The sequence below is a fragment of the Streptomyces sp. NPDC005805 genome (genome assembly GCF_040630445.1).
Lineage (GTDB): Bacteria > Actinomycetota > Actinomycetes > Streptomycetales > Streptomycetaceae > Streptomyces.
In genome coordinates this window covers 111,756-226,385 of record NZ_JBEXXN010000001.1, presented here as the reverse complement: position 1 = coordinate 226,385, position 114,630 = coordinate 111,756, and the positions used below count along the sequence as shown (strand labels likewise).

Sequence of the window (114,630 nt, the reverse complement as noted above, 5' to 3'; positions counted from 1 at the left end):
CCCCCGAAATGGATACGGACGAGCTCTGGGCAGAACTCATCCGCTGCGCGTCCACGGCGATGACGCTCGGGGGCGTCACATGGTTCCCGGTGGTCTGCATGCCGCACAGACTACGCACGGTCAAAACCCGCCTAGGGCCGAAGTTCACCCCATTTCCGGCAACTCAGGGGCTGTGAATTGACGATGTGACGCCGTTCACGATGGCCCCTCTTGTCGCAACAGGCACGCGGCTCTATCGTGCTGATGTATCGAGTCGATACATCAGCACGACACATCGCGGCGAGACAACGGCACGGCACAGCGAAGGAGGCGGCAATGAGCAGGCGCTCGGGCATCCTCGAATTCGCCGTGCTCGGCCTGCTCCGCGAAGCACCGATGCACGGGTACGAGCTGCGCAAGCGGCTCAACACCTCGCTGGGGATCTTCCGGGCCTTCAGCTACGGCACCCTCTATCCCTGCCTCAAGACGCTGGTCGCCAACGGCTGGTTGATCGAGGAGCCGGGAAGCGCGCCCGAGGACGCCCTCGCCGCCTCCCTGGCGGGGCGCCGCGCGAAGATCGTCTACCGGTTGACGGCCGACGGTAAGGAGCACTTCGAGGAGCTGCTCTCCCACACCGGCCCCGACACCTGGGAGGACGAGCACTTCGCGGCCCGTTTCGCCTTCTTCGGCCAGACGGAGCGCGAGGTGCGGATGCGGGTCCTGGAAGGGCGCCGCAGCCGGCTGGAGGAGCGCCTGGAGAAGATGCGGGCCTCTCTCGCCCGCACCCGCGAGCGCCTCGACGACTACACGCTCGAACTTCAGCGCCACGGCATGGAGTCCGTGGAGCGCGAAGTGCGCTGGCTGAACGAGCTCATCGAGAGCGAGCGGGCGGGGCGGGATCAGCGACGACCCTCTTCCGAGAGCACCGCTCAGCACGACAACACATCTGGAGCGACGGACGGCCTGCCCCGGCACACGGAGCCCGGACCTCCCGGGGGGACCTCCCCCGGCGGCCCGACTCCGCCGGATCCGTCCGACGACACCGCCAAGTGAGGCCCTGCGCACCGCAGGGTTTCATCCGGAACACCGAGATCACACAGGGAGCAACCGGAATGGGTTCGGTTCGCGTAGCCATCGTCGGCGTGGGCAACTGCGCCGCCTCGCTGGTGCAGGGCGTCGAGTACTACAAGGACGCCGACCCGGCCGGCAAGGTGCCGGGTCTGATGCACGTCCAGTTCGGCGACTACCACGTCCGTGACGTCGAGTTCGTCGCCGCCTTCGACGTGGACGCCAAGAAGGTCGGCCTCGACCTGGCGGACGCCATCGGCGCCAGCGAGAACAACACCATCAAGATCTGCGACGTGCCGTCCACCGGCGTCACCGTGCAGCGCGGGCACACCCTGGACGGCCTGGGTAAGTACTACCGCCAGACCATCGAGGAGTCCGCCGAGGAGCCGGTCGACATCGTCCAGATCCTCAAGGACAAGCAGGTCGACGTCCTGGTCTGCTACCTCCCGGTCGGCTCCGAGGACGCTGCGAAGTTCTACGCGCAGTGCGCCATCGACGCCAAGGTCGGCTTCGTCAACGCCCTCCCGGTCTTCATCGCCGGCACCAAGGAGTGGGCGGACAAGTTCACCGAGGCCGGTGTCCCGATCGTCGGTGACGACATCAAGTCCCAGGTCGGCGCCACCATCACGCACCGCGTGATGGCCAAGCTGTTCGAGGACCGCGGTGTCATCCTGGACCGCACGATGCAGCTCAACGTCGGCGGCAACATGGACTTCAAGAACATGCTCGAGCGCGAGCGCCTGGAGTCCAAGAAGATCTCGAAGACGCAGGCCGTCACCTCGCAGATCCCCGACCGTGAGCTGGGCGAGAAGAACGTCCACATCGGCCCCTCGGACTACGTCGCCTGGCTCGACGACCGCAAGTGGGCGTATGTGCGCCTTGAGGGCCGCGCCTTCGGTGACGTCCCGCTGAACCTGGAGTACAAGCTCGAGGTGTGGGACTCCCCGAACTCGGCGGGTGTCATCATCGACGCCGTGCGCGCCGCGAAGATCGCCAAGGACCGCGGCATCGGCGGCCCGATCCTCTCGGCCTCCTCGTACTTCATGAAGTCCCCGCCGGTGCAGTACTTCGACGACGAGGCTCGTGAGAACGTCGAGAAGTTCATCAAGGGCGAGGTCGAGCGCTGATCGCTCCCCCTGCCATCGAGGAGGGTCCCCGGGTCGCTGCCCCGGGGACCCTCCTCGTATGTGACGCTAGCTCGCATGTCTGCCGTACGTGATCTGCGCGTACTCCTGCGCCTGAGCGGCTTCCGCCGCCTCCTGGCGGTGCGGCTGCTGTCGCAGTCGGCCGACGGCGTCTACCAGGTGGCCCTGGCGACCTACGTGGTGTTCTCCCCGGAACGGCAGACCTCGCCCGCGGCGATCGCGTCCGCCATGGCCGTCCTGCTGCTGCCCTACTCCCTCGTGGGCCCCTTCGCCGGCGTTCTGCTCGACCGCTGGCGCCGCCGGCAGGTGCTCTTCTACGGCAACGCGCTGCGCGCCGTCCTCGCCTGCGGGACGGCCCTGCTCGTTCTGGCGGCCGCCCCGGACTGGCTCTTCTACGCCTCCGCCCTCTCCGTCACCGCCGTCAACCGCTTCGTGCTGGCCGGGCTCTCCGCCGCCCTCCCCCGCGTGGTCGACGAGGAGCGCCTGGTGGTGGCGAACTCGCTCTCACCGACGGCGGGGACCCTCGCCGCCACAGCCGGCGGCGGCCTGGCCTTCCTCGTGCGGTTCGCCGTCTCGGACTCCGACGCCGTCGTGGTCCTGCTGGGCGCGGCCCTCTACCTCTGCGCTGCCGCCGCCTCCCTGCGCATGGGACGTGAGCTTCTGGGGCCCGACCCGGATCTGCTCCAGCCGCACCTGCTCAAGGCTCTCGCCTCCACCGCCCACGGTCTGCTGGACGGCCTGCGGCATCTGCGCCGACGGCGCGTCGCGGCGGACGCGCTGGCCGCGATGGCCCTGCTCCGCTTCTGCTACGGCGCGCTCACCGTGACGGTCCTGATGCTCTGCCGCTACGCCTGGTCCGACTCCGAGGCGGACGGGCTCGCGCTCCTCGGGCTGGCCGTGGGCATCTCGGGCGCGGGCTTCTTCGCCGCCGCGGTGATCTCCCCCTGGGCCATCGGGAGGCTCGGGCAGTACGGCTGGATGGCGGCGTGCTCGGGCGCGGCGGCCGTCCTGGTGCCGGCCCTCGGGCTGCCCTTCGCTCCCGCTCCGATGCTGGCCGCGGCCTTTGTGCTCGGTCTCGTCACCCAGGGCGCGAAGATCGCGACGGACACCGTGGTGCAGACCTCGGTGGACGACGCCTTCCGCGGCCGGGTCTTCTCCCTCTACGACATGCTCTTCAATGTGGCGTTCGTGGGAGCGGCCGGGGTGGCCGCACTGATGCTGCCGCCGGACGGCCGGTCCGCCGCCCTGATCGCCGCCGTGGCGGTCCTCTACGCGGCGGTGGCGACAGCTCTCCTGAGACGCCGCCCCGCTCCGGGGTGAGGCCAGAAACGCGAAGGGGCGGTGTTTCACGTGAAACACCGCCCCTTCGCTGACACCTGACTTCCGTACGGGGGGTGTGTTTCACGTGAAACACACCCCCCGTACGGTGCTCAGTCCTGCGTCGCCCACCACTCCTTGAGCGCCGCGACCGCCGCGTCGTACTCCATCGGGCCGTTCTCCAGCCGCAGGTCGAGGAGGAAGGCGTACGCCTTGCCGATGACCGGGCCGGGCCCGACTCCCAGCACCTCCTGGATCTGATTGCCGTCGAGGTCCGGCCGGATCGCGTCCAGCTCCTCCTGCTCCTGGAGCTGGGCGATGCGCTCCTCCAGGCCGTCGTAGGCCCGGGAGAGCGCCGCCGCCTTCTTCCTGTTCCGGGTCGTGCAGTCGGAGCGGGTGAGCTTGTGGAGCCGCGTCAGCAGCGGTCCCGCGTCCCGCACATACCGGCGCACCGCGGAGTCGGTCCACTCGCCGGTGCCGTAGCCGTGGAACCGCAGATGCAGCTCGACCAGCCGCGAGACGTCCTTGACCAGCTCGTTCGAGTACTTCAGCGCGACCATCCGCTTCTTGGTCATCTTCGCGCCGACGACCTCGTGGTGGTGGAAGGAGACCCGCCCGTCCTTCTCGAACCGCCGCGTCCGGGGCTTCCCGATGTCATGGAGCAGTGCGGCCAGGCGCAGCACCAGGTCGGGCCCGTCCTCCTCCAGGTCGATCGCCTGCTCCAACACGGTGAGTGAGTGCTCGTACACATCCTTGTGGCGGTGGTGCTCGTCGCTCTCCAGACGCAGCGCCGGCAACTCCGGGAGGACATGCGCGGCGAGGCCGGTCTCGACCAGCAGTGCCAGGCCCTTGCGGGGGTGCGCCGACAGCAGCAGCTTGTTCAGCTCGTCCCGCACCCGCTCGGCCGACACGATCTCGATGCGCTCGGCCATGGCGGTCATCGCGGCCACGACCTCGGGGGCCACCTCGAAGTCCAGCTGGGCGGCGAAACGGGCGGCGCGCAGCATCCGCAGCGGGTCGTCGGAGAACGAGTCCTCGGGGGTGCCGGGAGTGCGCAGGACCCGGGCGGCAAGGTCCTCCAGTCCCTTGTGGGGGTCGATGAACTCCTTCTCCGGAAGGGCCACGGCCATGGCGTTCACGGTGAAGTCACGGCGGACGAGGTCTTCCTCGATGGAGTGGCCGTAGGAGACCTCGGGCTTCCGCGAGGTCCTGTCGTACGCCTCCGAACGGTAGGTCGTGACCTCGATCTGGAAGCGCTGCGCCTGCTCCCCGGCACCGCCCTCCTTCTGCGCCCCGACCGTGCCGAAGGCGATACCGACGTCCCACACGGAGTCGGCCCAGGGGCGCATGATTTTGAGCACGTCCTCGGGCCGGGCGTCCGTGGTGAAGTCGAGATCGTTACCGAGCCGCCCGAGGAGCGCGTCGCGTACCGAGCCGCCGACGAGAGCGAGCCGGTGGCCGGCCTCCTCGAAACGGCGGGCCAGATCGTCGGCGACGGGAGAAACCCGCAGCAGTTCGCTCACCGCGCGGTGTTGCACCTGGCTCAGGGCAGTGGGGCTGTCTTCATTGGCGTTCGGCACAGCAGAAAAGGGTACGTGCCCGCGCCGCCCCGGGGCGCCTCGGTTTCCCGGGGGCCCCGTCCCGCTTCTCACGCGATCTTGTGGGTCCCTCCGCGGCACTTCGGCACAGCGGGTCTCGTTACCATGCGTGGACGCACGAACGAGAGACCCACAGAACGACCACCAGTAGGCACGACGACGAGGGACGGGCGAGCGCGTGGCCGAGGCGGCAGACTTCCAGGAGATGCACCTTTCTCCTGCACGCCGGTGGCTGCGACGCACAGCCTCCGTGATCGCCGGCGTACCACTCATGGCCGGACTGCTGTACGGACCGACCGCGACTCCCGCGGCGGCCGCGGAGGACGCCATAGGCACCCGGACCGTCGACGTGTCCCTGGACGCGATGACGCCCGCCGCTCCCGGCGAGAAGGACACCCTCACCGTGTCCGGCACCGTGATCAACCGCAGCAAGCGCACGATCACCGACGCCCATGTCGATCTCCGCGTCGGCCCGAAGCTGGCCGGCCGGACCGCCATCGACCAGGCGTCCGAGCGGACCGGATTCGACCCGGTGCTCGACGGACCGAAGATCGACGACACATTCGCGGTGGACATCCCGCGGCTGGCGTCGGGCATCAGCCACGACTTCACCGTCTCCGTCCCCCTCGACAAGCTCGACCTCGGCGAGGACGGCGGGGTCTACCCCCTGGGGGTCTCCCTCTCCGGCCGGACGCCGGACTTCGCCTACGACCAGGTCCTCGGCATCGAGCGGACCTTCCTTCCCTGGCAGCCGGAAGCCACCAAGAAGAAGACCCAGCTCACGTATCTCTGGCCGCTGATCTCGTCGACGCACCTCACCTCAGAGACCGGCTCCGACGAGCAGCAGACCCCGGTCTTCGAGGACGAGTCCCTGGTCAAGGAGCTGTCCCCGGGCGGGCGCCTGGAGCAGATGGTGACCCTCGGCAGCACACTGCCGGTGACCTGGGTCATCGACCCGGACCTGCTGGCCACCGTGGACGCCATGGCCGAGAAGTACGAGGTCAAGCAGGGCGACACCACCGTGCCCGGCACCAACCGGGACGTGGCCAAGCGCTGGCTGAGGTCGCTGGAGGCCGCCGTACAGGACGACAAGGTGGTCGCCCTGCCGTTCGCGGATCCCGACCTCGCCTCGCTCGCCCACCGCGGAAAGGCCGTCTCCGGCTCCCTCAGCCACCTCCAGCCGGCCACCGAAGTCGCCGCGACGACCGTGGAGACCATCCTCCATGTGAAGCCCTCGGTGGACTTCGCCTGGCCGGTCGACGGGGCGATCGACTCCTCGATCGTCGATGTCGCGACCTCCGCGGGCGCCCACAACGTCATCGCACGGAGCGACAGCCTCCGGGACAACCTGGACTACACCCCGACGGCCGCCAGGCCCGTCGGAGGCGGCACGACCGCGGTGGTGGCCGATTCCCGGCTCTCCCGGGCCTTCGAGGGCGATATGACGGGCGCCGGCGCCTCCACCCTGGCCGTGCAGAAGTTCCTCGCCCAGTCCCTCGCCGTGACACTGCAGGATCCGGAGAAGCAGCGGAGCATCGTGGTCGCCCCGCAGCGCGTTCCCACGGCGACCCAGGCGCAGTCGATGGCCCGTGCGCTCCAGGCGCTGGAGGCCAAGCGGTGGAGCCAGCCGCTCGACCTGCCGCGCGCGGCGGAGGCCAAGCCGGACGCCGACGCCAACACGGCGGTGCCCCGGGGATCCGCGTACCCGGCGAAACTACGGAAGCAGGAGCTGCCGGTCGAGGCGTTCGAGGACATCCGGGGCACCCAGCGGACCCTCGACATGTTCGAGGGGATCCTGACCCAGGCCGACCGGGTGAAGACGCCGTTCGGCCGGGCCGTCGACCGTGAGCTCTCCACGTCCTGGCGGGGCAACCCCGTGGGCGCGGCCCAGTACCGGCAGGGTGTGCGGACCTATCTGAAGGACCTCACGGAAGAGGTCCAGCTCATCCAGAAGTCGGATGTGACCCTGTCGGGCCGCAGCGCGATGATCCCGGTCACCGTGCAGAACCAGCTCGTCCAGGACGTCGACGACCTCGTGCTGCGGCTCCAGTCCCAGAGTCCGACCCGCCTCGGGCTGGACGGCCGGGCGGTCACCGAGCAGCCCGTCCGGGTCGGCGGCGGCCACAGCCAGACGGTGAAGTTCCCGGCCGCGGCCAAGGCGAACGGCCAGGTCCAGATGACCGCGCAGTTGTTCACCAAGGACGGCAAGCCCTACGGCGAGGCCATGACCTTCACGGTGAAGGTCTCGGAGATCACCCCCCAGGTGATGCTGGTCATCGCGGGCGGCGTGCTGCTTCTTGTCCTCGCGGGCATCAGGATGTACACCCAGCGCAAGCGCGCCGCCGTCGAAGCGGCGGCCGCCGAGGCGGACACCGAAACGGAGAAGGCGACCGGGGAGCCGGCGGCGGAACCGGCCGGCGCGGACGCCGAGCCCGGCGTCCCGGGCCCGGAACCCGAGCAGCCGAGTGACCCGCAGCCGGACACCCGACCCGAAAGCGGCGACCCGTCGGGCGCTGGTGAGAAAGTGGACCGTTGAGCGATGTCGTGGCCGGTCGGCCGGGGACGATGAGGTGGGGTAGTCATGAACGCGCCGTACGACGGTGACCGCGGCCAGGGCGCGGGCGGAGACTCCGCCGGACGCGACCCGGCGCCGCAGCACCCCGCCACGGACCCGTACGCGCAGGACCCCTATGTCCAGGACGCCTACACACCGGATCCGTTCCAGGCCCGGGACCTGTCGGCGCAGGACCCGGTGACCGAGGCGCTCTACGACCGCTCGGCGCACCCGCCACCGCCGCCGGGCACGTACCAGGACCCCCAGGCGCTCTACCAGCAGCCCGCGGCGCCCCCGTACGCCCCCGACCCCCGGGTCTGGGCCCAGACCCCGCCACCGGAGCCGGACGGCCCCTCCCGTCATCTCCCGTACGGGGACGACGCCCGGACGACCCAGTTCACCGGCGTGGACGACCTCGTCACCCGGGCCTCCGAGGACAAGCCGGAGCCGGACGCCTTCGCGCACCTCTTCCGCGACCAGCAGTCCTCCGGACAGCCCACGCCCGCCCCCGAGCCCGTGCCGGCCCCGGCGCCGCCGAAGAAGCCGGCCGGGCGCGCCTCCGGGCTGCTGAAGTCCAGCGCCGTGATGGCCGCCGGCACGCTCGTCTCACGCCTGACCGGATTCGTCCGGAGCCTGGTGATCACGGCGGCGCTCGGCGCCGCGCTCCTCGGCGACACCTTCACCATCGCCTACACCCTGCCGACGATGATCTACATCCTCACCGTCGGCGGCGGCCTCAACTCGGTCTTCGTCCCCCAGCTCGTCCGGGCGATGAAGGACGACGAGGACGGCGGCGAGGCCTTCGCCAACCGCCTGCTGACACTGGTGATGGTCGCGCTGGGCACCATCGTCCTGCTGGCCGTGTTCGCGGCGCCGCTCCTGATCCAGCTGATGTCGGACACCATCGCCGGCGATCCGGCGGCCAACAGCGTCGCGGTCACCTTCGCCCGCTACTGCCTGCCGACGATCTTCTTCATGGGCATCCATGTGGTGATGGGCCAGATCCTCAACGCCCGTGGCAAGTTCGGCGCGATGATGTGGACCCCGGTCCTGAACAACATCGTCATGATCACCACTTTCGGGCTCTTCATCTGGGTGTACGGCACCTCGGCCGAGTCCCAGATGGGCGTGCAGACGATCCCGGCGGACGGTGTCCGGCTGCTGGGCATCGGCACCCTGCTCGGCCTGGTGGTCCAGGCGCTGGCGATGATCCCGTACCTCCGCGAGACCGGCTTCCGCTTCCGTCCCCGCTTCGACTGGAAGGGCCACGGCCTCGGCAGGACGGTGAAGCTGGCGAAGTGGACGGTGCTCTTCGTCCTCGCCAACCAGGCCGGCGTCCTGGTGGTGACCCAGCTGGCCACCGCGGCCGGTGAGGCGTCCGGACGCCAGGGCGCGGGCTTCATCGCCTACACCAACGCCCAGCTCATCTGGGGCATGCCACAGGCCATCATCACGGTCTCCGTCATGGCCGCCCTGCTGCCCCGGCTCTCCCGTGCCGCGCACGACGGCGACCCGGGCGCCGTCCGGGACGACATCTCGCAGGGCCTGCGCAACTCCGCGGTGGCCATCGTGCCCGTCGCGTTCGCGTTCCTCGCCCTCGGTGTCCCGATGTCCATGCTGCTCTTCGCCTCCAGCGGTCAGGAGGCCGCGCAGGGCATGGGCTTCATCCTGATGGCCTTCGGCCTCGGCCTGATCCCCTACTCGGTGCAGTACGTCGTCCTCCGCGGTTTCTACGCCTACGAGGACACCAGGACGCCCTTCTACAACACCGTCATCGTGGCCGCGGTCAACGCGGCGGCCTCCGCCCTGTGTTACGCGCTGCTCCCGGCCCGCTGGGCGGTCGTGGGCATGGCCGCCTCCTACGGCCTCGCCTACGCGGTCGGTGTGGGCGTGGCCTGGCGGCGGCTCAGTAAGCGCCTCGGCGGGGACCTGGACGGCACCCATGTGCTGCGGACCTACGCACGGCTGTGCCTGGCCTCGGTGCCCGCCGCGGTCGCCGCCGGCGCGGTGGCCTTCGGTGTGGTGACGGCACTCGGGAGCGGTGCCGGAGGTTCGCTCGTCGCTCTCGTGGCCGGTGGAATCGTCCTCCTGGGCGTCTTCTTCGTGGCGGCCAGGAAGATGCGGATCGCGGAGCTCAACGCGCTGGTCGGCATGGTGCGCGGGCGTCTCGGACGGTAGGACGGAGCTCTCCGGGCACAACCATCGTCCGACGCCGTGTGTCGTGCATAGCGCCGGACTGTGGGCACAATTGGCTTGGCGTTCGACTATGGCGCAATGGATGGGGAGGCAGGAACGACGGTGGCGGAACGTAGCACGGCTGCCGTCGACGTGGCCGACAACGGCGGGGACGACCCGCTGACCGCGCGGAAGCGCAAGGCCACGACCGACGGGGCGGCTGAATCCCAGGAGTCTGCGGACAGGACCGCACCGGAAGGAGGCGACGAGGGCGGGGGAACGGCTTCCCCGGTCGCGGCGCCCGAACTGCACAGCGGGCACAAGCTCGCCAACCGCTACCGCCTCGAAGAGTGCGTCACCCGGCTGGACGGTTTCAGCAGTTGGCGCGCGGTCGACGAGAAGCTGCGCCGGGCCGTGGGGGTCCACCTCCTGCCCGCGGAGCACCCGCGGGCACGGTCCGTCCTCGCGGCCGCCCGCTCCTCCGCCCTGCTGGGCGACCCGCGCTTCGTCCAGGTCCTGGACGCGGTCGAGGAGAACGACCTCGTCTACGTCGTCCATGAGTGGCTCCCGGACGCGGTGGAGCTGACCGCCCTCCTCGCCGCCGGCCCGCTGGAGGCGCACGACGCCTACCAGCTCGTCGAGCAGGTGTCGTTGGCGATGACCGCGGCGCACCGCGAAGGTCTCTCCCATCTGCGCCTGACTCCCGGCGCGGTGCTGCGCACCTCCACCGGCCAGTACCGGATCCGCGGCCTCGCGGTGAACGCCGCCCTGCGCGGCATCACCGACGACCGCCCGCAGCGCACCGACACCGAAGCCATCGGCGCCCTCCTCTACGCGGCACTCACCCAGCGCTGGCCCTACGAGAACGACGCCTACGGCCTCACGGGCCTGCCCAAGGGGGTCGGCCTGGTCGCCCCCGACCAGGTGCGCGCGGGCGTCCACCGCGGGCTGTCCGAGCTCGCCATGCGCGCCCTCGTCAACGACGGTGCCACGGCCTCCCGTCAGGAGCCGCCGTGCACCACGCCCGACGAGCTGGCCAAGGCCGTGGCGGCGATGCCCCGCATCCGCCCGCCGGAGCCGGTCTTCGCCGCGCCTCCCGAGTACCAGCGGACGGGCTACCAGCCGGGTGCCTACGGCCGCCCGGGCACCACGGCGCCCAACGTGGCCCAGTCCGTCGCCACCCCGCCCCCGCCCCTCCAGAGCCGGACGGGGAAGGCACTGAAGTGGACCGTCTCCGCCCTGCTCATCGCGGCTCTGGGCCTGGGGAGCTGGCAGATCGCCGACAGGCTCATCGAACGGGGCGGGTCGGACCGCAACCCGCCGGCCTCGGAGACCACCAACGAGGAGGGGAACGAGAAGCCGAAGGCTCCGCAGTCCTTCGCGATCCAGGGCGCACAGGAGTACGCACCCGACGGCAAGCCGCAGAACACGGACGCGGTGGGCGCCACCCACGACGGCGACAACTCGACGTTCTGGCGCACCAAGAGCTTCCTGGACGGCCCGGAGTTCGCTCCCTCCATCAAGCAGGGTGTGGGCATCGTCTATGACCTCGGCACGGAGAAGCCGGTGTCCGGCGGCTCCATAGCGTTGCGTTTCGGGGGCAATCACACGAAGATCGGCCTCTACGCCGTGGACTCCCTGTCCCCCCCGGGTCCCGTCTCCTCGATGGAGCGGATCGCCACGGGGCAGACCAGTGACACGGCACTCACGCTGACCGCCGACAAGCCGGTGAACACCCGGTACGTGCTGCTCTGGATGACGGCGATGCCCTACTCGCCCCAGGATGGATTCAGCGATCCCGGGCACAAGCAGGGGATCGCGGACGTCTCCCTCACCGGCTGACGGCGTGACGAGGGGAGGGGCTCACCGTTGAACGACCCGACACTCGGCGACGCCGACGACCAGGATCTCCTGGCCCGCCATGTCGCCGGGGACCCCGACGCCTTCGGTGAACTCGTACGGCGCCACCGCGACCGGCTCTGGGCGGTGGCGCTGCGCACCCTGGGGGACAGGGAGGAGGCGGCGGACGCCGTCCAGGACGCGCTTGTCTCGGCCTTCCGCGCGGCCCACACCTTCCAGGGGCGGTCGGCGGTCACCACCTGGCTGCATCGCATCACGGTGAACGCCTGCCTGGACCGGGTCCGCAAGGCCGCATCCCGCAAGACCTCCCCGGTGGACGACCCGGAGCGCCTGGAAGAGCTGCTGGAACCGCAGGAGTCCGCGGAGGCACCGGCGGAGCGGCAGGACCTGCACCGGGAACTGCTGGCCGCGCTGGGCAGACTCCCCGGTGACCAGCGAGCCGCACTGGTCCTGGTGGACATGCAGGGGTATCCCGTGGCCGAGGCGGCCGAGATCCTCGGGGTGCCGACCGGGACCGTCAAGAGCCGGTGCGCGCGGGGGCGGGCCCGGCTTCTGCCGATGGTCAGCCATCTGCGCGGCTCCGGCGGGGATAACGCCGATCTCTCCGGGGGAGGGAACCGGACGGCAGGGACATCCGTCCCACCGGCATCGGGAGCGAATGAGCAGGGGCCGAACGGTCCGGCGGCAATGAAGGGTGGAGGTGGACGCGCGTGACTTCCTCGACCGATACGAATCGGCACCCCGATGTCTCCGAGATCTCCGATCTCACCGAAGGACTGCTCACTCCGTCCCAGTCCGCCGATCTGCGCCGGCACCTCGCCGAGTGCGAGCTCTGTGCGGATGTGCACACCTCTCTCGAAGAGATCAGAGGACTCCTCGGAACCCTGCCCGGCCCCAGTCGTATGCCCTCGGACATCGCGGGCCGTATCGACGCGGCCCTCGCGGCCGAAGCTCTGCTCGGCGCCACCGCTCCGGTGGACTCGGACGATGTTTCACGTGAAACACGGAGCGGTTCCACGGCCTCCGACAGCACCGGCGCGACTCCGGACCGGCCGGCGGGTCACCCCCGTGCCGCTTCCGGCCCGGGCCGGAGCAAGCCCCGGCGCCGGCGGCGCGCCGTCGTGCTGAGTGCCGTCCTCGGTGTCGCGGCCGTCGGTGTGAGCGTCCTCCTCACCCAGACGCTCTCCACCACCACGTCCGGCGAATCGGGCACGGCGAGCGACGCGGGCGCCGCCACGACCGCCGAGGACTTCGCCGGCGCACCGGTTCAGGAGCGAGTGGACTCGCTCCTGGCGGCCGGCGTCGAGACCGCGGAACCGCGCATCGAGAAGATGCCCTCCGCCGAGGCCGAGGGCGTCTCGCCCAGGAGCTCCCCCGGCGACACCCTCCCCGAGTGCGTACAGCGCGGCACCGGCCGCACGGACCAGCCGATCGCCTTCGAACGCGGCGACTACGCGGGAGAGGACGCCTATCTCGTCGTCCTCCCCGACCGCGGTGACGACACCCGGGTCACGGCCTATGTCGTGGACGCCGACTGCGTCGGCAGCTCGGACACCCCGACCGGTTCCCTCCTGCTGACCAGGACCTACCCTCGGCAGTGAGCCACCGCCTGTGCCGCTGCGGCGTCTCGGGAATGCCCGCCCCGTAGGATCCGTTGGGTGGGGTGAGAGCGATGAACCGCCCCGTAGGCAGTAGGCAGTCCCCAGAGACGAGGAACACATCCGTGAGCGACGTCCGTAACGTGATCATCATCGGCTCCGGGCCCGCGGGCTATACGGCCGCCCTCTACACCGCACGTGCTTCTCTCAAGCCGCTGGTGTTCGAAGGTGCCGTCACCGCCGGTGGCGCACTGATGAACACGACCGATGTGGAGAACTTCCCCGGTTTCCGCGACGGCATCATGGGCCCGGACCTGATGGACAACATGCGCGCCCAGGCCGAGCGCTTCGGTGCCGAGCTGGTCCCCGACGACGTCGTCGCGGTCGACCTCACGGGCGAGATCAAGACCGTCACGGACACCGCCGGCACGGTGCACCGCGCCAAGGCCGTCATCGTGACCACCGGCTCCCAGCACCGGAAGCTCGGACTGCCCAACGAGGACGTGCTCTCCGGCCGTGGCGTCTCCTGGTGCGCGACCTGTGACGGCTTCTTCTTCAAGGACCAGGACATCGCCGTGATCGGCGGCGGCGACACCGCGATGGAGGAGGCCACCTTCCTCTCGCGCTTCGCCAAGTCCGTGACCATCGTCCACCGCCGTGACACCCTGCGCGCCTCCAAGGCGATGCAGGAGCGGGCCTTCGCCGACCCCAAGATCTCCTTCGCCTGGGACAGCGAGGTCGCCGAGATCCACGGGGACCAGAAGCTCACCGGACTGACCCTGCGCAACACCAAGACCGGCGAGACCTCCCCGCTCGCCGTCACGGGCCTGTTCATCGCCGTGGGCCACGACCCGCGCACGGAGCTCTTCAAGGGCCAGCTCGACCTGGACGCCGAGGGCTACCTCAAGGTCGACGCGCCGTCGACGCGCACCAACCTCACGGGCGTCTTCGCCGCGGGCGATGTCGTCGACCACACCTACCGTCAGGCGATCACGGCCGCGGGCACCGGCTGCTCCGCCGCCCTGGACGCGGAGCGCTTCCTGGCCGCCCTCGCCGACAGCGAGAAGGCCCCCGAGCCGGAGAAGACGCCCGCCGTCTGACCCCCGTACCGCACTCCCACACCCCGCAGAGAAGTGAAGGAGGCCGCCGTGGCCGGCGCCCTGAAGAACGTTACCGACGACACCTTCGAAGAAGATGTCCTGAAGAGCGACAAGCCCGTGCTCGTGGACTTCTGGGCGGCCTGGTGCGGCCCGTGCCGTCAGATCGCGCCCTCGCTGGAGGCCATCGCCGCCGAGCACGGGGACAAGATCCAGGTCGTCAAGCTCAACATCGACGAGAACCCGGCCACTGCCGCCAAGTACGGCGTGATGTCCATTCCGACCCTCAACGTCTACCAGAACGGCGAGGTCGCCAAGACCATCGTCGGTGCCAAGCCGAAGGCCGCGATCGTCCGCGACCTGGAGAGCTTCATCAGCGAGTAGCCGACTGTTTCACATGAAACATCGCTGGGCCCGACACCCTCCGGGGTGTCGGGCCCAGCGGCGCTCCCGTCACAGGGGACGCAGCGCCGGCTCCTTCTGGACCGCTCCGAGCAAGCGGTCCAGCGCCATCTCCACGTCTTCCTTCCAGGAGAGCGTGGTCCGCAGCTCCAGCCGCAGACGCGGATGCACCGGATGGGGGCGCACCGTCTTGAAGCCCACTGCCAGCAGATGATCCGCCGGCAGCAGGCATCCGGGCTCCTTCCAGCGCGCATCACCGAACGCCTCGATCGCGCGGAATCCCCGACGGAGCAGATCCTTGGCCACGGTCTGCACGATCACCCTCCCCAGCCCCTGGCCCTGAGAGCCGGGCAGGACCCAGGCGGTCATCAGCTGAACGGCGTCGGGAGAGACCGGGCTCGTCGGAAAGGCCGTCGAACGGGGAACGTACGCGGGCGGCGCATAGAGAACGAAGCCGACCGGGGTGTCGTCGACATAGACGACGCGGCCGCAGGAGCCCCACTCGAGAAGAACCGCCGAGATCCATGCCTCCTTCTCGAGCTGGGGAGTTCCGGCCTTTACCGCGGCTTCCCCGCTGACCGGGTCGAGCTCCCAGAAGACACACGAACGACAGCGCGCGGGAAGGTCCGCGAGGTTGTCCAGTGTGAGTGGTACGAGCCGACGCCCCATGAAGGCTGTTCCTCACCTCTCTGATCTGCCGCACCGAGTGCTGCGGCCAGCACGTTCCTCTCCCGAAGCAGACTGCTGACGAATCCGCCCACTGTTCCCAGTCCCAGGCCCACTGTGACCAGTCGGCTGCGGCTCACGGCTCGCACGGCCCCCGCCCTCCTCTGAGGTGGCTCAAGGTGGATGCGCCCTACCAGAACGCATCGTATCCACCCAGGACCGGCGCGGGTACCGCGCAAACGGCAAAGGGGCGGGCCGTGTTCCGTAAAGGAACACGGCCCGCCCCTGTCTGCCGGAACGCCCAGGACGCCTTCTAGGAGGCGTCTTCCTCGGCCGGCTCCTCACCGGGGCCCGCGTCCAGAACGCGGCCCTCGCCGGGTGCCAGGGTTCCGAGAATGCGCTCCAGGTCCTCCATCGACGCGAACTCCACGACGATCTTCCCCTTCTTCTGACCGAGGTCGACCTTGACCCTGGTCTCGAAGCGGTCGGAGAGACGCGAGGCGAGGTCGCTGAGCGCGGGAGAGAGACGGGCGCCCGCACGCGGCCCCTTGGGCTTGGGCGAGCTCTTGGCGACGGAGGAGTTGAGGACGGAGACGATCTCCTCCACCGCACGCACCGAGAGCCCCTCGGCCACGATCCGGTGGGCCAGCCGGTCCTGCTCGTCCGAGTCGTCGACGGAGAGCAGAGCCCGGGCGTGACCGGCGGACAGCACACCCGCCGCCACCCGGCGCTGGACCGGAGGGGAGAGCTTCAGCAGGCGGAGGGTGTTGGACACCTGCGGACGCGAACGCCCGATGCGGTCCGCGAGCTGGTCATGAGTGCAGTTGAAGTCCTTGAGGAGCTGGTCGTAGGCGGCCGCCTCCTCCAGCGGGTTCAGCTGCGCCCGGTGCAGGTTCTCCAGGAGGGCGTCCAGGAGAAGCTTCTCGTCCTCGGTGTGCCGGACGATCGCCGGAATCCGTTCGAGGCCCGCCTCACGGCAGGCACGCCAGCGGCGCTCACCCATGATGAGCTCATAGCGGTCCGGCCCGAGCTGCCGGACCACCACGGGCTGGAGCAGTCCGACTTCCTTGATCGAGGTGATCAGCTCGGCGAGGGCGTCCTCGTCGAAGACCTCGCGAGGCTGCCGGGGATTCGGTGTGATGGCGTCGAGCGGCACCTCGGCGAAGTGCGCGCCCGCCGGCTCCGCCGCCCGGGAGTCGGGCTGCTGCTCCGCGACCGGGACGGTGCCCGCGTCAGGGGCCGGGGCCGCCGCGGGGAGAGTCGTCACCTTGGCCGCCGCAACCCCTCGGTCCGCGGTCAGCAGGGGAGACCCGGACGACGGAGCCGGGCTCGTGCTCGACAGGTTCGACGGGGAGACCTGCTTCTCCTGCGGAGCTGCGGGAATCAGTGCGCCGAGCCCGCGCCCGAGTCCTCTACGTCGCTCACTCACTGGATCCCCTCCGACATGTTCTGCTGCGCGTTCTGCACTGTGTGGGCATGCTGCGGGTCGTAGTGCAGACCGACGCCACGCAGTGCGATCTCCCTGGCCGCCTCAAGATACGACAGGGAACCACTGGAACCCGGATCGTAGGTGAGGACCGTCTGCCCATAGCTCGGGGCCTCCGAGATACGGACGGAGCGCGGGATACTCGTGCGCAGAACCTCTTCACCGAAGTGGCTTCGCACTTCCTCCGCCACCTGCGAGGCGAGCCGTGTCCGGCCGTCGTACATCGTGAGGAGGATCGTGGAGACATGGAGCGCGGGGTTGAGGTGCCCCCGCACCAGGTCGACGTTCCGCAGCAGCTGGCCCAGCCCTTCCAGAGCGTAGTACTCGCACTGGATGGGGATGAGGACCTCGGCACCGGCGACCAGGGCGTTCACGGTCAGCAGTCCGAGCGACGGCGGGCAGTCGATGAGGATGTAGTCCAGCGGCTGCTCGTACGCCTGGATGGCGCGCTGCAGCCTGCTCTCCCGCGCCACCAGCGACACCAGCTCGATCTCCGCACCGGCGAGATCGATGGTGGCGGGGGCGCAGAAGAGACCTTCGACGTCGGGAACGGGCTGGACCACTTCGGAGAGGGGCCGGCTGTCCACCAGGACGTCGTAGATGGAGGGGACTTCCGCGTGATGGTCGATCCCCAGTGCCGTGGAGGCGTTGCCCTGCGGGTCGAGGTCCACCACCAGCACGCGTGCGCCGTGCAGGGCGAGTGACGCCGCCAGGTTGACCGTCGTGGTGGTCTTCCCCACGCCGCCCTTCTGGTTGGCGACCACCATGACACGGGTCTGTTCGGGTCGGGGCAGCCCCTCTCCGGCACGCCCCAGCGCCGCCACGGCGAGCTGAGCAGCCCGACCAATGGGGGTGCCGTCCATCGGCGGCGGTGTTTCACGTGAAACATCCTCCGCCGTGAACTCGGTACGGGGACCGGGGACCGGATCGGTCATCGGTCCCGCAATGTTGGCGTCGGACCGCAAGGATTCACTCTCCTCGACATCAGGCTCGCAATGAACAGAGCCTGCCATGCTTTCGGGGTCGTGAACCAGCGAGCCCCGTGGTTCTGTGGAGGAATCCACCTCTGTGGACAACTCGGTAGCCCGCACGAGGGGCTTTCGCCCCCTGGTCGGGGCGGCCGCACGGCCACGGCTGATGATTCCCTGCAGCAGTGAGCGACGTTTCACGTGAAACACGATGCCCGGACAGGCGAAGTCACACGGGGACGACACTCCGAAATGCCCACACACAGCACATATGGTGCGGACTCTCGCAGTAGCTACCTACGCCGACGGGACCGACTGGTACGTGCCGCCTTGGCCCGCTTCGCCGCGAACCGCACCCCGCCTGGGCTCTCGCCCACCTCGACGCGCACCACCGTGGAGAGCGGATCCACGATCCCCTCTCCCACCTGGAGCACCGAGGTCTCCACGACACCCAGCTTCCCCAGAGCGGCCCGGGCGCCGTGCAGCTCCTCCTCGGCCGTGTCTCCCTTGAGAGCGAGCATCTCTCCGTAGGGCCGCAGCAGCGGGACACCCCACCCGGCGAGACGGTCCAGGGGCGCCACCGCGCGGGCCGTCACCACATGGACGGGCTGCACCTTGCCGAGCATCTCCTCCGCCCGGCCCCGGACCACGGTCACATGGTCCAGGCCCAGCAGCTCGACAACCTCCTGGAGGAAGTTCGTCCGGCGCAGCAGGGGCTCCAGCAGGGTGATCTTCAGGTCGCGGCGGGCCAGGGCGAGCGGAATACCGGGCAGCCCCGCCCCCGACCCGACATCGCAGACCGTCACCCCTTGCGGCACCACTTCGGAGAGCACGGCGCAGTTCAGGAGATGCCTCTCCCAGAGCCTCGGCACCTCACGGGGACCGATGAGGCCGCGCTTCACTCCCGCGTCCGCCAACAGCTCGGCGTACCTCACGGCCTCCGGGAAGAACTCACCGAAAACCGTCCGCGCCGCCTCGGGCGCCTGAGGAAGCTCCTCTGCTTCCGTCACGGGAAACCGTCCTTCCGTACCGCACTGCCCCAGCGGGCTGTGGTGGGCTGACATTCAGGCTGACAAAGATCGGCCCCGCCTGCGAACAGACGGGGCCGACAGAACAACGGGGGTCAGGCAGGGAGGACAACGACGAAGCGCTGGGGCTCCTCGCCCTCGGACTCGCTGCGCAGGCCCGCGGCGGCCACCGCGTCGTGCACGACCTTGCGTTCGAACGGGGTCATCGGGTCGAGCTTCACCGGCTCACCCGTGGACTTGACCTCGCCGGCCGCCTTGGCACCGATCTCGGCGAGCTCGGCACGCTTCTGCGCCCGGAAACCGGCGATGTCCAGCATCAGACGGCTGCGGTCCCCGGTCTCCCGGAGCACGGCCAGCCGCGTCAGCTCCTGCAGAGCCTCCAGGACCTCGCCGTCGCGCCCCACGAGCTTCTGCAGATCCCGGCTGCCGCTGTCGCTGATGATGGAGACAGCCGCACGGTCCGCCTCGACATCCATGTCGATGTCACCGTCGAGGTCGGCGATGTCCAGCAGACCCTCGAGGTAGTCGGCCGCGATCTCCCCTTCCTGCTCCAGGCGGGTCAGGGTGTCGCCACCCTCGGCGGCGGCGGAGATGGTGCCTTCCGTCACGGATGGACTCCTTCGTTACTTCTTCGAGGACGGGTGCTTGGGGCGCTGCTGGCCCTTGCGCTGCCCGGACTTGGGCTGGCGGGGGGCGCCGGCGGCCTTGCCACCGCCGGCGGACTTGGGCTTGGACCCCTCGGCGTCGCCCTTGTCGAGGGACGTCTTGGGGGCCGTGTCGCCGCCCTCGGAGCCCTTCGCGGCAGCGGACTGCCGCTGGGACTTGCTCTGGCGCTTGGGCTGCTGCCGGCGGTGCGCGGCGCCGCCTTCGGCCTCGGCGAGGGCGGTGTCGCTCTTGGCCACCGTGCCGTCGGCCTGGGCGGCGAGGCCGGCCTTGGCGAGACCGCTGATGAGGCGGCGCTCGTTCTCGTTCCGGTCGCTGGTGCTCTTGGCCGCGATCACCTGGAGGACGTTGCGGTGACGGCGGGAACGGACCTGGCCGTGCGAGGTGACGCTCTTCAGCATGCGCTGGAGGTAGGCGTCCTGGGCCTTGCTGCCCGGGGTGGGGTTCTGGTTGATCACGTACATCTGCTGGCCCATGGTCCACACGTTGGTGGTCAGCCAGTAGACGAGGACACCGACCGGGAAGTTGATGCCCATCACGGCGAAGATCACCGGGAAGATGTACATCAGCATCTTCTGCTGCTGCATGAACGGCGTCTTCACCGTGAGGTCGACGTTCTTCATCATCAGCTGGCGCTGGGTGAAGAACTGCGAGGCCGACATCAGGACGATCATCACCGCGGTGACGATGCGGACGTCCGTGAGGGAGGCGTTGAGGGCCTCGACCTTCTCCGGGGAGTCGGTGAACTTGGCGGCGATCGGGGCGCCGAAGATGTGCGCCTGCCGGGCGCTGTCCACGAGGCTCTGGTTCAGCACACCGATCTCGTCACCCGAGGCGATCTTGCTGAGCACGTGGTAGAGGGCGAAGAAGAACGGCGACTGCGCCAGGATGGGAAGGCACGAGGAGAGCGGGTTGGTCCCGGTCTCCTTGTACAGCTTCATCATCTCTTCGGACTGACGCTGCTTGTCGCTCTTGTAGCGCTCCTGGATGGCCTTCATCTTCGGCTGGAGCGCCTGCATGTTCCGGGTCGACTTGATCTGCTTCACGAAGAGCGGGATCAGGCAGATCCGGATGAGGATCACCAGCGACACGATGGACAGTCCCCAGGCCCAGCCCGTGTCCGGGCCGAACATCGCCCCGTAGAGCTTGTGGAACTGGACGATGATCCACGAGACAGGTGTGGTGATAAAACTGAAGAGACTGGCAATCGTGTCCACTAATCAGGCTCCTTGAGCATTGGGCGAGGTCTCTGCGGCCGGGCCCGGGGCCGTGGCCGCCGATCCCGGGGCAGGCACGTCAGTGGCGGAGTGCCCGCCCTTGTTGCCGCGCAAGGCGTCGCGCAGCATCTCGTGCCATCGAGGGCGTTTACGCGGAGGAACGTGATCCACACCGCCGGGCGACCACGGGTTGCACCGCAGGATCCGCCAGGCGGTCAGGGCCGTTCCCTTCACCGCACCGTGCCGGTCGATGGCCGTGAATCCGTAGTGGGAACACGATGGGTAGTACCGGCACACAGGCCCCAGCAGCGGGCTGATCGTCCACTGGTAGAGCTTGATCAGTGCCAGCAGCGGGTACTTCATCGCGCGCCCCCTCCCAGCAGCCGCTGGAGAGCGGCGTCCAGGTCTCGGGCCAGCTGTGCGTGGTCGGCGTCGCCCGCACCGGGCAGCGCCCGTACCACCACCAGGCTACCGGGGGGCAGCAGGGTGAGCCGATCCCGCATGAGATGGCGCAGTCTCCGCTTCACCTTGTTCCGGACGACGGCCCCACCGACGGCCTTGCTCACGACGAAACCCGCACACGTCGGGGAAGCGCTCTCCCCAGGCGCGTGCGGGTCCGTGGCACCGCTTCGAAGGTGGACGACGAGTAGCGGGCGTCCGGCCCGGCGTCCTCGGCGTACCGCAGTCGCGAAGTCCTCGCGCCGCCTCAGCCGATTCTCGGTAGGCAGCACGTCATGACCTGTTAAAAGCGATCAGGCGGACAGGTTCGCGCGACCCTTGCTGCGGCGGTTCGCCAGGATGGCGCGGCCGGCACGGGTACGCATGCGCAGGCGGAAACCGTGGGTCTTCGCACGACGACGGTTGTTCGGCTGGAAGGTGCGCTTGCTCACTCGGGGGCTCCAGAAATAATTCGTTGATGGCGGGACATCGCCTGGCTGTCACCGTGCGCCCACGAGTAGCTCGCGATTACGCCCGAGTGCACCGCTTCACAATCACAGACCGTGATCTTTGCCCATCGGAGGCAGGCGGCAGCAGCCATCGACAACTCGACCTGGTTACGGTACGCGCGGCTACGCCATCCGGTCAAACCACGTCGGGGTCGGGGTCCACTGTGCACAGGCTGTGGACAACAACTTGAACCGCACGGGTCGGCCTGACTACCGTGACTGAACTCGGATTCTTTTCCTGCCTGTCTTCCTATCCCGTCCCGAGAACCACACATTCGTGGGACCTGCGAGAGAGCGTGCTTTGTGGCTGACGTACCTGCCGATCTTGCCGCAGTGTGGCCACGGGTGCTGGATCACCTCCTCGACGAGGGCCAGCAGGGCGTCGAGCCCAAGGACAAGCAGTGGATCGAGCGGTGCCAGCCCCTGGCGCTGGTCGCGGACACGGCACTGCTCGCCGTCCCCAACGAGTGGGGCAAGCGAGTGCTGGAAGGCCGCCTCGCGCCGCTGATCAGCGAGACGCTCAGCCGTGAGTGCGGGCGCCCGATCCGGATCGCGATCACCGTGGACGACTCGGTGGGCGAGGCCCCGGCCCCCGGTCCCGTGCGCGGCCACCAGCAGCAGGCGCCGCGCTACCCGGCCGCCCCGCACGACGAGCCCCGCTCCGGCGACGGCTACGACGGGGGCCGGCAGAACGAGGCGTACGACGGCGGCCGCCCGGGCCCCGACGGCTACGACGGCGGGCGCACCGGCGGCGACGGCTACGACAACGGCTCCCGCCAGAACGACGGCTACGAGCCCCCGCGCCCGGGTGAGGGGTACGACGCCCCCCGCCAGACCGACCGGTACGACGACTACGGCCGCCGCCCGGAGGCCGACGACGGCCTGCCGAACGTCCGCCCCACCTACCCCGAGTACCAGCAGCGCCCCGAGCCGGGCGCCTGGCCCCGGACGCAGGAGGACCTCTCCTGGCAGCAGCCCCGCCTCGGCGGCTTCCAGGAGCGCGACCCCTATGCCTCGCCGCCCCAGAACCGCGCCCCGCACGACTACCGTCGGCCGCCGCAGCCCGAGCACCAGCAGTACGACCCGCGCGGCGGCGACCGGCGCGACCTCCCCGAGCCGGGGCCCGGACACCGCGGCGCCTCCCCGGGTGCGCCCGGTCCGCTCGGGGCGAAGCCCGCGCCGGCACCCGGCCCGGGTGAACCGCACGCCCGGCTGAACCCCAAGTACCTCTTCGACACCTTCGTCATCGGCGCGTCCAACCGGTTCGCGCACGCGGCGGCCGTCGCGGTCGCCGAGGCGCCGGCGAAGGCGTACAACCCCCTCTTCATCTACGGGGAGTCGGGGCTCGGCAAGACGCACCTGCTGCACGCGATCGGGCACTACGCGCGCAGCCTCTATCCGGGGACCCGGGTGCGGTACGTGAGCTCCGAGGAGTTCACCAACGAGTTCATCAACTCCATCCGCGACGGCAAGGGCGACACCTTCCGCAAGCGGTACCGCGACGTGGACATCCTGCTCGTCGACGACATCCAGTTCCTCGCGAGCAAGGAGTCGACGCAGGAGGAGTTCTTCCACACCTTCAACACCCTGCACAACGCCAACAAGCAGATCGTGCTCTCCTCGGACCGGCCGCCCAAGCAGCTGATGACCCTGGAGGACCGGCTGCGCAACCGCTTCGAGTGGGGCCTGACGACGGATGTCCAGCCGCCCGAGCTGGAGACCCGGATCGCGATCCTCCGCAAGAAGGCGGTGCAGGAGCAGCTCAACGCCCCACCGGAGGTACTGGAGTTCATCGCCTCCCGGATCTCGCGGAACATCAGGGAGCTGGAGGGCGCGCTGATCCGGGTGACGGCGTTCGCCTCCCTCAACCGCCAGCCCGTGGACCTCGGGCTGACCGAGATCGTCCTCAAGGACCTCATCCCCGGCGGCGAGGACGCGGCGCCCGAGATCACCGCGGGCGCGATCATGGCGGCCACGGCCGACTACTTCGGGCTCACGGTCGAGGACCTGTGCGGATCCTCGCGCAGCCGGGTGCTGGTGACGGCGCGCCAGATCGCGATGTACCTCTGCCGGGAGCTGACGGACCTGTCGCTGCCGAAGATCGGCGCGCAGTTCGGCGGCCGCGACCACACCACGGTGATGCACGCGGACCGGAAGATCCGGGCGCTGATGGCCGAGCGCCGGTCCATCTACAACCAGGTCACCGAGCTGACCAACCGCATCAAGAACGGCTGAGCGGCCCGCCGCAGACGGCACCGAGGGCGCCCCGGGACATCTGATGTCCCGGGGCGCCCTTCGCTGTGCGGGGGCGCGGAAGGCGCCGCCGGGCACAGCAGAAGCCTGCGTCGAGGGCCGCCGAATCCGCCGTGCGGCCGCTGGAGGCCGCCGTGCGACCGCCGTCGAGAGCGCCGTGAGCCGGCCCGGAAGCCCGTGAACGGCCCCGGCGGCCGGCCCCGCTGTGTTCGAATACCTGCCGGGCACGGCGGTTACCCACAGATCCGTGGACGATCTTCCGTCCACAGCCTGGGGACCGGGAAGTTGTCCCGATTCCGTCCACAGGGCGGTGACCCCGAGAGGCATCCCGGCTGGTCAGCCGCTTGTGGATTTGTGGCCGAACGATCTCCACAGCCTGTGGAGGGAGAACCCCGCCCGGAACCTTGATCGACGTTGTCCACCGGCGGCCCACAGGCGAGGGGCGATTGCCCACAGCTTTTCCCCACCCCTGTCCACTGTTCGGCAACGCAACACCGTCCCTCACCGGCGCGAGTGAAAGGCGTCACACCAACGAGGCCGATTGGCCTGTGGGGAACGTGGGTAAAGCTGGGGACAGCGCTGGGGAGAAGTCCCACCGAGCTGTGCATCGGGTGTGCAGAACTTTCGCGTGTCCACAGAGAAGCCCGGTTGTCCACGAGTGCGGCCCACAGGCCCCGTGGACAAAAAACCGCCTCTGACCTGCGCAGACGACGTTATCCACGGTTTCCACAGCCCCTACTACTACTCCCACTCAGAGTTACCGGGAAATTGGCTTGGAAGGGGGCCCTGTGCACAACTCGACGCCGGAGCCCACCCGCCCCTCGTCACGACTTGACCCCGACCCGCACCGAGTGTCGGTGCGGTACGTCAGACTGGTCTCCGGCATCAAGCCGACGACGAAGGCCAGCAGGGCGAGCCAGCAACAGCAGGAGGCGGTTCCGGTGAAGATCCGGGTGGAGCGCGATGTACTCGCGGAGGCGGTGGCCTGGGTGGCCCGGAGCCTTCCGGCCCGTCCGCCGGCGCCCGTTCTCGCGGGCCTTCTGCTGAAGGCGGAGGACGGCGCCCTCAGCTTCTCCAGCTTCGACTACGAGGTCTCGGCCCGCGCCTCGGTCGAGGCCGAGATCGAGGAGGACGGCACGGTCCTCGTCTCCGGCCGCCTGCTCGCCGACATCTGCCGCGCCCTGCCCAACCGCCCGGTGGAGATCTCCACAGACGGTGTACGGGCGACGGTGGTCTGCGGCTCCAGCCGCTTCACCCTCCACACCCTGCCCGTGGAGGAGTACCCGGCGCTGCCGCAGATGCCGACCGCGACCGGCACCGTGCCCGGCGAGGTCTTCGCCTCCGCCGCCGCCCAGGTGGCCATCGCCGCCGGCCGTGACGACACCCTCCCCGTCCTCACCGGTGTGCGCATCGAGATCGAGGGCGACACGGTCACCCTCGCCTCCACCGACCGCTACCGCTTCGCCGTGCGCGAGTTCCTGTGGAAGCCCGAGAGCCCCGACGCCTCCGCCGTCGCCCTGGTCCCCGCCAAGACGCTGCTGGACACGGCCAAGGCGCTGACCAGCGGTGACACGGTCACCCTGGCGCTCTCCGGCTCCGGCGCGGGCGAGGGCCTGATCGGCTTCGAGGGCGCGGGCCGCCGCACCACCACCCGGCTGCTCGAAGGCGACCTGCCGAAGTACCGCACCCTCTTCCCCACCGAGTTCAACTCGGTCGCGGTGATCGAGACCGCCCCGTTCGTCGAGGCCGTCAAGCGCGTCGCCCTGGTCGCCGAGCGGAACACCCCGGTGCGCCTCAGCTTCGAGCAGGGCGTGCTGATCCTGGAGGCCGGCTCCAGCGACGACGCACAGGCTGTGGAGCGCGTCGACGCCCAGCTCGACGGCGACGACATCTCGATCGCGTTCAACCCGACCTTCCTGCTCGACGGCCTGAGCGCGATCGACTCCCCGGTCGCCCAGCTCTCGTTCACCACGTCCACCAAGCCGGCCCTGCTCAGCGGCCGTCCCGCGATGGACGCCGAGGCGGACGAGGCGTACAAGTACCTGATCATGCCGGTGCGCCTCAGCGGCTGACGCGTGCCCGCCGTCGCGCCCGCCCCGTCGGCCGGGTGCGACGGCCGCGCCCGGCGCCGCGCCCACCGGTGCGGCCGAGCGGCTGATCAGGGGCTTATGAGCGCCTGACCCCACAGGTGTGCACCCGCCTCCCGGCGTAGGCTCGGAGGCGGGCAGGAACACGGCACACAACGATTGAGGAACATCAGATGGAGCTCGGTCTCGTCGGCCTCGGCAAGATGGGCGGCAACATGCGCGAGCGCATTCGCCGCGCAGGTCACACCGTCATCGGCTACGACCGCAACCCGGACCTCGCGGACGTCCACAGCCTGGAAGAGCTTGTGGGCAAGCTCAAGGGCCCGCGTGTCATCTGGGTCATGGTCCCGGCCGGCGCCGCGACCCAGTCCACGATCGACGAGCTCGCCGAGCTCCTCTCCCCCGGTGACGTGGTCGTCGACGGCGGCAACTCCCGCTGGACGGACGACGAGAAGCACGCCGTCGAACTGGGCATCAAGGGCATCGGCTTCGTCGACTGCGGTGTCTCCGGCGGCGTCTGGGGCCTGGAGAACGGCTACGCCCTGATGTACGGCGGCGACGAGGCCAACGTCGCGAAGGTCCAGCCGGTCTTCGACGCCCTCAAGCCCGAGGGCGAGTTCGGCTCGGTGCACGCCGGCAAGGTCGGCGCCGGCCACTTCGCCAAGATGGTCCACAACGGCATCGAGTACGCGATGATGCAGGCGTACGCCGAGGGCTGGGAGCTGCTGGAGAAGGTCGACTCCGTCACCGATGTGCGCGAGGTCTTCCGCTCCTGGCAGCAGGGCACGGTCATCCGCTCCTGGCTGCTGGACCTGGCCGTCAACGCCCTGGACGAGGACGAGCACCTCGACCAGCTGCGCGGCTACGCCCAGGACTCCGGCGAGGGCCGGTGGACGGTCGAGGCCGCCATCGACAACGCGGTCCCGCTGCCCGCGATCACCGCCTCGCTGTTCGCGCGGTTCGCGTCCCGCCAGGACGACTCCCCGCAGATGAAGATGATCGCCGCGCTGCGCAACCAGTTCGGCGGCCACGCGGTGGAGAGCAAGAAGTAGTCCACAGGCTGTGCACCCCGGTGCACAGCCCGCCGGGGGAAGGTCGGCGCCACACCATGCACGTCACGCACCTGTCGCTGGCCGACTTCCGCTCCTACGCCCGGGTCGAGGTCCCGCTCGACCCGGGCGTCACCGCTTTCGTGGGGGCGAACGGGCAGGGCAAGACCAACCTGGTCGAGGCCGTCGGCTATCTCGCGACCCTCGCCAGCCACCGGGTGTCCTCGGACGCGCCGCTGGTGCGCATGGGCGCGGACCGGGCCGTGATCCGGGCCGCCGTCACCCAGGGGGAGCGGTCCCAGCTGGTCGAGCTGGAGCTCAACCCGGGGCGGGCCAACCGCGCCCGGATCAACCGGTCCTCGCAGGTCAGGCCGCGTGATGTGCTGGGGATCGTGCGCACGGTGCTGTTCGCCCCGGAGGACCTGGCGCTGGTCAAGGGGGATCCCGGGGAGCGCCGCCGCTTCCTCGACGAGCTGGTCACCGCACGCTCCCCGCGGATGGCCGGGGTCCGCTCCGACTACGAGCGGGTGCTCAAGCAGCGCAACACCCTGCTCAAGTCCGCCGCCATGGCCCGCCGGCACGGCGGGCGCTCCATGGACATGTCCACACTCGACGTCTGGGACCAGCACCTGGCCCGGGCCGGCGCCGAGGTGCTCGCCCGCCGCACCGAACTGATCGCCGCGCTCCAGCCGCTCGCGGACAAGGCGTACGAGGCGCTGGCGCCGGGGGGCGGCCCGGTCGCGTTGGAGTACCGTTCCTCCGCCGGGGAGGCCGGGGAGACGGCCGAGCCCGGTCCGGCGCAGAGCAGGGACGAGTACTACGAGCAGATCGTCGGCGCGCTCGCCGCCGTCCGCAAGCAGGAGATCGAACGGGGCGTGACCCTGGTCGGCCCGCACCGCGACGACCTCCTGCTGAAGCTGGGCCGACTCCCCGCCAAGGGCTACGCGAGCCACGGTGAGTCCTGGTCCTACGCGCTGGCGCTCCGCCTCGCCTCGTACGACCTGCTGCGCTCCGAGGGGAACGAGCCGGTGCTCGTCCTGGACGACGTCTTCGCCGAGCTGGACGCGCGCCGCCGCGAGCGCCTCGCGGAGCTGGTCGCGCCGGGCGAGCAGGTGCTGGTGACGGCGGCGGTCGACGACGACGTCCCCGGCGTTCTCGCGGGCACCCGGTACACCGTGGCGGACGGGGAGGTGGCCCGCGCATGAACGACGCTCCCCCTGACCGCGGCCCCTTCGGCGGCGCCGCACCCCTGCCCGACGGCCCGCCGAACCGAGCCCCCCTCGGCGGCCCCCCGCTGCCCGGCGCCGCGCCCCTGTCCGGGGACGAGCGCCCGCAGGCCGGCACCGCCCCCGAGCCCTCCGGCGTGGACCTCGCCCGGGTCGCCCTGCGCGCCGCCAAGGAGCAGGCCAGGGCCCGCGGTGAGGCGGCCCGGCAGAAGAAGCAGGCTCGGCGCGGCGGCGGACTCCGCTCCGGGGCCCGGGCCGACGGGCGAGACCCGCTCCCGCTGGGCTCGGCGATCAACCGGCTGATCACCGAGCGCGGCTGGGAGACCCCGGCCGCGGTCGGCGGCGTCATGGGCCGCTGGCCGCAGATCGTCGGCGAGGACCTGGCCAAGCACTGCGTGCCCCTGCGCTACGACGAGTCACCCGAGGAGCGCCTGCTCACCGTGCAGTGCGACTCCACGGCCTGGGCGACCCAGCTCCGGCTGCTGGCGCCGCGGCTGGTCGCCCGCCTCAACGAGGACCTGGGGCACGGGACCGTCCGCGCGATCAAGGTCCTGGGCCCGGGCGGCCCGCAGCGCCGGTTCGGCCCGTTGCGGGCTCCGGGCAGCACCGGCCCCGGTGACACGTACGGGTGACGCCGGCCCGGCCCGCTCGCGCCCGGCGCGGACCGCCCGCCACCGGTGCCCCGGCGTATGCGGGCGCGCCCCGTCCACCCCGTGCGGGCCCGTCTCCCACCCAACCGCGTACCGCCGAGTAGCCCCCTGTGGATCCCTGCCGGGGTGCCCGGGAACGCCCGGTGCGCATGAGGCGTCCCTCTCGGTAGCGGGGGGTTGACAGCCCGAAGCGCTCAAAGCCCGTGTGAGCCTCTTGGGCCCCCTGCCCGGATATGGGGAGTCGGACGGAGGAGGTTCAGGGCGGCACATGCGGACTCAGCCACCGGCAAACCCCCATTCGTGTCAGCGGTACCGGTAGACTGAGAGCGAATCCCGCTCGCTCGCGGGATTCGTCGATTAGATGCCGAACGACGCAGCCGGTCCCGCTAGCCCGGAGAACGGCCTGTGCTGTGCCAGAAAGGGCGCTTCGTGGCCGATTCCGGCAACCCCAACGAGAACACCCCGTCCGCCGCCGCCGAGGGGATCGGCGAGGCACCCGCCTCGTACGACGCCAGCGCGATCACCGTCCTCGAGGGTCTGGACGCGGTCCGCAAGCGCCCCGGCATGTACATCGGCTCGACCGGTGAGCGCGGACTCCACCACCTGGTGCAAGAGGTCGTCGACAACTCCGTCGACGAGGCGCTCGCCGGCCATGCGGACACGATCGACGTCACGATCCTGGCCGACGGCGGCGTGCGCGTCGTCGACAACGGCCGCGGCATCCCGGTGGACATGCACCCCGTGGAGAAGAAGCCCGCGGTCGAGGTCGTGCTGACCGTGCTGCACGCGGGCGGCAAGTTCGGCGGCGGCGGCTACGCCGTCTCCGGCGGTCTGCACGGTGTGGGTGTGTCCGTCGTGAACGCCCTGTCGAGCAAGGTGTCGGTCGAGGTCAAGCGGGACGGCTACCGCTGGACCCAGGACTACAAGCTCGGTGTGCCGACCGCCCCGCTCGCCCAGCACGAGCGGGTCGAGGACTCCGGCACCACGGTCACGTTCTGGGCCGACCCGGACGTCTTCGAGACCACCGAGTACTCCTTCGAGACGCTCGCCCGCCGCTTCCAGGAGATGGCCTTCCTCAACAAGGGCCTCACCCTGACCCTCACCGACGAGCGCGAGTCGGCCAAGGCGACGATGAACGCCGACGACCCCGACGCCGCCGAGACGGCCGAGGAGCAGCCGGCGCGCACGGTCACGTACCACTACGAGGGCGGCATCGTCGACTTCGTGAAGTACCTCAACTCCCGCAAGGGAGAGCTGATCCACCCGACCGTGATCGACGTGGAGGCCGAGGACAAGGAGCGCATGATCTCGGTCGAGATCGCGATGCAGTGGAACTCGCAGTACAGCGAGGGCGTGTACTCCTTCGCCAACACGATCCACACGCACGAGGGCGGCACCCACGAGGAGGGCTTCCGCGCGGCGCTCACCGGCCTGGTCAACCGCTACGCCCGGGACAAGAAGCTGCTCCGCGAGAAGGACGACAACCTCACCGGTGAGGACATCCGCGAGGGTCTGACCGCGATCATCTCGGTCAAGCTGGGCGAGCCGCAGTTCGAGGGCCAGACCAAGACCAAGCTGGGCAACACCGAGGCGAAGACCTTCGTCCAGAAGGTCGTCCACGAGCACCTGACCGACTGGTTCGACCGGAACCCGAACGAGGCCGCGGACATCATCCGCAAGGGCATCCAGGCGGCCACCGCCCGGGTCGCCGCCCGCAAGGCCCGGGACCTGACCCGCCGCAAGGGGCTGCTGGAGTCGGCCTCCCTGCCGGGCAAGCTGAGCGACTGCCAGTCGAACGACCCCACCAAGTGCGAGATCTTCATCGTCGAGGGTGACTCCGCCGGCGGCTCCGCCAAGTCCGGCCGGAACCCGATGTACCAGGCCATCCTGCCCATCCGCGGCAAGATCCTGAACGTCGAGAAGGCCCGGATCGACAAGATCCTCCAGAACACCGAGGTCCAGGCGCTGATCTCCGCCTTCGGCACCGGTGTCCACGAGGACTTCGACATCGAGAAGCTGCGCTATCACAAGATCATCCTGATGGCGGACGCCGACGTCGACGGCCAGCACATCAACACCCTGCTGCTGACCTTCCTCTTCCGCTTCATGCGGCCGCTGGTCGAGGCCGGCCATGTCTTCCTGTCCCGCCCGCCGCTCTACAAGATCAAGTGGGGCCGCGACGACTTCGAGTACGCCTACTCGGACCGCGAGCGCGACGCCCTGGTCGAGCTGGGCAAGCAGGCCGGCAAGCGGATCAGGGAGGACTCGATCCAGCGCTTCAAGGGTCTCGGCGAGATGAACGCCGAGGAGCTGCGCGTCACCACCATGGACCAGGAGCACCGGGTGCTCGGCCAGGTCACCCTGGACGACGCCGCGCAGGCCGACGACCTGTTCTCCGTGCTGATGGGCGAGGACGTCGAGGCACGTCGCTCGTTCATCCAGCGGAACGCCAAGGACGTCCGCTTCCTCGACATCTGAGTCGGTCTCTGCTGACCGCGCGAAAGGACTGAAGACCAGCGATGGCCGACGACAACACCCCCGTGACCACCACCGAGGACGAGGGCCCGCAGCTGCGGATCGAACCGGTGGGTCTCGAGACCGAGATGCAGCGCTCCTACCTCGACTACGCGATGTCCGTCATCGTGTCGCGAGCGCTGCCGGACGTCCGGGACGGCCTCAAGCCCGTCCACCGCCGCGTGCTCTACGCGATGTACGACGGCGGGTACCGCCCCGAGAAGGGCTTCTACAAGTGCGCCCGCGTCGTCGGCGACGTCATGGGCACCTACCACCCGCACGGCGACTCCTCGATCTACGACGCCCTGGTGCGCCTCGCCCAGCCGTGGTCGATGCGGATGCCGCTGGTGGACTCCAACGGCAACTTCGGCTCCCCGGGCAACGACCCGGCCGCCGCCATGCGCTACACCGAGTGCAAGATGGCGCCGCTGTCCATGGAGATGCTCCGGGACATCGACGAGGAGACCGTCGACTTCCAGGACAACTACGACGGCCGGAACCAGGAGCCGACGGTCCTGCCGGCGCGCTTCCCGAACCTGCTGGTCAACGGCTCCGCCGGTATCGCCGTCGGTATGGCCACCAACATCCCGCCGCACAACCTCCGCGAGGTCGCGGCCGGCGCCCAGTGGGCGCTGGAGCACCCGGAGGCGACGCACGAGGAGCTGCTCGACGCCCTGATCGAGCGCATCAAGGGGCCGGACTTCCCGACCGGCGCGCTGGTCGTGGGCCGCAAGGGCATCGAGGAGGCGTACCGCACCGGCCGCGGCTCCATCACGATGCGCGCGGTCGTCGAGGTCGAGGAGATCCAGAACCGCCAGTGCCTGGTGGTCACCGAGCTGCCCTACCAGGTCAACCCGGACAACCTCGCGCAGAAGATCGCCGACCTGGTGAAGGACGGCAAGATCGGCGGCATCGCCGACGTCCGCGACGAGACCTCCTCCCGGACCGGCCAGCGCCTGGTGATCGTGCTCAAGCGCGACGCGGTCGCCAAGGTCGTGCTGAACAACCTCTACAAGCACACCGATCTGCAGACCAACTTCGGCGCCAATATGCTCGCCCTGGTCGACGGAGTGCCGCGCACCCTCTCGCTGGACGCGTTCATCCGGAACTGGGTCACCCACCAGGTCGAGGTCATCGTCCGCCGCACCCGCTTCCGGCTGCGCAAGGCCGAGGAGCGGGCGCACATCCTGCGCGGCCTGCTCAAGGCCCTGGACGCGATCGACGAGGTCATCGCCCTGATCCGGCGCAGCGACACGGTCGAGGTCGCCCGCGCGGGCCTGATGGACCTGCTGGAGATCGACGAGATCCAGGCCAACGCGATCCTGGAGATGCAGCTCCGCCGGCTCGCCGCCCTGGAGCGCCAGAAGATCATCCAGGAGCACGACGAACTCCAGGCGAAGATCAACGAGTACAACGCGATCCTCGCCTCCCCGGAGAAGCAGCGCGCCATCATCAGCGAGGAACTGACCGCGCTGGTCGAGAAGTTCGGCGACGACCGCCGCTCCAAGCTGGTGCCCTTCGACGGCGACATGTCCATCGAGGACCTGATCGCCGAGGAGGACATCGTCGTCACCATCACGCGTGGCGGCTATGTGAAGCGCACCAAGACGGACGACTACCGCTCCCAGAAGCGCGGCGGCAAGGGCGTGCGCGGCACGAAGCTGAAGGAAGACGACATCGTCGACCACTTCTTCGTCTCCACCACGCACCACTGGCTGCTGTTCTTCACCAACAAGGGCCGCGTCTACCGCGCCAAGGCGTACGAGCTCCCCGACGCCGGCCGGGACGCCCGCGGGCAGCACGTCGCCAACCTGCTGGCCTTCCAGCCGGACGAGCGGATCGCCCAGATCCTCGCGATCCGCGACTACGAGGCCGCGCCCTACCTGGTCCTCGCGACCAAGGGCGGCCTGGTGAAGAAGACCGCGCTGAAGGACTACGACTCCCCGCGCTCCGGCGGCGTCATCGCCATCAACCTCCGCGAGACGGAGTCCGGCGCGGACGACGAGCTGATCGGGGCCGAGCTGGTCTCCGCCGAGGACGACCTGCTGCTCATCAGCAGGAAGGCGCAGTCCATCCGGTTCACCGCGACCGACGACGCGCTGCGTCCGATGGGCCGCGCGACCTCGGGTGTGAAGGGCATGAGTTTCCGCGAGGGGGACGAACTGCTCTCGATGAATGTCGTCCGGCCCGGTACGTTCGTCTTCACCGCAACCGACGGCGGGTACGCGAAGCGGACCGCGGTCGACGAGTACCGCGTCCAGGGGCGTGGCGGCCTCGGTATCAAGGCTGCCAAGATCGTGGAGGACCGCGGCTCGCTCGTGGGCGCGCTGGTGGTCGAGGAGACCGACGAGATCCTCGCCATCACCCTGGGCGGCGGTGTGATTCGCACGCGAGTCAATGAAGTCAGGGAGACGGGCCGTGACACCATGGGCGTCCAACTGATCAATCTCGGCAAGCGGGACGCCGTCGTCGGCATCGCCCGCAACGCCGAGGCAGGTCGCGAGGCCGAAGAGGTCGACGGGACCGGAGCGGCCGACGGCGAGGCGGACGTATCGGCAGCCGAGGGCACCCCGTCCTCGGCAGGGGAGCACGAGGAGTAGAACGTGAGTGGAGCCACGGGCGCCGGAGCGGCCGCTTCCGGAGCGAACGGTGCCCGTGGCCCTGCCGCGGACTCCCAGGGGGCCACAACAGTGACGGACACCAGAGGGCAGCAGCAGCCCTCCTACGACGCGTACGGCGGCGGGCAGAACGCCCGCCAGCCGTACCACCCGCCCCAGGCGTACCCGTCCCCCGACGGGACGCAGGGCGGACAGCAGCAGCCCGGCCGTCCCGCCGGGCCCGGCGCCGCGACGCGCAAGCCGCGTACCGGGGCCCGCACCACGCCGCGCACCCGCAAGGCGCGGCTGCGGGTGGCCAAGGCCGACCCGTGGTCGGTGATGAAGGTCAGCTTCCTGCTCTCCATCGCCCTGGGCATCTGCACCGTGGTGGCGGCCGCGGTGCTGTGGATGGTCATGGACGCCATGGGCGTCTTCTCGACCGTCGGCGGCACGATCAGCGAGGCGACCGGCTCGACCGAGAGCAACGGCTTCGACCTCCAGTCCTTCCTGTCGCTGCCGCGGGTGCTCATCTTCACCTCGGTGATCGCGGTGATCGACGTGGTCCTGGCGACCGCGCTGGCCACCCTCGGCGCCTTCATCTACAACCTCTCCGCCGGCTTCGTGGGCGGTGTGGAGCTCACCCTCGCCGAGGACGAGTAGCGGCCGGGGCGGCGCCGGAAGCGGCTTCCACCGGGTCACCGGTAACCGATTTTGGCGCTGCACCCCGCGTGCGCTAATCTTCAGAGGTCAGCGCGCAGCGCGGCGGGGCTATAGCTCAGTTGGTTAGAGCGCATCCCTGATAAGGATGAGGCCACAGGTTCAAATCCTGTTAGCCCCACCAGTTCGAAGGCCCCCGACCGGATCCGGTCGGGGGCCTTCGGCGTACCCGGGATCGTGCGCCGGGCGGCCCGGGGGCGGGTGCCGGGCGGGGTCCGCGGGGGCCCACGCAGGTCACCGAACGGTATCGGCCGGTGTGTATAGTCGGGCGCCAGAAGTCCTCATACGTCAAGGAAAGACGAGGTCGCGCGGTGAAGAAGCTCCTCCTGGTCGCACTGGCCGCCATCGGCGGGCTCCTCGTGTACCGCCAGATCCAGGCGGATCGCGCCGAGCAGGATCTGTGGACGGAGGCGACCGACTCCGTGCCCGCAGGTTCGGGTGTGTGAGACCTAGATTCCGGAACCGGAGCCCCGGCCGCGTCAACGCGGCCGGGGCTCCGTGCCGTTCGGGCCCGGCCGGCGGCACGGCCGGGAAACGGGGCACAGCGGATGATTCACCCCCGCGCGCAGACAGCGCACCCGGCCACGGGGCAGGATGGTCCGGCGTCCGGGCCGTCCTCGCGCGGTCCGTGGGCGCCGCGACGGCGGACGCCGCCGCGGTCCGTGGGCGCCGCGACGGCGGACGCCGCGCGACCGCGCACGCGGCGACGGCGCATGACGGCTTGGACGGACACGAGGAGAAGCGCGTGAAGAGGCAGCGCGGCAGGGCGGGCCGGGCGGCGCTCGCCGGGATCGCGGCGGTGTGCGCGGTGGCGGCGCTGCCCGGAGCGGCCCGGGCGGCGGACGAGCCGGGCCCGTACACCTTCGACAGCGGGGCGAAGCCCGTCACGGGCACACCCGTGAACACCGACGGGCCCTCCCTCGCCGCCGGTTCGACGTACAAGGACGGCATCGAGCCGGGCGAGAAGCGCTACTACCGCGTCGACCTGGACGCCGAGACCAACGCGTACGTCTCCGCGGTGGCCGTCCCGAAGCCCGGCACCAAGGTCTCCTACGGCGACGAGCTGGAGGTGTCGATCGAGAACCGCTCGGGCTCCTCGTGCAGCGACGGGGAGGCCCGGTTCGGCTCCGCCGAGTACGCGCGCCCGATCGCGGACTACGCCTCCCGCCGCGTCGACCGGAGCGGCAGCAGCGGCTGCAAGGAGGCCGGCCCCTACTACGTGCTGCTGGAGCGCAGCAGCGAGAGCGACTCCTCACCCGACCCGTGGGACGTGGAGATCCGTTTCCTCACCGAGCCGAAGCTGACCACCAAGGGCCCCGCCGTGGCGCCCGAGGGCTGGCCGTCCGCCTCGCCCGCCGCCCCGGCGGGCGCCGCGGTCGAGCGGGCGGGCGGCAGCGGCTTCCACGACGCGACGGGGCTGACCCAGGGCGAGTGGAAGGACAAGATCCGCCCCGGCCGGACGCTCTTCTACCGGGTACCGGTCGACTGGGGGCAGCAGCTTTTCGTCAGCGCCGACCTCGGCAGCAGCACGGTCTCCGGCGACGGTCTCGGCAGCGTCGGCAACGCGCTGGCCGTCGCCCTGCACAACCCGGCCCGCGGGCTGGTGGACGAGAAGTCGAGCGTCTACTACGACGGCAAGCAGAAGGGCCTGGACCTCGATCCGCTGCCGCCGGTCGCCTACGAGAACCGCTACGCCTCCAGCAGCAAGGAGGCCGCGGTCCGGTTCGCCGGCTGGTACTACCTCTCGGTCACCCTCAGCCCGGAGATCGCCGACTCCTTCGGCGACGGCCCGCTGCCCCTCACCCTGCGCGTGAACGTGAAGGGCGAGGCGAAGGACGGGCCCCCGTACGCGGGGGACGCCGGCCCCTTCCAGGTCACCGGCGACGACCGGGAGGCCGCCGACACCGGCCGGACGGTGGCCGACGAGGAACGCGGGGACACCATGGCCCTGGTCGCCGCCGCGGGCCTGGGCACGGGCACGGTCCTCCTCCTCGGGCTGGGCACCTGGACCCTCCTCGCCCGCCGCCGGGCCGCCGGGCCCGCGGGTGCCGCACCCCTGCCCGCGCAGGCGGCGGGACCGGGGCAGGACGGGTACCCGGCGTACGGCGCGCCCGCGTCCGGCTACGGCTACCCGCCGCCGCAGGGCGGCGCGCCCCAGCCGGGCCAGGGGCCCGGCCCGGGCTACGGTCCGGGCCACGGTCAGGGGGCGTACGGGCCGCCGGGGTCCTAAGGTCTGTCTGACAAATCCCGTCTGGGCTCCGGGCGAACGACGCTATTTGTCAGACAGGCCTTAGGTCCTGTGGACAGGCCCTAGACCCGGGTCAGGGCCCAGACGCCCACCGCGAGGCAGAGCAGCGCCACGACCAGCACCGGGACCGCGACCTTCGGCGGCGGTCCCGGCCGCTTCGCGGCCCCGGCACCGGGCCCGGGCGCGACCGGCCGCGGGCCGCCGGCGGTGTACGGGCGGGTGGCGGAGGGGTCGTACCCCGGCGCCGCCGCCGGTGCGGGGAACGGCTGAGCCGGGCCGGGCGCATGCCCCACGGGCGGCGGCGAAGCGGACTCCGGCGCGGGCGCGACCGGACCGCTGGGGCCGGTGACGGTCGGCGGGCCGGCGTACGGCCGGTTCGCGGGCGACGGCGGCGGGGCCAGGTGGAAGCTGCCCGTCTCGGACGAGGACGGCACCGGGGCGGTGGCGGCGGTGGAGTCGGTGGCCGACGCCTTGGCCGGACCGGACGAGGCGTCACCCCGGGCGGCGCCCGGGACCGCCACCGGTCCGGACGGCCCGAACCCGGACGGCAGCGGGCCGAGTTGGTCGAAGATCTCCACCGGTTCCTCGTCCCGGCCCCCTTCGCCCAGCAGCTCCACGGCCGCGCCGAGCGCCTTGCGCGCCCCCGTCGCCGTACGGAACCGGGCGCCGGGATCGGGCTGGAGCAGCCCGGCGAGGACCTGCCACAGCGGCTCCGGCACACCCTGCGGGGCGCCGGGGGTGCCGTGCCGCGCGAAGTGCTCGATCAGCGCCTGGGAGTCCGGCTTCCTGCCCTCCAGCAGATAGAGCCCGACCAGCCCGACCGCGAACAGGTCCGCGGGGAAGTCCGGTTCGGCGCCCATCATCTGCTCGGGCGCGAAGTAGCCGGGGGTGCCGACGACGTAGTCCGTCTCCGTCAGCCGCGGCTCGCCCTTGCGCATCGAGATGCCGAAGTCCGAGACCCGCAGATGCGGCCGGCCCGTGCCGGTGGCCTCCATGAGGAGGTTGGCCGGCTTGATGTCCCGGTGCACCACGCCCTCCGCGTGCACGGCGGCGAGCCCCGACAGGAGCTGGTCGAGCAGGGTGCACACGAAGCGGGGCGGGAGCGGTCCGTAGTCGCCGATGACGTGCGCCAGCGAGCCGCCGGCGACCAGGTCCATGGTGAACAGGACCTTGTCGTCGTCCGCCGCCCAGCTCGCCGGGGCCAGGACGTGCGGGTGGTCGATGCGCAGGGCCTGCTCGCGGACGAAGCGCAGCAGGGTGTGCGCATCGCTCTGCTGGAGGACCTTGGCGGCCACATAGCGGCGGCGCCGGTGGTCCCAGGCACGCCAGACGGCGCCGACCCCGCCGCGCCCGATCGGGTCGATCAGCTCGTACCGACCAGCGAAGACCTCACCCATGGTGGTGCGCCAGCTCCTGCTTCCCTCGTGGAGGCGTCAGCCGCCTCGCTCAGCTCTGGTGCGACTCGTAGTGGGCGACCGCGTCGGCGGTCCGGCCCGCGCCGTACACCCGGAGGAACTCTGCCAGCTCGGGGTGGGTGGGGGCGAGGGAGTCCGCCGCGTCGATGATGTCGCCCGCCGCCGCGACCGACCGCAGCAGCGACTGGATCTCCCGCACCACCCGGCGCACGGTCGGGGCGCCGGAGGTGCCGGTGGACTGGCTCGTGGCAGTGAGGACGGAGCCGCCCTGGGACTTCTTGATCTCCTCCATGCGGGCCGTCGCCTCGACCGCGCTCACACTGCCGTCCGCCACCAGGGAGGCCAACTCCTGCAGTGCCTGGACGCGTTGGACCACCGCCGGGTTGCCGATCTTGGCGCGCTGACCGCTCATCAGCTGGGAGAGCATCGGGGCGGAGAGACCGAGCACACCCGCGAGACGGGCCTGGTTGAGGCCGAGGTCGTCGATGAGCCGGCGGAAGAGCGCCCCCAACGGCTCCCCGTACCAGCTCCGCTGGAGCTCTCTGGCTCTCGCGGTCGTCTCCTGCTGTGCTGCGTCCATAGCGTCTCCCCATCGCTTCCCCTGGCGGCTTCGCTGCTGCGAAGCTGTGGTGCATCCTACGGAGAGCGGTCGCTCACGGGGAGGCCCAAGGGGGAGTCCCCGGGCTTTTGCGGGATCATGGTGGCGACCCGGTACTCTGGTGCGCGACGATGGTCACCGCACGGTCGGCCACCGTTGTGCACCACCCTTCCGGGGCCTTAGCTCAGTTGGTAGAGCGCTGTCTTTGCATGGCAGATGTCAGGGGTTCGACTCCCCTAGGCTCCACTTCCACCGGGACCCCTGAACCGCGAGACCGCGGTTCAGGGGTCCCTGTCGTCTGCCGCCGCCCCCCTGATGTCCTGCTGAAGCCCTTCCGAAGCCCCTCGCGGACACGTCTACCCCGTCCTCGCGGGGCCCGCATCCCGTGCGCATCCGTCCAGGGAGTCCGGCGGGTGGGCCGGACGGGTGGTGTTCATCGGAAGAACTGCGCGGCACGGGCGTCGGTCCCCCACTCCTCGAGATGCGTACACATCATGAGAAAGGTATGTAAAGCGCTCAACCCGAAAGTGAGGGGTCATGACCGCCTTCAAGGTCAGGAATCTGTGGACCGCGTTCGTCACCGCGTTCTTCGCTCTGCTCGCCTCGGTGGGGCTCACCACCGCCTCCGCCGCCCCGGCCCGGCCGGCCGTCGCGACGCCCGACGAGCCCGCGGCGCCCCGCACCGAGGCGGTCCGCACGGCGGCCGTCCCGGCGCAGAGCAGGCGAACGCGGACCCCGCTGCTGCGAGCGGCACGGGACCGCTCCCTGCCGCCGACGATGAAGCAGCGCATCAGCGCCGAGGCGCACGGCGCCTCACCCGCCACCCGGCATCTGCCCACCGCGGAGACCGAGCCCGCCGCCATCGGCGACGCCGGCTCACCCGGCACCGCCGCCCGGACCGCCGACTCCGCTCCGGTGCGTGACACGGCCGTGCCGAAGCCCGCCCGCCGTGCCACCTCCGCCGCCAGGGCCGCCACCCGCCTCGCACGTCCCGCCGCCACGGCCCCCGAGGGCGCCGTCCGCACCGGTCGGCGTACCGCCGAACGCCCGGCGACCGCCTCGTCCGTGCCCGCCGCCCGCTCCGTGACCGGCTCCCCGACCGCACTGGACTCCGAGACCGCCGCGCCCGCCGGTCCCGTGCGTGCCCTGTCCGCCGTCGCCGGCGGCCGTCCCTCCGTGCGCCGTGCGGCCGACAGCTCCGCCCGCGCCGCCGCCGCCCGCAGCGCGGCCGCCTCGTCCGCCCGTGACGCGTACGTCGCCGACCTGCCCGCCCGTGACGCGTATGTCGTGGCAGCATGAGGCGCCGGGAGCGTCTCCTTCTCCCGGCGCCCGCGTCAGAGGTGCCCGTGCCGACGAACGGACCGACCGCCTCGGGCGGACCGACCGCGCCGGCCGCCCGGACCGCCTGCCGGCGGCCCCAGGCTCAGCGGCCCTCGTCGCCCTCCGCTTCCGCCTCCGCCTGCTTCGCCCGGACCTCGGGGTCCAGATCGGCCTTGGTACTGCCGTCGACCGACGACAGCCGGCCCCGGTCGGCGACCTCGGTGGCCGCGGGAGGCTCCACCAGCCAGTCGGGGTTGGCCTGCTTGTCCCACCACTTCCACGCCGCGAAGGCACCGGCGGCCACGACTCCGGCGATGGCGAGCCCCTTGGCCACACCGGCGACCCTGGAACGCCGCTCGTGCTTGCGCACCAGCTTCTGGATCTCCTTCGCCGTCACCTGTCCGCGCAGCGCGGCCAGCGCGGCGGACGACCGCGCCGCGGCCTCGGCGCCGACGGGCTGGGCGAGGGCCACCGCGTGCTCGACCCGGGGAACGGTGTAGTCGGCCGCCTGCTTCGCGGCCTTGCGGGCCTGCTTCGCGGCCTTGTGAGCGGCGTGGTCGACCTTGGGCGGCACATGCGGCGCCACGCGTACGTCGTAGTGTGCGCGAGCCTGAGCGGCTGCCTTCGAGACCGTGGGCGCGAGCTTCACACGCGCTTCGCGAGCATAGAGAGCGGCCTGGTCCTTGGCTGTGCCGGCGTAGGGCGCCACCACGTCCGCGGCGTGCAGCACGCTGTCCTTCGCCGTACCGGTCGCGGCGCGCACGCTGTCGATGCGGGTCACGGGATCCTCCTCCTCGGTGGCGTTCTGAGGGCCTGGGTTGTCCCCAGTTGGGGGCACAGTTCCGCCTTTCCACCCGGTTGCAAATCATGCCTCTCGTGAGCCTCCTCGGCATGCGGGACGCGCATCCGGGTCACATTCGCGTCGTCTGACGCGGCACATCCGCGTCCGTGGACGCGGTGCCAGAGGGACCGCCTCCGGGCGGCGACGCGCCGGTGCCGACTGCGCCACCGGCCGCTTCCGCATGCCTTCCCCCGTTCACCACCGGGAGGCCCGTCCGTCCGTGCGAGGATCGGGCGACGTCACAGGAAGACTTACGGAAGGCACACCGTGGCCGAGCAGCTTTACGCCACCCTCAAGACCAACCACGGCGACATCGACATCCGGCTCCTGCCGAACCATGCGCCGAAGACCGTGAAGAACTTCGTCGAGCTGGCGACCGGTGAGCGCGAGTGGGTCAACCCCGCCACCGGCAAGAAGTCGCAGGACAGGCTGTACGACGGCACCGTCTTCCACCGGGTGATCGGCGGCTTCATGATCCAGGGCGGCGACCCCCTGGGCAACGGCACGGGCGGCCCCGGCTACGAGTTCGCCGACGAGTTCCACCCGGAGCTGGCCTTCGACCGGCCCTACCTCCTGGCAATGGCCAACGCGGGCCCGGGCACCAACGGCTCGCAGTTCTTCATCACGGTCTCCCCGACGGCCTGGCTGACGCGGAAGCACACCATCTTCGGCGAGGTCGCGAGCGACGCCGGCCGCAAGGTCGTGGACGCGATCGCCGGCACGAAGACCAACCCGCGCACCGACCGGCCGCTCCAGGACGTGGTCATCGAGTCGGTCGTCGTGGAGAAGCGGGGCACGCAGGTGGCCATGGACAAGCGCGAGGCGTAGCCCGCCGGGAACCTTTCGGCCCTGTCCGTCCGTATGGATGGACAGGGTGACGTCGCGAGCCGGGAGGACGAGGGACCCATGGACCAGGCGCCAGGCAGTCCGCAGGAGCCGGGGGCCACTCACGGCCTGCCCGGCTGCTACCGGCACCCGGACCGCGAGACGGGCATCAGCTGCACCCGCTGCGAGCGGCCCATCTGCACCGAGTGCATGATCAGCGCCTCGGTGGGCTTCCAGTGCCCCGAGTGCGTGCGCACCGGTTCCGGCACCGGCCACGCGCCGGACGCGAGCCGGCCGCGGACGATCGCGGGCGGGACGGTCGCCGCCGACCCCCGGCTGGTGACCAAGATCCTCATCGGGATCAACGCGGTGGTGTTCCTGCTGGCGGTCTCCCTCGGCGACGAGTTCGTGGGGCGCCTGACGCTGATCGGCGGGGCCTATGACCGCTCGGTCGGGGACTTCGTCGGGATCGCGTCGCAGGGTGAGTACTACCGGCTGCTGACCTCGGTCTTCCTGCACCAGGAGATCTGGCACGTCTTCTTCAACATGCTGCTGCTGTGGTGGCTCGGCGGGCAGCTCGAACAGGCGCTGGGGCGGTCCCGCTATCTCGCGCTGTATCTGGTCTCCGGCCTCGCGGGCAGCGCCCTGACCTATCTCCTCGCCGCTCCCAACCAGGGGTCCCTCGGCGCCTCGGGCGCGGTCTACGGCCTCTTCGGCGCGACGATCGTCCTGATGCGCCGGATGCGCTACGACCTGCGGCCGATCGTCGTGCTCCTCGCGATCAACCTGGCGATCACCTTCCTCGCGCCGGGCATCGCCTGGCAGGCGCACATCGGCGGTCTCGTCGCCGGAGCGCTCATCGCCTACGGGATGGTCCACGCGCCGCAGGGGAGCCGCCGCAGCCTGGTGCAGTTCGGGACCTGCGGGCTGGTGCTGGCCCTCTCGCTGCTGGTGGTGGTCCTGCGCACCCTCGCACTCACCTGAGGGCACAGGGAGCGGGCCGGACGGGGCCCGGAGGGGCAGCTTTCCCCAAAGTTGTCCACAGCGTGTGCCGGATCTTGTGCACCTTGTGGGGAACGCACGTGCCCCTCGTCACTGACCTGGGATTTCCTGGTCGGTGCGAGGGGCACGAAACTTCACCGCCATGGGTGAAGAAGTCAGATCGGCGTCAACGATCCGAGAGTTATCCACAGATCGTCAGACCTTTTCCCCGGGTTGTGGATAACCGTGTGGACAACCTTGGGGCAGGGCTTGACGGAAGGGGCGCGCAGCCGCTACTTCCACTGCGTCGAGACGCCGAAGCCCGCCGCGATGAAGCCGAAGCCGGCCACGATGTTCCAGTTGCCGAAGCTCTGGACCGGCAGCTCACCCTCGGTCACATAGAACAGGACGATCCAGACGAGGCCGATCAGGAAGAGCGCCAGCATCACCGGGGCCACCCAGTTACGGCTGGTCAGCTTGATGTTCGCGGCCTGCTTCGAGGCCGGCGGCGGCGTGAAGTCGGCCTTCTTGCGGATACGTGACTTCGGCACGAGGGACTCTCCTGTCGATGCGCTGCGTGACCGCGCAGGTAACTGTGGCTGGCGCCGGGTGGGTGCGAGGGGGCCCACGACCTCCCCCGGGCGTCCGTTAGCGTAGTGCTTCCGCGGTGCCTAAGGAGATAAGGGTACGTTGAGCAATTCCGCCGACTCCCCCCGAGGCCCGGTCCGCCGTTTCGACCGGCGACCGGTCCGGCTGCTCACGGCTGCCGTCTTCGCCCTGGCGGGAGTCATCTTCGTGACCAGTTTCAACACCGCCAAGGGTACGGACCTGCGCACCGACGCGTCCATGCTCAAGCTGGGCGATCTCATCACCCAGCGCAGCACGGACAACAAGGACCTGGAGGAGTCGACGTCCGCCCTCCGCCAGGACGTGGACGCCCTCGCCCGCCGCGACGACGGTTCCACCGAGGCGCAGGACGCCGAGCTCAGGAAGCTGGAGACGGCCGCGGGCACCCGGGCGCTGACCGGGGACGCCCTGAGCGTCACCCTCGACGACGCCCCGCCGGACGCCCGCGCCGCACCGGGCTACCCGGAGCCGCAGGCCAACGACCTCGTCATCCACCAGCAGGACCTCCAGGCCGTGGTGAACGCCCTCTGGCAGGGCGGCGCCGAGGGCATCCGCGTGATGGACCAGCGCCTGATCTCCACCAGCGCCGTGCGCTGCGTCGGCAACACCCTGATCCTCCAGGGCCGCGTCTACTCCCCGCCGTACCGCATCACCGCCGTGGGCGACCAGGACCGGCTGCGGAAGGCCCTCGCCGAGTCGCCCGCTGTCCAGAACTACCAGCTCTACGTGAAGGCGTACGGACTCGGCTGGCAGGTCGAGGACGCCGACGACGTGACCCTGCCCGGCTACTCGGGCACGGTGGACCTCCACCACGCGGAGCCCGTCGAGGAGTGAGCGGCCGCCGCCCGGCCGGGGCCGTCGCGGACCCGTGGTGACGGACGGCGGCGGGCGCGCTGTGACGGACGGCAAGTCGCGGGCTTTCCACAGCAGGCCCACGCGTCCCCGCCGACCTTTAGTCTGGTCCCGTACCGAACGGAAAGGGACGGCATGTACGGCTGGATCTGGCGGCATCTGCCGGGCAACGCGTGGGTGCGGGCGACGATCTCGCTCGTGCTGGTCCTGGCGGCCGTCTTCGTGCTGTTCCAGTACGTCTTCCCGTGGGCGGAGCCGCTGCTCCCGTTCAACGACGTGACGGTCGACGGAGCGGGGGCGGCCCGATGAGCGCGCGCATCCTGGTCGTCGACAACTACGACAGCTTCGTCTTCAACCTCGTCCAGTACCTGTACCAGCTCGGCGCCGAGTGCGAGGTGGTGCGGAACGACGAGGTGTCGACGGCCCACGCGCAGGACGGCTTCGACGGCGTGCTGCTCTCCCCCGGCCCCGGAGCCCCCGAACAGGCCGGCGTCTGCATCGAGATGGTGCGCCACTGCGCCGCGACCGGCGTGCCCGTCTTCGGCGTCTGCCTCGGGATGCAGTCCATGGCGGTCGCCTACGGCGGCGTGGTCGACCGGGCCCCCGAACTGCTCCACGGCAAGACCTCCCTCGTCACCCACGGGGGCAAGGGCGTCTTCGCCGGTCTGCCGTCGCCCTTCACGGCCACCCGGTACCACTCGCTGGCGGCCGAACCGGGCGATCTGCCCGGGGAGTTGGAGGTCACCGCCCGTACCGCCGACGGCATCATCATGGGGCTGCGGCACCGTGATCTGCCCGTCGAGGGTGTGCAGTTCCACCCGGAGTCGGTGCTCACCGAGCACGGGCACCTGATGCTCGCCAACTGGTTGGAGCAGTGCGGGGACAACGGTGCGGTGGGGCGTTCGGCCGGGCTCGCGCCAGTGGTGGGCAAGGCGCTGGCGTGAGCGCCGGGCGTCCCGGGCACGGCCACGACGGGCCCGACGGATACGGCGGACAGGGCGGCTACGACCCCCTGACGGATCCGCTGCCGCCCGGCGCCGGCGGATCGCCCTGGATCCCTGCCCCCGACACCGCCGAACCCCCCGCCGGGGACACGCGGCCGGGCCCGTACGCCCGGCCGGCGACCGACGAGCCGCACGACTGGTACGACCGCGAGGGCTACCGGCAGGACTGGTACGGCACGGAGGCCGGGGCGGGCGCCGCGCGTGCGCCCGGGGCCGCCCCGCCGCCCCGGACCCCGTACAGCACGGGCCCCGCGTCCCGCGCCCCGTACGAAGCGGGCCCGGCGGCCGGTGGCGGCTATCCCGCGGCCGACCCCTATGAGACCCCCGACACCTCCTACGGCACGTCGTACACGGAGGGGACGGCCGTCCTCCCCGTCGTGGACGACCCGGCCGTCGCCCCTTCCGGCCCCAGGGGCCCCGCCGCGCCGGATCCGGTGCCGGACGACGAGACCGTGGCCCTGCGCACCTCCGAGACCCGCCGGGCCGCCGAGACGCCCCCGGGGCCCGGCCGGGCGGAGCGCCGGCGCGCGGCCAAGGGCGGCCGGGGCCACCGGCGCTCCGCGCCCGCCGGAGACCCGTCGTCCGCCGCCTCACCGGCGGCCGGGGCCGGGGAGGCCCCGGCGAAGCCGATGTCCCGGATGGAGGCCAGGCGCGCGGCCAAGGCCGCCAAGGACAGCCCCGCGGTGATCGCCAGCCGGGTGATCGGCGAACTCTTCATCACCATGGGTGTGTTGATGCTGCTGTTCGTCACCTACCAGCTCTGGTGGACGAACGTCCTCGCCGGGCAGCAGGCCAACCGGGCCACCAACCAGATCCAGGACGACTGGGCCAAGGACGAAGGCAAGTCCCGCACCCCCGGCGCCTTCGAGCCCGGCCAGGGCTTCGCCATCATGTACATCCCCAAGCTGGACGTCGTGGCGCCCATCGCCGAGGGCATCGACAAGAACAAGGTGCTGGACCGGGGGCTGGTCGGCCACTACGCCGACGGCAAGCTCAAGACCGCCATGCCCGAGGACGAGCAGGGGAACTTCGCGGTCGCCGGCCACCGCAACACCCACGGCGAACCGTTCCGCTACATCAACCGCCTCAAGCCCGGCGACCCGATCGTCGTCGAGACGCGGGACACGTACTACACCTACGAGATGACCAGCATCCTGCCGCAGACCTCGCCGTCGAACGTGGCGGTGATCGACCCGATCCCGAAGGGATCCGGCTTCACCGAGCCCGGCAGGTACATCACGCTCACCACCTGCACACCCGAATTCACCAGTACCTTCCGGATGATCGTGTGGGGCAAGATGGTCGACGAACGGCCGCGCAGCCAGGGCAAACCGGACGCGCTCGTCGGCTGAGGCCGTGCCGTCCGGACGGGCCGAGAGACTTCAAGGCCGAGAGACCTCAAGACAGGGAACAGGTGCAGTGGGACGTGCACGAGGCCGGATCGCCGGTGCGATAAGCGTCTTCGGGGAGTTGCTGATCACCGCGGGTGTGGTGCTCGGGCTCTTCGTCGTCTACTCGCTGTGGTGGACCAATGTGCTCGCCGACCGCGAGGCGTCCGCGCAGGGCGACCGGATGCGCGACGGCTGGGCGGCCGACCGGGGCCCGGGCGACCTGAACACCAAGGACGGCATCGGCTTCCTGCACGTCCCGGCCATGGGCGACGACGAGGTGCTGGTCAAGAAGGGCACCGACAGCAAGGCCCTCAACCGCGGCATCGCGGGCTACTACACCGAGCCGGTCAAGTCGGCCCTGCCCTGGGACGACAAGGGCAACTTCACCCTCGCCGCGCACCGGGACGGCCACGGCGCCAAGTTCCACAACATCCACAAGATCAAGGACGGCGACCCGATCGTCTTCGAGACCCGGGACACCTGGTACGTCTACAAGGTCTACAAGACCCTGCCGAAGACGTCGAAGTACAACGTGGACGTGCTGCAGCCGGTGCCCGAGGAGTCCGGGAAGAAGAAGCCGGGCCGCTACATCACGCTCACCACCTGCACCCCGATCTTCACCTCGGACTTCCGCTACATCGTCTGGGGCGAGCTGGAGCGCACCGAGAAGGTCGACGCCGACCGCACCCCGCCGGCGGAACTGCGCTAGCTCCGAAGACCCCGGGCCGCACGGTGAAGAGCCCCGGGCACCACGGAGTCCCCGAAGCACGACGGAGCCCCCGGCACCCTCAGAGGGTGCCGGGGGCTCCGTGTCGACGGCCGGGGGTCAGTCCCCGTCGTTGCCGCCGATGAAGCCACCGCCGTCGTTGCCGCCGTTGCCGCCGTTGCCGTTCCCGCCGTTGTCGCCCCCGCCCCCGCCCCCGAAGGTCTGGAGGACGATCGGGGTCGTCGCCGGGTCGACCTGGGTGCCCGGGCCCGGGTTGGAGGCGATCACGATGGCGTTGTCGTCCTGCGGGGAGCCCGGGGCGACGGACACCTGGGCGAAGCCGGCCTGCGCGAGGATCTGCTTGGCCTCGCCGAGCCGCTTGCCCACGATCTCGGCGGGCACCGCGACCTGCGTCTGCTGCGGCCCCTTGGAGACCTGGAGGGTCACCTTCGAGCCCTTGGCGACCTTGCCCGCCGCCGGGTCCTGGGCGGTGACCTGGTCCTTCGGCTGGTCGGAGTCGACGTCCGAGCGGACCACCTCGAAGCCCAGCGCCTGGAGCTGGCCCTGCGCCTGGTCGAAGGAGCGGCCCACCACGTTCGGCAGGTCCTCCTTGGCCTCCTTGGCGACGGTCAGCGTGACGGTCGCGCCGGTCTCGGCCTCACTGCCGGCCCCCGGGTTCTGCTTCAGGACGGTGCCGGGCTCGGCCTCGGAGGACTCGACCTCCTCGACGTCGACCTTGAACTTGTCCTTCTCCAGGATCTCGGTCGCGCGGTCGCGGTCCTGGTCGACCACGTCCGGGACCTTGACCTTCGGGGCGCCCTCGGAGACGACGACCGTGACGAGGCCGCCCTCCGCCATCTTGCCGGGCGGCTGCGGCGACTGGCTGCAGATGCTTCCCTTGGGCTGGTCGCAGCGGGCCGTGCCGTTCTCCTCGATCTCGACCTTGGCGTTGACCGCGGAACTGCGGGCCTCCTCCAGGGTCTTGCCCACCAGCTGGGGCACCGGGACCTGTTCGCCCCCGCCGTCCCCGCCGAAGACCGACTTGCCGATCAGCACCGCGCCGATCAGCACCAGGACACCGGCGACCACGAGCAGGATCGTCGAGGTGTTGGACTTCTTCTGGCGCCGGCGGTCCGGGCGGTCGTCGTAACCGCCGTAACCGCCGTCGTCCGGGTTGACCGGCGGCAGCATGGAGGTCTGCCCGGCCGGGTCCGCCTGGCGGAGCGCGGCCGTGGGCTGGTCCTCCGGCGGGTAGCCGTAGCCGACCGCGCCCATGGCGGCGGTCGCGGCGACGGGCTGGCCGTCGAGGCACGCCTCGATGTCGGCGCGCATCTCGTCGGCGGACTGATAGCGGTAGTCCGGGTCCTTGACCAGGGCCTTCAGCACGATCGCGTCCATCTCGGGCGTGATCTCGGGGTCGAAGGCGCTGGGCGGCTGGGGCTCCTCGCGCACATGCTGGTAGGCCACGGCCACGGGGGAGTCGCCGACGAACGGCGGCCGCACCGTGAGGAGTTCGTAGAGGAGGCAGCCGGTCGAGTACAGGTCGGAACGGGCGTCCACCTGCTCGCCCTTGGCCTGCTCCGGGGAGAGGTACTGGGCGGTGCCGATGACGGCCGCGGTCTGGGTCATCGTCATCCCGGAGTCGCCCATGGCGCGCGCGATGCCGAAGTCCATGACCTTGACCTGGCCGGTGCGCGTCAGCATGACGTTCGCCGGCTTGATGTCACGGTGGACGATGCCGTTGCGGTGGGAGTACTCCAGGGCCTGGAGGATGCCGATGGTCATCTCCAGCGTGCGCTCGGGCAGCAGCTTGCGCCCCGAGTGCAGCAGCTCACGGAGGGTCGACCCGTCGACGTACTCCATGACGATGTAGGGGATCGAGACCCCGTCGACGTAGTCCTCGCCGGTGTCGTAGACCGCGACGATCGCCGGGTGGTTGAGCGAGGCGGCGGACTGGGCCTCCCGGCGGAACCGGGCCTGGAAGGACGGGTCGCGGGCGAGGTCGGCCCGCAGCGTCTTCACGGCGACGGTGCGGCCGAGCCGGGTGTCGTGGGCGAGGTAGACCTCGGCCATTCCACCGCGGCCGAGCACCGAGCCCAGTTCGTACCGGCCGCCGAGGCGACGCGGCTCTTCCATAACCTTCCAGCCCTCTCCGTCAGTCCCGACCGCACCCGTGTGTGGTCCGCCGGTGTGCTGTTCGCGCATACGCTACCGGGCACATACCACTTGATCCGCCCGAGGCCGTCAGCTGATACCCGACCGGTATCGCAATGTGCAGGTATGCGGGTCGGGGGTGATCCTCGTCACTTCTCGTCCAGTACGGCCTTCATCACAGCCTTCGCGATGGGGGCCGCGAGACCGCCACCGGAGATGTCGTCACGGCGGGCGTTGCTGTCCTCCACGACCACGGCGACGGCGACCGGGGAGCCGTTGTCGTCCTTGGCGTAGGAGATGAACCAGGCGTACGGGTTCTTGCTGTTGTTCTCGCCGTGCTGGGCGGTACCGGTCTTGCCGCCGACCTTCACGCCGGGGATCGCGGCGTTGCTGCCGGTGCCGCGCTCGACGACGTTCTCCATCATCTGCTGGAGAAGCTGGGCGTTCTCCCCGGAGATCGGCCGGCTCATCTCCTCCGGCTCGTTCTGCTGGATGACCTCCAGGTCGGGGGACTCCAGCTTGTCGATCATGTACGGCTTCATGAGCTTGCCGTCGTTGGCGATCGCCGCGGTGACCATGGCCATCTGGAGCGGGGTGGCCGCGGTGTTGAACTGGCCGATGGAGGACTGCGCGTTGCCGTCCCGGCTCATGTTCTTGTCGTAGACGGAGGAGGCGGCGCGGACCGGGGTGTCGATCTCCGCGTTGTTGAAGCCGAACTTCTCCGCCATCTCGACCATCTTGTCCCGCGTCACATCGTCACCGAGCTTGGCGAAGACGGAGTTGCAGGACACCTCCATCGCCCTGTTCAGGGAGGCGTTCTCGCAGCCCTGGGCGTGGTTGACCATCGGGGTGCGGGTGCCGGGGAGGATGTAGGGCTCGGGGGTGTCGGTGGCCGCGTCGATGTCGGTCACCTTGCCGTTCTCCAGCGCGGCGGCGGCGGTGAGCACCTTGAACGTGGAGCCCGGCGGGTAGGTCTCGCGCAGGGCCCGGTTGAGCATCGGCTTGTCGCTGTCCTTGTTGTTCGCGACCCAGGCCTTCTCGTCGTCCTTCAGCCGGCCCGCGAAGGCGGAGGGGTCGTACGAGGGCGTGGACGCGAGGGCGAGGATCTTGCCGGTGCGCGGGTCGATCGCCGCGACGGCGCCCTTCTTGTCGCCCAGGCCCTTGAACGCGGCCTTCTGCGCCGCGCCCTTGAGCGTGGTGACGACGTTGCCGCCCTTCTTCTTGTCGCCGGTGAACATCGCCATCGTGCGGTCGAAGAAGAGCTGGTCCGAGTTGCCGCTGAGGATGCCGTCCTCGAGCTTCTCGATCTGGTTGGCGCCGAAGACCTGGGAGGCGTACCCGGTCACCGGGGCCCACAGGGGCCCGTCGGTGTAGGTCCGCTTGTACTTGTAGTACTCGTCGTCCGTCTCTTCCGAGCCGGTGATCGGCGCGCCGTCGACGATGATGTTGCCGCGCTCGTGGGCGTACCGCTCGATCTCCACGCGCTTGTTGAGCTTGTGGGAGTTCAGCTCGTCCGCGCGGACGTACTGGAGCCAGTTGTCCCGGATCAGGAGGGCGAGGACGAGGATCCCGCAGAAGATCGCGACTCGGCGCAGGGGCTTGTTCACGGTCGGACCACCTGGGTCATCTCGGCGTCGGGGGACGGGGCAGGCGCGGGCGCGGGGCGGCGCGCGGTGTCGCTGATCCGGATCAGGATCCCGATCAGGGCCCAGTTGGCGATGACGGACGAACCACCTGCCGCGAGGAACGGCATCGTCATACCGGTCAGCGGGATGAGGCCCATCACACCGCCGGCGACGACGAACACCTGGAGCGCGAAGGCGCCGGACAGGCCGATCGCGAAGAGCTTGCCGAAGGGGTCGCGGGCGGCCAGCGCGGTGCGCACACCCCGTTCGATGATCAGCCCGTAGAGCAGCAGGAAGGCCATCACACCGGCCAGCCCGAGCTCCTCGCCGACGGTGGCGAAGATGAAGTCGGAGTTGGTGGCGAAGCCGATGAGGTCCGAGTTGCCCTGCCCGAGGCCGGTACCGAGGGTGCCGCCGGCGCCGAAGGACATCAGGACCTGGGTCATCTGGTCGCAGGCGTTCAGCATGTTGGTGCCCGCCTCGGCGGTCTCCCGGCAGCCGAACGGGTCGAGCCACGCGGCCACACGGGACTGCACATGACTGGCGAAGGAGGCCACCACCACGGCGCCGCCCGCGGACATCAGCAGACCGATCACGATCCAGCTGGTCCGCTCGGTGGCCACGTACAGCATGATCACGAACATGCCGAAGAACAGCAGCGAGGTGCCGAGGTCGTTCTCGAAGACGAGGATGAGCAGGCTCATCGCCCAGATCGTCAGGATCGGCCCGAGGTCGCGGCCGCGCGGCAGGTAGAGGCCCATGAAGCGCCGGCTGGCCAGGGCCAGGGCGTCCCGTTTGACCATCAGATAACCGGAGAAGAAGACCGCGATCACGATCTTCGCGAACTCACCGGGCTGGATGGAAAAGCCGCCGACGCGGATCCAGATCTTGGCGCCGAAGACGTTCGCGCCGAGGCCCGGCACCAGCGGGAGCAGCAGCAGGACGATGGCGACGGCCATCGAGATGTAGGTGAACCGCTGGAGGACGCGGTGGTCCTTCAGGACCAGCAGTACGCCCACGAAGAGGGCGATGCCGAGCGCCGAGTACATGAGCTGGTTGGTCGCCTGGACCGCCTCGCCCCGGGCCAGCAGGCGCGGGGACTGGTCCAGCCGCCAGATCAGCACCAGGCCGAGCCCGTTCAGCAGCGTCGCCAGCGGCAGCAGCAGCGGGTCGGCGTACTTGGCGAACCGGCGCACCACGATGTGGGCCACGGCCGCCATCAGGCCGAGGCCGAGGCCGTAGCCGATGACACCCGCCGGCAGTGTGCCGTCGAGCGCGAGGCCCACGTTGATGTACGCGAACACCGGGATCGCGACGGCGAAGGCGAGCAGCATCAGCTCGGTGTTCCGCCGGCTCGGTGCGTCGATCGCGCCGATCGTGGTCGTGTTGGTGACAACGCTCATGGTGGAGAAGGCCCCCTACGGCCCGCTACTGCTTGCCGCAGTTGGAGGCCAGCTTCTGCTCCTCCTCCGAGAGGGTGGGACCCGGAGAGGGAGAGGCTGCGTTCGGCTTGGTCTTGTCGTCCTGGGTCGTGGGCGTCCCGGCGGTGTCCTCCGCCGTGTCCCCGGCGGGCGGCTTGGCGCTGGCGCGGTCCGCCGCCTCGCGGCGCTCCTCGTCCTTCTTGCAGGCCGTCGCCTGGCGCGAGAGCTCCTCGATCTTCGCCCGGGCCTTGGGGAGGCTGTCCTCGGTGATCGTCGCCTCGACCTGCTTGCGCTGGTAGGGCGGTAGGTACTTGAGTTCGATCTCGGGGTGGTCCTTCTCCACCTCCGAGAGCGAGACCCAGGCGAGGTCCTGGCTGATGCCGCGGTACAGGGCGATGTGCTCCTCGTTGGAGCCCACGTAGTACTGGGTCTGCGTCCAGCGGTACCCGCCGTACAGTCCGCCGCCCACCACCGCGAGCGCGAGGACGAGCAGGAACGAGCGCTTCAGCCACTTGCGGCCGCCGCGCTGCTTGGCGAAGTCGTCGTCGGTGTAGGCGTCGAAGGAGTCCTCGGGGGGCATGCCGCCGTATCCGGCGCCCGATCCGGGCGGGCCGAAGTTCCCGCCGCCGGAGGAGGACGCGCCGCGCCCGAGGCCGGCCGCCCGGCCGGCCGGGGTCTGCATGGCGCCGCCGTCGTTGAGCTGGTGCTGGTTCTCGGCGACCGCGCCGACGACGACCGGGGTGTCGCTGAGCCGGCCCGCCAGGGTGTCGCCCGAGTCCGTGTCGAGGACGTCGGCGACGATGCAGGTGATGTTGTCGGGACCGCCGCCGCGCAGCGCGAGCTGGATCAGGTCCTGAACGGTCTCTTGGGGGCCCTGGTAGCTGGCGAGGGTGTCCTCCATCGTCTGGTGGGACACCACGCCGGAGAGGCCGTCGGAGCAGATCAGATAGCGGTCGCCGGCCCGGACCTCGCGGATGGAGAGGTCGGGCTCGACATGGTCGCCGCTGCCCAGGGCCCGCATCAGCAGCGAGCGCTGGGGGTGGGTGGTCGCCTCCTCCTCGGTGATGCGCCCTTCGTCGACGAGGCGCTGCACCCAGGTGTGGTCCTGCGTGATCTGGGTCAGCACGCCGTCGCGCAGCAGGTACGCGCGGGAGTCGCCGACGTGCACCAGGCCGAGGCGCTGACCGGTCCACAGCAGGGCGGTGAGGGTGGTCCCCATCCCTTCGAGCTGGGGGTCCTCCTCGACCATCATCCGGAGCTGCTCGTTGGCCCGCTGCACCGCGGTGCCGAGCGAGGTGAGGATGTCGGAGCCGGGAACGTCGTCGTCGAGCGTGACGAGGGTCGAGATGACCTCGGAGGACGCGACCTCGCCGGCCGCCTGTCCGCCCATGCCGTCGGCGATCGCCAGCAGCCGGGGGCCGGCGTAACCGGAGTCCTCGTTCCCCTCGCGGATCATGCCCTTGTGCGATCCGGCGGCGAAACGCAGGGAAAGACTCATGCGCACCTGCCCTGTTGACGCCGACTCGGGGTACAGCCGGTCTCGAGCCACACTGCCCACCCTCCGGTCGGGAGCCCGTGGCGGTCGCCGGTGACGACCGTTGCGGCTCGCTCGCTCCGCTCGCTCATTGTCGTACTACTTCCGCAGCTCGATGACGGTCTTGCCGATGCGGATCGGCGCGCCCAGCGGAATCGGGGTCGGGGTGGTGAGCCGGGTCCGGTCGAGATAGGTGCCGTTGGTGGACCCGAGATCCTCGACGATCCACTGGCCGTCTCGATCGGGGTAGATCCTGGCATGCCGGCTGGACGCGTAGTCGTCGTCCAGCACGATCGTCGAATCATGGGCCCGGCCCAGGGTGATCGTCTGCCCCTGGAGCGCGACCGTGGTGCCGCTGAGCGTGCCCTCGGACACGACCAGCTTGGTCGGCGCGCCTCGGCGCTGGCGCCCGCCCCCCTGCTGCTGGCGCTGCGGCGGCGGCGCGGCGGCGGCCTGGCGCGCCTGCTGCGGACGCGTCTCCGCCCCGCGCCGCGAGGAACCGCGCTGTGTGACGCGTGTTCCGAACAGGTCGCTGCGGATGACCTGGACGGCCACGATGACGAACAGCCACAGAACAGCCAGGAAACCCAGCCGCATGACCGTCAGGGTCAGCTCTGACATTGCCCCCGCTTCACCCTTCGGCTTGCCGGTAAACGATGGTGGTGCTGCCCACGACGATCCGCGAGCCGTCGCGGAGCGTAGCGCGGGTGGTGTGCTGCCCGTCTACCACGATGCCGTTGGTAGACCCGAGATCCTGGATCGTCGAGGGCGTTCCGGTCCGGATCTCACAGTGCCGGCGCGATACGCCGGGGTCGTCGATCCGCACGTCGGCGTCGGTGCTGCGACCCAGCACCAGCGTCGGGCGGGAGATCTGATGGCGTGTGCCGTTGATCTCGATCCAGCGTCGTACGGGCGCGCCCGCCGGGCCGCCGGGGCCCGGGGCGCGCTGGCCCGCGGAGGGGCCGGGGTGCCCGCCGGGCGGCGGGGCGGCCGGCATGGGGGGCGCGCCCACCGGGGGGTAGCCGTAGCCGCCCCGGGCGCCGCCGCCCTGGCCGCCGGCCGGGGCCTGGGAAGTGCTCGACGCGAGTGTGCGGCTGCGCACCCGGTAGAGCCCGGTGTCCAGGTCGTCGGCCTTCTCCAGGTGGACCTTGATCGGGCCCATGAAGGTGTAGCGCTGCTGCTTGGCGTAGTCCCGGACGAGGCCGGCGAGCTCGTCGCCGAGCTGGCCCGAGTAGGGGCTCAGGCGCTCGAAGTCCGGGGCGCTGAGCTCCACGATGAAGTCGTTGGGGACGACCGTCCGGTCACGGTTCCAGATCGTCGCGTTGTTGTCGCACTCGCGCTGGAGCGCGCCCGCGATCTCCACGGGCTGGACCTCGGACTTGAACACCTTGGCGAAGGTGCCGTTGACCAAGCCTTCGAGACGCTGTTCGAAACGCTTCAGGACTCCCATGGGGCACCTCCTCCGTCGTTGTCGCCCTGGTACTGCTTACTGATCGTATCCACGCGTCGGGAAATCGGCTGGTTCCCCTTGTCTGCCCCGTCGATGAGTGTCACCTCTCACACGGATCGTAGAGGCGGCCTCTCCACAGTGTCCCGCACCCCGGGCGCGTACAGGAGGAGTGGGGGAAGACCGCTGTGCGTTCCCTCCGGGCCTGTCGGGATTCGCGCCGTGTGCCCGCCGGGCCGGGTTGCCCGGTGGCAGCGCCTGCTCGCGCCCCGGTGGGTCCCCTCCCCGGCGGCGCGGTGGGGCCGTGCTCTTTCCTTCCCCGTCCTTGCCTGTTCGCTCGTGGGGAGGGCCAAACAAACGGATGTGAATCCACCCTCCGCAGCGTGCTAATCTTCTGCATGTCGCCGGGGGCCGCACCAAGCAGGTGAGGAACCCACGACAACACCCAATGCGCGGGTGGCGGAATAGGCAGACGCGCTGGATTCAGGTTCCAGTGCCCGAAAGGGCGTGGGGGTTCAACTCCCCCCTCGCGCACCATGGAGACGGGTCTCCACCGGACGAAAGTCCTGGTGGGGGCCCGTTTCTCGTATGTGCCGGCGGGTTCCGAGGGCGACCGGGCGGGGCCTCGCCGTGTTTCTCCCGGAGTGGGATGTTTCACGTGGAACACCCGCGGACGGAGGATCCCGTGCCGCGGGTGCGGGTGGTGGCGCGGAGGCCGTGGCCGGACTGATCGGCGTGGCCGGGCTGTCCGGGCCGGCCGGCGTGACCGGACCGGCTGGGTGGGCTTGGCCTGGGTGGGACGGTGGGTCAGACGGCGGCCAGGCGGGCGCCCAGGGCGGTCGCCTTCTCGACCGCCTCGTCCAGCGCCCTGGCGCGGGACGCCTCGGCGAGCGGGACCAGCTCGGCCATCTCGGGCCTGCTGTGGGCCAGTGTCAGCTCGGGCACGATGAAGTCGACCTCGGCGCCGAGCATCCCGTTCAGGACCTTCTCCAGGTAGTTCTGGACGAACTCGAAGTCCTGGCGCGGGGTCCCGGGGGCGTAGGAGCCGCCGCGGCTCGCGACGACCGTCACCGGGGTGCCGGCGACCGGGCCGTCGGGCCGGCCGGCGTTGAGGCCCACCACGATCACCTGGTCCAGCCATGCCTTGAGCGTCGACGCGATCGTGAAGTTGTACATCGGGGCGCCGATCAGGACCGCGTCCGCGGCCGCCAGCTCCGCCGCGAGTTCGCGGCGCAGGGCGTCGTCCGCGCCCGCCGCGGCGGCCGTGGAGTCCAGGTGGGGCAGGGGGTCGGCGGCGAGGTCCCGGTAGACGACATCGCCGTCGGGGTTCGCCTTCCGCCAGGCCTCGACGAAGGCGGCGGTGATCTCCCGCGAGGCGGACCCCTCGGGGAAGAGGGCGGAATCGAGGTGCAGCAGCGTGGTCATGGGGACTCCGGAGCGAGGGCGGGCCCGCGCGGATCGCTGGGCCGAACTTCTGTATGTACCTATGAATAACACAGCAGCTTATTTTTCATAAGTCGATGTTGCGCGGGGCAGTAGCCTGGGGTCATGGCGGACAGGAGGACGCACGGCCAGGAGGCCTGCAAGCAGGTCGACGCATCCATGACGCGTGTCTTCGGGCTGCTCGGGAAGCGCTGGACCGGGCTGATCATGGCGGTGCTGATGCAGCGGCCGGTCCACTTCACCGAGCTGCGGCGCGCGATCCCCGGGATCAGCGAACGCATGCTCTCCGACCGCCTCACCGAACTCGGCGCCGCGGGGCTGCTGGTGCGGGAGGTCGACGAAGGACCGCCGCTGCGGGTGGCCTACCGGCTGACCGAGGCGGGCGCGGCCATGGAGCCGGCCCTCAGGGAGCTCTCCCGCTGGGCGGAGGCCCATCTTCCGCCGGAGCAGCGGGAGTCCTGCTGAGGCGTCGGCGGCGACGCGCGGCGGACGCCGGGCGGCACGGGGCGGACGTCGTGCGTGCCGGCCTGGCGGTAGACGGGCGGGGTGCGCGGGGAGGGTGTGCGGGGGACCGGAGGGTTTTCCACAGGGGCAGACGGCGGTCATGACGCGGCGGTACGGTCGGTGCACGTGGACGGTGGCGTCCACGTGAACCACTGAACTGTTCAAGGGCGGGGGAGGCAGCGCCATGAGCGCGACCGAGACGGTGGTGCCGGCACAGCGGCCGGCATCCGGGGGAGCGGGAGACAGCAGGATTCCCGAGGTGCCCGGCTTCGCCGGACGCCCGGCGATGCGCGGCGCGGCCGCGGAGCCCGCCGCCTCACCGAAGGCGCAGGGGAAGGCGCTGCGGGGCAGGGTGCCCCGCTCCGGCCACGACTCCCTGGTGCTCACCACCGACCGCCCGGACGCGGTGCGGGCGGTCGAGGAGTCGAGCGTCGGCCGGGTTCCCGAGCTGACCCCGATCCGGGTCGGCCGGATGGCCGCCTCGCCGTTCGCCTTCCTGCGCGGCGCGGCCGGGCTGATGGCGCACGACCTGGTGGGCACCCCCGTCACCGGTATCAGCGCCCAGCTCTGCGGTGACGCGCACGCGGCCAACTTCGGCCTGTACGGAGACGCCCGCGGCCAGCTCGTCATCGACCTCAACGACTTCGACGAGACCGTGGTCGGCCCCTGGGAATGGGACCTGAAGCGGCTCGCGACCTCCCTGGTCCTCGCCGGCCGGGTCGCCGGAGCCGACGAGGACGTGTGCCGGACCGCCGCGTTCGACACCGTCGGCGCCTACCGGCGCACCATGCGCCTGCTGGCCGGACTCCCCGCCCATGACGCGTGGAACGCCATAGCCGACGAGGAGTTGGTCTCCCACACGGACGCCCGGGACCTGGTCGGCACCCTCGAACGGGTCGAGGCCAAGGCCCGGAACAACACCAGTGCCCGCTTCGCCGCCAAGTCGACCGAGTCCGTCACCGACGAGCACGGCGGCCAGGTCTGCCGCTTCGTGGACGCGCCGCCCGTGCTGCGGCGCGTGGGCGACGGCGAGGCCGCGGCCGTGGCGGCCTCCCTCGGCCCCTATCTGGACACCCTCCCGCCCGACCGGCACCCCCTGCTCGCCCGGTACGCGATCCACGACGTCGCCTTCCGGGTGGTCGGCACCGGCAGCGTCGGCACCCGCTCCTATGTGGTGCTGCTCCTCGACCACCGGGGGGACCCGCTGGTCCTCCAGGTGAAGGAGGCGCGGCCCTCGGCGCTGGAACCGCATCTGCGCGCCGCCGGCTTCACCGTCACGCCCGCCGGGCACGAGGGCCGGCGCGTGGTCCTCGGGCAGAAGAGCATGCAGGTGGTCAGCGACTCCCTGCTGGGCTGGACCACGGTGGACGGCAGGCCGTACCAGGTCCGGCAGTTCCGGAACCGGAAGGGCAGCGTGGATCCCGCGGCCCTCGCCCCGGACCAGTTCGACGACTACGGCCGGATGACCGGCGCCCTGCTGGCCCGGGCGCACGCCCACAGCGCCGATCCCCGGATGCTGGCCGGCTACTGCGGCAAGAGCGATGAACTCGACGAGGCCGTGGCCGCGTTCGCCGTCACCTACGCGGACCGGACCGAGGCGGACCACGCGGACCTCCTGACGGCGATCAAGAGCGGGCGGATAGCCGCTGAGCTGGGGGTGTGACCCGGGGGCCGGTCGCGCCCGTAGGCTGGTCGGGTGACCCAGGATGCAGCCGGGGGCTCCACCACCCGGAACGAAGAGCAGGCAGCGCGGCGGGAGGCCCCGCCGCGGCCCGAGGAGCGGCTGGCCAAGGCCGTGCGCGCGGCCGAGCAGGCCCTGATCGAGTTCGAGATCGCGCTGGAGACCTTCCGCGTCGAGGTGGAGAACTTCTCCCGGCTGCACCACCAGAAGCTGGGGCCGATGTACACGCGGCTGGACGAGCTCGACGCCCGGATCGCCGAGGCGCGGGCCGCGCGCAGCGGGGACCCGGAGGATCTGCGCCGGGCCCGGGAAGCGCGTGCCCTGGTCCAGCCGATGCCCGGGGTCGACGAGCTCTTCCACGACTGGATGGACAGCGACGGGCTCTCGCCCGAGGCCGCCGCGATGCTCACCGACCAGCCGGTCCGCGCCCCCAAGCGGGTCCGCCCCGGCGAGGAGGCGCGCAGGCTCTACCGCGAGCTGGCGCGCAAGGCCCACCCGGACCTCGCCCAGGAGGAGGGCGAGCGGACGCGCCGTGAGGAGTTCATCACCCGGGTGAACGCGGCCTACGCCCTCGGCGACGAGGCGCGGCTGCGCGAGCTGGCCGAGGAGTGGGGGGCCGGCCCGCCGCCCCCCGAGGCGCGCCTGAGCGAGAGCGAGGAGCTGTACGCCCGGCTGGAGTGGCTGGCGCAGCGCAAGGAACTCCTCACCGCGGTGGCCAAGGAGCTGGAGGAGAGCGCGATCGGGGCGATGCTCCGGATGGCCCCGGACGACCCGGACACCCTCCTTGAGGAGATCGCCGAGCAGCTGCTCGCCCAGGTCGCCGAGCGGGAGAAGGAACTCGCCGCCCTGGTGGAGTAGGTTTCCACGGGTCCTCCGGTCCGGCCGGGGACCAGGTCCGTCCGGCCCCCGACGCACGAGAGAAGGCACCGCCCCATGAACTTCGCCCCGCTGCCCAGTGTGGAAGCCGCGGTGGTCCCGGCCGACGGTCTGGTCCTGGATGTGCGGGAGGCCGACGAATGGGCGGCCGGCCATGTCGAGGGGGCGCTGCACGTCCCGATGAGCGACTTCGTCGCGCGCTTCGGCGAGGTGACCGAGGCGGTGGCGGACGGCCGGCGGGCCTATGTGATGTGCCGGGTCGGCGGGCGGTCCGCCCAGGTCACCCAGTATCTGGTGCAGCAGGGCATCGACGCGGTGAACGTCGACGGCGGGATGCTCGCCTGGGACGGCGCGGGCCGCCCGATGGTGACGGAGACCGGAAGCCCCGCCTTCGTCCTCTGACGGCGGGGCGGGGACGCCGGGGCGCCGGTGGGTGTGCCCGGTGCCGCGGGGGTCGGGGACGTCCACCTACCCCGGCTCGGTCCAGGCGGCCGGCACCCGGTCCAGGCGGCCGGCGTCAGCGGTCGAAGTCCAGCTCCACCTCGGCGGTCGCCGGATGGGACTGGCAGGCCAGGACGTAACCCGCCTCGGTCTCCTCCGGCTCCAGGGCGAAGTTCCGGTCCATCCGGACCTCGCCCGTGACGACGAAGGCGCGGCAGGTGCCGCAGACCCCGCCCTTGCAGGCGTAGGGCGCGTCCGCGCGGCTGCGCAGGACGGTCTCCAGCAGGGATTCGCCCTCCCGCACGGGCCAGGTGCCGGACCGGCCGTCCAGGGTGGCCGTCAGCGAGGCGTGCGCGGGCGCGGCGGCGCGGGCCACCACGGGCGCGGGCCCCTCGTCGACGTGGAAGATCTCCTGGTGGACGCGGGCGCGGTCCACGCCCAGCGCGCGCAGCGCGCTCTCCGCCCCCTGCACCAGGCCGAACGGCCCGCACAGGAACCAGCCGTCGATCCGGTCGACGGGCAGCAGGGCCGGCAGCAGGGTGGTCAGCCGCCCCGCGTCCAGGCGACCGGAGGGGAGACCCGACTGCTGCTCCTCGCGGGAGAGCACGGTCACCAGCTGGAAGCGGTCCGGATGGCGGTCCTTGAGGTCGGCGACCTCGTCCAGGAACATCGTGGAGGCCGCCGTGCGGTCGCTGCGGATCAGGCAGAACCGGGCCCCCGGCTCCCGGGCCAGCAGGGTGGCGGCCATCGACAGCACCGGAGTGATGCCGCTGCCGCCGACCACCGCCGCGAAGTAACCGGGGCGCGGCGGGAGCAGGAACCGGCCCATGGGCGGCATGACCTCGACCACGTCGCCGACGGCCAGCTCCTTGAGGGCGAACGTCGAGAACTCTCCCCCGTCGACCAGACGGATGCCCACCCGCAGGGCCGGGGCGCCGCCGGCGGCGGGGGCCGGGGCGCAGATGGAGTAGGTGCGGCGGATCTCCCGGCCGTCGACGAAGCGGCGCAGCGCCAGGTGCTGGCCGGGGGTGTGGCGGAAGAGCTCGTGCAGCTCGGGCGGCACGTCGAAGGTGACGGCCACCGAGTCGTCGGTGAGCTGATCGACGGCGCCGACCGGGAGCGGGTGGAACATCTACAGCTCCTTGAAGTGGTCGAAGGGTTCGCGGCAGGCGACACAGCGGCGGAGCGCCTTGCAGGCCGTCGAGGAGAAGCGGCTCAGCAGCTCCGTCTCCGTCGACCCGCAGTGCGGGCACCGGACCGAGAGGGTGAGCGGCACGGGGCCGTCCGCCGCGTGGGGGCGCGGCGGGGCGATGCCGAACTCGGCGAGCTTGCGGCGCCCCTCGGCCGTGATGTCGTCCGTGGACCAGGCCGGGGTGAGCACCCGCACCACATGGACCTCGGCCATCCCGTGGTCGTGCAGGACCCGCTCGATGTCGGCGGTCATCGTCTCGACGGCGGGACACCCCGTGTACGTGGGCGTCAGCTCGACCTCGACGCGGTCGGGGCCGGTCAGATGCACCCCGCGCACGACCCCGAGATCTTCCAGGGTCAGGACGGGCAGCTCCGGGTCGGGGACGGAGCCGGCCAGCCGGCGCAGCTCCTCCTCCAGCCGGGTGCCGGGCTCCTGGACGCCGGTCACCATGACGCCCCCGGGTGGCTGCGGTGCAGATGCTGCATCTCGGCGAGCATCCGCCCGAACGACTCGGTGTGCAGGCCCTCGCGCCCCGCGCCCGCCGACCAGGCGCCGGTGCGCGAGCCCTCGGGCACGGTCAGGGTGGCCCGCTCCAGGACGCCGGTGACCTGCTCCAGCCAGGCGGTGTCCATCGCGGCCAGGGTGTCCGCGTCGAGCCCCAGGCCCTCGACGGGCCGGAACAGCTCGCCGGTGAACCGCCACAGGGCCGCGCAGGCGCGCTGCATGCGCTCATGGCTCTCCGCCGTGCCGTCGCCCAGCCGCAGGGTCCACTGCTCGGCGTGGTCCCGGTGGTAGGCCACCTCCTTGACCGCTTTCGCCGCGAGGCCCGCGAACGGGCCGTCGCCGGCGGCCAGGCGCTCGTAGAGGAGGCACTGGTAGACGGAGAAGTAGAGCTGGCGGGCGATGGTGTGGGCGAAGTCGCCGTTCGGCTGCTCGACCAGCTGGACGTTGCGGAACTCGCGCTCCTCGCGGAGGTAGGCGAGCTCGTCCTCGTCGCCCACGAGGGAGAGGAGGACGCGGGCCTGGCCGAGCAGGTCCAGAGCGATGTTGCCGAGGGCGACCTCCTCCTCCAGGACCGGTGCGTGGCCGGCCCACTCCCCCAGCCGGTGGGAGAGCACCAGGGCGTCGTCCCCGAGGGCGAGCGCCGCGGCGGTGTGCGCGGCGGGCGGGCGGGAGGCGTCCGCGTGGGTCGTCGTGGGGGTCACAGGTGCTTCACCCCGTCCGGGATCTCGTAGAAGGTGGGGTGCCGGTAGGGCTTGTCGGCCGCGGGCTCGAAGAAGGGGTCCTTCTCGTCCGGGGAGGAGGCCGTCACGGCGGTGGAGGGGACGACCCAGATCGAGACGCCCTCGCTGCGGCGGGTGTAGAGGTCCCGGGCGTTGCGCAGGGCCATCTCGGCGTCGGGGGCGTGCAGGCTGCCCGCGTGGGTGTGGGAGAGGCCGCGGCGCGAGCGCACGAAGACCTCCCACAGCGGCCATTCGGTCGAGCTGCTCATGCCGTCGCCTCCGGGGACTGGGTCTGCTGTGCGGTGGGGTGGTGTGCCGTGGCCGTGCGGGCCGCGCTGTGCCGGGCGGCGTGGGCCGCGGCGGCCTCGCGGACCCAGGCACCGTCCTCGTGGGCCTTGCGGCGCTGGGCGATCCGCTGCTCGTTGCAGGGGCCGTTGCCCTTGATGACCTCGTGGAGCTCCGCCCAGTCGATCGCGCCGAAGTCGTGCTGGCCGCGCTCCTCGTTCCACTTCAGGTCCGGGTCGGGGAGGGAGAGGCCGAGCGCCTCGGCCTGGGGGACGCAGATGTCCACGAAGCGCCGGCGCAACTCGTCGTTGGAGTGGCGCTTGATCTTCCAGGCCATGGACTGCGCGGAGTGGGCGGAGGCGTCGTCCGGGGGGCCGAACATCATCAGGGAGGGCCACCACCAGCGGTCCACCGCGTCCTGCGCCATGGCGTGCTGGGCGGGGGTGCCCCGGGAGAGCGCGAGGAGCAGCTCGTACCCCTGGCGCTGGTGGAAGGACTCCTCCTTGCAGACACGGACCATCGCCCGCGCGTACGGCCCGTAGGAGCAGCGGCAGAGGGGGACCTGGTTGGTGATGGCGGCGCCGTCCACCAGCCAGCCGATCGCGCCGACGTCGGCCCAAGTGAGGGTGGGGTAGTTGAAGATCGACGAGTACTTCTGGCGGCCGGAGTGGAGCTTGTCCAGCAGCTCGTCGCGGCTGGCGCCGAGGGTCTCCGTGGCGCTGTAGAGGTACAGGCCGTGGCCCGCCTCGTCCTGCACCTTGGCCATCAGGATGGCCTTGCGGCGCAGCGAGGGGGCCCGGGTGATCCAGTTGGCCTCGGGCTGCATGCCGATGATCTCGGAGTGCGCGTGCTGGGCCATCTGGCGGATCAGGGTGGCCCGGTAGGCGTCCGGCATCCAGTCGCGCGGCTCGATGCGCTCGTCGGCGGCCACGGCGGCGTCGAAAGCCGCCTGGTGCGACTCCGCTGCCGCTTCGTACGCATCCGCAGTCACTGAGGTCATCCCGGACTCCTACCGACCGATCGTTCGGTTCATTGACTTCAATGGTCGGTCGAGGCCCCTTAGGGTGTCAACCCTGTGGATGACCGACGGGGACGAGTGGGGATCGGGGCGGGGATGGATGGAGTCCTACGAGCGCGAGGGTGCGACCGGGGCGGGGACCGGCGCCGCGGGTCTGCCCTCCCCCCGCCCGCCCGGGCCGCCGCCCGCCCGGGGCGCGGCCCCCGCGGGCCGCGGGCCCGGCGGCGCCTCGGCCGGTGACGGCGTTGGCCCCGCCGAGCCCCTTGCGGGCGCCGAGCAGGCCGACCGCGACGCCCTCGCGGGCGTCGAGCCGGTCGGCCCCGACGCCGGCGGTCGCGGCGCCGGTGGCGGTGCGGTCGGCTCCGCCGGGCGGGAGGAGTCCGGGGCAGGCTGCCCCGATGCCGGGGGGCGCGGCGCCGGTGGCGGCTCCGCCGCGGCCGGAGGGGGCTCCGTGGCCTACGGCGGCGCGGCCCCTGCCGCGGGTCCGGCCGGACCCCGTGGCGACGCCGGGGCGGGCGCCAGGCGCGGGGGCCCTGGCGGCGGCTCCGCCGAGCCCCTTGCGGGCTCCGCACAGGCCGACCCCGACGCCGGGGGGCGCGACGCCGGTGGCGGCGCGGTCGGCTCCGCCGGGCGGGAGGAGTCCGGGGCAGGCCGCCCCGATGCCGGGCGGAGCGTGACCCCCGCCGCGGGTTCTGGCGGCGAAGGCCCCGACGCCGCCAGGGCCAGTCGGCCCGAGGCCGGGGACGGCGCGGCCCCTGTCGCGGGTTCGGCCGGGCCCGGTGCCGGCAGCGGGGCGGGCGCCGAGCAGGCCGACCGCGAGTCCGCCGCCCCGGACGCCGAGGGGCGCGCTGCTCGTGGCGGTGCAGCCGGCCCCGCCGAGGCCGGGGACGGCGCGGCCCCTGTCGCGGGTTCGGCCGGGCCCGGTGCCGGCAGCGGGGCCGCCGAGGGTGGTGGGATCGCCGGGCTGAGGTTGCCGTACCAGATCGCGGCCGCGATCTGCGGTGTGCTCGTCGTGGGGGTCGCCTGTGTGCATCTCGGGATGGTCTTCCTGCATGTCGCGCCGTCGAACACGGTGACCAAGAAGCACGGGGACAGCGTGCAGTGGTGGGTGTACCCGGAGTTCGAGCAGAACTGGAAGCTCTTCGCGCCCAATCCGCTCCAGCAGAACATCTCCGTGCAGGTGCGCGCCGAGTACACGGACGCCGGCGGCAACCGGCGCACCAGCGACTGGATCGACCTGACCGGTCAGGACGGCGAGGCGATCCGCGGCAACCTCTTCCCCAGCCATGTGCACCAGAACCAGCTGCGGCGCGGCTGGGACTTCTACGTGGGCGCCCACGCCGACGGGCAGCGCGCGGACGGTGTGCGGGCCCGGCTGTCCGAGCGCTACATACGCCGGATAGCCATGCAGCGCCTCGACCGTGAGGACCTCGGCCAGGTGCAGCGGATACAGATGAGGTCCGAGAGCCGCGCCATCCGGCCTCCGGCGTGGAGCACCGAGAAGGTCGACACCCGGCCCGTCCACAACGTCCTGCCGTGGTGGACCGTGACCGGCGCCGATCTGCCCGGCGGCGTCGACAACCTGCCCGCGGAGGCCGCCCGATGAGCACCCCCGCCGCACCCCGCCCCACCGTCTCCGAGCAGGCACCGGCCCCGGAGGCGCCCGACCCCGCGCTCACCACCGCCGTCGAGCGCAAGGCCGCCGCCGCCGTCCAGCGCGTCACGGCCACGGCCTTCGGCCCCTACCAGAGCGCCGTCGTCCGGATCGGCTTCGCCGCCACCTGGCTGGTCTTCCTCCTCTTCGAGATCCCCAACCGCCGCGAGCTCTACGGTCCCGAGAGCCCGTGGAGCTGGGACATGGGCCGCGAACTCGTCGCCAACAACGGCGCGTTCACCGCCCTGCTGTGGACCGACAGCACGGTGTGGTTCGAGATGGTCTACGGCCTCTCGGTCCTCTCCAGCCTGCTGCTGCTGCTGGGCTGGCGGACCCGGGCGATGTCCGCACTCTTCATGTTCGGCGTCCTGTCCCTCCAGAACCGGTCCATCTTCGTGGGCGACGGCGGCGACAACGTCGTCCACCTCATGGCGATCTATCTGGTGCTCACCCGCTGCGCCCGGGTCTGGTCCCTGGACGCCCGCCGGACCGCGCGGGCCGAGGCCGGGGAGGGGCCCGACGCGGCCCGCGACATCGTGGGCCCGGTCCTCTGGGCGGTGCTGGGCGCGGGGCTGCTCATCGGCAGCGGGCTGGAGAACCGGACCGGCACCTTCCCGCTGCTGCTCCTCTGGGGCGTGTGGGTGACCCAGGGGCTGTGGTGGCTGGTGACCCGGTACGCCCCGCGCAGCCAGCCGCGTCTGCTCCTCGACGTCCTGGCGAATCTGGTCCACAACACCGCCCTTGTCGTGATCATGGCCGAGGTGTGCCTGATCTACGCGACGGCCGGCTGGTACAAGATCCAGGGCTCGCGCTGGCAGGACGGGACCGCGCTGTACTACCCGCTCAAGCTGGAGTACTTCACACCGTGGCCCGCGCTCTCCGACCTGCTCGCCGCGAGCGCCCTGATGGTCATGGTGCTGACCTACGGCACGGTCCTGGTGCAGGTCGCGTTCCCGTTCACCCTGTTCAACCGTCGGGTGAAGAACGTCCTGCTGGTCGCCATGATCCTGGAGCACGCGGGCATCGCCCTGCTGCTCGGGCTGCCGTTCTTCTCGCTCGCGATGATCGCCGCGGACGCCGTCTTCCTGCCGACCGTCTTCCTGGTCTGGCTCGGTGCCCGGGCGGGACGGCTGCGGGACCGGCTCCTCGGCCGCTTCCGGGAGCGCCGCTCCGGGGACCGCGCACGGGAGCGCCCCGACGACCGCCCCGACGACCGTGCCGAGCACCCGCCCGCGGGTGACCAGGCGCCACGTACCCTCGTCGGGTGAGCACCACCGAGGAACCCCTGCCCGTCGAGGAACCCCTCCAGTACGACGAGGGCTACGCCCCCGAGGTCGGCGTCGGCCCGCACCCGGGGCCCTGGCCGCGGGACGAGCGCTACGACCCCGAGCTGCTGGAGCGGGGCGACCGCCGCAACGTCGTGGACGAGTACCGGTACTGGCGGCGCGAGGCGATCGTGGCCGACCTGGACACCCGGCGGCACGACTTTCATGTCGCCGTGGAGAACTGGGGCCACGACTTCAACATCGGTTCCGTGGTGCGCACCGCCAACGCCTTCCTGGCGAAGGAGGTGCACATCGTGGGCCGCCGGCGCTGGAACCGGCGCGGCGCCATGGTGACCGACCGCTACCAGCACGTCCGGCACCATCCGGACACCGCCTCGCTCACCTCCTGGGCCGAGGCCGAGGGTGTCCCCGTGATCGGCATCGACAACCTGCCCGGGGCCGTGCCGCTGGAGCGGACCGAGCTGCCCCGGCGGTGTGTGCTGCTCTTCGGGCAGGAGGGGCCGGGCCTGACCGAGGAGGCGCGGCGGCACGCGACGCTGGTCTGCTCGATCGCGCAGTTCGGCTCGACCCGCTCCATCAACGCGGGAGCGGCCGCCGCGATCGCGATGCACGCCTGGGTGCAGCGGCACGCGGACGTGCCGCTGCACTGACGGCGACCGCGCCGGCCCGGGGACCCCGGGGGCCTGACGCCGGGCCGGGGATCCCGGTACCGCGCGAGGCCGGTCCCGCCGACCCCGGGCGGTCCCGCGTCACGCCTGCCGGCGCACCTCGACGACCCGGAAGCGGTTGGAGACGAACGCCCCGTCGCACAGGGCCGCGTTGGCGGCCGGGTTGCCGCCGGAGCCGTGGAAGTCGGAGAACGCGGCGGTCTGGTTGACGTACACCCCGCCCGTCAGGTTCAGCGAGAGCTGGGCCGACTCGTCGAGGCACACCTCCTCCAGAGCGCGCTCCGTCTCCGCGGAGGTGGTGTACGCGCCCACCGTCATCGCGCCCTTCTCGCGCACGGTGCGCCGCAGCAGGTCAAGGGCGTCCGCCGTGGAGTCCACCGCGACCACGAAGGACACCGGGCCGAAGCACTCCGAGAGATACGCCGGCTCGGCGTCCGCCGACTCCCAGAGCTTCCGGGCGCCGTCCAGCTTGACGATCAGCGGGGTGCGCACGGTCGCGCCGGGGAACTCCGGGTTCGCGACCTCGCGGGAGGCGAGGGCCACCTCGCCGAGGTCCGCCGCGGCCTCCAGGCGGGCCTTCACATCCGGGTTGACCAGGGCGCCGAGCAGCGCGTTCGCCCGGGCGTCGTCGCCGAGCAGACCGCCGACGGCCGCCGCCAGGTCCGCCGCGAACTCGTCGTAGGACTTGGGGCCCTGGTCGGTGGTGATGCCGTCGCGGGGGACGAGCACGTTCTGCGGGGTGGTGCACATCTGGCCGCTGTAGAGCGAGAGGGAGAAGGCGAGGTTCGCCAGCATGCCCTTGTAGTCGTCGGTGGAGTCGACGACGACCGTGTTGACGCCGGCCTTCTCCGTGTAGACCTGGGCCTGGCGGGCGTGCTCCTCCAGCCAGTCGCCGAAGGCGGTGGAGCCCGTGTAGTCGATGATCCGGATCTCGGGCCGGGTGGCCAGGACCTTGGCGATGCCCTCACCGGGCGCCTCGGCGGCGAGGGCCACGAGGTTCGGGTCGAAGCCCTGCTCGGCCAGCACCTCGCGCGCGGCCTTGACGGTCAGCGCGAGGGGCAGCACGGCGCGCGGATGCGGCTTGACCAGGACCGGGTTGCCGGTGGCCAGGGAGGCGAAGAGGCCCGGGTACCCGTTCCAGGTGGGGAAGGTGTTGCAGCCGATCATCAGGGCGATGCCGCGGCCCGCCGCCGTGAAGGTCTTGGTCAGTTCCAGCGGGTCCCGCTTGCCCTGGGGCTTCGACCAGCCCGCCTCGGCCGGGGTGCGCGTCTGCTCCGCGTACGCGTAGGCGACGGCCTCCAGGCCGCGGTCCTGGGCGTGCGGGCCGCCGGCCTGGAACGCCATCATGAACGCCTGCCCGCTGGTGTGCATCACCGCGTGCGCGAACTCATGGGTGCGGGCGCTGATCCGGGACAGGATCTCGATGCAGACCAGTGCGCGCGTCTCCGGACCGGCCTCGCGCCAGGCCGTCATCCCGGCCCGCATGGCCGGCAGCAGCACATCCGGATCGGGGTGCGGGTACTCGATGCCCAGCTCCGGGCCGTAGGGGGAGACCTCGCCTCCCACCCAGCCGTCGGTGCCGGGCTGGTCCAGGTCGAAGCGGGTGTCGCGCACGGCCTCGAAGGCGGCGAGGCCGTCGGCCGGCGCCGATTCGCCGTACGCCTTCGGGTGCTCGGGGTGCGGGGACCAGTAGGCGCGCGTGCGGATGGCTTCGAGGGCCTGGTCGAGCGTGGGCCGGTGGGTCTCGGTCAGCGGCATGCGGACCAACTCCTCGTCGAGCTGGGCAGGGGTGGACGGACAGAGTTAGAGTAACCGAACGATCGGTCGGTACAAGGGGGCCTGTCGAACCTGTGGACAACGCATCGGGGAGGATCGCTCCATGACCGCCATCGACCTCAGCCGTACGGTCGCCGTCGTCGGCACCGGCACCATGGGCCAGGGCATCGCGCAGGTCGCGCTGGTCGCGGGTCACCCCGTGCGCCTGTACGACGCCGCGCCCGGTCGGGCCGAGGAGGCGGCGCGGGCCATCGGCGGGCGGCTCGGCCGGCTGGTGGAGAAGGGGCGGATGGAGCCCGCGGCACGGGACGCCGCCCTCGCCCGGCTGACCCCCGCGGCCGACCTCGCGGAGCTGGCGGACGCCGCCCTCGTGGTGGAGGCCGTGGTGGAGCGGCTTGAGGTCAAGCGGGAGCTCTTCGCCGAGCTGGAGAAGACCGTCGCCGACGACTGCCTGCTCGCCACCAACACCTCCTCCCTCTCGGTCACCGCGGTCGCGGGCGCCCTGCGCGCCCCCGGGCGCTTCGTCGGCCTGCACTTCTTCAACCCGGCGCCGCTGCTGCCGCTCGTCGAGGTGGTCAGCGGCCACGCCACCGACGAATGGGCCGCCGAGAGCGCCCGGGAGACCGTCGCGGCCTGGGGCAAGACCCCGGTGCGCTGCGCCGACCTGCCCGGCTTCGTGGTCAACCGCGTCGCGCGGCCGTTCTACGCCGAGGGCCTGGCGATCCACGAGGAGCACGGCGTCGATCCCGCGGTGATCGACCTGGTCCTGCGGGAGTGCGGGGGCTTCCGGATGGGCCCCTTCGAACTGACCGACCTGATCGGCCAGGACGTCAACGAGGCGGTCACCCGCTCCGTCTGGGAGTCCTTCTTCCACAGCCCCAAGTTCCAGCCCTCCCTCGCCCAGCGGCGGCTCGTCGAGTCCGGCCGCCTGGGCCGCAAGACCGGCCAGGGCTGGTTCTCCTACGCGGAGGGCGCCGAGCGGCCCCTGCCCGCCGACGCCGCCCCGCGGCCCGCGCCGGAGTACGTGGTGGCCGAGGGCGGCCTCGGACCGGCGGGCGAGCTCCTCGCGATGATCGCGGAGGCCGGCGTCACCCTCCGGCGGGCGGAGGAGGACGAGGGCACCCGCCTGGTGCTGCCGAGCGGCGGCCAACTGGTCCTCGCCGACGGGCAGGCGGCCTGTGAATTCCGGGACGTGGTCTTCTTCGACCTCGCCCTCGACTACCGCACGGCCGGCCGCGTGGCCCTCTCCGCCGCGCCCGACGTCCCGGCCGAAACCCTGGCCCAGGCCGTCGGCCTCTTCCAGGCCCTCGGCAAGAAGGTCACCGTCCTCGGGGACGTGCCCGGCATGATCGTCGCCCGCACGGTCGCGATGCTCGGCGATCTGGCCCTGGACGCCGTGGCCCGCCGGGTCGCCACCGCCGAGGACGTGGACACCGCGATGCGACTCGGGGTCAACTACCCGCTGGGGCCCGTCGAATGGAACGAGAAGCTGGGCCGGGACTGGGCGTGGGAGCTGCTGGCCAACCTCCACGAGACGGTCCCGACCGGCCGTTACGCCCGCACCCTCGGCCTCCACCAGTGGGCGCACACCGCGCCCCCGACCGGACCGGGGGACGCCTCATGACCACGGTGAAGCGGGACACCTACACGCCCGAGACGCTGCTGACGGTCGCCGTGCGGATATTCAACGACCGCGGCTACGACGGCACTTCCATGGAGCACCTGTCCCGCGCGGCGGGCATCTCCAAGTCCTCCATCTACCACCATGTCGCGGGCAAGGAGGAGTTGCTGCGCCGGGCCGTCAGCCGGGCCCTGGACGCGCTCTTCGCGATCCTGGACGAGCCGGGGGCCGGCCAGGGCCGCGCGGTCGAGCGGGTCGAGTACGTCACCCGGCGCACCGTCGAGGTGCTGGTGGCCGAACTGCCCTATGTGACGCTGCTGCTGCGGGTGCGGGGCAACACCAAGACCGAGCGGTGGGCGCTGGAGCGCCGCCGCGAGTTCGACCAGCGGGTCGCCGATCTGCTGAAGGCCGCGGCGGCCGAGGGGGACCTGCGCGCGGACGTGGACACCCGGCTCGCGACCCGGCTCCTCTTCGGCATGATCAACTCCCTGGTCGAGTGGTACCGCCCGCAGTCGGGCGGCGGCCACGACGGGGACCAGGTGGCCGAGGCGGTCGTGCGCCTGGCCTTCGGCGGGCTGCGCACGAGCGCGTAGAACACAGGCGCGTGGAACCGGCTCCCGCGGGGCGTGGCTGTCCCGGCCGGGCTCAGGGGGCGGGCTGGTCCGGGTCCGGGCCGAGACCGGCGGCGGGGGACGGGCCCGTGGCGGGGTCCAGGTCCGTCTCCTCGAACACCAGCAGCGTCCGCGTGGACAGCACCTCCGGGATGGCCTGGAGACGGGTCAGGACCAGCTCGCGCAGGGTCCGGTTGTCCGGGGTGTGCACCAGCAGCAGCACATCGAAGTCCCCGCTGACCAGCGCGATGTGCGCCGCCCCCGGCAGCGCCTGCAACTGCTCGCGCACCGTGCGCCAGGAGTTCTGCACGATCTTCAGTGTGATGTAGGCGGAGGCCCCCTGGCCCGCCCGCTCGTGGTCCACCCGGGCGCTGAAGCCCCGGATCACGCCGTCGTCGATGAGCCGGTTGATCCGCGCGTAGGCGTTCGCGCGGGAGACGTGCACCCGTTCGGCGACGGAACGGATCGAGGCCCGGCCGTCCGCCTGGAGCATGCGCAGGATGTCGCGGTCGACGGCGTCCAGCGGCCTCGGCGGAGGCGACGGCTCCGCGTGGTCGCCGCCACCGGCCATTTGTTCAGTGGACATGTCCCCCCGCCTCCGTCATATGGACGACCTGTTTCCATCACAAGCTGTGGAGAACCGTTTGTCCACAGGCTGCCCGTGCCTGTAGCCAAAATGCGCCCACGACCGAACAATCGGTAGGTGAGGCACGCCACACCCGGCGGCGCCTCCTGTCCGCAATTCGTCGTCGCCCACGGCCTCGTTTCGTCGGCGCTCCCACGAGGAGGTGCTCGCGTTGAGAAAGAGCAGCATGACGGTCCAGGAGCTGCCCGGTGACGCTGCCGCATACCGGCCCACCCCGCCCCCGGCCTGGCAGCCCCGCACCGACCCCGCCCTCCTGCTCCCGGACGCCGAGCCGCTGCGCGTGCTCGGCACCGAGGCCGCCGCGTCGGCCGACCCCGCCCTGCTGCTCCGGCTCTACGCGGAGCTCGTCCGCGGCCGCCGGTACAACGTGCAGGCGACGGCGCTGACGAAGCAGGGCCGCCTCGCGGTCTACCCGTCGAGCACCGGCCAGGAGGCGTGCGAGGTCGCCGCCGCGATGGTGCTGGAGGAGCGGGACTGGCTCTTCCCGAGCTACCGCGACACCCTCGCCGCCGTCGCCCGGGGCCTCGACCCGGTCCAGGCCCTCACCCTGCTGCGCGGCGACTGGCACACCGGCTACGACCCGCGGGAGCACCGCGTCGCGCCCCTGTGCACCCCGCTCGCCACCCAGCTCCCGCACGCGGTGGGCCTCGCCCACGCCGCCCGCCTCAAGGGGGACGACGTGGTCGCCCTCGCCATGGTCGGCGACGGCGGCACCAGCGAGGGCGACTTCCACGAGGCGCTGAACTTCGCCGCCGTGTGGCAGGCCCCGGTCGTCTTCCTCGTCCAGAACAACGGCTTCGCCATCTCCGTGCCCCTGGCCAAGCAGACCGCCGCGCCCTCCCTCGCCCACAAGGCCGTCGGCTACGGCATGCCCGGCCGCCTGGTCGACGGGAACGACGCGGCCGCCGTCCACCAGGTGCTCGGCGAGGCCGTGGAGCGCGCCCGGCGCGGCGGCGGCCCCACCCTGGTCGAGGCGGTCACCTACCGCATGGACGCCCACACCAACGCCGACGACGCCACCCGCTACCGCGTCGACAGCGAGGTCGAGACCTGGCGCGCCCACGACCCGATCACCCTGCTGGAGCGCGAGCTGACCGAGCGCGGTCTGCTCGACGACGAGACCCGCCGGTCGGCGGCCGAGGCGGCCGAGACCATGGCCGCGCGCCTGCGCGAGCGGATGAACGCCGACCCGGTCCTCGACCCGATGGACCTGTTCGGCCATGTCTACGCGGAGCGGACGAGCCAGCTGCGCGAGCAGGCGGAGCAGTTGCGCGCCGAGCTGGACGCCGCGGCGGACGCCGAAGGAGAAGCACGATGACCACGGCCGCGGCGAAGCCGGCCACCATGGCCCAGGCCCTCCAGCGCGCGATGCGCGACGCGATGGCCGAGGACCCGACCGTGCACGTCATGGGTGAGGACGTCGGCACCCTCGGCGGCGTGTTCCGGGTGACGGACGGGCTCGCCAAGGAGTTCGGCGAGGACCGCTGCACGGACACCCCGCTCGCCGAGGCGGGCATCCTGGGCACCGCCGTGGGCATGGCGATGTACGGGCTCCGGCCGGTCGTCGAGATGCAGTTCGACGCCTTCGCCTACCCCGCGTTCGAGCAGCTGATCAGCCATGTCGCCCGCTGGCGCAACCGCACCCGCGGGGCGATGCCGCTGTCGATCACCGTGCGGGTGCCCTACGGCGGCGGGATCGGCGGCGTCGAGCACCACAGCGACTCCTCCGAGGCGTACTACATGGCCACCCCGGGGCTCCATGTGGTGACCCCCGCCACGGTGGAGGACGCCTACGGCATGCTGCGCGAGGCGATCGCCTCCGACGACCCCGTGGTCTTCCTGGAGCCCAAGCGGCTGTACTGGTCCAAGTCCTCGTGGTCGCCCGAGGCGCCCGCCGCCGTGGAGCCGATCGGCCGCGCGGTCGTCCGGCGCCCCGGCAGCAGCGCCACCCTCCTCACCTACGGCCCCTCGGTGCCGGTGTGCATGGAGGCCGCGGAGGCCGCCCGGGCGGAGGGCTGGGACCTGGAGGTCGTCGACCTGCGCTCCCTGGTCCCGTTCGACGACGAGACCGTGTGCGCGTCCGTGCGGCGGACCGGCCGGGCCGTCGTCGTCCACGAGTCCACCGGCTTCGGCGGCCCCGGCGGGGAGATCGCCGCCCGGGTGACCGAGCGCTGCTTCCACCATCTGGAGGCGCCCGTGCTGCGGGTCGCCGGCTTCGACATCCCGTATCCGCCGCCCATGCTGGAGAAGCACCACCTGCCCGGCGTGGACAGGGTGCTGGACGCGGTGGCGCGGCTGCAGTGGGAGGCGGAGAACTGATGGCGCAGGTCCTGGAGTTCAAGCTGCCCGACCTGGGCGAGGGGCTGACCGAGGCCGAGATCGTGCGGTGGCTGGTGGCCGTCGGCGATGTCGTGGCCATCGACCAGCCCGTGGTCGAGGTCGAGACGGCCAAGGCGATGGTGGAGGTCCCCTGCCCGTACGGCGGTGTGGTGACCGCCCGGTTCGGCGAGGAGGGCACCGAACTGCCCGTGGGCGCACCGCTGCTGACGGTCGCGGTCGGCGCGCAGGACGAGGCGGGCGCCCCGGCCGGTGCTGCCGAGGGCGGTGCGCCCGCGACCGCTGCGTCCGGTGCCTCCGGGGCCGAGGGCGAGACCTCGGGGAACGTCCTGGTCGGCTACGGCACGGGCGCCCCGGCCGCGCGCCGGCGGCGGCTGCGGCCCACCGCGTTCGGCGCGGCGGGTCCGTCCGGTGGTGCTTCCGGCACCTCCGGGGCGAGGGCGGACGCGCTGTCGGGTGCCTCGGCGGACGGCCGGGGCGCGGTCGCCGCCGCACCGCGGGTGGCCGCGCCCGTCGCGGCTGCCGCCACGGGCGCGGGGACCGGGAGCGGTCCGGTCGCCGTGATCTCCCCGCTGGTGCGCAAGCTGGCCCGGGACAACGACCTGGATCTGCGGCAGCTCACCGGCTCCGGTCCGGACGGGCTGATCCTGCGGGCCGATGTCGAGCGCGCCCTGCGGTCGGCCGGGGAGCAGGCGACCGCGGTCGCCGCACCGGGGCCCGCCGCCTCCGCCGCGCCGGTGTCCACCGCCGCCGAGGCGGTGCGGGTGCCGCTGCGCGGAGTGCGCGGCGCCGTCGCGGAGAAGCTGTCGCGCAGCCGCCGCGAGATCCCCGACGCCACCTGCTGGGTGGACGCGGACGCCACGGAACTGCTCGCCGCCCGCGCCGCGATGAACGCGGCGGGCGGACCGAAGGTCTCCCTGATCGCGCTTCTCGCCCGGATCTGCGTGGCCGCCCTCGCGCGCCACCCCGAGCTGAACGCCACCGTCGACACGGAGGCCCGCGAGATCGTGCGGCTGCCCGAGGTGCACGTCGGCTTCGCCGCACAGACCGAACGCGGCCTGGTCGTACCGGTGGTGAAGCACGCGCACACCCGGTCCGCCGAGTCGCTGACGGCCGAGTTCGCCCGGCTGACGGAGGCCGCCCGGCAGGGCACGCTGACGCCGGCGGATCTCACGGGAGGCACGTTCACCCTGAACAACTACGGGGTGTTCGGTGTCGACGGTTCCACGCCGATCATCAACCACCCGGAGGCGGCGATGCTCGGCGTCGGGCGGATCGTGCCCAAGCCGTGGGTCCACCAAGGCGAACTGGCGGTGCGGCAGGTGGTCCAGCTCTCGTTCACCTTCGACCACCGGGTCTGCGACGGCGGCACCGCCGGGGGCTTCCTCCGGTACGTGGCCGACTGCGTGGAGCAGCCGGCGGTGCTGCTGCGCACGCTGTAGGCGGCGGGCGGGTGCCGGGCGCGCGGCGGCACCTGCCCCGCGTACCCGGCCCCGGACCTCGCCCGCACCGGGCCGGGTGCGCACCCGGACTCGCGCAGCCCGACCCCGTCCCCGGGGCCGCGGAGCGGGGGACCATACTGCTGGGGTGACCACAGCAGGGGTGCCCGGGGGCACCGCGTACGACGCCGTCGTCCTGGCCGGCGGTGCGGCGCGCCGCCTGGGCGGAGCCGACAAGCCCGCGGTGCGCGTGGGCGGCCGGACACTGCTCGACCGGGTCCTCACGGCCTGCGAGGACGCCCGGTCCACGGTCGTCGTCGGCACCCGGCGCCCCACCGGGCGTCCCGTCGTCTGGGCCAGGGAGGAACCGCCCGGCGGCGGACCGCTCGCCGCGCTCGACGCGGGGGTGCGCCGCTGCGAGGCGGAGACCGTCCTGGTCCTCTCCGCGGACCTGCCGTTCCTCGAAGCCGCCACGGTCCGCCGCCTGCTCGGGGCCCTCGCGGCCGGCGCGGAGGCCGTACTGCTGACCGACGCCGAGGGCCGGGACCAGCCGCTCGTCGGCGCCTACCGCGCCGAGCCCCTGCGACGTGAGATCGCTCTCCTCGCCACCGAGCACGGCAGTCTGTCGGGGCTCCCGCTGCGACTGCTGACCCGGGAACTGGACCTCGCCCGGGTCGCCGCCGACCCCCTCGCCTCCTTCGACTGCGACACCTGGGAGGACATCTCCACGGCCCGGGCCCGCATCAGGGAGCATGGGCAGGTGCTGGATGAATGGATCACCGTCGTCAAGAACGAGCTCGGCATCCGACTGGACGTCGACACCCCCGGTCTTCTGGACCTCGCCCGCGACGCCGCGCACGGTGTCGCCCGCCCCGCCGCGCCCCTGACGACCTTCCTGGTCGGCTATGCGGCGGCCCAGGCGGGCGGCGGGCCCGAGGCGGTGGCGGAGGCGGCGCGCAAGGCGGCGGCCCTCGCCACGCGCTGGGCCGAGGAGGCCGAGGGCGCCGACGCCCCGAAGCCGCCCGGCGCCGGCCCGGACGAGGGCGGCAGCCGGGGCGGGGCCGCGTCGGGATGACGGACCTGACGGACCACGGACGAGAACCCGACCCGGCCGTCGCGGCCGACGCGGTCCTGGCCGACGACGCCGTGTCCGGGCACCCCGTCGCGCCGTGCGGCCCCGGCCCCGCGCGCGGGGAGGGCCCGGACCCGGACGGGCAGGCGGGCCGCGGCGGCACGGAGGCGTACCTCCACGGCGTCGACGAAGCCCTGTCCCTCCTCGGCCCGGCCCGGCCCCCGGCGGCCTCCGGGGCGGGCCGCGCCCCGGGCGCGGGCAACACCGGTGCCGCGCACGGCGGTTCCGCCCGGCCCGCCGCCGGGCACGCCGCCGCCGCGCACGCCGGTACCGCGCACGCGGGTGGCGTCCCCGGCGGTGCCGCGTACTCCGGGCCCGGCCGGGAAGCGCGTGGCGTCGGCCCGGAGCCGGGTGGCTCCCACTCCCGGTCCGCCGCCCCCGGGGCCGGTGACCCGGCCTCCTCGGACCCCGGCCGTCCGGACGCCCGCCACCCGGAACCCGGCCACCAAGACGCCCGCCCCCCGGACCCCGCCCGCCCCGCGGACCCCGCGCGTCACCAGGACCCGACCGGCGGTCACCCGGACCCCGCGCGTCACGCGGACCCGACCGGCGGTCACCCGGACCCCGCGCGTCACGCGGACCCCGCCCGCCACCAGGGCCCCACCCGCCCCCCGGGCGCCGGCGGCACAGGCGGCCCCGGCACCGGCGGCCCCGGCCCCACCCGCCGTCACCGCGCCACCCCCTGGCCCGAGGCCACCGCGCTCGCCGCCCGTCTCGGCCGCCGGGACACCCCCCGCTCGCACCGGCTCCCGCCGGCCGACGCCCTCGGGCACGTTCTCGCCGAGCCCCTGACCGCCCTGTGCGATCTCCCCTCCTTCGACACCTCGGCGATGGACGGCTGGGCCGTCGCGGGACCGGGCCCCTGGGCCGCCCGCCCGGCGGACTCGATCCTGGCCGGGCACGCGGAAGCCGAGACCCTGGAGGACGGCACCGCCGTGCGGATCGCCACGGGCGCCCGCGTCCCCCGGGGCGTCACCGCCGTGATCCGCAGCGAGCACGCCCGCCTCGACGAGGACAAGCGGCTGCTGCACGCCGAGCGGGCGGTGGTGCCCGGCCAGGACATCCGCCCGCGCGGCCAGGAGTGCCGAACGGGCGCCCGGCTGCTCGCCGCCGGGACCGTGGTCACCCCGGCCGTGATCGGCCTCGCGGCCGCCGCCGGCTACGACACCCTGGCCACCGTCGTCCCGCCCCGCGCCGAGATCCTGGTCCTGGGCGATGAACTCCTCGACGCCGGACTCCCCCACGACGGCCTGATCCGTGACGCCCTCGGCCCGATGATCGGCCCCTGGCTGCGCTCCCTCGGCGTCGACGTCCTCGCCACCCGCCGGATCGCGGACGACGAGGAGACCCTCTACCGGGCCGTCACGGAGTCCGGCGCGGACCTGGTGATCACCACCGGCGGGACCGCGTCCGGCCCCGTGGACCATGTCCACCCCGTGCTGCGCCGTGCCGGGGCGCGCCTCCTCGTGGACGGCGTGGCCGTCCGCCCGGGCCACCCGATGCTCCTCGCCCAACTCCCCTCCGAGCGCTTCCTCGTGGGGCTGCCGGGCAATCCGCTGGCTGCCGTGTCCGGGCTGCTTACCCTGGCCGAGCCCCTGCTGCGCGGCCTCTCCGGCCGCCCCACGGCCCGCCCCTACCGTGCCCCGGTACGCGAGGCGGCCCAGGGCCATCCGTACGACACCCGCCTCGTGCCGTTCGTGTACGACGGTGATCTGCTCGTTCCACTGCGCTTCAACGGTCCCGCCATGCTGCGCGGTATCGCGGCGGCTGACGGCCTCGCCGTCGTCCCGCCCGGGGGCGCCCGTTCGGGGGAGGAACTGGACGTGCTCGATCTGCCCTGGTCCGGCTGGGCGCCCGCGCCCCCCGGTGCGGCCCCGGTCCCCGGAGAAGGGTGTTTCACGTGAAACTTCCCGGCCAGGACGCCATCGCCCGGAATGCCGACGAGCACCTGGTCACCGGCCGGGTGAAGCTGCCCCGTCGTATCGTCGAGCGCCCTCTGCTCCAGGTCAGCAAGCGCCTGTTGATGGCGACAGCGGTGCTGGCCGTCACCGTGCTCCTGGTGTGGTCCGACCGTGAGGGCTACTACGACAACGCCGGTGGCGGAGTCGACTTCCTCGACTGCGTCTACTACACGACCGTCACCCTCTCGACCACGGGATACGGCGACATCGTCCCGCGCAGTGACACCGCCCGTCTGATCAACGTGCTGCTGATCACCCCGCTGCGCGTGCTCTTCCTGATCATCCTGGTCGGCACCACTCTCGAAGTGCTCACGGAGCGCACCCGGGAGGAGTGGCGGCTGAACCGCTGGAGGTCCAACTTGCGCGACCACACCGTCATCGTCGGCTTCGGTACCAAGGGCCGTTCGGCGATGCAGACGCTCTGCGCCACCGGGCTCCGGAAGGACCAGATCGTCGTCGTCGACCCCAGCAGCAAGGTGATCGACGCGGCCAACGCCGAGGGCTTCGTCGGCGTCGTGGGCGACGCCACCCGCAGCGATGTCCTCACCCGGGCCGAGCTCCAGAAGGCCCGGCAGGTGATCATCGCGCCCCAACGAGACGACACCGCGGTGCTGGTGACACTCACCGCCCGGCAGCTCAACCGGGGTGCGAAGATCGTCGCCGCGGTCCGGGAGGAGGAGAACGCGCCTCTGCTGCGCCAGTCCGGCGCCGACGCGGTGATCACCAGTTCCGGCGCCGCCGGCCGTCTCCTCGGTCTCTCCGTGCTCAGCCCCAGCGCCGGCACGGTGATGGAGGACCTGATCCAGCAGGGCAGCGGCCTCGACCTGATCGAACGCCCGGTCATAAAGTCCGAGGTGGGCCGCAGTGTGCGGGAGACCGACGACCTGGTGGTGAGCGTGCTGCGCGGCCACCGGCTCCTGGCGTACGACGATCCGCACGCGAGCCCCCTCCAGTTGACGGACCGTCTGATCACCATCGTCCGCGCGGAGAACGAACCCGCGCCGGGCGCCCGGGAGTAGCCTCGCCGCCATGCATGCGATCACGATTCCCGAACCGGGCGGTCCCGAGGCGCTGCTCTGGTCCGAGGCCCCCGACCCCGTCCCCGGCGAGGGCGAGGTCCTTGTGGAGGTCGCCGCCGCCGGCGTGAACCGGGCCGACCTCCTCCAGCGCCAGGGCTTCTACGATCCCCCGCCGGGCGCCTCCCCCTACCCGGGACTGGAGTGCTCGGGCCGGATCACCGCCCTGGGCCCCGGGGTGTCGGGCTGGGCGGTCGGCGACGAGGTGTGCGCCCTCCTCTCCGGCGGCGGCTACGCGGAGCGGGTCGCCGTCCCCGCCGGGCAGTTGCTCCCCGTCCCCGAGGGCGTGGACCTGGCCACCGCGGCCGCTCTGCCCGAGGTGACGGCGACGGTCTGGTCCAATGTGTTCATGGTCGCCCATCTGCGGCCGGGCGAGACCGTCCTCGTCCACGGCGGTGCGAGCGGTATCGGCACCATGGCGATCCAGCTGGCCAGGGCGGTCGGGGCCCGGGTCGCGGTCACCGCGGGCAGCCCCGGGAAGCTCGCCCGCTGCGCCGAGTTGGGCGCGGACATCCTCATCGACTACCGCGAGCAGGACTTCGTCAAGGAGATCCGCGAGGCCACCGGCGGTGCGGGCGCGGACGTCATCCTCGACATCATCGGCGCCAAGTACCTGGACCGGAATGTACGGGCGCTCGCCGTCAACGGGCGGCTCGCGGTCATCGGCCTCCAGGGCGGGGTCACGGGCGAACTCAACCTCGGCGCCCTGCTGGCGAAGCGGGCCGCCGTGACGGCCACTTCCCTGCGCGCCCGGCCGCCCGCCGAGAAGGCGGCCATCGTCGCGGCCGTCCGGGAGCACGTCTGGCCGCTGATCTCCTCCGGCCGGGTGCGTCCCGTCGTCGACCGCACCTTCCCGGTCGCGGGTGCCGCCGACGCCCACCGGGCCCTGGAGGCCGGCGACCACATCGGCAAGGTGCTGCTCCTGACCTGACCGGCCCTGGGAAACGCGAACGTCCCGGCACCCTCCAGCGAGGGGCCGGGACGTCGGACGTCGCGGTGCGGAACCAGGCCCCGGAATCAGGACCCGGACCTACAGAAGGACCTACAGATACGGGCCCGAGCGGACGGGGCCGTGCGGCGCGCCCTCCTCGTCGTGGCCCACACCGGGCGGCAGCGCACGGCGCATCTGCTCCAACTGCGCCCGGGCCGCCATCTGCTGGGCGAAGAGCGCCGTCTGGATGCCGTGGAACAGGCCCTCCAGCCAGCCCACCAACTGCGCCTGCGCGATCCGCAGTTCCGCCTCGGAGGGGATCGCCTCGTCCGTGAACGGCAGGGAGAGCCGCTCCAGCTCCTCCACCAGCTCCGGGGCGAGACCGTCCTCCAGCTCCTTGACCGAGCCGCGGTGGATCTCCTTGAGCCGCACCCGGCTCGCCTCGTCCAGAGGTGCCGCCCGCACTTCCTCCAGCAACTGCTTGATCATGCTGCCGATGCGCATGACCTTCGCCGGCTGTTCGACCATGTCCGTCACCGGGACCTCACGCGACTCGTCGTCACCGTCACCGCCGCCGAGCGCCATCCCGTCCTGCCCTACGACCAGAACGTGAGGGGATTCCTGCGACCGTTCATTCCTCGGCATCTCCATGCCGCCATTCTCTCGCACCGGGGCCTCACCACACGGTGTGCCCCCGTCGGAAGGTGATCCACCCTCCGACGGGGGCACGAATCCGCCGGTGCCGCGCTTTTCGGCGCCCGAGGGGCCGGTCAGGCCGCCTCGCGCCGGGCCAGCGCGCCCCGTGAGCGGGTGACCAGCGCGGCGAGCAGCGCGGCGCCCAGCGGGACGGCGACGAGCAGCGCGGCCAGCGTCGCCCACGGCACCACGATGGGCACGAAGGGCTCGCCCCCGTAGCTCCAGCCGCTGTCCAGGGCCTTCTGGTACCAGGCGGCGGCCTCGCGCTTCTCCGTGAGCCGCAGCCCGATCGCCGGGAGCACCCCCGCCGCCGAGCCCAGCACCACGCCCATCGCGGCGACCACCCCGCACTGGAAGCCGCTCAGGGTCCGGCGGACCCGGGGCGCGGCACCCACCGCGGCCAGCGTCTTCAGATCGGCCTCGGCGTCCGCCTGGGCCAGCCCGGTGGCGATGCCCGCGGCGCCGATGGTGACCAGGCCCGCGAAGACGGTCAGGGCCAGCAGAACGATGCTGCTGTCGCTGACATAGCCCTCCTCCACCGTGAGGCCGACCTCGGCGCCCGTCTTGTCCAGCTCGCCGTCGAGCTTCTGCCGCTGCTCGCTGCTCGGCATGGTGTCGGTGGAGAAGTACGCGCCGAAGGGTGCCGTGGCCAGGCCCGCGGACTTCGCCTGGGCGGGCGGGACGATCAGGCTGACGCCGTAGCTGTCGGTGTCGTCCGCCGCCCGGTGCGCGGCCAGCTTCTTGACCTCGCCCGGGGCCTCCTTGCCCGCCTCCTCGGCACGGTCGGCGGCCTCGATGTCGGTGATCAGCTTGATGGAGACCGTGCCGTCGGTGTCGACCGGGCGCTTGTCGAAGGCCACGGCGCGGCCCTCGGTCAGGGCCTTGGCGGCGGCGGGGTCGTCGATCTCCAGCACGTCGAGCAGCTTCTCGTCGCCGACCAGGACCCCGCCGTCGGTCATGATCCCGGGGCCCTCCTTCTCCTTGCAGCGCCAGTCCTCGGCGAGCTTGCGGCGCTCCTCCTTGGTGAAGCGCTCCGCGGGGTCCGCGTCGGGCTTGCCGGGGACCGGGACGTAGAGCGGGCACTGCTGCTTCAGCGGCACCAGGACCTCGTACCGGCCGCAGCCGTCGCCGGAGTCCCAGATCGCGCACGAGGGCTTGCCCACGGTGATCCGGTCCACGTCCGCGCGCACCTCGACGGGCAGGATGCGCTGCACCGTCTCGCGCACGCCCGGCACGTCCCGCCCGCCGGCCTCGGCGATCGACACGGAGACCGCGCCGTGCGGCAGGCTCGGCGTGTAGTCGGCCCGCGACTGGGCGTCGCTGCTCGCCGCGTACGTCGCCACGGCCACCGTGCCGGCCACGGCGGCGAGCACCGCGGCCACCGCGGGCGCCGTGCGTCCCCGGTTGCGGACCGCGTCGCGCAGGGCGAGGCGCGGCGAGAGCGGCAGGAAGCGGCCGGTGCGGCCGAAGAGGCCCACCAGCGCCGGGGTCAGTGCCACGATGCCCAGCTCGGCCAGGGCGCTGCCGCCCGCGACCACGGCGAACTGGTCGGTGACCATCGAGCCGTACAGGGCGATGGACGCGCCCAGCACCAGGGCGGCCAGACCCACCGCGGGCAGGACGCGGCTGCTGCGGCGTACGCCCCGGCGGCCGGTCAGGGAGGCCAGTACCGACTGCCGGGAGGAGGTGATCGCCGGGACGATCGCGGCCAGCAGACCGGTCACCACGGCGAGCAGCGCGATGCCCAGCAGCTCCAGCGGACGCACGTCGAAGTGGCCGAAGCGCTTGCCGAGGGCGTCCTCCAGCAGCGGCCGGAGGGCGTAGGTGAGGCCGAGGCCGAGCAGGGTGCCGACGACGGCCGCGGCGACGCCGATGACCAGTCCGCCGGCGAGGACGATGGCGCGGATGTGGCGGCGGTCGCCGCCGTTGGCGCCCACGAGCCCGAGCTGCCGGCGGGAGCGGCGCGCGCCCACGGCGAAGGCGGGACCGGCGAGGAGGCAGATCTCCAGCATCGCGAGGCCGACGACCGTGCCGGCCGCGGCGAGGGCCGCAGCCTTGGCCGCGGTGCTCTCCTCGAAGCCGCCCCAGCCCTCCTGCTGGAACAGCGGCACATCCGCCCGGGCGGGCGGGTCGAGGGCCACCGCGCGGGACTCGACCATCACGCCCTTGGCGTTGACGCCCTGCACGGCGTCCCATGAGTAGCCGCCGGGCACGGTGACGAGCAGGGTGGTGCTCTCGCCGGGGCTCTGCAGCCCGTCCTTCTCCAGCGCCTCGCCGAGGGGCTTGACCAGCGCCCCGGGGAGGGCGTTGACCTGATCGGCCTCCAGGTCGTCGGGGAGTTCGTACGCGCCGACGATCGTGTAGACGCGGTCCAGTCCGCGCGCGGTCAGCTCCGAGCCGACCCTCAGCCCGCTGGTCTCCAGGAAGTGGCTGGTCGCCGCGACCTCGCCGGAGGTCTTCGGCAGGCGTCCCTTGACGACCGGCATGATGCCGGCGGCCATCGGGTCGGCGGCCTTCAGCTCCCGCACCTCGGCCTGCATCAGACCGTGCGCGGTGCGCAGCCGGGCGGAGGCGACGGTGTCCGTCAGCGTCCGCGCCCCGTCCGGGAGCACCGTGGTGAGGTCGGTGGAGCCCTCCGGGTAGGGCTTGTCGTCGTAGTTCTCGGCGGTGGTGTAGTTCTCCGCGTCGGGCGACTGGAGGATCGCTGCACCGCCCACGCCGGGGTCGCTCAGCCGTCCGTCGGCCGTGCCGAGCTTCCGCGAGACGCTCTGCTCGGGGGAGAGTTCGGCGCTGCGCAGAGTCAGATCGGCGGCGCTCACACCCAGGATGGGCAGCGCGATCATCGCGAGGACCAGGAAGCTGCGGCCCTTCGAACGCCAGGCGTCGCGGCGGGCGATCCGGACCGCGGCGCGCCAGGAGTGGTACCAGGTCCTCACAGCTCGGCCGCCTGGCCCGACAGGAGCGAGTCGGCCTCGCTGCGGACGGTCTGGTCCACGACCGCGCCGTCGCGCAGGAACACGACCCGGTCCGCCCAGGCGGCGAACCGCGGTTCGTGGGTGACGAGGACGCCGGCGGCGCCCGCGTCGCACCGGGCCCGCAGCAGGGCGAGCACGGACTCACCGGTCTCGGAGTCCAGGGCGCCGGTCGGTTCGTCGGCGAGGACGAGCCGGCGGTCGCCGACGAGCGCCCGGGCGATGGCGACGCGCTGCTGCTGGCCGCCGGACATCTCGTCGGGGAACCGCTCGGCGAGGTGGCCGAGGTCCATCTCCGTGAGGGCGGCCAGCGCCTCGGCGCGCGCCTTGCGCGCGGAGACGCCGTCCAGTTCGCGGGGCAGGGCGACGTTCTCGGCGGCGGTCAGCGCGGGGATCAGGTTGTAGTCCTGGAAGACATAGCCGATGCTGCGGCGGCGCAGGGCGGCGAGGGTCTTGCGGTCGGCCGTGGTGATGTCGGTGCCCTCGACGATCACCCGTCCCGAGGTGGGCATGTCGAGACCGCCCGCCATGGTGAGCAGCGTCGACTTGCCGGAGCCCGACGGGCCCATGACGGCGACGAGTTCGCCCGGGTAGACGTCGAGGTCGATCCCGCGCAGGGCGTGCACCTCGGTGGCGCCGCTGCCGTGCACACGGGCCAGTTGCTGGAGTTGCAGCACGGGCTGCTGTGACTTCTGGGACTGCTGTGGCTGTGGTGACGGGTGTTGCGACATGGGTGGGTTCCCCCCTTGGGCGGTGCACGCACACGAGCGGGTGCGCGCGAGTTCTGGGTGTGGCGGACCGGTCCCCCGGGCCGTCGACGGGACGACGGGCGGTGGCGGGAACCGGAGCGCGGGGGCGCCTGCGGCGCCGGGAGCGACACCCCGTGCGGGGTGGTGTCGCGCGGAAGTCGGGTCCGGTCGCTAGCCGGGGCGGCGCACGGGGTGGCCCCCGACGGCCGGGGCGGCGGGCTCACCGGCGGGCGACGCCCCGGGGTGCTCCGCCGCGGCCCGCTCGTCCCGCGCCGTGGCGGCGGAGAGCCGGATGAGCCGCATCTCGCAGTGGTCGAGCCAGCGGGCCTCCGCCTCGGTCTGGAAGATGAGCTGCTCCAGCACGAGCAGCCAGGCCACGTCGTCCCGCTCGGCGCTGCCGCCGCTCTCGATCGCGGCCAGGGCCTGGGCCTTGAGGCGGGTGCAGTCCTGCATCGCCTTCACCGTGTGGCGGCGCTGGGACTGGATGACGGCGCGGATGTCGACGCCCGGGGTGCCGACGGCCATCGCCAGCTTGATGGCGAGTTCGTCCCGGGGCGGGTTGGTGCGGTCGACGGGGGTCGCGAACCAGTCGCGCAGCTCCGCCCGGCCGCGGTCGGTGATGACGTACAGCGCGTGCCCCGCCTCGTCCGCACCGTCCTGGGCGACCATGCCGTCCCGTTCGAGGCGGTTCAGGGTCGTGTAGACCTGGCCGACGTTGAGCGGCCAGGTCGCACCGGTGCGGGACTCGAAGTCGGAGCGGAGCTGGGAGCCGTAGCGCGCACCGGTTTCGAGGAGGGCGAGGAGCCCGTGACGGATGGACATACTCAGTATGTATACCGGGTATGCCGAGGCGCTCCAACCGCCTCCGGACGGATGTGCCGGGTCCCTCCTGAGGAGGACGTGCCGCTCAGCGGCGACGGAGCCGGATACCGAGGAAGCCCACCCCGAGCCCCATCAGGGCCAGCCCGACGCCGAGGGAGGCCGGGGAGATCTGCCGGGCGACGGGCGCGGGCAGGGCGGGTGATCCCTGGTCATGGGCCGCCGCGTCGGCGGAGGGCCGGTCCCCCGTGAACGGCTCGCTCTCGGCCGAGGGGGTGCCGTCGTCCTCACGTGTCCCGTCCCCCTCGGGGGTGACGCCGTCGCCGGACCCGACCTCGGCGTCGTCCGGTGTACGGGGGGCGGCGGGCGGCTCGGCGGCGGGCCGGGAGGCGGTGGGGGGCGGGGGCGCCGACGGGGTGGCGGAGTCCTCGGCGTCCTGGGTGGCGCTGCCGGACGACGCGGGGGGCCGCCAGCCGGGCCGGGGGCGGCCCTCACCGGCCTGCCGCCCGGCCAGGGAGGGCGTCGGGGAGGGACTGGTCAGTGCCCAGGGCAGTACCTCGGGGCGTCCGGCGTCCGGCCGCTGCTCGCGCGGTGCGTCGGGGCGGGCGGCGGGCGGCCGGTGGCCGGGGGCCTGCGGGGCGCCGGGGCGGGCGGTGGTCCCGGCGCCGGGAGGCACGGGCCGGTCGTCGTGCCGGACGTCCGCAGCGCCGGGGGACCGGCCGGGCCCGGGGTCGGCGGGGCCCGGTGAGCGGTCGGCGTGCGCCACGCGGGTGCCCCGGTCGCCGGGCGCGCCCTGCGGAACGGGGGCGGTGGTGGGCGCGGCCTGCGCGCCGCGTGCGAGGGGGCCGGCGTGCGCGGTCGGCGCGAGGGGCGCGGCCAGCGCCAGGAGGAGCGAAGCCGCGGTGAGCGCGCACCGCGCATGGAGCTCTGGAGTCACCGCGGGACCCCTCCCGTGCCGAGACGCCGAGGAACGGACTCAGCGTCACACGGCGGGGGAGGTTCGGCATCCCGGCCGCAGCCGGGGCGCGCAGGGGGCGGACGGGGCCCGCGTGGCACGGCCGCGCGCCCGGGGGCCGGGCCTGCGATGCCGAGGCCGGGCCCGCCCGGGCCGGGTGGCGCGGCCCCGGGCGGGACGGAGCCCACGAGGCGAGCGGCGCGAGCCCACGAGGCCGGAAGCCGGGCGACGCGCCCCGGTCGCCGGGCGGCGGGAGCCCATGAAGCCGGAGCCCCCCGGGTCCCCCGGGCGGCCCGGCGCGCGGTGTCAGCCCGCGCGGCCCGTGGAGATGCTCAGCTCGAACTCCTGGTTGCCGGGCACCACGGCGGTCCCCTGCGTCGGGAACTGCTTCATCACGGTGTCCTGCGCGTACGCGGGCTCGTTCACCTCGGTGACCTTCCACGTCCAGCCGGCCGCGCGCAGGCACTCCTTCACCGAGAGGACGTCCTTGTAGCGCAGGTCGGGCGCCTGGACCTTGGCCGGGTCGACGCCGTCCTCGGTCGCCTCGCTGCACTTGTCGTCGTCGATGGTCCGGTTGCGCTCGGGCGGACGGAAGCCGGTGCCCGGGTCCTGGGACTCGCCCGAGGTCGAACCGCCGCTGCCGCCGCTGCCCGCCTCCTCGCCCTTGTCCCCGCCGTTCAGCGCGATGGCGGTGATCAGACCGCCCACGGCCAGCAGGGCCACCACGATCGCGCCCACGACGACCGGCATGTTCCGCTTGCCGCCGCCGGAGCCGCCGGCCGGGGCGCTCTGCGGGGCGATCGTGTACGGGGACGGCGCCGGCGCCATCTGCCCCGGGGTCTGGTAGCCGGGGGCGGGCGTCGGATAGCCGTAGTGCGGGGTGGGCGCCGGGGTGGCGGGGCCCGGGCCGTACGGCGTGTGCGGGTGGGGCTGGTACGGCGTCTGCACGCTCTGCGGCGCGGGGGCGGACTGGTCCAGCGGCGGGAAGACGGCCGAGCCGACGCCCGAACCGCTGTTCGCCGGGGCCGCCCCGCCGATGATCGCGGGAGCGCCCGTCTGGCCCGCGCCGGCGACCCGGGCGCACTCGTCGCGCATCGCGGCGGCGCTCGGGAACCGCTCGTTCGGGTTCTTCTTCAGCGCGCGGGCGACGAGGGCGTCCAGGGCCGGCGGGATGGAGCGGTTGATGGAGGACGGCGCGACGGGCTCCTCCTGCACATGCGCGTACGCGATGGCGAGGGGGGAGTCGGCGTCGAAGGGGAGCCGGCCGGTCAGCAGCTGGAAGAGCATGATGCCGACCGAGTAGAGGTCGGAACGGGCGTCCACGCCGCGGCCGAGGGCCTGCTCGGGGGAGAGGTACTGGGGGGTGCCGACGACCATGCCGGTCTGCGTCATGGAAGTGACGCCCGACTGCATGGCGCGGGCGATGCCGAAGTCCATGACCTTGACCACGCCGCGCTTGGTCATCATCACGTTGCCCGGCTTGATGTCGCGGTGGACCAGGCCCATCTCGTGGCTGGTCTCCAGCGCGGCCAGCACGTCCGCGGTGACCTTGAGGGCCTTGTCCGCGGGCATCGCGCCGTAATGCCGGATGTCCTCGGCGAGCACCGAGCCGAGGGGGCGGCCCTCCACGTACTCCATGACGATGTACGGCATCAGGGCGCCGTCGAGCTCGTCCTCGCCGGTGTCGAAGACGGAGACGATGTTGGTGTGCGACAGCTTGGCGACGGCCTGGGCCTCGCGGCGGAACCGCTCGCGGAAGGACTGCTCCCGCCCGAGCTCCGTGTGCAGGGTCTTGATGGCCACCTGGCGGTCCAGGGCGCTGTCGTACGCCAGGTAGACGGAGGCCATGCCGCCCTCGCCGAGCAGGTCGCGAAGCTGGTACCGGCCGCCCGCCACGGAACCGCCCGCGTAGCGGCCCTGTGCGCCGTCCTGGCTCATCTGTGCTTCCCCCTGTGCGCGCGGACCGACCGCGGCCGCTCTCGGATTTACGGGCCAAGTCTGCCCGAGGGCACCGACACGTCAAGCCGGGTGCCCGTTCCGTGACCGTACGCACAACAAGAGTCCCGGAAGCGTTACACGAACAGCATGGAATTTGCGTGAGGCGTGGGACCGGGGGTTTGATGGCCGGTCTCCTTCGAGACCGGCATGCCCCGTGAAGGCTGTAGCGTGACGTGCACAGCACCGGAGGACATGGTTCACCCCGCAACGCTCAGCGACGTGCGCGGACAGATACGACGGCGAGGACTGATGGCACCCGAACCCGAAGCAGGCGGCGGCGTGCCGGAGTCGTCCGACGCCTGGGGCATCGGCGGTCTGGTCGGCGACGGCCGCTACCGGATGACGCACCGTCTCGGACGCGGCGGCATGGCCGAGGTGTTCGCGGCCGAGGACGTGCGGCTCGGCCGGACCGTCGCCGTCAAGCTGCTGCGCGCGGACCTCGCCGAGGACCCGGTCTCCAAGGCCCGCTTCACGCGCGAGGCGCAGTCGGTCGCCGGCCTCAACCACCATGCGGTGGTGGCGGTCTACGACTCCGGCGAGGACGTCGTCGGCAGCCAGACCGTGCCCTACATCGTGATGGAGCTGGTCGAGGGGCGCACCATCCGCGACCTCCTCGTCAACGCCGAAGCCCCGCCGCCCGAGCAGGCGTTGCTCATCGTCTCCGGTGTCCTGGAGGCGCTCGCCTACTCGCACCAGCACGGCATCGTGCACCGGGACATCAAGCCCGCGAACGTCATCATCACCAACTCCGGTGCGGTGAAGGTGATGGACTTCGGCATCGCCCGCGCGCTGCACGGCGCGCAGTCGACGATGACGCAGACCGGCATGGTCATGGGCACCCCGCAGTACCTCTCCCCCGAGCAGGCGCTGGGCAAGGCCGTCGACCACCGTTCCGATCTGTACGCGACGGGCTGCCTCCTCTACGAACTCCTCGCCCTGCGGCCCCCGTTCACGGGCGAGACGCCGCTGTCGGTGGTGTACCAGCACGTCCAGGACATCCCCGTGCCGCCCTCCGAGGTGCACTCCGGTGTGCCGCCGGAGCTGGACGGACTGGTGATGCGCTCCCTGGCGAAGGACCCGGACGACCGGTTCCAGAGCGCCGAGGAGATGCGCGGGCTGGTCCAGTACGCGCTCCAGATGCTCCAGCAGCAGGGCGGCCACGGCGGCGCCTGGAACACCGGCCCGGTGGACGTCTACGACGGCCCGGCGGCGACGCGGAACATGACCGGGGCCACCGCGGTGCACCCGGTGCACGGCGAGACCTCGCAGGGCCCGATCCTGCCCCCGTCCAACCCGGACGACGGCGGCTACGACGGCTCCCCGCGCGGCGGCCGGGGCAAGGTCTGGCTGATGGCCGCGCTCGCGGTGATCGCGGTCGTGGCGGGCATCGCCTTCGCGCTCAACGCGACCAAGGGCGACGACACCAGCCCGCAGGACGGCAAGACGACCTCCGAGTCGCCCGCGGCGCCCGAGGAGTCGCCGTCCCCGACGGAGGAGGAGCCGGAGCCGAGCGAGGAGCCGGACACCTCCTCGGGCGGCAACCAGCAGCCGTCGTGGACGCCGTCCCAGGTGCCGTCCTTCACACCGAGCACGCCTCCGACGCCGAGCGAGGAGCCGACACCGTCCGACCCGGTGGAGCCCTCGGACGACCCGACCGCCTCGGAGCCGCCGGAGCCCTCCGACCCGCCCACCGAGACGGGCGGGGTGACCGGCGACGTCTCGGGCGGCGCCGCCAACGCCGGGACGAGCGCGGGCGCGGGCGGCGGTGACGGCGGTACGACCGCCGGCGACACCGAGTGACCGGCCGGGCCACGGCCGGCTGACCGCGCTCAGTCGGTGAACGCGTCGCGGACCGCCGCGTACTCACGCGTCCACCAGACCACCAGGGCCGACACCGCGGGGAACTGCGGGTCGGCCCTTCGGTCGTGGAGCTCGTAGCGCCACCGCAGTATCCAGAAGTCGTTGAGGCGTTCCCACCACACCCGGTGCACGGCCGCCGCCAGCTCCGCCGCGTCCGCGCCCGCCGCCCGCCGGTAGGCCCGGGCGTAGGCGCGCACCTTCGGCAGGTCCAGACGCCCGGCCGGCTGGACGAAGAAGATCGCCGCCGCCCGGACCGCCTCCTCGGCCCGCGGCTGCACGCCGAGCCGGTCCCAGTCCACGATCGCGGCCGGTTCGGTGCCCCGGTAGAGGAGGTTCAGGGGGTGGAAGTCCCCGTGCACCCAGCAGCCCGCCCGGCCCGGCGGCGGCCGCCGGGCGGCGTGCCGCTCCAGCAGGGCGCGCCGTTGCAGCAGCCGGTGCTCGGCGAGGGTGTCGAAGGAGTCGCGGGGGCGGCTGCCGCGGGCGAGGCGCAGCAGGTCCTCGATGAGGGCGAAGGTGTCCTCGGGGTCGGCGCTGGTGTGGGTGCCGGGGCTGTCGGCCGCCGGGTCCATCACCTCGGCGAGGCGGGTGTGCACCGCGCCGAGCAGGGCGCCGAGGCGGCGGGACTGCGCGGTGGTGAGCTGGGCGCCGTCGCGGTGCCGGCCGTCGATCCAGGGGTGCAGGGCGTAGCAGTCGCCGCCGACGACCGCGACGGTGGAACCGGTCCGGTCCGCGACCGGCGGGGCGACGGGGACGCCGACCTCCTGGAGCCGGCGGGTCGCCCGGTGCTGGCGGGTGATGGCCGGCCGGTCGCCGTCGAGGTGGTGCTTGAGGAACCAGGTGCCGCGGGTGGTGGCGAGGCGGTAGCCGCGGTTGAGCAGTCCCAGGGTCACGGTGCGCACCGAGAGCGGTTCGCCGATGTGCGGATAGCGGCGCAGCAGCCGGTCGACGGGCGGAGTGGCGGCCGTGGCGACGGCGGCGGGAGGGGGCGCGGGCACGTCGTCGGGCGGGGCGCAGGGCGCGGGCAGAGCAGGGGCAACAGATGAGCGCGGCACCTGTCATATGTTAGATCACTCGGAGTGGTGGTCCGGCTGCTCTGCGGAGCACTCCATCGTGTGGACGGTCACCACCTGCGGTTCGACGCGCAGGTAGACGGGGGCGAACTCCTGTCCGTCGACGCGGTACGGCCCGGCGCCGAACCGCGCCAGCTCCTCCCCGGTCGGTTCCGCGATCCGCGCCGTGCCGGTGAGCTGGACCGACCACAGGCCGGTCCGTCCCCCGCGGTCCGCGTCCGCCCCGTCCGCCGCTTCCAGGTTGTCCGCGCCGTAGGTGACCACGCTGCCGTGACAGGCGCGGTGGTACCCGGCGCCGCCGTGCATCCGGAGCAGCACCGCGCCGCCGGCCACGATGTGCCGGGCGGGTGCCAGGAAGGGCATCGCCCGCAGGGTGGTGGCCAGCCGTCCGTACCGGACACGGGTGAGCAGCTCGACGGCACGGCGTTCCTCGGTGGACATGGCTCCACTCTCCGTGACCGGCCCGCCGCCCGGAAGGGGCGCCGGACCCGTTCCCGGAGGGGGCGAAAGTCCCGTCGCGGCCGCTCCCGGTCACCCTCCGTGGTCAGGCGTCGGTGCGGTGGCCGCGCTCGGCGTCCAGCCGGGCCACATAGGCGGCGGCCTGGGAGCGCCGCTCCATGCCCAGCTTGGCGAGCAGGCTGGAGACATAGTTCTTGATCGTCTTCTCGGCGAGATGGAGCCGTTCGCCGATCGCGCGGTTGGTCAGCCCCTCTCCGATCAGGTCCAGGATGCGCCGCTCCTGCTCGGTGAGGCCGGCGAGCCGCTCCTCGCCGCGCGGCTTCGCGCCGTCGCGCAGGCGCTCCAGGACCCGGGCGGTGGCCACCGGGTCGAGCAGGGACCTGCCGGCGGCCACGTTCCGCACCGCGTTCAGCAGCTCCTGGCCGCGGATCGCCTTGAGGGCATAGCCGGAGGCGCCGGCCATGATCGCGTCGAAAAGGGCTTCGTCGTCAGCGAACGAGGTGAGCATCAGGCACTTCACGGACTCGTCCCGGGAACGGATTTCGCGGCACACCTCGACGCCGCTGCCGTCGGGCAGGCGGACATCCAGAATCGCCACATCAGGTGCCGTTGCCGGGATTCTGACCAGGGCTTCTTCCGCGGTTCCCGCCTCGCCGACCACCTCGATGCCGGGCTCCGAGGAGAGCAGTTCATGGACGCCGCGCCGTACGACCTCGTGATCGTCCAGCAGAAATACCGTGATTTTTCCTTCTTCGCGCACGCGGGAAGTCAAACACATCGACTCTTCCCGTGCCCGGGGTGCGCGGGATACCGTGCCCCCTGTTCCGGCCGTCCGCAGGGCCCTGACCAGTGGTTGTTTCCCCTTTTCCTCGATTTACTTGGAAATCCAAGCAAAAACGCAGGTCAAATGGGGTTTCGCAGTAATGCTCCCCACTGGGTAACGTGCCTATGACAGGGCGTTCGCCGGGGCACCTGTCACGCCTGGTTTCCGGCCGGCCGCGCACACCCCCGTGCGGCGGGCCCGGGCACCGGGCGAGCCGCACTGGCTCACCGGCGGACCCCGGGGGCCGGACCGACGGAGGAGCACGCAACGTGACCGTGGAGAGCACTGCCGCGCGCAAACCGCGACGCAGCACCAAGCGCGTGAGCGCCGCGAAGAAGCCGCAGAGTGCCGAGCCCCAGCTCGTGCAGCTGCTGACGCCCGAGGGCGTACGCGTCGAGCACCCGGACTACGGCATCGACCTGAGCGCGGAGGAACTGCGCGGCCTGTACCGCGACATGGTCCTCACCCGCCGCTTCGACGGCGAGGCCACGGCCCTCCAGCGCCAGGGCGAACTGGGCCTGTGGGCCTCCCTGCTCGGCCAGGAGGCCGCCCAGATCGGCTCCGGCCGCGCGCTGCGTGACGACGACTACGTCTTCCCCACCTACCGCGAGCACGGCGTCGCCTGGTGCCGCGGGGTGAACCCCACCAATCTGCTCGGCATGTTCCGCGGTGTGAACCACGGCGGCTGGGACCCGAGCAGCAACAACTTCCACCTCTACACGATCGTCATCGGCTCGCAGACCCTGCACGCCACCGGCTACGCGATGGGCGTGGCCAAGGACGGCGCGGACTCGGCCGTGATCGCGTACTTCGGCGACGGCGCGTCCAGCCAGGGCGACGTGGCGGAGTCCTTCACCTTCTCCGCGGTCTACAACGCGCCCGTGGTCTTCTTCTGCCAGAACAACCAGTGGGCGATCTCCGAGCCGACCGAGAAGCAGACCCGGGTGCCGCTCTACCAGCGCGCCCAGGGCTTCGGCTTCCCCGGCGTCCGCGTCGACGGCAACGACGTCCTCGCCTGCCTGGCCGTGACCCGGTCCGCGCTGGAGCGGGCGCGCAACGGCGAGGGCCCGACCCTGATCGAGGCGTTCACCTACCGCATGGGCGCCCACACCACCTCCGACGACCCGACGAAGTACCGCCACGACGACGAGCGCCAGGCGTGGGAGGCCAAGGACCCGATCCTGCGCCTGCGCACGTACCTGGAGAACGACGTCCTCGGCAAGGACGAGGCCGCCGCCTTCTTCGCCGCCCTGGAGGAGGAGAGCGACGCGCTCGCCAAGCGGGTCCGTGAGGCCGTGCGGGCCATGCCCGACCCGGACGACCTGTCGATGTTCGACCACGTCTACGCCGACGGTCATGCGCTGGTCGACGAGGAGCGCGCACAGTTCGCCGCGTACCAGGCGTCGTTCGCCGAGGAGGGCAAGTAAGCCATGGCAGTTCAGAAGCTTCCTCTCGCGAAGGCGCTCAACGAGTCGCTGCGCAAGGCCCTGGAGACCGACCCCAAGGTCCTGATCATGGGTGAGGACGTCGGCAAGCTCGGCGGCGTCTTCCGGATCACCGACGGGCTCCAGAAGGACTTCGGCGAGGACCGGGTGATCGACACCCCGCTCGCCGAGTCCGGCATCGTCGGCACCGCGATCGGCCTGGCCCTGCGCGGCTACCGGCCCGTCGTGGAGATCCAGTTCGACGGCTTCGTCTTCCCCGCGTACGACCAGATCGTCACCCAGCTCGCCAAGATGCACGCCCGCGCGCTCGGCAAGATCAAGCTGCCCGTCGTGGTCCGGATCCCCTACGGCGGCGGCATCGGCGCGGTCGAGCACCACTCGGAGTCCCCCGAGGCGCTCTTCGCGCATGTGGCGGGCCTCAAGGTGGTCTCCCCCTCGAACGCCTCGGACGCCTACTGGATGCTCCAGCAGGCCATCCAGAGCGACGACCCGGTGATCTTCTTCGAGCCCAAGCGGCGCTACTGGGACAAGGGCGAGGTCGACACCGAGGCCATCCCCGACCCGCTGCACTCCGCCCGGGTGGCCCGCGAGGGCACCGATCTGACCCTGGCCGCCTACGGGCCGATGGTGAAGGTCTGCCTGGAGGCCGCGGCGGCCGCCGCGGAGGAGGGCAAGTCGCTGGAGGTCGTCGACCTGCGCTCGATGTCCCCGATCGACTTCGACACCGTCCAGGCGTCGGTGGAGCGGACCGGCCGGCTGGTCGTCGTCCACGAGGCCCCGGTCTTCTACGGCTCGGGCGCGGAGATCGCCGCCCGGATCACCGAGCGGTGCTTCTACCACCTGGAGGCCCCGGTGCTGCGGGTGGGCGGCTACCACGCCCCGTACCCGCCGGCGCGGGTCGAGGAGGAGTACCTCCCCGGTCTCGACCGGGTGCTGGACGCCGTCGACCGCTCGCTCGCGTACTGAGGGGTGCCGAGAACATGACCGCAGACACTTCCCTGCGCTTCCGCGAGTTCAAGATGCCCGACGTGGGCGAAGGGCTCACCGAGGCCGAGATCCTCACCTGGTACGTCAAGCCCGGTGACAGCGTCACCGACGGCCAGGTGGTGTGCGAGGTCGAGACGGCCAAGGCCGCCGTCGAGCTCCCGATCCCGTACGACGGCGTGGTGCACGAGCTGCGCTTCAGCGAGGGCACCACCGTCGACGTCGGCACCTCGATCATCACCATCGACGTCGCGCCCGGCTCGGGCCCCGCCGAGCCCGAGGCCCCCGCCGCCGCCCCGGCCGCGGCGCCCGCCCCGGCGCCGGCGGCGGCCGAGGAGCCGGAGGACGACAAGCCCAAGGGCCGCCAGCCCGTGCTGGTGGGCTACGGCGTCGCCGAGTCCTCCACCAAGCGCCGGCCCCGCAAGCAGGCCGTCTCCGTGCCGGAGCAGGCGGCCGCGGCCGCGATCCAGGCGGAGATGAACGGGCACGGGGCCCCCGCCGCCCCGGCCCCGGCTTCCGCTCCTGCGGGTACGGCCGAGCGGGCGCGCCCACTGGCCAAGCCGCCGGTGCGCAAACTGGCCAAGGACCTGGGCATCGACCTGGCGACCGTGGTCCCGACCGGTCCGGACGGGATCATCACCCGTGAGGACGTGCACGCGGCCGCCGCTCCCACCGAGGCGCCCGCCGCCCCGGTCGCGGAGCCGCAGGCGGCCCCGGTGGCCGCCGCGCCCGCTCCGGCGGAGGCGGCCGGAGCCGGAGTCCGGGAGACGCGTGTTCCGATCAAGGGCGTGCGCAAGGCGACCGCCGCCGCGATGGTGGGCAGCGCCTTCACGGCGCCGCATGTCACCGAGTTCGTGACGGTCGACGTCACCCGCACGATGAAGCTCGTCGAGGAGCTCAAGTCCGACAAGGACATGGCCGGGCTGCGGGTCAACCCCCTGCTTCTGATCGCCAAGGCGCTCCTCGTGGCCATCAAGCGCAACCCGGGGGTCAACGCCGCCTGGGACGAGGCCGCTCAGGAGATCGTGCTCAAGCACTACGTCAACCTGGGCATCGCGGCGGCCACCCCGCGCGGTCTGATCGTGCCGAACATCAAGGACGCGCACGACAAGACCCTCCCGGAGCTGGCCTCCGCGCTGGGCGAACTGGTGGCGACGGCCCGTGAGGGCAGGACGACCCCGGCGGCCATGCAGGGCGGCACGGTGACCATCACCAACGTCGGCGTCTTCGGCGTCGACACGGGCACCCCCATCCTCAACCCCGGCGAGTCCGCGATCCTCGCGGTCGGCGCGATCAAGCTCCAGCCGTGGGTGCACAAGGGCAAGGTGAAGCCGCGTCAGGTGACCACGCTGGCGCTCTCCTTCGACCACCGCCTGGTCGACGGCGAGCTGGGCTCCAAGGTCCTCGCGGACATCGCGGCGGTCCTGGAACAGCCGAAGCGCCTGATCACCTGGGCGTGAGGCCCTGACGGGCCCAATGCCCCGTTTCACGTGAAACGCCCGGCCGGGGAGCACCCCGGCCGGGCGTTTCACGTGGGGCGTTTCAGTAGAGCGGCGGGGGCGGCGGGTCTTCAGGGCCTGACGCAGACGCGCTCGGACCCGTCGGCGGGTATCACACAGGCGGACAGGCCGTCCGGTCCGCCGCCGAGCATCGGTGTGGACAGGTAGCCCTCGGCGTCGAAGCGGTCCTCGACGGTCACGGACTGCGTGGGCTGCCCCGGCCCGCTGATCTCCAGGCGGTCCCCGATCCGAGCGAACCACATACGGGCCCAACTCGCCTCGCAGGCCGGGCTGTAGCGGATCTCCATCGCGGCCCCCTCGCCCTTGCCGGGCCGGCGCTCGGCCACCGTGCGGGTACCGACGCCGTTGAACGCGCAGGCGAGCGGCTGCGAGGCGAGGCCGGTGCAGTCGGTGCCCTTGCAGCCCGGACGGAGCTGCTTGGGCGCGGGCTCCGCCGGGCGCAGGACGAGGGCGGCGGTCACCAGCGTGCCGACCGCCAGGGCGCCCGCCATCGCCGTCGCCACCGGGCGCCGGCCCTTCAGGCGCGCCCGGCGGCGGCCGGTACGCGCGGGCGGGGCAGCCGCCGACGGTTCGCCGGACAGCCGGTCGTCGGGGATCCGGCCCGGCACAGCGGGGCCGGGCGGAGCCGGGGCGGGCGCCTCCGGCCGGGGCGCGCCCCGGACCTCCCCGGCAGGAGCGGGGCGCGGGGTGTCACCGGCGTCCTCCGCCAGCTCACGGAGGGCGATCAGCCGGCCGGGCGGCTCGCCCGCCAGCCCGCACAGCTCCTCCACCACGGCGTGCGGCGGCAGTTGGGCGCCGCTGAGATAGCGGTGCCAGGACGACCGGCTCGCCGTCGTCCGCTGCGCCAGCCCGCTGAGGCTCAACCCCGTCCGCCGGCGCAGCGCCGAGAGCTCCCGCACCAGCCGCTCGTGCGCCAGCCGCTCCTGCGTCGGAAGCTCCCGTGCCGGAGGCTTCTCCGTCATCGGCGCAGCACCTCCCAGGTGTGCGGGCCGACGATGCCGTCCGGCACCAGGCCCTCCGACTCCTGGAGGCGCTTCACCGCCTTCTCCGTGGCCTGCCCGTACGCGCCGTCGACCCCGCCGGGGGAGTACCCCCGGTGTTCGAGGAGGCACTGCACCTCCACCACGTGCCAGCTGGTGGAGATCTGCTGGAGCAGGGCGTCCATGGTGTCGCTCATACCGGCGTACAGCCGGTCGTCCTCCCGGCGCACATCGCAGGAGTACGTCCGCCCCGGTTCGAAGACGAACTCCGTGCTCCGGGCCGGACGGCTGCCGTCCGTGTCCGGCTGCGCGCGGTCCGGGAGCATGAGGAGGGCAGCCAGGGCCACCGCGACGAGCGCCGCCGCGGCCGCGAGCAGGCCGGCCCGCCGGCGCCGGACGGCCCTGGCCCCGGGCCCGGCCTCGGAGCCGGGGCCCGCCGCGTCCGCTGCGGCGGGCACTGGCTCCGACGCGGACGGCGCCTCGTTCGTGGTCGCGCCCCCTGGTGCCGGCTCGGGCACCGTGCCGGTCGCGGGCGTGCCTGCCGGGTCGGGCCCGGTCCCCGGCAGGACCGTGGCCCCGGGCGTGGGCTCCGGTTGCCGGGCCGGGGCCGCTTCCGGCGGCGGTGCCGCCGGGGCGGGGCCGAGCGCCGGGCTCCGGGCGCCGGTGGGCACCCCGTGTACCCCGTCGGTCCGGGCGCGCCCCGGTACCTGGCGGGCCGCTCGCGCCTCGTCCGCCGTCGCGCGCAGGGCCAGCAGCCGTTCGGGCGCTTCGCCGCCCAGCTCCGCCAGCTCCCGTACCGCGTCGACGGGCGGCAGGCCCCGCCCGTTGAGGTACCGGTCCCAGGACGATCTGCTCACGCTCGTACGGCCGGCCAGCGCGGACAGGCTGAGCCCGCTGATCTCCTTCAGCCGGCGCAACTCCCCCACGAAGTCCCGCTCGCCGCCGGTCAGTCCCTCCGGCAGCCCTCTCCACTCACCCATCGTCGAAACAGCCCCCATGTCCTTGCCCGCTCCCCCCGGAGCGGGCGCCCCGCCCATGGCAATGCGCAGGTAAAGCCGTCCGGTCAGCCTACCGACGCACCGCTCCCGATCCGGCACCAGGAGCCGCCCGTGACGCACCGTCCCGTCCCGGGCCGTCCCATGTTCCGGCACATCAACGCAGCTCAGGGCGTGGGACGTTCCGGCCTGCCCGGGGACCGGCGCGGCGCCGCCGCCTGCCGTGGCCTACTGGTCCGGCGCGATCACGCCGGCCGCCGCCGAGGGGCACCGGTCGGCGTCCGCGCACGACCGATTCACCGCATCACACGAAACGGGACAACGATGAAGGCACGCGCTCTCACGGGCACCCTCATGACCGCCGCCCTGCTCGGCACCGGTCTGGCCGGCGCCGCGACGGCACCGGCGTACGCGGCCAGTGCGCCGAGCTGCGTCAAGACGGCCAACTTCAACACCGCCAGCGAGTGGACCGTGCAGGTCCGCAACAACTGCAGCTCCACCAAGAAGATCAAGGTCATCATGCGGCTGGGCAAGGACAGCCCCTGTGTGAGCCTCAAGAAGGGCGAGTACTACTACTGGCGGAACACGGGCCTCGGCACCTGGAAGTCCACCAACTCCTGCTGACGTGACACCAGCCCCGCCCGGATCGCGGACGGGGCTTTCTCGTTGAAGTCTGTTGTATCTATGCTGTGTGCATGCCTGCCTCAGCCACCGCTCCCACCACTTCCGGCAAGCAGCCGGCCGCGGCCGAGCGCGTCTACGCGCACATCAAGCAGGCGGTGCTGGACCGTGAGTACGAGGGCGGGACCCTCCTCACCGAGGGCGAGCTGGCCGAGGCCGTGGGGGTCTCCCGGACGCCGGTCCGTGAGGCGCTGCTCAAGCTGGAAGTGGAAGGGCTGATCAAGCTCTATCCCAAGAAGGGCGCCCTCGTCCTCGCCGTCTCCGCGCAGGAGATCGCGGATGTCGTCGAGACCCGGCTGCTGGTCGAGGAGTTCGCCGTCCGCAAGGCCGTCCCCGCGCCCCCGCACCTCCTCGCGCGGCTGGAGGAACTCCTCGACGAGCAACGGGCGCACGCCGAGGCCGGCGACCTCGCCGCCTTCGCCGCGAGCGACCGCTGCTTCCACGCCCAGATCGTCCGGCACGCGGGCAACGAGATCATCGCCAAGCTCTACGACCAGCTCCGCGACCGCCAGCTCCGGATGGGCGTCGCGATCATGCAGGCCCTGCCCGACCGCATCAACCGCAACCACGCCGAGCACACCGAGATCCTGGACCGCATCAAGGCCGGTGACGCCGACGGGGCGGCCGCCTGTGTGCGGCAGCACCTCGGGCGGGTGAAGGACCTGGTCCGCGGAGAGGACCGGTGAGCGCGGCTCCCGCAGGCGCCGTGCTCCCCGCCGATCCGCCCGGTGGCCGGCGTGCCGCCGCGGTCTGGGGCATCGGCGTCGCCGTCTACTTCGTCGCGGTCATCTTCCGCACCTCGCTCGGGGTCGCCGGGCTGGACGCGGCGGACCGGTTCGGCGTCGGGGCCTCCGCCCTCTCCACGTTCTCGATCCTCCAACTCCTCGTCTACGCGGGCATGCAGATACCGGTCGGGCTGCTGGTGGACCGGCTGGGCACCAAGAAGGTCCTCACCATCGGCGCGGTCCTCTTCACCGCGGGCCAGCTCGGCTTCGCCCTCTCCCCCTCCTTCGGGATGGCCCTCGCCTCCCGCGCCCTCCTCGGCTGCGGCGACGCGATGACCTTCATCAGCGTGCTGCGTCTGGGGTCCCGCTGGTTCCCGGTCCGCCGGGGGCCGCTGATCGCCCAGGTCGCCGCGTTGTGCGGGATGGCGGGCAACCTGGTCTCCACCCTCGTCATCGCCCGGATGCTGCACGGCATGGGCTGGACCGCGACCTTCGCTGGCAGCGCCCTGGCCGGTGCGGTGGTCCTGGTGCTGCTCCTGCTGTTCCTCCGGGACCACCCCGAGGGCCATGAGCCGCCGCCCGCCCACCACGCGGGCACGGGCTATGTGCGCCGCCAGATCGCCGCCTCCTGGCGGGAGCCCGGCACCCGGCTCGGGATGTGGGTGCACTTCACCACGCAGTTCCCCGCGATGGTGTTCCTGCTGCTGTGGGGCATGCCGTTCCTGGTGGAGGCCCAGCACCTGAGCCGGGAGACCGCGGGCGGTCTGCTGACCCTGGTGGTGGCCTCCAATATGGTCGTCGGCCTCGTCTACGGCCAGGTCATCGCCCGGCACCACGCCGCGCGGGCGCCGCTGGCGCTCGGCACCATCGGGGCGAGCGCCCTGCTGTGGGGCGTGACGATCGCCCACCCCGGCGAAGCCCCGATGTGGCTGCTGATCACCCTGTGCGCGGTCCTCGGCGCCTGCGGCCCGGCCTCGATGATCGGCTTCGACTTCGCCCGCCCGGCCAATCCGCCCGAACGTCAGGGCACGGCCTCCGGAATCGTCAACATGGGCGGTTTCGTGGCCTCGATGACGACCCTGCTCGCGGTGGGCGCGCTCCTGGACGCGACCGGCGGCAACTACCGCATCGCGTTCGCCTCGGTGTTCGTGCTCCAGGCGCTCGGGGTGAGCCAGATCCTGCGGCTGCGCGGCCGCACCGCGCGGCGGGAGCGGGAACGCCTGGTCGCGAGCCGGGTGGAGGCGGTGCACGTCCCGGCGTGACACCGCCGGCGGGGGGTCCGTGCGGGCGCGGAACCGGCCCCTCCGGGCCCTTGGAACCGGCCCGGGACGCGCCCCGTTACGGCGTGACCGCGAGGACCCCCAGGATCGCCTCGCCCAGCTCCGCGTCCCCGTCGATCTTCACCCGGTCCGCCACGGCCGGCGGCCGGACCCGGCCGCAGGCCAGCCGGTAGAAGGTCTCCCAGTCCGTCGCGATCGTCACCAGCGGGCCGAGGGACGGCGAACCGTCGACCGAGCCGCGCCCGTCCGCGTCCACCCGCACCGTCCGCAGGAACTCCACGGGACCGCTCACATCGAAGACGACCGCCGAATTCGCGGGCGCGCCCGCGTCCTTGGCGACCACCTTCGGCAGCGCCTCGATCAGCACGTCCCGGGCGATCAGCGCGCCGGGCGCGTCCAGATGCCCCGGCGTGCCGAGGGCCCAGCGCAGGTCCTGCTCGTGCACCCAGGTGTCGAAGGCCCGCATCCGGTAGGCCAGTTCCAGGGTCTGCTCCGCGCCCAGCGGCGCCCGGATCGTGGTGTCCGGGGTGCGGTTCTCGTTGCGCAGCTGGCGGGCGCGCCGGATCAGCACATACTCCAGCTCGGAGGTCATCTCCGGTGCGGTGTGGTGCCGGCGCACATCGACCTGCATCTCCATGTAGCGCGCGAAGTCACTGCGCACATGGTAGAGATCGCGGGGCAGCGAGTGGATCGGCCGCGGGTCGCCGAGCATCTCGCACTCCATGCCGATGACGTGCGAGACGATGTCCCGCACGGACCACCCCGGGCACGGCGTCGCACGGTTCCACTCGCCCTCGACGAGCGGCCCCACCAACTCGGCTATGGATTCGACGGAGTGGGTCCAGGCATCGGCGTAGGTCTGGAGGCTGGGATGGACGGTCACGGGACCCCTCGGCGGTCGTACGCGGACAATCTGGACGGGCGGCGCTGCGTGGGGGTCCGGGGGCGGCCCCCGGTTGAGCACAGTACGCTGCCCGCAGGCACCCCGGCAGTGCTTTCGTGTGACGATCGTAGGCCCGCGTTGACGGCTCGAATGCCAGGACGGTGGTAGTGTGCGCGCCTCGCTCATTCAGATCGCAGTGGACCAGGACGAATCGGTCGATTCCCGCAGGCGGCGCGCCGCCGCGCTCGTACGCGAGCAGCGGGACGCGGATCTGGTGGTCCTCCCCGAGCTGTGGCCCGTCGGCGCCTTCGCGTACCAGGAGTTCGAGGCGCACGCGGAGACACCCACCGGCCCCACGTACCGGGTGATGGCCGACGCGGCCCGGGACGCCGGGGTCTGGCTGCACGCCGGCTCGGTCGTGGAGCGGGCGGAGGACGGGACCCTCTACAACACCTCCCTCGTCCTCGCCCCGACCGGTGAACTCGCCGCCGTCTACCGCAAGATCCACCGCTTCGGCTTCGACAAGGGCGAGGCCGTGATGATGGGCGCGGGGACGGAGCCGGTGACGGTGCCGGTCCCCGGCTCGCTCACGCTGGGCCTCGGCACCTGCTACGACCTGCGCTTCCCCGAACTGTTCCGCGCCCTTGTCGACGCGGGCGCCGAGACCCTGGTCGTCCCCGCGGGCTGGCCCGCCCGGCGGCGCGGCCACTGGACCCTGCTGGCGCGCGCCCGGGCGGTCGAGAACCAGGCGTATGTGCTGGCCTGCGGCACGGCCGGTACGCACGCGGGCGTCGAGCAGGCCGGGCACAGCATCGTCGTCGACCCCTGGGGCGAGGTCCTCGCGGAGGCCGGGCCCGGGGAGGAGGTCCTGACCGTGGACCTCGACCCGGGCGTCGTGGCGAAGACCCGCGAGGACTTCCCGGCCCTCAAGGACCGGCGCCTGGGCCTCGCGGAGCCGGTGACGCGGGACTGACCGGGCCCGTGCGGGCCGGGCGGGTCCGCGTTCCGGCCCCGGCCCTGTGTACGGGCGGCGGCGCGGGCCGGGCGCGCGGTCCCGGTCCGGGCGGCGGCGCGGGCCCGGCGCGCGGTGTCAGTCCTCCTCGCGCTCCCGCTCCGCCATGCGGATCACGCACACCGCGACCGCGATCATCAGCGCCGCGTCCGCGTCCTCCCGTACGACGTCCACGCCGTAGGTGTCCCGGAGGGTCAGCCACCGGCGCGAGATGTGCGCCAGCAGCTCCCCCTCGTACTCGACGGCGAACTCCCGGTCCAGGATCCGCCCGCTGACGTCCAGCTCCGTCCCCTCCGCGAGGGTGACGCGGTAGTGGTTGCGCAGCAGCGACAGGCGCTTGCGCCGGATCGTCGCCAGGGTCTCGCCGTCCCGTTCGATCCTCATCGCGCCGCGCAGGCTCAGCAGCTTCTGCCGCAGCGTGACCAGGACGTACCCGCTCGGGTCCTTCAGCTCCAGCGTGTCCCGCACGCGCAGCGCCTTGCCGTCGACGAGGAAGGCGTGCCGCCCGTGCTCGTCCTCGATCCAGTAGTCGTCACCGATCGCGAAGATCTTGTCCCGCACCAGGTATTTCATGTGACCCGCTTACCCGGTGCGCGGCAAGGGAACGGGGGGCGTTACCCGAAGAGGTGAAGACCCGGGGTGCCGGGGGCCGGGCCCGCCTTCGGGCCGTGGAGCCCGTTCCGGGAAGCCGCCGTATCGATCATGCACGCCCGCGCCGGGCCGGCCGAAGGAACGATGCGTCCGGGCGAGGCGTCGATTCCGGCGGCGGAATCCCCGGGGAGTGCGCCGCTACAGTCGGCCGCCGAACCGAATTCCTCGGCACCTGGGGTGGAAATGAAAAGGAAGATTCTCTCCGTCGGAGCGGCGGTCCTTGTCGCGGTGTCCGCGAGTGCCGGTGTAGGTGTCGGTGCCGGTACCGCGGCGGCGATCAGCGACAGTTCGAAACGGGGGATCGGCGGGGGTATCAGCCTTCAGGCCAATGCCTGGGAGTGCAATCTCTGGGCGAAGGCGTGCGACTGGAAGACCTCGGCGAAGGTCTACCGGGGTTCGAACCGCCAGAAGATGACCTGGGTCAAGAACGTCGCCCAGATCACCGGCAAGGGCGGCTCGGTCTCGATCGGCGGCAGCGGCACGGGCGTCTCCGGCAGCGGCAGCGCGGGCAGCCACTCGTTCGAGTGGACCAACTTCAACAACTGGACGTCGGACCTCTCGGGCCAGGCGCGGTCGGGGTATCTGTCGATGGTCTGGGGCATCGAGACGTGCTCGCACGCATCGACGTACCACAAGCGGCTCGGGGTCCAGGGGACGACGTCCGCCTGTGCCGGCTGAGGAGGCCGAGGATGACCTGGAGGGCGCTGCCGCGTTCTCGGACGACCGCCGTCGTGGTGGGTGCGGGACTGATCGCGGCTCTGCTCGGCATGCGCCTGTTCGGGAACATGCTCGATCTGTCCGGTGACGACCACGCGGTTCCGCTCTCCCCGCAGCAGCGGAACCTTGCGGATCAGATCGAACAACTGCGGGCCGACGACGGCCTTTTCACCGCCGCGATCGGTACCGCGGGACGTCCCGGGCTCTATGAATCCGCGCACGGGCTGACCGCGCTCCGTGCGGCGGACGGGAAAAGCCCGAGGGTTTCCGGTTCCGTGGATTCCCTGCGCAAGGATTTCTCGGCGGAGCTGGAAAGGGAGCCTTTCGCCGCGCGGGTGTGGCTGTCCCGGATCGAATCCGCGACCGGGCGGAAACTGCACACCCGCCAGGACGAGGTCGAACTGCTGAACCATTTCTCCGACAAGGGATACTTCCGGAACCCCGGCTCCGACTCCGGTGATCTGTCCGCTCTGCTGAACGACACCTCCGAGGCCCTCACCACCCTTGAGGAGTTCGGTGCCCGACTGAGCGACGACCGCCGGGCGGCGGTGCGCACCTGGCTGGCGAAGGCGGAGCGTTCGGCCCCGGACCGACCGGTCCAACTCCACCATCTCGCCCGCATCGCGGACGCCGTCGGGGAAACCGTCCCCGCCGACCTGCCGGAACGGGCGGAGAACTGGTGGCGTGCCGAAGGTGGAAAGCTGACAGCGGCGAGCGGGGAGGCGGACGTCATCGAGGCCGCCTCCTTCGTCCTGCTCGCCGACCGCCTCGGGATCGACCTCGCCGACCGCCGCGAACGCCTGCGGGACGTGCTCTCACCGGAACGGCCCGTGTCCACCGACACCCAGGTCACCGCCCTGACCGCACGGGCCTGGAAGGCCCTCGGCGGTCCCGCGAAGGAACTCAACGGACTGGCCGAGCGGTTGGAGAAGCGCCGGCTGTCCAGCGGACTGATGTCCTCCGTCCAGGTCCGCCGGGGTTCGCTGACGTCGACCTACGAGGTGGTCCGGCTGCGTATGGTCGCCGGGCTGCCGCTCGACGACCCCGAACTGCGGGACGCGCTGACGGCCATGCGGTCATCGGTCCTCGCCGACTACGACCCCCTGCTGCGCGGGGCGTGGCTGTCGCTCATGGACACCGTGGGCGGAAAGGTGCCCGCGCCGGAGCGCCACCGGATCGTGGCCGCCGTCGAGGCGGCCGTCCCGCGCACGGTGGACGAGCGCAACGTCGAGGTCTGGAACCGGTACACCGACATCCTGACCGGCCTGGACGAGCCCGTTCCGGCCGCCGAGCCGACGCTCTGGAAGGCGGACAGTCCGGAGCATCGCTACGGCAGGTCCCTGTTGATCAACGGCCTCGACCGTGTCGAGCGGCTGAGCACCCTGAACAACCTCCCGTCCGCAGCCGAATTGGTGGCACAGGCCGAGGAGCGGCTCAGGGAGGGGACCGTACGTGAGGGCGCCGAGGCCCTCGAAGCCGCCCACGCCCTCGGCTGGACCCCCGACCCCACCGCCGCCACCCGGATCGGTGCGCTGCTGGAGAAGCGGCGGACGTGCCCCGGGGCCGGGGCCTTCTACCGGGACTCCGCGCGGGACACGGAGTGCGGCGTCCCCGGGACCCGGGCCGGGTACCGGATCGTCGCGCTGCTCGAAGGGGCGCGACCGGCCGAGCGGGCCGCCCGGTGAGCGCCCCCGCCCCTGACCCCGCCGACCGTGCCGTCCTGCGTGCCGACCGCCTCGGCGTCACCCACCGTGGCCCGGCGGGCCCGGTCGTCGCCGTCCGGGACGTCGGCCTCGGCGTGCGGCGGGGCGAGACCGTGGCGCTGGTCGGGCGTTCGGGCAGTGGCAAGACCAGCCTGCTGATGGCCCTCGGGCTGCTGGCCACCCCTGACACGGGCACCGTCCATGTCGACGGACAGGACACCGCCGGTCTCTCCGACGCCGCCCGTTCCGCGCTGCGCCGGGACCGGATCGGGTTCGTGTTCCAGTCGTTCCATCTGCTCGCGCACCTCACCGCGGCGGAGAACGTCGCCCTGGCGCACCGCTCCGGTCCCCGGGCCGGCCTCGGCCCGGCCCGGCGGCTGCTCGGGGACGTCGGGCTGGCGCACCGGCTGCGGCACCGGCCGGGCGAGCTGTCCGCCGGGGAGCAGCAGCGCGTCGCGCTCGCCCGGGCCCTGGTCAACGAGCCGGGGGTGCTGCTCGCCGACGAGCCCACCGGCAACCTCGACGCCGCCACCGAGGCCGAGGTCCTGGACCTGCTGGCGCGGGGCGCCGCCGACCGCGGCTGCGCCGTTCTCCTGGTCACCCACAGCCGGGAGGTCGCGGACCGCGCGGACCGGGTGCTGCACCTGACCGACGGCACCCTCCGCCCGATCGCCGGGACCACCCGTGAACCACGCACCGAGACCCCCGCAACCCGCCCGTGGCCCGCCGCGAGCACCCCTGAACCCAGCACCGAGAACTCCGCACCCCGTCAGGAGTCCCCCCGGTGAGCCCGTTCCGTCTCGGGCTCCTGGGCGCCCGCCGCCGGCTGCGCCGGTCCCTCGCCGCGGCCCTCGCCCTCGCCGTGTGCGCGACCGTCGCCCTGGCCGCCGCCACCGTCGTACGCGGTGCCGACCGTGCCGCCGAGGCGGCCCTCGCCGCCGGCACCGGCCTGCGGCAGATCGACCTCGAAGCCCGCGACGACGACCCGGAGGTCAGACGCCTCACCCCCGACGCGCTCGACGCCGTCCGCGCCCTCCCCGGGGTCCGCGCGGTCGAGCCCGTCCTCCAGGCGTCCTTCGACAGCGGCGCCGACGAGAGCCTGCCGCCCTTCCTCCTCTACGCGACCGCCGCGCGCGGCTCCCTCCCCCCGCCCCTGGTCCGGCAGTCCCGCCCGGCGGTCTTCCCGCTGCGCGGCAACGAGGTCGTGCTCCCCGCCACCGGCGACGGCCACGACCTCACGCCCCTGCTCGGCCGCACGGTGACCGTGGCCCACACCCGGCGCACCGGCGAGAACCGGGGCACGGCCGTCCCGGCCCGTATCAGGGTCGTCGGCCTCTACGACCCGTCCTGGCAGGTCGACGGCCCCGGCGCCGCCTACGCCGACGCCCCGCTGGTCGCCGCGTGGGCGGCCGACCGGGACGGGGTGAGCACCGAGCGGTTCCTCGCGACCCGGGGCTGGGACGGGGCGACCGTCGTCGTCGACCGGCCCGGGTCCGTCGCCCCCGTGCTCCGCCGCCTCCAGGCGGAGGGCCACTACGCGTACGCCGTCGCCGACCGGCTCCGTGAACTGCCGCCGCTGCTGGAGCTGTTCCGCTGGGGTTCCCTGGTGATGCTCGCGCTGCTCGGGGTCACCGCCGTCACCACCGGGCTCGGGATGGGCGGGGCGCTGCTGCGGGAGCGCGTCCACGAGATCGGGCTGCTGCGGGCCGTGGGGTACCGCCGCCGCCGGGTCGCGGGGGTGTTCGCCGTGGAGCTGGGCGTCACCGGGCTGCTCGCGGGCGTGGCCGGGGCGCTCCTCGGGACCGCCGCCGGGGCGCTGGCCGTCGGCCGGCTCGCCGGGTTCGAGGTCTTCGCGGGCCGCCTCCCGGAGCACGGCACAGTCCTCCCCGGCCTCGGGACCGTGCTCCTGACGCTGCTCCTCCCGGCCGCGGCCGTCCTCCTCGGCGCCGCCCGGCCCCTCCTCCGGGCCGCCCGCCTCGACCCGGTCCGCGCCCTCCGCGACCGCTGAGCGGCCCACGCCACGTGATCCCCCGGAGCACGTGATCCGCCGTTCATACCGGGATGGCACCCTTGAACCATGAACGACGCAGCCCCGGCGCACACCCCCGCGCCCGCGCCCCGACGTGCCCGTGTCCGTGCCCCCGAGCTGATCGGGAAGGGCGGCTGGCTCAACACGGGCGGGAAGGACATCACCCTCGCTGACCTGCGAGGTAAGTGCGTTGTTGTGGATTTCTGGATTTCCTGAACCAATGTGCGCACTCATCGCTAGCGTGAGGATGTGCACCAACACACCACAGCTGATCTGTACTTGCGCCTGTCCCTGGACCGGGAGGGCAAGACTGCGATCGACCGCCAGGAAGCGGACTGCCGCGCATGGGCGGAGCGCAACGGACTGACCGTCCGCAAGGTCCACATCGACCGTGGACGTTCCGGTTACAAGAACGTCAGCCGCAAGGGGTTCGATGCGGCGATCACAGCAGCCACGGCCGGCGTCGTGGGGGTTCTGATCGTCTGGAAGCTCGACCGCCTGTCCCGCAAGGGCATCGGCGAGGTCGGCAAGGCTCTGGACGACATAGGCCGGGTCGGCGGACGGCTGGTCTCCGTCTTGGACGGCCTCGACACGAAGAACGACAGCGCCCGGGTCACCATCGCGATGCTGGCGGAACTGGCGCGCAACGAATCCCGCAACCTCGGGATGCGCGTCGGCAACGCCAAGCGGTACCTACGCCAGCGGGGCCAGTGGATCGGCGGACAGCCGCCTTACGGGCTGCTCGTGGACCCGGAGGCGAAGAAGCTCGTCCACGACCCCGAGACCGCCGTCTACGCCCGCCTGATCGCCGACGAGGCGCTGTCTGGGAAGGCCCTCGTCCACATCGCCCGGCTGCTGAATGAGCACGGGGTGGAGTCCGCCCGTGGAGGCGAGTGGAACTCGTCCAGCATTATGCAGCTCCTTCGCTCACCGGCCTTCGCCGGTCTCATGCCGCAGACCGAGTACGAGGAGCAGCCGGACGGGACACGCAAGTACATGAACCGGGTCTCGCCCTACCGGGACCCGGAGACGCTCGAAACCGTGAGCATCGGCGAGGGAATCATCACGGTCGGGGAGCGCGAACTCATCCTCCGCCAGCTCGAAGCGCGCACGTTCCCTCTGGCGGGGAAGCGGCACGGTCACAAGCAAGGGAAGTCTCTGCTCACCGGGATAGCGCGTTGCGGGCTCTGCGGAGCCCGGATGAGCAAGGCCGGCACGTCGTACCAGTGCTCCAGCCACCGCATGGGGCGAGGATGCTCCGGCGTATCGGCTCGGGTGGAGAGCATCGACGGCTACGTGACCCGGGCGTTCCTCTCGCGCCTGCCGTCCCTGGAGCTCCAAGACCCGCTGCTCGCCGTGATCGCCGATCGCTGGGTACAGAGGGAGGACCCGGAGGTTTTCGCGAAGCGGGACGCGATCGAGGCGGAGATCGCGGACGAAGGGGCCCGTCTGGCGGACCTGGAGGAGGCCAGGTACGTCCGTGGCGAGTTCACCGGCACAGACGCGATCGACCGGTACAACCGGCTCGCCGGGCGACTTCGTACCCGGATCGAGGGGCTGCGCGCGGATCTAACGCGGATGCCGACCCCTTCCGTGGACATCTCTCCGCTCCTGGATGCGGGCCTGCTACGTGAAGCTTGGGAAGCCGATGATGCCGCCGGAAGGCGTGAACGCCTTGGCCTCGCAATCGATCGCGTGGAAGTCCGGCGAGGCAGGGTGGGCGTGAGGTTCAACGGTGACGAGCGCTGCCGGATCGTCTGGGCGACCAGAGACGAGGCTGGGGCGGAGTCAACGGGTGACGAAGTGACGGAATGACGGTCGAAGCCCATTACCTCTTTAAGAGATGTTCCGAGTCTCTATAGATGGAATAGAACAAAACGTCACTTCGTCACTGAGCCGTTTTCATCCTGAATAGCTGCAGGTCAGCAGGGTGTGGACGGCCTGAACGATGGTGCCGACGCGGGGGGTGGAGCATCGCGCCCGGTGGAGGATTCGCCAGGACTTCAGCTGCGCGAAGGCTCGTTCGCCGGGTGCTCTGAGCCGGGCGTGGTCGCGGTTGAACTGCTGGTAGTGCTGGGGCTGTTCGCGGTGGTGGTAGTAGGGGGTGCGGAAGGTGGCGCCGGCGCCCTGGTAGGCGCGGTCGGCGAGGACGAGGATCTGCCGGGTCAGGCAGGCCTGGACGATGCCGTGGGCACGCGCGGCGGTCAGGTCGTGGGTGCGGCCCGGTGTCGCGCGGGAGAACCACAGCGGTGTGCCGTCGGGGCGGGCGATGACCTGCACGTTCATGCCGTGCTTGCGGTGCTTCATCGAGTAGTACGGCTCGTCGGCGGCGATGCGGTCGGTGGGGATCAGGGTGCCGTCCACGATGACGAAGTCGCCCTCGCCCAGGCCGGTCAGGGCCTCGTGCAGGCCGGGCGCCCACGCCGCGAGGACGTCCAGGGTCTCGTCGACGTAGCGCCAGGCCGTCGCGGTGGAGACGCCGAACCCGGCCGCGAGTTGGGCGAACGTCTCGTTCTTCCGGAGGTGGGCCAGGACGAGCAGGGCCTGCTTGAAGCAGCCGAGCCGTCTCCACGGCGAGTTCAGTTCACGCCTTCGGGCGTAGATCAACCAGGAGACATGCTCGACCAGCTCGTACGAGACGTCGAGCGTGGCAGGATACGGAACCAACAGAGCCCCCGGGCTGTCGGCAGTGTCGAGTGGAATCAACACCGCCAACGACCGGGGGCTCTGCCACGTCACCACCACAGCTGACCAGGCCTTATAGCCCTTCAGAGGCAGGATGAAAACGGCTCACTGGGGTCATCGGAGGGTCGGCGCGAAGTTGCGCTGTGGTCGCCATCCCGACCCCGGCCCCAGTTCGGAACACGCACGCTGGGTGCGACGCCGTTTTTCGGGCCCATCATTGCCCTGACCAGCGAATATCGACCGCCGAAGGCGCGAGAGCGACAGAGTTAACGCCCTGCAAAGCCCGCCGAACGCCCCATGATGCCGCCCGGAGGGCCGGGCAACACCACGACCCTCCGCACTCGTCACCCCTGATCGGGATGGCGGGCGCGGGGGCGCTCGTCCCTTCGCTGGCACCCCAACCTCCTTGGCTGAAGGCCCTCTTGCGCGGCTCAGCCGCAGGGGTGAGGCTCGTGCACGCTGGTGCAACCCACTCGACGGCGGGAGCGACCATGACCCTAAAGTTCCTCGGCATCATCCCGAACACGCCGACTGACGAGTCCCCGACGATCTGGCTCCACGAGGAGACCGGCGACCTTCTGATTCAGTCGTACAAGGCGACCGAGGACGAGGTGAAGGCGTGCCAGGAGATCGGTTCGATCCCGGGCCACTCCACGGACGTTCCGGACCACGAGACGATCATCCGGCTGCCCGCGGTGATGCTGAAGTACATCCCGCGCCCGGACGACAACTGAGAGGCAGGCCGTGCAGCCACCCGCCCGTCATGCACTGGCACGAGCACAGCACTCGGCGGTGCACCTTGAGTTGCGTGACAGCTACATGCTCGATGACCCCGAGTTCATCGCGTGGCAGCAGGGGAAGCGCCTCGACCCCGCTGACCGGTCTTCGTGGTGGGGCGGCTGGCACGACGCGGTAAGCGAAGCGACGGCCCGAGGGGTCGTGGTCCGGCGGCTTCGGATCGTGTCGGAGCCGATCAGCGACTACGTGCGGTACGAGTACGACTGCACCTTCACGAACATCGCGGCGGGTGAACTGGTCCGGTGGCTGCCACGGCGGCAGACCACGGACATGGCCCTGCCGGGTACTGACTTCTGGCTGTTCGACGGTGGGCAAGCGCTGTTCCACCACTTCACCGGGAACGGGCAGCTCGACCACGACGGGCGGGAGTACACGGACGAGCCCGAGCGGGTGCAGCTGTGCGCCGTCGCCTTCGAAGCAGCCTGGCAACGGGCCGTTCCGCACGAGGAGTACCGACCGCGCTGAGCTGTCACCCCCATGGCCGTCTCACCCTCATCAAGCGCACAGCAGGCCCGGCAGGCTCTGGCGAACCGACTCGCTGAGCTGTGCCGGGATGCCGGCCTCACCGGACGGGACATCGCCCGTCTGTGCTCCTGGCACCCGTCCAAGTCGTCGCGGATCATGAACGCGCGCACGCCCCCGTCCGCTGACGACATCCGGGCGTGGTGCCGGGCGTGTGGCTCGGAAGACCAGACGGAAGACCTGTTGGCCTCGCTGCGTACCGCCGAAGGCATGTGGGTCGGGTGGCGGCGCATGGAGCGCACGGGGCTCAAGCAGGCCCAGGAAGCCCGTCTCCCGCTCTTCGAGCGAACCCGCCGGTTCCGCGCCTACTCCTCGTGGTTCGTTCCGGGCCTGATCCAGACCTACGGCTACACGGAAGCCGTTTTGCGCGCGGTCCAGCGCAGACGGGTCGAAGTGGACGACGTTGCCGATGCGGTCGCCGTCCGCATGGAGCGTCAGCGCGTGCTCTACGAGGGTGATCGGCGGTTCGCGTTCCTGGTTGAGGAATCGGTCTTGCGGAACGGGCTTGGCGGCGCGGAGGTACAGGAGGAACAGCTACGCCACCTCCTCACGGTCGGCTCTCTGCCCAGCGTCAGCCTGGGCGTGGTCCCCACGCGTACCGAGCGATCACGGATGCCGGTGGAGGGGTTCTGGATCTTCGACACCGCACAGGTCAACGTCGAGTTGGTCTCGGGCTACCTCACGCTGACCCAGCCCAGTGAGGTTGCCGCGTACGCGGACACGTTCAGGGAGCTGGCCGACATGGCGGCCTACGGGGCGAAGGCCCGAGCGCTGATCATGAGCGTCATTCAGACCCTGCGGTGATAGCCGTGCAACCTCATGCAATCTCATGGGAAGTGCGACCTCGGGGTTCCTAGCGTGGGCACCATGCGGACGACACGAGATCGGGCCGTGAAGCCGATCACCTATGCGCAGCCGCCGGTAGACCTGCCGCTGCGAACAGATCCGGAGCCCGTACCGGCAGTCGG

At 72.0% G+C, this 114,630-nt stretch carries 102 protein-coding genes, 3 tRNA genes and 1 pseudogene; 64 read left to right on the top strand and 42 right to left on the bottom strand.

Features of this window, described 5'->3' with window-relative positions; translation table 11 throughout:
* Window positions 1-315 precede the first annotated feature (315 nt).
* The 3 genes from ABZ457_RS01050 (at window position 316) to ABZ457_RS01040 (ending at window position 3,512) form a co-directional block, all read left to right on the top strand.
* Window positions 316-1,032 (top strand): helix-turn-helix transcriptional regulator, encoded by a 717-nt coding sequence (locus ABZ457_RS01050; RefSeq protein WP_359152465.1) that lies wholly within the window; start codon window positions 316-318, stop codon window positions 1,030-1,032.
* A 59-nt stretch (window positions 1,033-1,091) separates the two neighbouring features.
* Window positions 1,092-2,174, top strand: a complete 1,083-nt coding sequence (locus ABZ457_RS01045; protein WP_359152463.1) for an inositol-3-phosphate synthase — start codon at window positions 1,092-1,094, stop codon at window positions 2,172-2,174.
* Window positions 2,175-2,249: 75 nt separating this feature from the next.
* Window positions 2,250-3,512, top strand: a complete 1,263-nt coding sequence (locus ABZ457_RS01040; RefSeq protein ID WP_359152461.1) for an MFS transporter — start codon at window positions 2,250-2,252, stop codon at window positions 3,510-3,512.
* Window positions 3,513-3,622: 110 nt separating this feature from the next.
* Here ABZ457_RS01040 and ABZ457_RS01035 read toward each other — a convergent pair whose 3' ends face one another.
* Complete coding sequence (locus ABZ457_RS01035) at window positions 3,623-5,089, bottom strand: CCA tRNA nucleotidyltransferase (RefSeq protein WP_359152459.1); 1,467 nt, start codon at window positions 5,087-5,089, stop codon at window positions 3,623-3,625.
* A gap of 196 nt (window positions 5,090-5,285) precedes the next feature.
* Here ABZ457_RS01035 and ABZ457_RS01030 point away from each other — a divergent pair, with 196 nt between their 5' ends.
* The 7 genes from ABZ457_RS01030 (at window position 5,286) to trxA (ending at window position 14,775) form a co-directional block, all read left to right on the top strand.
* Window positions 5,286-7,643, top strand: coding sequence for a DUF6049 family protein (locus ABZ457_RS01030; RefSeq protein ID WP_359152457.1), 2,358 nt, complete (start codon window positions 5,286-5,288; stop codon window positions 7,641-7,643).
* A 45-nt stretch (window positions 7,644-7,688) separates the two neighbouring features.
* Window positions 7,689-9,839, top strand: a complete 2,151-nt coding sequence (gene murJ / locus ABZ457_RS01025) for a murein biosynthesis integral membrane protein MurJ (RefSeq protein WP_359152455.1) — start codon at window positions 7,689-7,691, stop codon at window positions 9,837-9,839.
* Between the two features lie 120 nt (window positions 9,840-9,959).
* The gene (locus tag ABZ457_RS01020; RefSeq protein WP_359152453.1) at window positions 9,960-11,678 is read left to right on the top strand and encodes a serine/threonine protein kinase; all 1,719 of its coding nucleotides are present in this window, start codon (window positions 9,960-9,962) and stop codon (window positions 11,676-11,678) included.
* Window positions 11,679-11,705: 27 nt separating this feature from the next.
* A complete protein-coding gene (sigM, locus tag ABZ457_RS01015; RefSeq protein WP_359152451.1) occupies window positions 11,706-12,410 on the top strand; it encodes an RNA polymerase sigma factor SigM in 705 nt (234 codons plus the stop codon).
* Entirely contained in the window at window positions 12,407-13,297 is an 891-nt protein-coding gene (locus ABZ457_RS01010; protein WP_359152449.1) for a hypothetical protein, read from the top strand. The genes sigM and ABZ457_RS01010 overlap by 4 nt, the downstream gene beginning before the upstream one ends.
* A gap of 122 nt (window positions 13,298-13,419) precedes the next feature.
* Window positions 13,420-14,394 carry a thioredoxin-disulfide reductase gene (gene trxB / locus ABZ457_RS01005; RefSeq protein WP_359152447.1) on the top strand — a complete coding sequence of 325 codons (975 nt, stop codon included), beginning with the start codon at window positions 13,420-13,422 and terminating at the stop codon, window positions 14,392-14,394.
* A 48-nt stretch (window positions 14,395-14,442) separates the two neighbouring features.
* Window positions 14,443-14,775: a thioredoxin gene (trxA, locus tag ABZ457_RS01000; protein WP_359152445.1), complete on the top strand. Its 333-nt coding sequence runs from the start codon at window positions 14,443-14,445 to the stop codon at window positions 14,773-14,775.
* 69 nt (window positions 14,776-14,844) lie between these two features.
* On the opposite strand, the gene ABZ457_RS00995 is transcribed toward trxA, so the two are convergent.
* From ABZ457_RS00995 to rpmH, 9 genes are all read right to left on the bottom strand, one after another.
* Window positions 14,845-15,462, bottom strand: coding sequence for a GNAT family N-acetyltransferase (locus ABZ457_RS00995; protein ID WP_359152443.1), 618 nt, complete (start codon window positions 15,460-15,462; stop codon window positions 14,845-14,847).
* A 310-nt stretch (window positions 15,463-15,772) separates the two neighbouring features.
* Window positions 15,773-16,888 (bottom strand): ParB/RepB/Spo0J family partition protein, encoded by a 1,116-nt coding sequence (locus tag ABZ457_RS00990; protein ID WP_359152441.1) that lies wholly within the window; start codon window positions 16,886-16,888, stop codon window positions 15,773-15,775.
* On the bottom strand, window positions 16,885-17,958 hold the full coding sequence (locus ABZ457_RS00985) for an AAA family ATPase (RefSeq protein WP_359152439.1): 1,074 nt from the start codon (window positions 17,956-17,958) through the stop codon (window positions 16,885-16,887). The genes ABZ457_RS00990 and ABZ457_RS00985 overlap by 4 nt, the downstream gene beginning before the upstream one ends.
* A gap of 248 nt (window positions 17,959-18,206) precedes the next feature.
* Entirely contained in the window at window positions 18,207-18,923 is a 717-nt protein-coding gene (rsmG, locus tag ABZ457_RS00980; RefSeq protein WP_359152437.1) for a 16S rRNA (guanine(527)-N(7))-methyltransferase RsmG, read from the bottom strand.
* Between the two features lie 113 nt (window positions 18,924-19,036).
* Window positions 19,037-19,549: a R3H domain-containing nucleic acid-binding protein gene (locus ABZ457_RS00975; RefSeq protein WP_359152435.1), complete on the bottom strand. Its 513-nt coding sequence runs from the start codon at window positions 19,547-19,549 to the stop codon at window positions 19,037-19,039.
* Between the two features lie 15 nt (window positions 19,550-19,564).
* A complete protein-coding gene (yidC, locus tag ABZ457_RS00970; protein ID WP_359152433.1) occupies window positions 19,565-20,821 on the bottom strand; it encodes a membrane protein insertase YidC in 1,257 nt (418 codons plus the stop codon).
* A 3-nt stretch (window positions 20,822-20,824) separates the two neighbouring features.
* Window positions 20,825-21,184, bottom strand: a complete 360-nt coding sequence (gene yidD, locus ABZ457_RS00965; protein WP_078521165.1) for a membrane protein insertion efficiency factor YidD — start codon at window positions 21,182-21,184, stop codon at window positions 20,825-20,827.
* Window positions 21,181-21,552 (bottom strand): ribonuclease P protein component, encoded by a 372-nt coding sequence (gene rnpA, locus ABZ457_RS00960; RefSeq protein ID WP_026277338.1) that lies wholly within the window; start codon window positions 21,550-21,552, stop codon window positions 21,181-21,183. Before rnpA ends, yidD begins: the two co-directional genes overlap by 4 nt.
* Window positions 21,553-21,573: 21 nt before the next feature.
* Window positions 21,574-21,711: a 50S ribosomal protein L34 gene (gene rpmH, locus ABZ457_RS00955; RefSeq protein WP_018846094.1), complete on the bottom strand. Its 138-nt coding sequence runs from the start codon at window positions 21,709-21,711 to the stop codon at window positions 21,574-21,576.
* A 360-nt stretch (window positions 21,712-22,071) separates the two neighbouring features.
* Between rpmH and dnaA the strand changes: the two genes are divergently transcribed.
* The 11 genes from dnaA to ABZ457_RS00900 all read left to right on the top strand — a co-directional run bounded on the left by dnaA (window position 22,072) and on the right by ABZ457_RS00900 (window position 37,091).
* Entirely contained in the window at window positions 22,072-24,003 is a 1,932-nt protein-coding gene (dnaA, locus tag ABZ457_RS00950) for a chromosomal replication initiator protein DnaA (RefSeq protein ID WP_359152430.1), read from the top strand.
* A 959-nt stretch (window positions 24,004-24,962) separates the two neighbouring features.
* Window positions 24,963-26,093, top strand: a complete 1,131-nt coding sequence (gene dnaN / locus ABZ457_RS00945; protein ID WP_359152680.1) for a DNA polymerase III subunit beta — start codon at window positions 24,963-24,965, stop codon at window positions 26,091-26,093.
* A gap of 188 nt (window positions 26,094-26,281) precedes the next feature.
* Window positions 26,282-27,160: a phosphogluconate dehydrogenase (NAD(+)-dependent, decarboxylating) gene (gene gnd / locus ABZ457_RS00940; protein WP_359152428.1), complete on the top strand. Its 879-nt coding sequence runs from the start codon at window positions 26,282-26,284 to the stop codon at window positions 27,158-27,160.
* A gap of 56 nt (window positions 27,161-27,216) precedes the next feature.
* On the top strand, window positions 27,217-28,362 hold the full coding sequence (gene recF / locus ABZ457_RS00935) for a DNA replication/repair protein RecF (RefSeq protein WP_359152426.1): 1,146 nt from the start codon (window positions 27,217-27,219) through the stop codon (window positions 28,360-28,362).
* A complete protein-coding gene (locus tag ABZ457_RS00930; RefSeq protein WP_359152424.1) occupies window positions 28,359-29,015 on the top strand; it encodes a DciA family protein in 657 nt (218 codons plus the stop codon). The genes recF and ABZ457_RS00930 overlap by 4 nt, the downstream gene beginning before the upstream one ends.
* Window positions 29,016-29,438: 423 nt before the next feature.
* A complete protein-coding gene (gyrB, locus tag ABZ457_RS00925) occupies window positions 29,439-31,511 on the top strand; it encodes a DNA topoisomerase (ATP-hydrolyzing) subunit B (protein ID WP_359152422.1) in 2,073 nt (690 codons plus the stop codon).
* Between the two features lie 41 nt (window positions 31,512-31,552).
* Entirely contained in the window at window positions 31,553-34,147 is a 2,595-nt protein-coding gene (gene gyrA / locus ABZ457_RS00920; protein WP_359152420.1) for a DNA gyrase subunit A, read from the top strand.
* A 90-nt stretch (window positions 34,148-34,237) separates the two neighbouring features.
* Window positions 34,238-34,804: a DUF3566 domain-containing protein gene (locus ABZ457_RS00915; RefSeq protein WP_359152418.1), complete on the top strand. Its 567-nt coding sequence runs from the start codon at window positions 34,238-34,240 to the stop codon at window positions 34,802-34,804.
* A gap of 104 nt (window positions 34,805-34,908) precedes the next feature.
* Window positions 34,909-34,985: transfer RNA gene (locus ABZ457_RS00910), tRNA-Ile, on the top strand.
* Window positions 34,986-35,172: 187 nt separating this feature from the next.
* Entirely contained in the window at window positions 35,173-35,307 is a 135-nt protein-coding gene (locus ABZ457_RS00905) for a DLW-39 family protein (RefSeq protein ID WP_003958712.1), read from the top strand.
* Window positions 35,308-35,606: 299 nt separating this feature from the next.
* The gene (locus ABZ457_RS00900; protein ID WP_359152416.1) at window positions 35,607-37,091 is read left to right on the top strand and encodes a hypothetical protein; all 1,485 of its coding nucleotides are present in this window, start codon (window positions 35,607-35,609) and stop codon (window positions 37,089-37,091) included.
* 80 nt (window positions 37,092-37,171) lie between these two features.
* Here ABZ457_RS00900 and ABZ457_RS00895 read toward each other — a convergent pair whose 3' ends face one another.
* Together ABZ457_RS00895 and ABZ457_RS00890 are read right to left on the bottom strand one after the other, a co-directional pair.
* Window positions 37,172-38,506 carry a protein kinase gene (locus tag ABZ457_RS00895; protein WP_359152414.1) on the bottom strand — a complete coding sequence of 445 codons (1,335 nt, stop codon included), beginning with the start codon at window positions 38,504-38,506 and terminating at the stop codon, window positions 37,172-37,174.
* A 49-nt stretch (window positions 38,507-38,555) separates the two neighbouring features.
* Window positions 38,556-39,104, bottom strand: coding sequence for a DNA-binding protein (locus tag ABZ457_RS00890; protein ID WP_026277334.1), 549 nt, complete (start codon window positions 39,102-39,104; stop codon window positions 38,556-38,558).
* A 191-nt stretch (window positions 39,105-39,295) separates the two neighbouring features.
* On the opposite strand from ABZ457_RS00890, the gene ABZ457_RS00885 reads away from it, so the two are divergent.
* Both ABZ457_RS00885 and ABZ457_RS00880 read left to right on the top strand, forming a co-directional pair.
* Window positions 39,296-39,368: transfer RNA gene (locus ABZ457_RS00885), tRNA-Ala, on the top strand.
* Between the two features lie 291 nt (window positions 39,369-39,659).
* Window positions 39,660-39,992: pseudogene (locus ABZ457_RS00880) on the top strand (DUF6344 domain-containing protein); the annotation flags it as partial.
* A 553-nt stretch (window positions 39,993-40,545) separates the two neighbouring features.
* On the opposite strand, the gene ABZ457_RS00875 reads toward ABZ457_RS00880, so the two are convergent.
* Window positions 40,546-41,223 (bottom strand): DUF5324 family protein, encoded by a 678-nt coding sequence (locus ABZ457_RS00875; RefSeq protein ID WP_359152411.1) that lies wholly within the window; start codon window positions 41,221-41,223, stop codon window positions 40,546-40,548.
* A gap of 327 nt (window positions 41,224-41,550) precedes the next feature.
* On the opposite strand from ABZ457_RS00875, the gene ABZ457_RS00870 reads away from it, so the two are divergent.
* Together ABZ457_RS00870 and ABZ457_RS00865 are read left to right on the top strand one after the other, a co-directional pair.
* Window positions 41,551-42,111 carry a peptidylprolyl isomerase gene (locus ABZ457_RS00870; protein ID WP_359152409.1) on the top strand — a complete coding sequence of 187 codons (561 nt, stop codon included), beginning with the start codon at window positions 41,551-41,553 and terminating at the stop codon, window positions 42,109-42,111.
* A 78-nt stretch (window positions 42,112-42,189) separates the two neighbouring features.
* Entirely contained in the window at window positions 42,190-43,092 is a 903-nt protein-coding gene (locus tag ABZ457_RS00865; protein WP_359152407.1) for a rhomboid family intramembrane serine protease, read from the top strand.
* Window positions 43,093-43,382: 290 nt separating this feature from the next.
* Here the strand turns inward: ABZ457_RS00865 and crgA are convergent, their stop codons facing one another.
* Window positions 43,383-43,640 carry a cell division protein CrgA gene (crgA, locus tag ABZ457_RS00860; RefSeq protein WP_359152405.1) on the bottom strand — a complete coding sequence of 86 codons (258 nt, stop codon included), beginning with the start codon at window positions 43,638-43,640 and terminating at the stop codon, window positions 43,383-43,385.
* Window positions 43,641-43,779: 139 nt separating this feature from the next.
* Here crgA and ABZ457_RS00855 point away from each other — a divergent pair, with 139 nt between their 5' ends.
* The 5 genes from ABZ457_RS00855 to ABZ457_RS00835 all read left to right on the top strand — a co-directional run bounded on the left by ABZ457_RS00855 (window position 43,780) and on the right by ABZ457_RS00835 (window position 47,672).
* Window positions 43,780-44,550, top strand: a complete 771-nt coding sequence (locus ABZ457_RS00855; protein WP_359152403.1) for a DUF881 domain-containing protein — start codon at window positions 43,780-43,782, stop codon at window positions 44,548-44,550.
* 153 nt (window positions 44,551-44,703) lie between these two features.
* Window positions 44,704-44,877, top strand: coding sequence for a hypothetical protein (locus ABZ457_RS00850; protein ID WP_018846074.1), 174 nt, complete (start codon window positions 44,704-44,706; stop codon window positions 44,875-44,877).
* On the top strand, window positions 44,874-45,512 hold the full coding sequence (locus tag ABZ457_RS00845) for an aminodeoxychorismate/anthranilate synthase component II (protein ID WP_359152401.1): 639 nt from the start codon (window positions 44,874-44,876) through the stop codon (window positions 45,510-45,512). Before ABZ457_RS00850 ends, ABZ457_RS00845 begins: the two co-directional genes overlap by 4 nt.
* On the top strand, window positions 45,509-46,924 hold the full coding sequence (locus ABZ457_RS00840; protein WP_359152399.1) for a class E sortase: 1,416 nt from the start codon (window positions 45,509-45,511) through the stop codon (window positions 46,922-46,924). The genes ABZ457_RS00845 and ABZ457_RS00840 overlap by 4 nt, the downstream gene beginning before the upstream one ends.
* 67 nt (window positions 46,925-46,991) lie before the next feature.
* The gene (locus tag ABZ457_RS00835) at window positions 46,992-47,672 is read left to right on the top strand and encodes a class E sortase (protein ID WP_359152397.1); all 681 of its coding nucleotides are present in this window, start codon (window positions 46,992-46,994) and stop codon (window positions 47,670-47,672) included.
* Between the two features lie 117 nt (window positions 47,673-47,789).
* Here ABZ457_RS00835 and pknB read toward each other — a convergent pair whose 3' ends face one another.
* The 6 genes from pknB to ABZ457_RS00805 form a co-directional block, all read right to left on the bottom strand.
* Window positions 47,790-49,805 (bottom strand): Stk1 family PASTA domain-containing Ser/Thr kinase, encoded by a 2,016-nt coding sequence (pknB, locus tag ABZ457_RS00830; protein ID WP_359152395.1) that lies wholly within the window; start codon window positions 49,803-49,805, stop codon window positions 47,790-47,792.
* A gap of 167 nt (window positions 49,806-49,972) precedes the next feature.
* Window positions 49,973-51,430, bottom strand: a complete 1,458-nt coding sequence (locus ABZ457_RS00825; protein ID WP_359152393.1) for a penicillin-binding transpeptidase domain-containing protein — start codon at window positions 51,428-51,430, stop codon at window positions 49,973-49,975.
* Window positions 51,427-52,851, bottom strand: coding sequence for an FtsW/RodA/SpoVE family cell cycle protein (locus ABZ457_RS00820; RefSeq protein WP_018846068.1), 1,425 nt, complete (start codon window positions 52,849-52,851; stop codon window positions 51,427-51,429). Before ABZ457_RS00820 ends, ABZ457_RS00825 begins: the two co-directional genes overlap by 4 nt.
* Before the next feature lie 25 nt (window positions 52,852-52,876).
* Entirely contained in the window at window positions 52,877-54,367 is a 1,491-nt protein-coding gene (locus ABZ457_RS00815; protein ID WP_359152390.1) for a Stp1/IreP family PP2C-type Ser/Thr phosphatase, read from the bottom strand.
* Between the two features lie 135 nt (window positions 54,368-54,502).
* Entirely contained in the window at window positions 54,503-55,024 is a 522-nt protein-coding gene (locus ABZ457_RS00810) for an FHA domain-containing protein (RefSeq protein WP_359152388.1), read from the bottom strand.
* Window positions 55,025-55,034: 10 nt separating this feature from the next.
* Window positions 55,035-55,853, bottom strand: a complete 819-nt coding sequence (locus ABZ457_RS00805; protein ID WP_359152386.1) for a DUF3662 and FHA domain-containing protein — start codon at window positions 55,851-55,853, stop codon at window positions 55,035-55,037.
* Window positions 55,854-56,300: 447 nt separating this feature from the next.
* Between ABZ457_RS00805 and ABZ457_RS00800 the strand changes: the two genes are divergently transcribed.
* A tRNA-Leu gene (locus tag ABZ457_RS00800) sits at window positions 56,301-56,387 on the top strand.
* A 270-nt stretch (window positions 56,388-56,657) separates the two neighbouring features.
* On the opposite strand, the gene ABZ457_RS00795 is transcribed toward ABZ457_RS00800, so the two are convergent.
* Window positions 56,658-57,275, bottom strand: a complete 618-nt coding sequence (locus ABZ457_RS00795; protein WP_359152384.1) for an NAD(P)H-dependent oxidoreductase — start codon at window positions 57,273-57,275, stop codon at window positions 56,658-56,660.
* A 123-nt stretch (window positions 57,276-57,398) separates the two neighbouring features.
* Here ABZ457_RS00795 and ABZ457_RS00790 point away from each other — a divergent pair, with 123 nt between their 5' ends.
* From ABZ457_RS00790 to ABZ457_RS00775, 4 genes are all read left to right on the top strand, one after another.
* Window positions 57,399-57,758 carry a helix-turn-helix domain-containing protein gene (locus ABZ457_RS00790; RefSeq protein ID WP_359152382.1) on the top strand — a complete coding sequence of 120 codons (360 nt, stop codon included), beginning with the start codon at window positions 57,399-57,401 and terminating at the stop codon, window positions 57,756-57,758.
* Between the two features lie 223 nt (window positions 57,759-57,981).
* Entirely contained in the window at window positions 57,982-59,460 is a 1,479-nt protein-coding gene (locus ABZ457_RS00785; RefSeq protein WP_359152380.1) for a DUF2252 domain-containing protein, read from the top strand.
* Window positions 59,461-59,493: 33 nt separating this feature from the next.
* Window positions 59,494-60,336 (top strand): hypothetical protein, encoded by an 843-nt coding sequence (locus tag ABZ457_RS00780; protein ID WP_359152378.1) that lies wholly within the window; start codon window positions 59,494-59,496, stop codon window positions 60,334-60,336.
* A 75-nt stretch (window positions 60,337-60,411) separates the two neighbouring features.
* Window positions 60,412-60,756 carry a rhodanese-like domain-containing protein gene (locus ABZ457_RS00775; protein WP_018846061.1) on the top strand — a complete coding sequence of 115 codons (345 nt, stop codon included), beginning with the start codon at window positions 60,412-60,414 and terminating at the stop codon, window positions 60,754-60,756.
* 115 nt (window positions 60,757-60,871) lie between these two features.
* Here ABZ457_RS00775 and ABZ457_RS00770 read toward each other — a convergent pair whose 3' ends face one another.
* Genes ABZ457_RS00770 through paaA form a run of 5 tightly spaced genes read right to left on the bottom strand, consistent with a single transcriptional unit; the run spans window position 60,872 to window position 64,495 of the window.
* On the bottom strand, window positions 60,872-61,927 hold the full coding sequence (locus tag ABZ457_RS00770) for a 2Fe-2S iron-sulfur cluster-binding protein (RefSeq protein ID WP_359152375.1): 1,056 nt from the start codon (window positions 61,925-61,927) through the stop codon (window positions 60,872-60,874).
* Window positions 61,928-62,437, bottom strand: coding sequence for a 1,2-phenylacetyl-CoA epoxidase subunit PaaD (gene paaD / locus ABZ457_RS00765; protein ID WP_359152373.1), 510 nt, complete (start codon window positions 62,435-62,437; stop codon window positions 61,928-61,930).
* Window positions 62,431-63,192: a 1,2-phenylacetyl-CoA epoxidase subunit PaaC gene (gene paaC, locus ABZ457_RS00760; protein ID WP_359152371.1), complete on the bottom strand. Its 762-nt coding sequence runs from the start codon at window positions 63,190-63,192 to the stop codon at window positions 62,431-62,433. Before paaC ends, paaD begins: the two co-directional genes overlap by 7 nt.
* Window positions 63,189-63,479: a 1,2-phenylacetyl-CoA epoxidase subunit PaaB gene (gene paaB, locus ABZ457_RS00755; protein ID WP_359152369.1), complete on the bottom strand. Its 291-nt coding sequence runs from the start codon at window positions 63,477-63,479 to the stop codon at window positions 63,189-63,191. The genes paaC and paaB overlap by 4 nt, the downstream gene beginning before the upstream one ends.
* Window positions 63,476-64,495 (bottom strand): 1,2-phenylacetyl-CoA epoxidase subunit PaaA, encoded by a 1,020-nt coding sequence (gene paaA / locus ABZ457_RS00750; RefSeq protein ID WP_359152367.1) that lies wholly within the window; start codon window positions 64,493-64,495, stop codon window positions 63,476-63,478. Before paaA ends, paaB begins: the two co-directional genes overlap by 4 nt.
* Window positions 64,496-65,186: 691 nt before the next feature.
* Between paaA and ABZ457_RS00745 the strand changes: the two genes are divergently transcribed.
* The 3 genes from ABZ457_RS00745 to ABZ457_RS00735 are packed head-to-tail and all read left to right on the top strand — an operon-like array spanning window position 65,187 to window position 68,103.
* The gene (locus tag ABZ457_RS00745) at window positions 65,187-66,119 is read left to right on the top strand and encodes a DUF5819 family protein (RefSeq protein ID WP_359152365.1); all 933 of its coding nucleotides are present in this window, start codon (window positions 65,187-65,189) and stop codon (window positions 66,117-66,119) included.
* Window positions 66,116-67,435 carry an HTTM domain-containing protein gene (locus ABZ457_RS00740; protein ID WP_359152363.1) on the top strand — a complete coding sequence of 440 codons (1,320 nt, stop codon included), beginning with the start codon at window positions 66,116-66,118 and terminating at the stop codon, window positions 67,433-67,435. Before ABZ457_RS00745 ends, ABZ457_RS00740 begins: the two co-directional genes overlap by 4 nt.
* A complete protein-coding gene (locus ABZ457_RS00735; RefSeq protein ID WP_359152361.1) occupies window positions 67,432-68,103 on the top strand; it encodes a TrmH family RNA methyltransferase in 672 nt (223 codons plus the stop codon). The genes ABZ457_RS00740 and ABZ457_RS00735 overlap by 4 nt, the downstream gene beginning before the upstream one ends.
* A 99-nt stretch (window positions 68,104-68,202) precedes the next feature.
* Here the strand turns inward: ABZ457_RS00735 and paaN are convergent, their stop codons facing one another.
* On the bottom strand, window positions 68,203-69,879 hold the full coding sequence (paaN, locus tag ABZ457_RS00730; RefSeq protein WP_359152359.1) for a phenylacetic acid degradation protein PaaN: 1,677 nt from the start codon (window positions 69,877-69,879) through the stop codon (window positions 68,203-68,205).
* 121 nt (window positions 69,880-70,000) lie between these two features.
* On the opposite strand from paaN, the gene ABZ457_RS00725 reads away from it, so the two are divergent.
* Window positions 70,001-71,521, top strand: coding sequence for a 3-hydroxyacyl-CoA dehydrogenase (locus ABZ457_RS00725; protein ID WP_359152357.1), 1,521 nt, complete (start codon window positions 70,001-70,003; stop codon window positions 71,519-71,521).
* Window positions 71,518-72,111 carry a TetR/AcrR family transcriptional regulator gene (locus tag ABZ457_RS00720; RefSeq protein ID WP_359152355.1) on the top strand — a complete coding sequence of 198 codons (594 nt, stop codon included), beginning with the start codon at window positions 71,518-71,520 and terminating at the stop codon, window positions 72,109-72,111. Before ABZ457_RS00725 ends, ABZ457_RS00720 begins: the two co-directional genes overlap by 4 nt.
* 52 nt (window positions 72,112-72,163) lie before the next feature.
* Here ABZ457_RS00720 and ABZ457_RS00715 read toward each other — a convergent pair whose 3' ends face one another.
* Window positions 72,164-72,715: an Lrp/AsnC family transcriptional regulator gene (locus tag ABZ457_RS00715; RefSeq protein WP_359152353.1), complete on the bottom strand. Its 552-nt coding sequence runs from the start codon at window positions 72,713-72,715 to the stop codon at window positions 72,164-72,166.
* Between the two features lie 226 nt (window positions 72,716-72,941).
* Here ABZ457_RS00715 and pdhA (ABZ457_RS00710) point away from each other — a divergent pair, with 226 nt between their 5' ends.
* The 7 genes from pdhA (ABZ457_RS00710) (at window position 72,942) to ABZ457_RS00680 (ending at window position 81,651) form a co-directional block, all read left to right on the top strand.
* On the top strand, window positions 72,942-74,093 hold the full coding sequence (gene pdhA, locus ABZ457_RS00710) for a pyruvate dehydrogenase (acetyl-transferring) E1 component subunit alpha (RefSeq protein ID WP_359152678.1): 1,152 nt from the start codon (window positions 72,942-72,944) through the stop codon (window positions 74,091-74,093).
* Window positions 74,090-75,094: an alpha-ketoacid dehydrogenase subunit beta gene (locus tag ABZ457_RS00705; protein ID WP_359152351.1), complete on the top strand. Its 1,005-nt coding sequence runs from the start codon at window positions 74,090-74,092 to the stop codon at window positions 75,092-75,094. The genes pdhA (ABZ457_RS00710) and ABZ457_RS00705 overlap by 4 nt, the downstream gene beginning before the upstream one ends.
* Entirely contained in the window at window positions 75,094-76,554 is a 1,461-nt protein-coding gene (locus tag ABZ457_RS00700) for a dihydrolipoamide acetyltransferase family protein (RefSeq protein ID WP_359152349.1), read from the top strand. Before ABZ457_RS00705 ends, ABZ457_RS00700 begins: the two co-directional genes overlap by 1 nt.
* A gap of 145 nt (window positions 76,555-76,699) precedes the next feature.
* The gene (locus ABZ457_RS00695; protein ID WP_359152347.1) at window positions 76,700-77,626 is read left to right on the top strand and encodes an NTP transferase domain-containing protein; all 927 of its coding nucleotides are present in this window, start codon (window positions 76,700-76,702) and stop codon (window positions 77,624-77,626) included.
* On the top strand, window positions 77,623-79,587 hold the full coding sequence (locus ABZ457_RS00690; protein WP_359152345.1) for a molybdopterin-binding protein: 1,965 nt from the start codon (window positions 77,623-77,625) through the stop codon (window positions 79,585-79,587). Before ABZ457_RS00695 ends, ABZ457_RS00690 begins: the two co-directional genes overlap by 4 nt.
* Complete coding sequence (locus tag ABZ457_RS00685; protein ID WP_359152343.1) at window positions 79,584-80,663, top strand: potassium channel family protein; 1,080 nt, start codon at window positions 79,584-79,586, stop codon at window positions 80,661-80,663. Before ABZ457_RS00690 ends, ABZ457_RS00685 begins: the two co-directional genes overlap by 4 nt.
* A 10-nt stretch (window positions 80,664-80,673) precedes the next feature.
* Window positions 80,674-81,651 carry an NAD(P)H-quinone oxidoreductase gene (locus ABZ457_RS00680; protein ID WP_359152341.1) on the top strand — a complete coding sequence of 326 codons (978 nt, stop codon included), beginning with the start codon at window positions 80,674-80,676 and terminating at the stop codon, window positions 81,649-81,651.
* Between the two features lie 111 nt (window positions 81,652-81,762).
* Here the strand turns inward: ABZ457_RS00680 and ABZ457_RS00675 are convergent, their stop codons facing one another.
* The 6 genes from ABZ457_RS00675 to ABZ457_RS00650 form a co-directional block, all read right to left on the bottom strand.
* A complete protein-coding gene (locus tag ABZ457_RS00675) occupies window positions 81,763-82,302 on the bottom strand; it encodes a bacterial proteasome activator family protein (protein WP_078521161.1) in 540 nt (179 codons plus the stop codon).
* Window positions 82,303-82,421: 119 nt separating this feature from the next.
* Window positions 82,422-85,283, bottom strand: a complete 2,862-nt coding sequence (locus tag ABZ457_RS00670; protein ID WP_359152338.1) for an ABC transporter permease — start codon at window positions 85,281-85,283, stop codon at window positions 82,422-82,424.
* A complete protein-coding gene (locus tag ABZ457_RS00665; RefSeq protein ID WP_359152336.1) occupies window positions 85,280-86,050 on the bottom strand; it encodes an ABC transporter ATP-binding protein in 771 nt (256 codons plus the stop codon). Before ABZ457_RS00665 ends, ABZ457_RS00670 begins: the two co-directional genes overlap by 4 nt.
* Window positions 86,051-86,239: 189 nt before the next feature.
* Complete coding sequence (locus tag ABZ457_RS00660; RefSeq protein WP_359152334.1) at window positions 86,240-86,890, bottom strand: PadR family transcriptional regulator; 651 nt, start codon at window positions 86,888-86,890, stop codon at window positions 86,240-86,242.
* 85 nt (window positions 86,891-86,975) lie between these two features.
* Entirely contained in the window at window positions 86,976-87,824 is an 849-nt protein-coding gene (locus tag ABZ457_RS00655) for a hypothetical protein (protein ID WP_359152332.1), read from the bottom strand.
* 324 nt (window positions 87,825-88,148) lie between these two features.
* Window positions 88,149-89,780 carry a protein kinase gene (locus ABZ457_RS00650; protein WP_359152330.1) on the bottom strand — a complete coding sequence of 544 codons (1,632 nt, stop codon included), beginning with the start codon at window positions 89,778-89,780 and terminating at the stop codon, window positions 88,149-88,151.
* A 309-nt stretch (window positions 89,781-90,089) separates the two neighbouring features.
* Here ABZ457_RS00650 and ABZ457_RS00645 point away from each other — a divergent pair, with 309 nt between their 5' ends.
* Window positions 90,090-91,640, top strand: coding sequence for a protein kinase (locus ABZ457_RS00645; protein ID WP_359152328.1), 1,551 nt, complete (start codon window positions 90,090-90,092; stop codon window positions 91,638-91,640).
* A 29-nt stretch (window positions 91,641-91,669) separates the two neighbouring features.
* Here ABZ457_RS00645 and ABZ457_RS00640 read toward each other — a convergent pair whose 3' ends face one another.
* From ABZ457_RS00640 to ABZ457_RS00630, 3 genes are all read right to left on the bottom strand, one after another.
* Window positions 91,670-92,695 (bottom strand): phosphotransferase, encoded by a 1,026-nt coding sequence (locus tag ABZ457_RS00640; protein ID WP_359152676.1) that lies wholly within the window; start codon window positions 92,693-92,695, stop codon window positions 91,670-91,672.
* Between the two features lie 72 nt (window positions 92,696-92,767).
* On the bottom strand, window positions 92,768-93,211 hold the full coding sequence (locus ABZ457_RS00635) for a pyridoxamine 5'-phosphate oxidase family protein (protein ID WP_359152326.1): 444 nt from the start codon (window positions 93,209-93,211) through the stop codon (window positions 92,768-92,770).
* A gap of 103 nt (window positions 93,212-93,314) precedes the next feature.
* On the bottom strand, window positions 93,315-93,989 hold the full coding sequence (locus ABZ457_RS00630) for a response regulator transcription factor (RefSeq protein ID WP_359152324.1): 675 nt from the start codon (window positions 93,987-93,989) through the stop codon (window positions 93,315-93,317).
* Window positions 93,990-94,321: 332 nt separating this feature from the next.
* On the opposite strand from ABZ457_RS00630, the gene pdhA (ABZ457_RS00625) reads away from it, so the two are divergent.
* From pdhA (ABZ457_RS00625) to ABZ457_RS00615, 3 genes are read left to right on the top strand one after another with little or no spacing between them, the layout of a single operon-like run.
* Window positions 94,322-95,479 (top strand): pyruvate dehydrogenase (acetyl-transferring) E1 component subunit alpha, encoded by a 1,158-nt coding sequence (pdhA, locus tag ABZ457_RS00625; protein WP_359152322.1) that lies wholly within the window; start codon window positions 94,322-94,324, stop codon window positions 95,477-95,479.
* 3 nt (window positions 95,480-95,482) lie between these two features.
* Window positions 95,483-96,463 (top strand): alpha-ketoacid dehydrogenase subunit beta, encoded by a 981-nt coding sequence (locus ABZ457_RS00620; protein WP_359152319.1) that lies wholly within the window; start codon window positions 95,483-95,485, stop codon window positions 96,461-96,463.
* 14 nt (window positions 96,464-96,477) lie between these two features.
* Window positions 96,478-97,941: a dihydrolipoamide acetyltransferase family protein gene (locus tag ABZ457_RS00615; RefSeq protein WP_359152317.1), complete on the top strand. Its 1,464-nt coding sequence runs from the start codon at window positions 96,478-96,480 to the stop codon at window positions 97,939-97,941.
* Between the two features lie 110 nt (window positions 97,942-98,051).
* On the opposite strand, the gene ABZ457_RS00610 is transcribed toward ABZ457_RS00615, so the two are convergent.
* A complete protein-coding gene (locus tag ABZ457_RS00610; RefSeq protein WP_359152315.1) occupies window positions 98,052-98,963 on the bottom strand; it encodes a DUF2690 domain-containing protein in 912 nt (303 codons plus the stop codon).
* The gene (locus ABZ457_RS00605) at window positions 98,960-99,961 is read right to left on the bottom strand and encodes a peptidoglycan-binding protein (RefSeq protein WP_359152313.1); all 1,002 of its coding nucleotides are present in this window, start codon (window positions 99,959-99,961) and stop codon (window positions 98,960-98,962) included. The genes ABZ457_RS00610 and ABZ457_RS00605 overlap by 4 nt, the downstream gene beginning before the upstream one ends.
* Before the next feature lie 339 nt (window positions 99,962-100,300).
* Here ABZ457_RS00605 and ABZ457_RS00600 point away from each other — a divergent pair, with 339 nt between their 5' ends.
* From ABZ457_RS00600 to ABZ457_RS00590, 3 genes are all read left to right on the top strand, one after another.
* Window positions 100,301-100,600 carry a hypothetical protein gene (locus ABZ457_RS00600; protein WP_359152311.1) on the top strand — a complete coding sequence of 100 codons (300 nt, stop codon included), beginning with the start codon at window positions 100,301-100,303 and terminating at the stop codon, window positions 100,598-100,600.
* Window positions 100,601-100,671: 71 nt separating this feature from the next.
* Window positions 100,672-101,343 carry a GntR family transcriptional regulator gene (locus ABZ457_RS00595; RefSeq protein WP_359152309.1) on the top strand — a complete coding sequence of 224 codons (672 nt, stop codon included), beginning with the start codon at window positions 100,672-100,674 and terminating at the stop codon, window positions 101,341-101,343.
* The gene (locus ABZ457_RS00590) at window positions 101,340-102,644 is read left to right on the top strand and encodes an MFS transporter (RefSeq protein WP_359152307.1); all 1,305 of its coding nucleotides are present in this window, start codon (window positions 101,340-101,342) and stop codon (window positions 102,642-102,644) included. Before ABZ457_RS00595 ends, ABZ457_RS00590 begins: the two co-directional genes overlap by 4 nt.
* A gap of 76 nt (window positions 102,645-102,720) precedes the next feature.
* On the opposite strand, the gene ABZ457_RS00585 is transcribed toward ABZ457_RS00590, so the two are convergent.
* The gene (locus tag ABZ457_RS00585) at window positions 102,721-103,545 is read right to left on the bottom strand and encodes a maleylpyruvate isomerase family mycothiol-dependent enzyme (protein ID WP_359152305.1); all 825 of its coding nucleotides are present in this window, start codon (window positions 103,543-103,545) and stop codon (window positions 102,721-102,723) included.
* Between the two features lie 169 nt (window positions 103,546-103,714).
* Here ABZ457_RS00585 and ABZ457_RS00580 point away from each other — a divergent pair, with 169 nt between their 5' ends.
* Window positions 103,715-104,518 (top strand): carbon-nitrogen family hydrolase, encoded by an 804-nt coding sequence (locus ABZ457_RS00580; RefSeq protein ID WP_359152303.1) that lies wholly within the window; start codon window positions 103,715-103,717, stop codon window positions 104,516-104,518.
* A gap of 117 nt (window positions 104,519-104,635) precedes the next feature.
* Here ABZ457_RS00580 and ABZ457_RS00575 read toward each other — a convergent pair whose 3' ends face one another.
* Window positions 104,636-105,130, bottom strand: a complete 495-nt coding sequence (locus ABZ457_RS00575) for an LURP-one-related family protein (RefSeq protein WP_359152301.1) — start codon at window positions 105,128-105,130, stop codon at window positions 104,636-104,638.
* 261 nt (window positions 105,131-105,391) lie between these two features.
* Here ABZ457_RS00575 and ABZ457_RS00570 point away from each other — a divergent pair, with 261 nt between their 5' ends.
* From ABZ457_RS00570 to ABZ457_RS00545, 6 genes are all read left to right on the top strand, one after another.
* Window positions 105,392-105,886, top strand: coding sequence for a hypothetical protein (locus tag ABZ457_RS00570; RefSeq protein ID WP_359152299.1), 495 nt, complete (start codon window positions 105,392-105,394; stop codon window positions 105,884-105,886).
* Between the two features lie 11 nt (window positions 105,887-105,897).
* On the top strand, window positions 105,898-107,610 hold the full coding sequence (locus tag ABZ457_RS00565) for a hypothetical protein (protein ID WP_359152297.1): 1,713 nt from the start codon (window positions 105,898-105,900) through the stop codon (window positions 107,608-107,610).
* A complete protein-coding gene (locus ABZ457_RS00560; protein WP_359152295.1) occupies window positions 107,607-108,416 on the top strand; it encodes an ABC transporter ATP-binding protein in 810 nt (269 codons plus the stop codon). Before ABZ457_RS00565 ends, ABZ457_RS00560 begins: the two co-directional genes overlap by 4 nt.
* The gene (locus ABZ457_RS00555) at window positions 108,413-109,636 is read left to right on the top strand and encodes an ABC transporter permease (RefSeq protein ID WP_359152293.1); all 1,224 of its coding nucleotides are present in this window, start codon (window positions 108,413-108,415) and stop codon (window positions 109,634-109,636) included. The genes ABZ457_RS00560 and ABZ457_RS00555 overlap by 4 nt, the downstream gene beginning before the upstream one ends.
* A 69-nt stretch (window positions 109,637-109,705) precedes the next feature.
* A complete protein-coding gene (locus ABZ457_RS00550) occupies window positions 109,706-109,873 on the top strand; it encodes a hypothetical protein (RefSeq protein WP_359152291.1) in 168 nt (55 codons plus the stop codon).
* A gap of 33 nt (window positions 109,874-109,906) precedes the next feature.
* Entirely contained in the window at window positions 109,907-111,472 is a 1,566-nt protein-coding gene (locus ABZ457_RS00545) for a recombinase family protein (RefSeq protein ID WP_359152289.1), read from the top strand.
* Window positions 111,473-111,559: 87 nt separating this feature from the next.
* Here ABZ457_RS00545 and ABZ457_RS00540 read toward each other — a convergent pair whose 3' ends face one another.
* Window positions 111,560-112,366: an IS5 family transposase gene (locus ABZ457_RS00540; RefSeq protein WP_359152674.1), complete on the bottom strand. Its 807-nt coding sequence runs from the start codon at window positions 112,364-112,366 to the stop codon at window positions 111,560-111,562.
* A 467-nt stretch (window positions 112,367-112,833) separates the two neighbouring features.
* Between ABZ457_RS00540 and ABZ457_RS00535 the strand changes: the two genes are divergently transcribed.
* Genes ABZ457_RS00535 through ABZ457_RS00525 form a run of 3 tightly spaced genes read left to right on the top strand, consistent with a single transcriptional unit; the run spans window position 112,834 to window position 114,466 of the window.
* Window positions 112,834-113,076, top strand: a complete 243-nt coding sequence (locus ABZ457_RS00535; RefSeq protein ID WP_037920596.1) for a hypothetical protein — start codon at window positions 112,834-112,836, stop codon at window positions 113,074-113,076.
* A gap of 10 nt (window positions 113,077-113,086) precedes the next feature.
* Window positions 113,087-113,605: a DUF6879 family protein gene (locus ABZ457_RS00530; RefSeq protein WP_359152286.1), complete on the top strand. Its 519-nt coding sequence runs from the start codon at window positions 113,087-113,089 to the stop codon at window positions 113,603-113,605.
* A gap of 12 nt (window positions 113,606-113,617) precedes the next feature.
* Complete coding sequence (locus tag ABZ457_RS00525) at window positions 113,618-114,466, top strand: helix-turn-helix transcriptional regulator (protein WP_359152284.1); 849 nt, start codon at window positions 113,618-113,620, stop codon at window positions 114,464-114,466.
* Window positions 114,467-114,630 lie beyond the last annotated feature (164 nt).

Coding starts and splice junctions, on each gene's coding strand:
- ABZ457_RS00570 (WP_359152299.1), top strand. CDS start 105,392: ATGAAAAGGAAGATTCTCTCCGTCGGAGCGGCGGTCCTTGTCGCGGTG.
- ABZ457_RS00770 (WP_359152375.1), bottom strand. CDS start 61,927: ATGTTCCACCCGCTCCCGGTCGGCGCCGTCGATCAGCTCACCGACGAC.
- ABZ457_RS00865 (WP_359152407.1), top strand. CDS start 42,190: ATGGACCAGGCGCCAGGCAGTCCGCAGGAGCCGGGGGCCACTCACGGC.
- ABZ457_RS00675 (WP_078521161.1), bottom strand. CDS start 82,302: ATGGAGATGCCGAGGAATGAACGGTCGCAGGAATCCCCTCACGTTCTG.
- paaD (WP_359152373.1), bottom strand. CDS start 62,437: ATGGTGACCGGCGTCCAGGAGCCCGGCACCCGGCTGGAGGAGGAGCTG.
- ABZ457_RS00620 (WP_359152319.1), top strand. CDS start 95,483: ATGGCAGTTCAGAAGCTTCCTCTCGCGAAGGCGCTCAACGAGTCGCTG.
- ABZ457_RS01045 (WP_359152463.1), top strand. CDS start 1,092: ATGGGTTCGGTTCGCGTAGCCATCGTCGGCGTGGGCAACTGCGCCGCC.
- ABZ457_RS00605 (WP_359152313.1), bottom strand. CDS start 99,961: ATGGGTGAGTGGAGAGGGCTGCCGGAGGGACTGACCGGCGGCGAGCGG.
- pdhA (WP_359152678.1), top strand. CDS start 72,942: ATGACGGTCCAGGAGCTGCCCGGTGACGCTGCCGCATACCGGCCCACC.
- ABZ457_RS00810 (WP_359152388.1), bottom strand. CDS start 55,024: ATGTCAGAGCTGACCCTGACGGTCATGCGGCTGGGTTTCCTGGCTGTT.
- ABZ457_RS00705 (WP_359152351.1), top strand. CDS start 74,090: ATGACCACGGCCGCGGCGAAGCCGGCCACCATGGCCCAGGCCCTCCAG.
- ABZ457_RS00660 (WP_359152334.1), bottom strand. CDS start 86,890: ATGTCCATCCGTCACGGGCTCCTCGCCCTCCTCGAAACCGGTGCGCGC.
- ABZ457_RS00720 (WP_359152355.1), top strand. CDS start 71,518: ATGACCACGGTGAAGCGGGACACCTACACGCCCGAGACGCTGCTGACG.
- ABZ457_RS00795 (WP_359152384.1), bottom strand. CDS start 57,275: ATGACCACGCTGCTGCACCTCGATTCCGCCCTCTTCCCCGAGGGGTCC.
- ABZ457_RS00690 (WP_359152345.1), top strand. CDS start 77,623: ATGACGGACCTGACGGACCACGGACGAGAACCCGACCCGGCCGTCGCG.
- ABZ457_RS00645 (WP_359152328.1), top strand. CDS start 90,090: ATGGCACCCGAACCCGAAGCAGGCGGCGGCGTGCCGGAGTCGTCCGAC.
- ABZ457_RS00805 (WP_359152386.1), bottom strand. CDS start 55,853: ATGGGAGTCCTGAAGCGTTTCGAACAGCGTCTCGAAGGCTTGGTCAAC.
- ABZ457_RS00575 (WP_359152301.1), bottom strand. CDS start 105,130: ATGAAATACCTGGTGCGGGACAAGATCTTCGCGATCGGTGACGACTAC.
- ABZ457_RS00615 (WP_359152317.1), top strand. CDS start 96,478: ATGACCGCAGACACTTCCCTGCGCTTCCGCGAGTTCAAGATGCCCGAC.
- ABZ457_RS00595 (WP_359152309.1), top strand. CDS start 100,672: ATGCCTGCCTCAGCCACCGCTCCCACCACTTCCGGCAAGCAGCCGGCC.
- paaN (WP_359152359.1), bottom strand. CDS start 69,879: ATGCCGCTGACCGAGACCCACCGGCCCACGCTCGACCAGGCCCTCGAA.
- recF (WP_359152426.1), top strand. CDS start 27,217: ATGCACGTCACGCACCTGTCGCTGGCCGACTTCCGCTCCTACGCCCGG.
- pknB (WP_359152395.1), bottom strand. CDS start 49,805: ATGGAAGAGCCGCGTCGCCTCGGCGGCCGGTACGAACTGGGCTCGGTG.
- ABZ457_RS00610 (WP_359152315.1), bottom strand. CDS start 98,963: ATGACGGAGAAGCCTCCGGCACGGGAGCTTCCGACGCAGGAGCGGCTG.
- ABZ457_RS00535 (WP_037920596.1), top strand. CDS start 112,834: ATGACCCTAAAGTTCCTCGGCATCATCCCGAACACGCCGACTGACGAG.
- ABZ457_RS01050 (WP_359152465.1), top strand. CDS start 316: ATGAGCAGGCGCTCGGGCATCCTCGAATTCGCCGTGCTCGGCCTGCTC.
- ABZ457_RS00550 (WP_359152291.1), top strand. CDS start 109,706: ATGAACGACGCAGCCCCGGCGCACACCCCCGCGCCCGCGCCCCGACGT.
- ABZ457_RS00775 (WP_018846061.1), top strand. CDS start 60,412: ATGAACTTCGCCCCGCTGCCCAGTGTGGAAGCCGCGGTGGTCCCGGCC.
- ABZ457_RS00820 (WP_018846068.1), bottom strand. CDS start 52,851: ATGAGCGTTGTCACCAACACGACCACGATCGGCGCGATCGACGCACCG.
- ABZ457_RS00845 (WP_359152401.1), top strand. CDS start 44,874: ATGAGCGCGCGCATCCTGGTCGTCGACAACTACGACAGCTTCGTCTTC.
- paaA (WP_359152367.1), bottom strand. CDS start 64,495: ATGACCTCAGTGACTGCGGATGCGTACGAAGCGGCAGCGGAGTCGCAC.
- ABZ457_RS00725 (WP_359152357.1), top strand. CDS start 70,001: ATGACCGCCATCGACCTCAGCCGTACGGTCGCCGTCGTCGGCACCGGC.
- ABZ457_RS00850 (WP_018846074.1), top strand. CDS start 44,704: ATGTACGGCTGGATCTGGCGGCATCTGCCGGGCAACGCGTGGGTGCGG.
- gnd (WP_359152428.1), top strand. CDS start 26,282: ATGGAGCTCGGTCTCGTCGGCCTCGGCAAGATGGGCGGCAACATGCGC.
- ABZ457_RS00680 (WP_359152341.1), top strand. CDS start 80,674: ATGCATGCGATCACGATTCCCGAACCGGGCGGTCCCGAGGCGCTGCTC.
- gyrA (WP_359152420.1), top strand. CDS start 31,553: ATGGCCGACGACAACACCCCCGTGACCACCACCGAGGACGAGGGCCCG.
- ABZ457_RS00785 (WP_359152380.1), top strand. CDS start 57,982: ATGAGCGCGACCGAGACGGTGGTGCCGGCACAGCGGCCGGCATCCGGG.
- ABZ457_RS00635 (WP_359152326.1), bottom strand. CDS start 93,211: ATGTCCACCGAGGAACGCCGTGCCGTCGAGCTGCTCACCCGTGTCCGG.
- ABZ457_RS00815 (WP_359152390.1), bottom strand. CDS start 54,367: ATGAGTCTTTCCCTGCGTTTCGCCGCCGGATCGCACAAGGGCATGATC.
- paaB (WP_359152369.1), bottom strand. CDS start 63,479: ATGAGCAGCTCGACCGAATGGCCGCTGTGGGAGGTCTTCGTGCGCTCG.
- ABZ457_RS00790 (WP_359152382.1), top strand. CDS start 57,399: ATGGCGGACAGGAGGACGCACGGCCAGGAGGCCTGCAAGCAGGTCGAC.
- ABZ457_RS00565 (WP_359152297.1), top strand. CDS start 105,898: ATGACCTGGAGGGCGCTGCCGCGTTCTCGGACGACCGCCGTCGTGGTG.
- ABZ457_RS00600 (WP_359152311.1), top strand. CDS start 100,301: ATGAAGGCACGCGCTCTCACGGGCACCCTCATGACCGCCGCCCTGCTC.
- ABZ457_RS00985 (WP_359152439.1), bottom strand. CDS start 17,958: ATGGCAGGCTCTGTTCATTGCGAGCCTGATGTCGAGGAGAGTGAATCC.
- ABZ457_RS00740 (WP_359152363.1), top strand. CDS start 66,116: ATGAGCACCCCCGCCGCACCCCGCCCCACCGTCTCCGAGCAGGCACCG.
- ABZ457_RS00930 (WP_359152424.1), top strand. CDS start 28,359: ATGAACGACGCTCCCCCTGACCGCGGCCCCTTCGGCGGCGCCGCACCC.
- ABZ457_RS00890 (WP_026277334.1), bottom strand. CDS start 39,104: ATGGACGCAGCACAGCAGGAGACGACCGCGAGAGCCAGAGAGCTCCAG.
- ABZ457_RS00700 (WP_359152349.1), top strand. CDS start 75,094: ATGGCGCAGGTCCTGGAGTTCAAGCTGCCCGACCTGGGCGAGGGGCTG.
- ABZ457_RS00525 (WP_359152284.1), top strand. CDS start 113,618: ATGGCCGTCTCACCCTCATCAAGCGCACAGCAGGCCCGGCAGGCTCTG.
- ABZ457_RS00650 (WP_359152330.1), bottom strand. CDS start 89,780: ATGAGCCAGGACGGCGCACAGGGCCGCTACGCGGGCGGTTCCGTGGCG.
- murJ (WP_359152455.1), top strand. CDS start 7,689: ATGAACGCGCCGTACGACGGTGACCGCGGCCAGGGCGCGGGCGGAGAC.
- ABZ457_RS00715 (WP_359152353.1), bottom strand. CDS start 72,715: ATGTCCACTGAACAAATGGCCGGTGGCGGCGACCACGCGGAGCCGTCG.
- yidD (WP_078521165.1), bottom strand. CDS start 21,184: ATGAAGTACCCGCTGCTGGCACTGATCAAGCTCTACCAGTGGACGATC.
- ABZ457_RS00995 (WP_359152443.1), bottom strand. CDS start 15,462: ATGGGGCGTCGGCTCGTACCACTCACACTGGACAACCTCGCGGACCTT.
- ABZ457_RS00665 (WP_359152336.1), bottom strand. CDS start 86,050: ATGTCGCAACACCCGTCACCACAGCCACAGCAGTCCCAGAAGTCACAG.
- ABZ457_RS01040 (WP_359152461.1), top strand. CDS start 2,250: ATGTCTGCCGTACGTGATCTGCGCGTACTCCTGCGCCTGAGCGGCTTC.
- ABZ457_RS00895 (WP_359152414.1), bottom strand. CDS start 38,506: ATGGGTGAGGTCTTCGCTGGTCGGTACGAGCTGATCGACCCGATCGGG.